The 115,343-nt window shown below is 29.9% G+C and carries 95 protein-coding genes, 3 rRNA genes, 1 pseudogene and 1 other annotated feature (2 of these 100 cut by a window edge); of the genes and pseudogenes, 75 read left to right on the forward strand and 24 right to left on the reverse strand.

Annotated features, from left to right (window positions below):
- A protein-coding gene (gene recQ / locus JYG23_RS14130) for a DNA helicase RecQ (protein ID WP_207236319.1) crosses the window boundary here: on the reverse strand, positions 1-77 show its beginning. 1,771 nt of this gene lie to the left of the window's left edge; the window shows 77 of its 1,848 coding nt (coding positions 1-77); the start codon lies at positions 75-77; its stop codon lies off the left edge, out of view.
- 106 nt (positions 78-183) lie between these two features.
- A complete protein-coding gene (locus JYG23_RS14135) occupies positions 184-429 on the reverse strand; it encodes a hypothetical protein (RefSeq protein ID WP_207236320.1) in 246 nt (81 codons plus the stop codon).
- 267 nt (positions 430-696) lie between these two features.
- Between JYG23_RS14135 and JYG23_RS14140 the strand changes: the two genes are divergently transcribed.
- Positions 697-2,361, forward strand: a complete 1,665-nt coding sequence (locus tag JYG23_RS14140; protein ID WP_207236321.1) for a Na/Pi cotransporter family protein — start codon at positions 697-699, stop codon at positions 2,359-2,361.
- A gap of 77 nt (positions 2,362-2,438) precedes the next feature.
- Here JYG23_RS14140 and JYG23_RS14145 read toward each other — a convergent pair whose 3' ends face one another.
- Entirely contained in the window at positions 2,439-2,642 is a 204-nt protein-coding gene (locus JYG23_RS14145) for a cold-shock protein (RefSeq protein WP_207236322.1), read from the reverse strand.
- Positions 2,643-2,924: 282 nt separating this feature from the next.
- Here JYG23_RS14145 and JYG23_RS14150 point away from each other — a divergent pair, with 282 nt between their 5' ends.
- Positions 2,925-3,836 (forward strand): DMT family transporter, encoded by a 912-nt coding sequence (locus JYG23_RS14150; RefSeq protein WP_207236323.1) that lies wholly within the window; start codon positions 2,925-2,927, stop codon positions 3,834-3,836.
- A gap of 73 nt (positions 3,837-3,909) precedes the next feature.
- Here JYG23_RS14150 and JYG23_RS14155 read toward each other — a convergent pair whose 3' ends face one another.
- Positions 3,910-4,284 (reverse strand): hypothetical protein, encoded by a 375-nt coding sequence (locus tag JYG23_RS14155; RefSeq protein ID WP_207236324.1) that lies wholly within the window; start codon positions 4,282-4,284, stop codon positions 3,910-3,912.
- A gap of 138 nt (positions 4,285-4,422) precedes the next feature.
- Between JYG23_RS14155 and JYG23_RS14160 the strand changes: the two genes are divergently transcribed.
- From JYG23_RS14160 to JYG23_RS14175, 4 genes are all read left to right on the forward strand, one after another.
- The gene (locus tag JYG23_RS14160; RefSeq protein WP_207236325.1) at positions 4,423-5,739 is read left to right on the forward strand and encodes a M18 family aminopeptidase; all 1,317 of its coding nucleotides are present in this window, start codon (positions 4,423-4,425) and stop codon (positions 5,737-5,739) included.
- A 123-nt stretch (positions 5,740-5,862) separates the two neighbouring features.
- Entirely contained in the window at positions 5,863-6,279 is a 417-nt protein-coding gene (locus tag JYG23_RS14165; protein ID WP_207236326.1) for a hypothetical protein, read from the forward strand.
- A gap of 92 nt (positions 6,280-6,371) precedes the next feature.
- Positions 6,372-7,262 carry a dipicolinate synthase subunit DpsA gene (dpsA, locus tag JYG23_RS14170; RefSeq protein WP_207236327.1) on the forward strand — a complete coding sequence of 297 codons (891 nt, stop codon included), beginning with the start codon at positions 6,372-6,374 and terminating at the stop codon, positions 7,260-7,262.
- The gene (locus tag JYG23_RS14175; protein WP_207236328.1) at positions 7,249-7,839 is read left to right on the forward strand and encodes a dipicolinate synthase subunit B; all 591 of its coding nucleotides are present in this window, start codon (positions 7,249-7,251) and stop codon (positions 7,837-7,839) included. Before dpsA ends, JYG23_RS14175 begins: the two co-directional genes overlap by 14 nt.
- 93 nt (positions 7,840-7,932) lie before the next feature.
- On the opposite strand, the gene JYG23_RS14180 is transcribed toward JYG23_RS14175, so the two are convergent.
- Positions 7,933-8,091: a DUF1540 domain-containing protein gene (locus tag JYG23_RS14180; protein WP_207236329.1), complete on the reverse strand. Its 159-nt coding sequence runs from the start codon at positions 8,089-8,091 to the stop codon at positions 7,933-7,935.
- Between the two features lie 115 nt (positions 8,092-8,206).
- Between JYG23_RS14180 and pdaA the strand changes: the two genes are divergently transcribed.
- Positions 8,207-9,004, forward strand: coding sequence for a delta-lactam-biosynthetic de-N-acetylase (pdaA, locus tag JYG23_RS14185; RefSeq protein WP_207236330.1), 798 nt, complete (start codon positions 8,207-8,209; stop codon positions 9,002-9,004).
- A gap of 55 nt (positions 9,005-9,059) precedes the next feature.
- On the opposite strand, the gene JYG23_RS14190 is transcribed toward pdaA, so the two are convergent.
- Together JYG23_RS14190 and JYG23_RS14195 are read right to left on the reverse strand one after the other, a co-directional pair.
- On the reverse strand, positions 9,060-9,908 hold the full coding sequence (locus JYG23_RS14190) for a YitT family protein (RefSeq protein WP_207236331.1): 849 nt from the start codon (positions 9,906-9,908) through the stop codon (positions 9,060-9,062).
- Positions 9,909-10,069: 161 nt separating this feature from the next.
- Entirely contained in the window at positions 10,070-10,912 is an 843-nt protein-coding gene (locus tag JYG23_RS14195) for a YitT family protein (RefSeq protein ID WP_207236332.1), read from the reverse strand.
- Positions 10,913-11,384: 472 nt separating this feature from the next.
- Positions 11,385-11,588 (forward strand) — a binding site (T-box leader).
- A gap of 122 nt (positions 11,589-11,710) precedes the next feature.
- On the opposite strand from JYG23_RS14195, the gene proS reads away from it, so the two are divergent.
- The 15 genes from proS (at position 11,711) to JYG23_RS14270 (ending at position 26,924) form a co-directional block, all read left to right on the forward strand.
- Positions 11,711-13,153, forward strand: coding sequence for a proline--tRNA ligase (proS, locus tag JYG23_RS14200; RefSeq protein ID WP_207236333.1), 1,443 nt, complete (start codon positions 11,711-11,713; stop codon positions 13,151-13,153).
- A 135-nt stretch (positions 13,154-13,288) separates the two neighbouring features.
- Complete coding sequence (locus JYG23_RS14205; RefSeq protein ID WP_207236334.1) at positions 13,289-13,564, forward strand: hypothetical protein; 276 nt, start codon at positions 13,289-13,291, stop codon at positions 13,562-13,564.
- Between the two features lie 95 nt (positions 13,565-13,659).
- Positions 13,660-14,442, forward strand: coding sequence for a prolipoprotein diacylglyceryl transferase (gene lgt / locus JYG23_RS14210; RefSeq protein WP_207236335.1), 783 nt, complete (start codon positions 13,660-13,662; stop codon positions 14,440-14,442).
- A gap of 48 nt (positions 14,443-14,490) precedes the next feature.
- A complete protein-coding gene (locus JYG23_RS14215) occupies positions 14,491-15,504 on the forward strand; it encodes an aspartate-semialdehyde dehydrogenase (RefSeq protein ID WP_207236336.1) in 1,014 nt (337 codons plus the stop codon).
- A 193-nt stretch (positions 15,505-15,697) separates the two neighbouring features.
- On the forward strand, positions 15,698-16,861 hold the full coding sequence (locus tag JYG23_RS14220; RefSeq protein ID WP_207236337.1) for an amidohydrolase: 1,164 nt from the start codon (positions 15,698-15,700) through the stop codon (positions 16,859-16,861).
- Positions 16,862-17,038: 177 nt separating this feature from the next.
- Positions 17,039-17,815 carry a glutamate racemase gene (gene murI / locus JYG23_RS14225; RefSeq protein ID WP_207236338.1) on the forward strand — a complete coding sequence of 259 codons (777 nt, stop codon included), beginning with the start codon at positions 17,039-17,041 and terminating at the stop codon, positions 17,813-17,815.
- Between the two features lie 10 nt (positions 17,816-17,825).
- A complete protein-coding gene (locus tag JYG23_RS14230; RefSeq protein WP_207236339.1) occupies positions 17,826-17,990 on the forward strand; it encodes a hypothetical protein in 165 nt (54 codons plus the stop codon).
- A 132-nt stretch (positions 17,991-18,122) separates the two neighbouring features.
- Positions 18,123-19,955 (forward strand): translational GTPase TypA, encoded by a 1,833-nt coding sequence (gene typA, locus JYG23_RS14235; protein WP_207236340.1) that lies wholly within the window; start codon positions 18,123-18,125, stop codon positions 19,953-19,955.
- A gap of 157 nt (positions 19,956-20,112) precedes the next feature.
- Positions 20,113-20,799, forward strand: coding sequence for an HAD family hydrolase (locus JYG23_RS14240; RefSeq protein ID WP_207236341.1), 687 nt, complete (start codon positions 20,113-20,115; stop codon positions 20,797-20,799).
- 92 nt (positions 20,800-20,891) lie between these two features.
- Positions 20,892-21,461, forward strand: a complete 570-nt coding sequence (locus JYG23_RS14245) for a DUF4358 domain-containing protein (protein ID WP_207236342.1) — start codon at positions 20,892-20,894, stop codon at positions 21,459-21,461.
- 189 nt (positions 21,462-21,650) lie between these two features.
- A complete protein-coding gene (gene hrcA / locus JYG23_RS14250; RefSeq protein ID WP_207236343.1) occupies positions 21,651-22,727 on the forward strand; it encodes a heat-inducible transcriptional repressor HrcA in 1,077 nt (358 codons plus the stop codon).
- Positions 22,720-23,352, forward strand: coding sequence for a nucleotide exchange factor GrpE (grpE, locus tag JYG23_RS14255; protein WP_242631590.1), 633 nt, complete (start codon positions 22,720-22,722; stop codon positions 23,350-23,352). Before hrcA ends, grpE begins: the two co-directional genes overlap by 8 nt.
- A gap of 33 nt (positions 23,353-23,385) precedes the next feature.
- Positions 23,386-25,242: a molecular chaperone DnaK gene (gene dnaK, locus JYG23_RS14260; protein ID WP_207236344.1), complete on the forward strand. Its 1,857-nt coding sequence runs from the start codon at positions 23,386-23,388 to the stop codon at positions 25,240-25,242.
- 88 nt (positions 25,243-25,330) lie between these two features.
- Positions 25,331-26,470, forward strand: coding sequence for a molecular chaperone DnaJ (dnaJ, locus tag JYG23_RS14265; protein WP_207236345.1), 1,140 nt, complete (start codon positions 25,331-25,333; stop codon positions 26,468-26,470).
- A 70-nt stretch (positions 26,471-26,540) separates the two neighbouring features.
- Positions 26,541-26,924 carry a hotdog fold domain-containing protein gene (locus tag JYG23_RS14270; protein ID WP_207236346.1) on the forward strand — a complete coding sequence of 128 codons (384 nt, stop codon included), beginning with the start codon at positions 26,541-26,543 and terminating at the stop codon, positions 26,922-26,924.
- Positions 26,925-26,975: 51 nt separating this feature from the next.
- Here JYG23_RS14270 and JYG23_RS14275 read toward each other — a convergent pair whose 3' ends face one another.
- Together JYG23_RS14275 and glsA are read right to left on the reverse strand one after the other, a co-directional pair.
- On the reverse strand, positions 26,976-27,482 hold the full coding sequence (locus tag JYG23_RS14275; protein ID WP_207236347.1) for a flavin reductase: 507 nt from the start codon (positions 27,480-27,482) through the stop codon (positions 26,976-26,978).
- A gap of 66 nt (positions 27,483-27,548) precedes the next feature.
- Positions 27,549-28,466, reverse strand: coding sequence for a glutaminase A (gene glsA / locus JYG23_RS14280; RefSeq protein ID WP_207236348.1), 918 nt, complete (start codon positions 28,464-28,466; stop codon positions 27,549-27,551).
- Between the two features lie 249 nt (positions 28,467-28,715).
- Here glsA and hprK point away from each other — a divergent pair, with 249 nt between their 5' ends.
- The 6 genes from hprK to JYG23_RS14310 all read left to right on the forward strand — a co-directional run bounded on the left by hprK (position 28,716) and on the right by JYG23_RS14310 (position 37,175).
- Positions 28,716-29,633, forward strand: a complete 918-nt coding sequence (gene hprK, locus JYG23_RS14285) for an HPr(Ser) kinase/phosphatase (protein WP_207236349.1) — start codon at positions 28,716-28,718, stop codon at positions 29,631-29,633.
- A 264-nt stretch (positions 29,634-29,897) separates the two neighbouring features.
- Positions 29,898-33,455, forward strand: a complete 3,558-nt coding sequence (gene nifJ, locus JYG23_RS14290; protein WP_207236350.1) for a pyruvate:ferredoxin (flavodoxin) oxidoreductase — start codon at positions 29,898-29,900, stop codon at positions 33,453-33,455.
- A 301-nt stretch (positions 33,456-33,756) separates the two neighbouring features.
- The gene (locus tag JYG23_RS14295; protein WP_207236351.1) at positions 33,757-34,050 is read left to right on the forward strand and encodes a hypothetical protein; all 294 of its coding nucleotides are present in this window, start codon (positions 33,757-33,759) and stop codon (positions 34,048-34,050) included.
- Positions 34,051-34,071: 21 nt separating this feature from the next.
- Positions 34,072-34,815: a LytTR family DNA-binding domain-containing protein gene (locus tag JYG23_RS14300; RefSeq protein WP_207236352.1), complete on the forward strand. Its 744-nt coding sequence runs from the start codon at positions 34,072-34,074 to the stop codon at positions 34,813-34,815.
- The gene (locus JYG23_RS14305; protein WP_207236353.1) at positions 34,805-36,091 is read left to right on the forward strand and encodes a sensor histidine kinase; all 1,287 of its coding nucleotides are present in this window, start codon (positions 34,805-34,807) and stop codon (positions 36,089-36,091) included. The genes JYG23_RS14300 and JYG23_RS14305 overlap by 11 nt, the downstream gene beginning before the upstream one ends.
- Before the next feature lie 262 nt (positions 36,092-36,353).
- Positions 36,354-37,175, forward strand: coding sequence for a 3-keto-5-aminohexanoate cleavage protein (locus tag JYG23_RS14310; RefSeq protein ID WP_207236354.1), 822 nt, complete (start codon positions 36,354-36,356; stop codon positions 37,173-37,175).
- Positions 37,176-37,201: 26 nt separating this feature from the next.
- Here the strand turns inward: JYG23_RS14310 and glpX are convergent, their stop codons facing one another.
- The 5 genes and pseudogenes from glpX to JYG23_RS14335 all read right to left on the reverse strand — a co-directional run bounded on the left by glpX (position 37,202) and on the right by JYG23_RS14335 (position 43,035).
- Positions 37,202-38,173: a class II fructose-bisphosphatase gene (gene glpX, locus JYG23_RS14315; protein WP_207236355.1), complete on the reverse strand. Its 972-nt coding sequence runs from the start codon at positions 38,171-38,173 to the stop codon at positions 37,202-37,204.
- A gap of 259 nt (positions 38,174-38,432) precedes the next feature.
- Positions 38,433-39,880: pseudogene (locus tag JYG23_RS15185) on the reverse strand (4Fe-4S dicluster domain-containing protein).
- A 28-nt stretch (positions 39,881-39,908) separates the two neighbouring features.
- Positions 39,909-41,075 carry a SpoIIE family protein phosphatase gene (locus JYG23_RS14325; RefSeq protein WP_207236356.1) on the reverse strand — a complete coding sequence of 389 codons (1,167 nt, stop codon included), beginning with the start codon at positions 41,073-41,075 and terminating at the stop codon, positions 39,909-39,911.
- On the reverse strand, positions 41,075-42,790 hold the full coding sequence (locus tag JYG23_RS14330; protein WP_207236357.1) for a [Fe-Fe] hydrogenase large subunit C-terminal domain-containing protein: 1,716 nt from the start codon (positions 42,788-42,790) through the stop codon (positions 41,075-41,077). The genes JYG23_RS14325 and JYG23_RS14330 overlap by 1 nt, the downstream gene beginning before the upstream one ends.
- Positions 42,787-43,035: a (2Fe-2S) ferredoxin domain-containing protein gene (locus tag JYG23_RS14335; protein ID WP_207236358.1), complete on the reverse strand. Its 249-nt coding sequence runs from the start codon at positions 43,033-43,035 to the stop codon at positions 42,787-42,789. The genes JYG23_RS14330 and JYG23_RS14335 overlap by 4 nt, the downstream gene beginning before the upstream one ends.
- 279 nt (positions 43,036-43,314) lie before the next feature.
- On the opposite strand from JYG23_RS14335, the gene rho reads away from it, so the two are divergent.
- From rho to JYG23_RS14390, 11 genes are all read left to right on the forward strand, one after another.
- Positions 43,315-44,652: a transcription termination factor Rho gene (gene rho, locus JYG23_RS14340; protein ID WP_207236359.1), complete on the forward strand. Its 1,338-nt coding sequence runs from the start codon at positions 43,315-43,317 to the stop codon at positions 44,650-44,652.
- A gap of 139 nt (positions 44,653-44,791) precedes the next feature.
- Positions 44,792-44,989 carry a 50S ribosomal protein L31 gene (rpmE, locus tag JYG23_RS14345; RefSeq protein ID WP_207236360.1) on the forward strand — a complete coding sequence of 66 codons (198 nt, stop codon included), beginning with the start codon at positions 44,792-44,794 and terminating at the stop codon, positions 44,987-44,989.
- A gap of 116 nt (positions 44,990-45,105) precedes the next feature.
- Positions 45,106-46,863, forward strand: a complete 1,758-nt coding sequence (gene dnaX / locus JYG23_RS14350; protein ID WP_207236361.1) for a DNA polymerase III subunit gamma/tau — start codon at positions 45,106-45,108, stop codon at positions 46,861-46,863.
- A 21-nt stretch (positions 46,864-46,884) separates the two neighbouring features.
- On the forward strand, positions 46,885-47,226 hold the full coding sequence (locus tag JYG23_RS14355; RefSeq protein ID WP_207236362.1) for a YbaB/EbfC family nucleoid-associated protein: 342 nt from the start codon (positions 46,885-46,887) through the stop codon (positions 47,224-47,226).
- Between the two features lie 19 nt (positions 47,227-47,245).
- Positions 47,246-47,842: a recombination mediator RecR gene (gene recR / locus JYG23_RS14360; protein WP_207236363.1), complete on the forward strand. Its 597-nt coding sequence runs from the start codon at positions 47,246-47,248 to the stop codon at positions 47,840-47,842.
- 101 nt (positions 47,843-47,943) lie between these two features.
- On the forward strand, positions 47,944-48,201 hold the full coding sequence (locus tag JYG23_RS14365; RefSeq protein WP_207236364.1) for a DUF2508 family protein: 258 nt from the start codon (positions 47,944-47,946) through the stop codon (positions 48,199-48,201).
- Positions 48,202-48,222: 21 nt separating this feature from the next.
- Positions 48,223-48,498 (forward strand): pro-sigmaK processing inhibitor BofA family protein, encoded by a 276-nt coding sequence (locus tag JYG23_RS14370; RefSeq protein ID WP_207236365.1) that lies wholly within the window; start codon positions 48,223-48,225, stop codon positions 48,496-48,498.
- Positions 48,499-48,588: 90 nt separating this feature from the next.
- Entirely contained in the window at positions 48,589-49,257 is a 669-nt protein-coding gene (locus JYG23_RS14375) for a hypothetical protein (RefSeq protein WP_207236366.1), read from the forward strand.
- Between the two features lie 240 nt (positions 49,258-49,497).
- The gene (locus JYG23_RS14380) at positions 49,498-51,912 is read left to right on the forward strand and encodes a PAS domain S-box protein (RefSeq protein ID WP_207236367.1); all 2,415 of its coding nucleotides are present in this window, start codon (positions 49,498-49,500) and stop codon (positions 51,910-51,912) included.
- 69 nt (positions 51,913-51,981) lie between these two features.
- Positions 51,982-52,416, forward strand: coding sequence for an arsenic metallochaperone ArsD family protein (locus JYG23_RS14385; protein ID WP_207236368.1), 435 nt, complete (start codon positions 51,982-51,984; stop codon positions 52,414-52,416).
- Positions 52,416-52,682, forward strand: a complete 267-nt coding sequence (locus JYG23_RS14390) for a hypothetical protein (protein ID WP_207236369.1) — start codon at positions 52,416-52,418, stop codon at positions 52,680-52,682. The genes JYG23_RS14385 and JYG23_RS14390 overlap by 1 nt, the downstream gene beginning before the upstream one ends.
- A 26-nt stretch (positions 52,683-52,708) precedes the next feature.
- Here JYG23_RS14390 and hflC read toward each other — a convergent pair whose 3' ends face one another.
- Positions 52,709-53,572, reverse strand: coding sequence for a protease modulator HflC (gene hflC, locus JYG23_RS14395; protein WP_207236370.1), 864 nt, complete (start codon positions 53,570-53,572; stop codon positions 52,709-52,711).
- Between the two features lies 1 nt (position 53,573).
- On the reverse strand, positions 53,574-54,575 hold the full coding sequence (gene hflK, locus JYG23_RS14400; protein WP_207236371.1) for an FtsH protease activity modulator HflK: 1,002 nt from the start codon (positions 54,573-54,575) through the stop codon (positions 53,574-53,576).
- Between the two features lie 198 nt (positions 54,576-54,773).
- Between hflK and JYG23_RS14405 the strand changes: the two genes are divergently transcribed.
- The 15 genes from JYG23_RS14405 (at position 54,774) to JYG23_RS14475 (ending at position 73,162) form a co-directional block, all read left to right on the forward strand.
- A complete protein-coding gene (locus JYG23_RS14405; RefSeq protein ID WP_207236372.1) occupies positions 54,774-55,289 on the forward strand; it encodes a transcription repressor NadR in 516 nt (171 codons plus the stop codon).
- 82 nt (positions 55,290-55,371) lie between these two features.
- Positions 55,372-55,926, forward strand: coding sequence for a hypothetical protein (locus JYG23_RS14410; protein WP_207236373.1), 555 nt, complete (start codon positions 55,372-55,374; stop codon positions 55,924-55,926).
- Between the two features lie 252 nt (positions 55,927-56,178).
- A complete protein-coding gene (locus JYG23_RS14415) occupies positions 56,179-57,606 on the forward strand; it encodes a potassium/proton antiporter (protein ID WP_207236374.1) in 1,428 nt (475 codons plus the stop codon).
- Positions 57,607-57,681: 75 nt separating this feature from the next.
- Complete coding sequence (locus JYG23_RS14420; RefSeq protein ID WP_207236375.1) at positions 57,682-58,260, forward strand: hypothetical protein; 579 nt, start codon at positions 57,682-57,684, stop codon at positions 58,258-58,260.
- Positions 58,261-58,428: 168 nt separating this feature from the next.
- Positions 58,429-59,583 carry an NADP-dependent malic enzyme gene (locus JYG23_RS14425; protein WP_207236376.1) on the forward strand — a complete coding sequence of 385 codons (1,155 nt, stop codon included), beginning with the start codon at positions 58,429-58,431 and terminating at the stop codon, positions 59,581-59,583.
- A gap of 14 nt (positions 59,584-59,597) precedes the next feature.
- Positions 59,598-60,407: a biotin--[acetyl-CoA-carboxylase] ligase gene (locus JYG23_RS14430; protein ID WP_207236377.1), complete on the forward strand. Its 810-nt coding sequence runs from the start codon at positions 59,598-59,600 to the stop codon at positions 60,405-60,407.
- Positions 60,391-61,377: a tRNA dihydrouridine synthase DusB gene (dusB, locus tag JYG23_RS14435; RefSeq protein WP_207236378.1), complete on the forward strand. Its 987-nt coding sequence runs from the start codon at positions 60,391-60,393 to the stop codon at positions 61,375-61,377. Before JYG23_RS14430 ends, dusB begins: the two co-directional genes overlap by 17 nt.
- Positions 61,378-61,628: 251 nt before the next feature.
- Entirely contained in the window at positions 61,629-62,099 is a 471-nt protein-coding gene (greA, locus tag JYG23_RS14440; RefSeq protein WP_207236379.1) for a transcription elongation factor GreA, read from the forward strand.
- A 50-nt stretch (positions 62,100-62,149) separates the two neighbouring features.
- Positions 62,150-63,616 carry a lysine--tRNA ligase gene (gene lysS / locus JYG23_RS14445; RefSeq protein ID WP_371818647.1) on the forward strand — a complete coding sequence of 489 codons (1,467 nt, stop codon included), beginning with the start codon at positions 62,150-62,152 and terminating at the stop codon, positions 63,614-63,616.
- A gap of 775 nt (positions 63,617-64,391) precedes the next feature.
- A 16S ribosomal RNA gene (locus JYG23_RS14450) occupies positions 64,392-65,903 on the forward strand.
- Between the two features lie 461 nt (positions 65,904-66,364).
- Positions 66,365-69,294: ribosomal RNA gene (locus JYG23_RS14455) — 23S ribosomal RNA — on the forward strand.
- Positions 69,295-69,513: 219 nt separating this feature from the next.
- A 5S ribosomal RNA gene (gene rrf / locus JYG23_RS14460) occupies positions 69,514-69,630 on the forward strand.
- The 16S, 23S and 5S rRNA genes sit together here, the layout of an rRNA operon.
- Before the next feature lie 829 nt (positions 69,631-70,459).
- Positions 70,460-70,681 (forward strand): YdbC family protein, encoded by a 222-nt coding sequence (locus tag JYG23_RS14465; protein WP_207236381.1) that lies wholly within the window; start codon positions 70,460-70,462, stop codon positions 70,679-70,681.
- A gap of 98 nt (positions 70,682-70,779) precedes the next feature.
- On the forward strand, positions 70,780-72,630 hold the full coding sequence (locus JYG23_RS14470; RefSeq protein WP_207236382.1) for a DUF2207 domain-containing protein: 1,851 nt from the start codon (positions 70,780-70,782) through the stop codon (positions 72,628-72,630).
- Positions 72,631-72,643: 13 nt separating this feature from the next.
- On the forward strand, positions 72,644-73,162 hold the full coding sequence (locus JYG23_RS14475) for a LemA family protein (protein ID WP_207236383.1): 519 nt from the start codon (positions 72,644-72,646) through the stop codon (positions 73,160-73,162).
- Positions 73,163-73,618: 456 nt separating this feature from the next.
- Here JYG23_RS14475 and JYG23_RS14480 read toward each other — a convergent pair whose 3' ends face one another.
- From JYG23_RS14480 to JYG23_RS14495, 4 genes are read right to left on the reverse strand one after another with little or no spacing between them, the layout of a single operon-like run.
- The gene (locus JYG23_RS14480) at positions 73,619-74,290 is read right to left on the reverse strand and encodes an ABC transporter ATP-binding protein (RefSeq protein ID WP_207236384.1); all 672 of its coding nucleotides are present in this window, start codon (positions 74,288-74,290) and stop codon (positions 73,619-73,621) included.
- Entirely contained in the window at positions 74,274-75,008 is a 735-nt protein-coding gene (locus JYG23_RS14485; protein WP_207236385.1) for an ABC transporter permease, read from the reverse strand. Before JYG23_RS14485 ends, JYG23_RS14480 begins: the two co-directional genes overlap by 17 nt.
- Positions 74,998-76,023: an ABC transporter substrate-binding protein gene (locus JYG23_RS14490; protein ID WP_207236386.1), complete on the reverse strand. Its 1,026-nt coding sequence runs from the start codon at positions 76,021-76,023 to the stop codon at positions 74,998-75,000. Before JYG23_RS14490 ends, JYG23_RS14485 begins: the two co-directional genes overlap by 11 nt.
- 20 nt (positions 76,024-76,043) lie before the next feature.
- On the reverse strand, positions 76,044-76,301 hold the full coding sequence (locus tag JYG23_RS14495; RefSeq protein ID WP_207236387.1) for a TM1266 family iron-only hydrogenase system putative regulator: 258 nt from the start codon (positions 76,299-76,301) through the stop codon (positions 76,044-76,046).
- Between the two features lie 225 nt (positions 76,302-76,526).
- On the opposite strand from JYG23_RS14495, the gene JYG23_RS14500 reads away from it, so the two are divergent.
- The 3 genes from JYG23_RS14500 (at position 76,527) to JYG23_RS14510 (ending at position 80,330) form a co-directional block, all read left to right on the forward strand.
- Positions 76,527-76,958 (forward strand): GNAT family N-acetyltransferase, encoded by a 432-nt coding sequence (locus JYG23_RS14500; protein WP_207236388.1) that lies wholly within the window; start codon positions 76,527-76,529, stop codon positions 76,956-76,958.
- Between the two features lie 20 nt (positions 76,959-76,978).
- Positions 76,979-77,566 (forward strand): DUF2284 domain-containing protein, encoded by a 588-nt coding sequence (locus JYG23_RS14505; RefSeq protein ID WP_207236389.1) that lies wholly within the window; start codon positions 76,979-76,981, stop codon positions 77,564-77,566.
- A gap of 145 nt (positions 77,567-77,711) precedes the next feature.
- Positions 77,712-80,330 (forward strand): S8 family serine peptidase, encoded by a 2,619-nt coding sequence (locus tag JYG23_RS14510; protein ID WP_207236390.1) that lies wholly within the window; start codon positions 77,712-77,714, stop codon positions 80,328-80,330.
- Between the two features lie 55 nt (positions 80,331-80,385).
- On the opposite strand, the gene JYG23_RS14515 is transcribed toward JYG23_RS14510, so the two are convergent.
- Positions 80,386-81,465: a hypothetical protein gene (locus JYG23_RS14515; RefSeq protein ID WP_207236391.1), complete on the reverse strand. Its 1,080-nt coding sequence runs from the start codon at positions 81,463-81,465 to the stop codon at positions 80,386-80,388.
- Between the two features lie 320 nt (positions 81,466-81,785).
- On the opposite strand from JYG23_RS14515, the gene JYG23_RS14520 reads away from it, so the two are divergent.
- The 14 genes from JYG23_RS14520 to ybaK all read left to right on the forward strand — a co-directional run bounded on the left by JYG23_RS14520 (position 81,786) and on the right by ybaK (position 96,238).
- Positions 81,786-82,214 carry a Fur family transcriptional regulator gene (locus tag JYG23_RS14520; RefSeq protein WP_207236392.1) on the forward strand — a complete coding sequence of 143 codons (429 nt, stop codon included), beginning with the start codon at positions 81,786-81,788 and terminating at the stop codon, positions 82,212-82,214.
- 126 nt (positions 82,215-82,340) lie between these two features.
- Positions 82,341-83,219 (forward strand): metal ABC transporter solute-binding protein, Zn/Mn family, encoded by an 879-nt coding sequence (locus tag JYG23_RS14525; RefSeq protein WP_207236393.1) that lies wholly within the window; start codon positions 82,341-82,343, stop codon positions 83,217-83,219.
- Positions 83,219-84,004 (forward strand): metal ABC transporter ATP-binding protein, encoded by a 786-nt coding sequence (locus tag JYG23_RS14530; protein ID WP_207236394.1) that lies wholly within the window; start codon positions 83,219-83,221, stop codon positions 84,002-84,004. Before JYG23_RS14525 ends, JYG23_RS14530 begins: the two co-directional genes overlap by 1 nt.
- Entirely contained in the window at positions 83,985-84,806 is an 822-nt protein-coding gene (locus JYG23_RS14535) for a metal ABC transporter permease (RefSeq protein WP_207236395.1), read from the forward strand. The genes JYG23_RS14530 and JYG23_RS14535 overlap by 20 nt, the downstream gene beginning before the upstream one ends.
- Before the next feature lie 118 nt (positions 84,807-84,924).
- Positions 84,925-85,677 (forward strand): FtsK/SpoIIIE domain-containing protein, encoded by a 753-nt coding sequence (locus JYG23_RS14540; RefSeq protein ID WP_207236396.1) that lies wholly within the window; start codon positions 84,925-84,927, stop codon positions 85,675-85,677.
- A gap of 251 nt (positions 85,678-85,928) precedes the next feature.
- Positions 85,929-86,876 carry an ABC transporter permease gene (locus JYG23_RS14545; protein WP_207236397.1) on the forward strand — a complete coding sequence of 316 codons (948 nt, stop codon included), beginning with the start codon at positions 85,929-85,931 and terminating at the stop codon, positions 86,874-86,876.
- A 1-nt stretch (position 86,877) separates the two neighbouring features.
- Positions 86,878-87,696, forward strand: coding sequence for an ABC transporter permease (locus tag JYG23_RS14550; protein ID WP_207236398.1), 819 nt, complete (start codon positions 86,878-86,880; stop codon positions 87,694-87,696).
- Between the two features lie 23 nt (positions 87,697-87,719).
- A complete protein-coding gene (locus tag JYG23_RS14555; RefSeq protein ID WP_207236399.1) occupies positions 87,720-88,712 on the forward strand; it encodes an ABC transporter ATP-binding protein in 993 nt (330 codons plus the stop codon).
- Between the two features lie 4 nt (positions 88,713-88,716).
- Complete coding sequence (locus JYG23_RS14560) at positions 88,717-89,685, forward strand: ABC transporter ATP-binding protein (protein ID WP_207236400.1); 969 nt, start codon at positions 88,717-88,719, stop codon at positions 89,683-89,685.
- Between the two features lie 64 nt (positions 89,686-89,749).
- Positions 89,750-91,390, forward strand: coding sequence for an ABC transporter substrate-binding protein (locus JYG23_RS14565; RefSeq protein WP_242631593.1), 1,641 nt, complete (start codon positions 89,750-89,752; stop codon positions 91,388-91,390).
- Positions 91,391-91,401: 11 nt separating this feature from the next.
- Positions 91,402-92,220, forward strand: a complete 819-nt coding sequence (locus JYG23_RS14570) for a DUF169 domain-containing protein (protein ID WP_207236401.1) — start codon at positions 91,402-91,404, stop codon at positions 92,218-92,220.
- A gap of 129 nt (positions 92,221-92,349) precedes the next feature.
- Positions 92,350-95,127: an ATP-binding protein gene (locus JYG23_RS14575; protein WP_207236402.1), complete on the forward strand. Its 2,778-nt coding sequence runs from the start codon at positions 92,350-92,352 to the stop codon at positions 95,125-95,127.
- 42 nt (positions 95,128-95,169) lie between these two features.
- Positions 95,170-95,745, forward strand: coding sequence for a hypothetical protein (locus JYG23_RS14580; RefSeq protein WP_207236403.1), 576 nt, complete (start codon positions 95,170-95,172; stop codon positions 95,743-95,745).
- A gap of 22 nt (positions 95,746-95,767) precedes the next feature.
- Entirely contained in the window at positions 95,768-96,238 is a 471-nt protein-coding gene (gene ybaK / locus JYG23_RS14585; protein WP_207236404.1) for a Cys-tRNA(Pro) deacylase, read from the forward strand.
- 28 nt (positions 96,239-96,266) lie between these two features.
- On the opposite strand, the gene JYG23_RS14590 is transcribed toward ybaK, so the two are convergent.
- Genes JYG23_RS14590 through JYG23_RS14600 form a run of 3 tightly spaced genes read right to left on the reverse strand, consistent with a single transcriptional unit; the run spans position 96,267 to position 99,130 of the window.
- Complete coding sequence (locus JYG23_RS14590; protein WP_207236405.1) at positions 96,267-97,316, reverse strand: lysylphosphatidylglycerol synthase transmembrane domain-containing protein; 1,050 nt, start codon at positions 97,314-97,316, stop codon at positions 96,267-96,269.
- The gene (locus tag JYG23_RS14595) at positions 97,306-98,007 is read right to left on the reverse strand and encodes a polysaccharide deacetylase family protein (RefSeq protein WP_207236406.1); all 702 of its coding nucleotides are present in this window, start codon (positions 98,005-98,007) and stop codon (positions 97,306-97,308) included. The genes JYG23_RS14590 and JYG23_RS14595 overlap by 11 nt, the downstream gene beginning before the upstream one ends.
- Positions 98,000-99,130 carry a glycosyltransferase gene (locus tag JYG23_RS14600; protein WP_207236407.1) on the reverse strand — a complete coding sequence of 377 codons (1,131 nt, stop codon included), beginning with the start codon at positions 99,128-99,130 and terminating at the stop codon, positions 98,000-98,002. The genes JYG23_RS14595 and JYG23_RS14600 overlap by 8 nt, the downstream gene beginning before the upstream one ends.
- Positions 99,131-99,511: 381 nt before the next feature.
- On the opposite strand from JYG23_RS14600, the gene JYG23_RS14605 reads away from it, so the two are divergent.
- From JYG23_RS14605 to JYG23_RS14620, 4 genes are all read left to right on the forward strand, one after another.
- Entirely contained in the window at positions 99,512-109,669 is a 10,158-nt protein-coding gene (locus JYG23_RS14605; RefSeq protein ID WP_207236408.1) for an immunoglobulin-like domain-containing protein, read from the forward strand.
- 543 nt (positions 109,670-110,212) lie between these two features.
- Positions 110,213-111,622, forward strand: coding sequence for a group II intron reverse transcriptase/maturase (gene ltrA / locus JYG23_RS14610; RefSeq protein WP_207236409.1), 1,410 nt, complete (start codon positions 110,213-110,215; stop codon positions 111,620-111,622).
- 319 nt (positions 111,623-111,941) lie between these two features.
- The gene (locus JYG23_RS14615) at positions 111,942-113,690 is read left to right on the forward strand and encodes an ABC transporter ATP-binding protein (RefSeq protein WP_207236410.1); all 1,749 of its coding nucleotides are present in this window, start codon (positions 111,942-111,944) and stop codon (positions 113,688-113,690) included.
- Positions 113,677-115,343, forward strand: the 5' portion of a protein-coding gene (locus tag JYG23_RS14620) for an ABC transporter ATP-binding protein (RefSeq protein ID WP_207236411.1). The gene runs 97 nt beyond the window's last position; only the first 1,667 of its 1,764 coding nucleotides appear in the window; its start codon is at positions 113,677-113,679; its stop codon lies beyond the right edge, outside the window. The genes JYG23_RS14615 and JYG23_RS14620 overlap by 14 nt, the downstream gene beginning before the upstream one ends.

A 115,343-nucleotide genomic window follows, 5' to 3' on the forward strand; every position in this document is an offset into this window, starting at 1 on the left:
ATTTGCTCTTGACCTTCTCTAAAATTACTATATCCAAAATAGGTTTTTAAAGCTTTTTTTGCATCATTAATATTCATATTTTCCTCTTAACTATTTTATTAGAATTATTATATCATATTATGTCTTATCCTACAAAAATAAAAGCAAGATATATATTCATATCTTGCTTTTATTTTAATTAGTTTATTGCATGCCTATTTTGCTATTCATTTGTTGAATATAACTTTTTGCACTTTGTTCTTTCAACTTCTTTGCATTTTCTACAATTGAGCCAGAATATTGATTTTGTGGTGTACTTTGAACGTATTGTTTTACGTTTTCATAATTTTGTTGATATTGGTTTTGTTTTAATTGAGATGCCTTTTTGACTACATCTTTCATTGATAAATTAGTATTATTAGTTAACTGATTTGAACTATAATTTTGCATTTATTTCTCCTTTCAAATCTTAATAGATAGTTATCTATCATAGTTATAGTATTTGTAATAATAATAAAGTTAGTAATGCAATTTTTAGTCATAAAAAATATTATTACCACAAAAAGTTTATTTTACTTTAAAAGTATAAAATTATTAAAATTCAAAAATAAGTTAGTTTTTAATTTTTTAACTTTACTGATTGACATTGAAATAATTCAATGGTAAAGTAAATGCGTGTGATTGTTTTTAGTGAAAAAATAAAATAGGGGAGTAATTATGACAATTAATGATATTTCAATGCTATTTAAATTTTTTGGTGGCTTGGGTATGTTTTTATATGGCATGAAAATGATGTCAGATGGCTTACAAAAAACTGCTGGTAATAAAATGAAACATCTTCTTTCTGTATTGACAGATAATAGACTTAAAGCAGTTTTAGTTGGTGCTATGATTACAGCTATTATTCAAAGCTCTGGTGCCACAACAGTTATGATAGTAGGATTTGTAAATGCGGGATTAATGTCGTTGGTACAAGCAGTAGGTGTAATAATGGGAGCTAATATTGGGACAACCATTACAGCTTGGATAGTATCAGCAGGGCAACTTGGAGAAGTTTTTGCGTTTTTTAAACCTAGTTTTATTGCGCCAATTTTAATTGGTATTGGTGCGATGATAGTTATGTTTTCTCGTGAGCACAAAAAACAAAACAGAGGTGAAGTGTTAATAGCATTAGGTCTTTTATTTGCTGGTCTTGAATGGATGAGTTCTTCAGTAAAACCATATACAAATGCACCTATATTTGCACAAATTTTTACAATGCTTGGTAAAAATCCAATATTAGGAATCTTAGCTGGAGCAATAATTACCGGATTAATGCAAAGCTCATCTGCATCAGTTGGAGTGTTACAAACTTTGGCTATGAATGGTGTAGTAACCGCGAGTTCAGCAATTTATATATGTTTAGGTTCGAATATTGGTTCTTGCTATACGGGTCTAATATCTTGTATAGGAGCTTCTAAAAATGCTAAAAGAGCAGCTGTTATAAATTTGTTATTCAATTGTTTAGGTGTTATTGTATTTGGTATCATTATGTTTATTATATTTAAATTAAATAAAGTTCTTGCATATGGAAGTATTAATAGTGTACAAATATCAATTTTTCATACAATATTCAATATAACAAATACAATTATTATGTTCCCATTGGCTAAGTTATTAGTTGAAATTTCAGGCAAATTGATTAAAGGAAAAGACATTGATAGTGAAGAAGAACTTTTGGAATTACAACTTGATGATAGAATTTTAACCACACCATCATTGGCTATTGAAACAACATTAAAAGAAGTACTTAATATGGCAAATTTAGTATATAATAATATTAAAATGTCGGTTGATTCAACAATAAATCATAATGATATGATTATAAAAGAAGTCCTAAAAAATGAGCAAGTAATTAATAAATATGAAACTTCATTGATTGATTATTTGGTTAAAATAAGTGATACATCGCTCAATGATAAACAGCGTAGGAAGGTTAAAAATTTACTATATACAGTTAATGATTTAGAACGTATTGGAGACCATGCTGAGAATGTAGCGGAATTATCACAAGATATAGAAAGAAACTCTGTTAAATTTAGTGATAAGGGAATTAAAGAATTAGAAATGATGGACCAAATGGTGTTGAACGCTCTAAATGGAGCGATAAAGTCAAGAAAATGTTATGAAGCTAAGCTAGTTAAAGATGTTATTGCATATGAAGATGTTGTTGATGGATTAGAAGAAGAAATAAGAGAAGAACATATAATTAGATTATCTAGAAGAGAATGTCAAACAGAGGCTGGTGTAATATTTTTAGATTTATTAAGTAATCTTGAAAGAGTTTCTGACCATGCTGTAAATATTGCAGAGTATGTTCAAAGTGAAAATGAAGTTGAATAAAATAATTATGGAAAAATATAATATAAATAAATAAAAAAATAAAGCTATCAATTAAGATAGCTTTTATTTTTTAAAAATTATTCAGCAACAACGTTTATTGCTTGTGGTCCTCTGTTTCCTTCAGTGATTTCGAAAGTTACTCTTTCTCCATCTGTTAAAGTTTTGAAACCTTCTTTAGCTATTCCAGTGAAGTGTACGAATACATCTTCTCCACCATTATCATTAGTTATAAATCCAAAACCTTTTTCTGCGTTAAACCATTTAACTGTACCTTTATTCATCAAAGATACCTCCTATATTAATTTTATTATATTTTATTTCAAGAAAAAAAAATTCACATATTTGTGTAAATCATAAACTAAATCATGACTTACAAAAATATGTGAAATCAAAACTCGCACTATAAAATACAATTAGATAATACCATTAAATTTCTTATTTGTCAAGAGAATATGTAAAAAAAAAATAAAATTTTAGTAAAAAGTTTGCTTTAAAAACTATTCTAAATGTTATATAATAAGCTGGTATACATTTTTAACATCGTTTATTTACAAGGAGAATTTATGAATAAAAAGAAATCAATTAGTACTATAATGTTGGTGTTAACAGCAATTATTTGGGGTTCATCATTTGTAGCACAAAGTAAAGGTATGGATTATATAGGTCCATTTACATTTAATGCAGTTAGAAATATAATAGGTGGATTAGTTTTAATTCCATTCATATATTTTTTTGAAAAAATATATATGAATAAAGTTGATAAAGAAAATGAAGAATTAAAATCCAATAAAAAACTAATAATTGGTGGTGTGTTTTGTGGATTAGCATTATTTTTAGGAAGTACATTTCAGCAATTTGGAATAATGTGTACTACTGCTGGGAAAAGTGGATTTATAACAGCATTGTACATAGTTATTGTACCTATATTAGGCATATTTATAAAAAAGAAGATTCCTTTTAAAGTTTTTATAAGTGTTGTAATTGCTATGTGTGGATTTTATTTACTTTGTATAAATGAAGGCTTTTCTATCAACAAAGGTGATTTACTAACGCTAGTATGTGCAGTTTTCTTTTCAGTACATATTTTAGTAATTGATTATTTCTCTCCACAAGTAGATGGAGTTAAATTGTCATGTATTCAGTTTTTTGTTTGTGGAATTATTTCTTTGATTTGTATGTTTATATTTGAAAATCCAACAATAAGTAATATACTTAGTGCTTGGTTACCTATACTGTATGCTGGTGTTTTATCTTGTGGTGTTGCATATACAATGCAAATTATAGCACAGAAAAATACAGAACCTGTTATTGCATCTTTAATACTAAGCCTTGAATCAGTATTTGCTGTAATTGCAGGATGGATATTTTTACATCAAAGCTTATCTCCAAAAGAGATGTGTGGATGTATATTAGTTTTCATTGCAATAATAATTACACAGATTCCAGAACGAAAAAAAATTATCAAAAATATATAATTGAGAAATTATTTAAATTCAATAAAAAGCTATTAGCAAAAAATGCTGACAGCTTTTTTAGTAATACTAATTATTAATTAAAAAATAACCACCACCAAAGTAAAGGATTAAAGTTGTTGCAATCTCTACCATAACAATAAGGGTCATACCCAGGTCCGTACCAAGGTTTGTATCCAGGACCATACCAAGGTTTTTTTCTTCGTCTGTTATATCTATTCCATCCTTTCCAAGGTCTATTGCGATAATATTTTTGAGAAACATCATCATTCATGTATGGAGTATCATTCATATACGGTGTATCATCCATATATGGAGTATCAGGATAAAATTCAGAAGGCTGTATCATTTCCAAATATTCATCAAAATTTGGTAAATCATCCTCAGTAAAGTCTATTGGTACAATATTGTTTGTCTTTAGATATTGAACAAATAATTCTTTATTTGTCATATTAATTTCCCCCTTTTACTTGATTATTGTTATAATATGATTTTTAAAACATGTTGTGAATATAAATAATGTTATATATATTGTAAATATATATTTATATTGTTATAATAGTTTGTAAGATAACTGTGGAGGTTTATTATGTATAAAAAAATATCAAAAGAATTACTTAATTTTATTGAAAAAAGTCATAGCTGCTTTCATGCAATAGAAGAAATTAAAGAAGAGTTAAATAAAAATGGATTTATTGAACTTTTAGAGAGCAAGTCATGGAATTTAATAAAAGGTAAAAAATATTATGTAACAAGAAATGCTTCATCAATTATAGCATTTGATATTGGAGAAAACCTAGATAATTATAGCTTTAATATGGTTGCATCACACAGTGATTCACCAACATTTAAAATTAAAGATAATTTTGAAATTGAGGTATCAAGCAAGTATATTCAGTTGAACACAGAAAAATATGGTGGAATGCTTTGCTCTACATGGTTTGATAGACCTTTATCAGTTGCTGGTAGAGTAGTTATAAAAGAAAATAATAAGTTAGTAACTAAATTTGTTGATGTAGACAGAGATTTAGTGTTAATACCTAATGTTGCAATTCATATGAATAGAGATGCTAATTCAGGCATGAAATACAATGAACAGATAGATATGCTACCTTTATACGGAACAAGTGATAATGGAAAAGGTAATTTCTTAGATGTTGTTTCAGAAACTATTAATGTCAAAAAAGAAGACATAGTTAGTAGTGATTTGTTTTTATATAATCGTATGCAGCCATCAATTTGGGGAAGTAAAGAAGAATTTATTTCATCTCCAAAACTAGATGATTTGCAATGTGCATTTACTTCATTAAAAGCATTTGTTGAAGGGCATAGTAAAAAATCTATTAATGTATACTGTTGTTTTGACAATGAAGAAGTTGGAAGTGGCACAAAACAAGGGGCTTTATCAACATTTTTAGTGGATGTTTTAAGTAGAGTTAATGAAGGATTAAATAAAACTAAGGAAGATTATTATAAAGCACTTGCATCATCATTTATGCTATCTTCAGACAACGCACATGCTGTACATCCTAATCACCCTGAAAAAAGTGATCCAACAAATCGTGTATATATGAATGAAGGTGTTGTAATAAAATATAATGCAAATCAAAAATATACATCTGATGCAGTAAGTGCTGCTTTATTTAAAACATATTGCAAAAATGCAGATATTCCATTCCAAGCTTATACAAATCGTTCAGATATGCCTGGTGGAAGTACACTTGGTAATATTGCTACAACACACGTAAGCATAAAAATGGTAGACATAGGATTAGCACAATTAGCTATGCATTCATCATATGAAACTGCTGGTATGAAAGATACTTACTATATGTATAAAGTTGTTAAAGAATTTTTTAATTCTCACATAGAAGAAACAGGAAACGGAGTATTAGAAATAAGTTAATAAAGTTAAAGCTACTACAAAATCTTATGGTTTTGTAGTAGCTTTTTTTATTTATGCAACGATTTATGTATACTATACCAAATAACTCATATAATATTTTTATTATGAACTTAAGGTGACAATATGCAAAAAATTTTAAAGTATTTATTCTTGTTTTTAGTTGGAGGAACAGTATATTATTTAATAGAAGTAACAGTAAGGGGATTTTCACATCCTTCTATGTTTATATGTGGAGGTATATGTTTTATATGTGTAGGTTCTTTAAATTTAATAAAAGGTAAAAATATTGGATTGATAAAGCAGATGATATTAGGTAGTGTAATAATTACTGTACTAGAATTTATTACAGGATATATAGTAAATATAATTTTAAAATTAAATGTTTGGGATTATTCATCTAGATTGTATAATTTGCTTGGACAAATTTGTTTAAGATATAGTATAGTATGGTTTTTTTTGTCCATTGTAGCAATATTTTTTGATGATTTTTTAAGACACAAATTTTTTCATGAGCCTTACCCCAATTATAAATTATTTTGATATATACGTTAAAAAAGGTTATTAGATGCTTATTTGTAATGTAACAATAACCGGTTTTATACATATTGTAATATAAGAGAAGGGGGGTAATTATGTCGAAACGTAAAAATATTACTGTTATAGGTGGAGATGATAGACACATCTATATGATTGAGAATTTATGTAGAAAGGGATATCAGGTTATTACTTATGGCTTTTCGGATGAACTTATTAATAATATTACACAAGTAGTAGATTCATTGGAAGAAGCTATGAGTAAAAGTGATATATTAGTATGTCCTATACCCTTTAGTAGAAATAAAGTAGATATTACTTTTTTAGATTTATATGAAGATAAAAGTATAGAAAAATTTATTAATAATTTGAATAAAAATCATATGATTTTTTCGGCAATGATTCCTAAAAATGTTACAGATTATTGCTTGAATTATGATATTCGTTTTTATGATCTTTTAAAAAATAATGGTTTTGCAATGCTTAATGCTGTTGCAACAGCTGAAGGAAGTATTGCAGAAGCAATTAGCATGAGTAAAATTAATTTGCATAAAAGTAATTGTATAGTTATTGGATATGGAAGATGTGCACAAATATTAGCTAAAAAATTAAAATCTCTTGATGCAAATGTTTGTGTTGTAGCAAGAAATATTGATTCTAGATCACTAGCTCAAGCTAATGGTTATTCTTCTATACCATTTGACAAATTAAATGACACTTTGGTATCATCTGATTTTATATTTAACACTGTACCATCTATAATATTAGTGAAAGACAATTTAAAATACATCCCATCACATGCGATTATTATTGACATAGCTTCTTCTCCAGGAGGCGTTGATTACATTTCAGCAAAAGAACTTAAAATACAAGCTAAAAATTGCTTGGGTTTACCTGGAAAATATGCACCAAAATCATCTGGAGAAATTATTGCACAAGTTATAGAAAATATATTATCTGAAAGAAGTAGTGAATATGAAGTTAGATAAAAAAAATGTGGGTGTAGCATTCACAGGTTCTTTTTGTACATTGGAAAAAACATTTAAAGAATTAGAAAACATATTAGAAGAAAATTGTAATGTAAACACTGTATTTTCCTATTCATCTCAGAATATAGATTGCAGATTTGGTAAATCAGACGATTTTATAGAAAGAGCATATAAACTAACGAAAAACAAACCAATATTAACATTAGAAGAAGCAGAACCGCTAGGACCTAAGAATTTATTGGATATACTCATAATTGCACCTTGCACAGGTAATACTGCTGCTAAACTAGTTAATGGTATTACTGATACACCAGTATTAATGGCGGCTAAAGGACATCTACGAAATAACAAACCGTTGGTTATCTCACTCTCAACAAATGATGCTTTGGGCTACAATTTGAAAAATATAGGCCTTTTGTTAAATACAAAAAATATATACTTTGTACCTTTCGGCCAAGATGATTATATTAGAAAGCCAAATTCAATGGTAGCACACACCAATATGATAATTGATACTATGGAAAAAGCACTTGATGGAGTGCAAATACAACCAATAGTGATTAGTCCTCATAAATAATAGAAAACGTTCATGATAATATAATATTCATGAACGTTTTCTGTGCATTTAATAGGTAAATAAATCATTTATTAAAAATTATTTATTTATCAATTATTTAAGTTGAAATGACTGGCAATCTGTACATTCAATAGCAGTAGGATTTTGTTCATGTGTCCCTATTTGTATTGATTGCAAAGTACAGTAATTATTACAACAATCATGATACTTGCATTGCTGAACTGTACATTTTATGCAATTGTTTTGTGGCATATTGCACCTCCTCAATTTCAATAATAGTATTATGTGAAGTAAATGAAATATAATACTGGTATATTTTTATTCATAAGTTAAATCCAAACAAATATAATTTAAAAGGAGGTATTTTATGATATTGACAATTAAAAAAAGAAACATAGTATGCATTGCTTGTACAATTGCTTTTACTTTTTTGTTTGCATTTATTATAAGTGTGTATGGTAAAGACTGTTATTATACATTTAGTGAAGAAACAAATTGGGGGTTAAGCTTTCAAAATGAAGGAAAAACTCCAGTTGGAAATGCATCTAGCAACTATTTAAAGAAGTTTAATTCTTATTTTGTGAAAGATACTGAAGATAAGACTATATATTTAACATTTGATTGTGGATATGAAAATGGATTTACTGAAAATATTTTGGATATTCTAAAAAAGCATAATATAAAAGCAACTTTTTTTGTAGTGGGAAATTATTTAGAAACAAGTCCAGATATTATTTTGAGAATGTGCAATGAAGGTCACATTGTAGGTAACCATACATATCATCATCCAGATATGTCTAAAATATCTGAGATAGAATCATTTAGAAATGAACTTAAGGAAGTAGAAACTAAATATAAAGAAATAACAGGAAAAGATATGTTAAAATATTATAGACCACCTCAAGGTAAATTTAGCGAAAATAATTTAAAACTTGCCAATGAATTGGAATATAAAACTATATTTTGGAGTTTAGCATATGTTGATTGGTACAATAATAATCAGCCTTCAAAGAATGAAGCATTCAAAAAATTAATTCCAAGGATGCATCCAGGGGCAATAGTGCTATTACATAGTACATCAAAAACAAATTCAGAAATTTTAGATGAGTTATTAACAAAATGGGAAGAAATGGGATATACATTTAAAAATTTAGATGAACTATAATATGAGAGTAAAAAAAAGGGGAGATAATCCCCTTTTTTAGCTTCAAAATATGTAATTAAAAATGTTCAAATCCATTCCCGAATACTTCATGTACATTCCTAATTAGAACAAATACCGATGGGTCTATTGTTTTTAAATCCTTTTTCAATTTAAAATATTGATTTTTAGAAAGAACAGTAACAATTATATCTTTTGATTCATGAGTATAACCACCTTCTGCTTTATATACGGTTACACCACGATTTATATTATTGAATATAAAATCTTTTACTTCGTTGGACTTATTAGAAATAATAACAACTTCTTTTTTAATAGTGAATCCGTCTATAAAATAGTTAATAAGTAGTCCTTTTAAAAACCATCCTAAAATACCTAAAATACCTTCTTTTATACCAAATGTAAATATTGCCATGAAAACAACAATAGCATCCGCTACCAATAATGCAGTACCGAAATTTAAGTTAAAATATTTATTGAATATTTTTGCCAAAATATCAGTCCCACCAGTAGAAGCGTTTTGGTTGAATACTATAGCTAGTCCAGCTGCAAAAAGTATAACTCCAATTATTAGGTTCAATAATGTTTCGTCTGTTATAGGTCCATAAATTGGAAATAAATTTTCCATTATATACATAATCAATGATAAATTTATAACGGCAAATATAGTTTTTCCTCCAAACTCCCGACCACAAAATACAAATCCTAATATAAGTAAAATTACATTCGATATGAATGTTACTGTAGATAAAGGTAAAGGCAAATAACTTGTCATTACCAATGAAAAACCAGTAACTCCACCTATAGCTATACTTTCAGGTGCTAAAAAATAAAATATACCTGATGCTGCAATTGATGTACCTACAGCTGTTAAAAGATACTCTATTATTGTTTTTTTATTAAACATAAAAAAAACCTCCTATTAATTATGTCAATAGTATACGTTAACGTGTAAATATTAACTTATATGGCACAATAAATCAAGCTATTTATAATTTCCGTTTTTAATTATGTGAAAGTTAAAAAAATAACAATATAATAATTTATTTTTAGCTTTTTTTTATTTAACTATTCGAAACCATGTCCTAATACTTCATGCACACTTCTAACTAAAACAAATACGTCTGAATCTATTGTTTTTAATTTTTTCTTCAAAGAGAAGTATTCTTTTTTACCGACAACAGTAACAACAATGTCCTTAGGTTTGTTTGTATAACCACCTTGTGCCTTATAAATAGTAACACCTCTATCAATTTCTGAAAAGATAAAATTTTTAATTTCCGTAGCTTTATCAGATACAATAACAACTTCTTTTTTTATTGTTAAACCATCTATGAAATAGTTGATAACCAAACCATTTAAGAACCATCCTAATGCACCTATAATACCTTTGCTGATACCAAAAGTAAATAATGCGGAGCCTACAACAAAAGCATCTGCAGCAAGCATTCCTGTTCCAATGTTTAAATTAAGATATTTATTAAGTAGAATTGCAATTATATCAGTACCACCTGTGGAAGCGTTTTGGTTAAATACAATTGTTAATCCACCACCCGAAATGATAATGCCGCAAAATAGATTTAACAAAATTTCATCAGTAACAGGATTTGAGATAGGGAAAAAAGTTTCCATTAAGAAAAGATAAAAAGATAATAAAACTACAGATAATATTGTTTTACCACCAAATTCTTTTCCAATAAAAATAAAGCCTATTATTAGTAGTATAGTATTAATTATAAGAGTTACCGCTGATATGGGTAAAGGTATATATGATGTTAAGACTATTGAAAATCCCGATACACCTCCAGCTGCTAAGTTCTGAGGTGCCATAAAATAGAAAATACCTATGGCTACAAGTAGTGTTCCTATAGCCACAAAGGTATATTCTTTAATTGCTCTTTTAATGTTCATTGTTTTTGCTCCTAAATGTTTTATTTTACTTATACTACAATAAGATATACAATAAATCAAGAAAATAAAAAAGTAAATTTTGTTAAAAATGCCTATTTTGTAAGCATTTTTACCGAATATCTCCCTTAAAGGCAAGGAAGTCCTGTCCTTTGCAATCCTTGTTTTTTATATACTAGGAGTAGAATTTTCCTAGTATATAAAAAATAAAGCTTAGTAGTGACTAAGCTTTATATCATTTAATAACATATGTAATTTTACTATATTTCATTATTTATAATTTTATTTGGAGTTTTCAGTTTACTTAATGGTTAATTACATTCCATATGTTGTTAACGACAATAAGTATTATACACAAAAATTAAAATATTATTCATAATTTGGTAATTTAATTTTTTTACAAATAGAGACATGAAAGTGTAGTTAAAAAAATATTGACAAAAATATTTAGCTAATATACAATTACATCATAATATAAAGGATGATGATTAGGACTATTAGATATACAAGGATTAAAGAGAGAAAGCTATTGGTGAAAAGCTTTTATCCAAATATATATTGAACCTACCTAGGAGTTTTTGGGGATAAACCCAAACGGCACAAACCGTTATTTGTTCGAGAGATTGCAAACTAAAAAATTGCAATAATAAGAGTGGTACCGCGGAAATCCGTCTCTAAAAATTTAGAGGCGGTTTATTTATGCCAATTTACAGCGAAGCTCTAACCCCATTTGTCGAAGGCAAATAACACTTATAATTTTTATGATAAATATAATAATATATATAGAAAGGAATTAATAAAATGGCTAAGAACAAACAATTTGTAAAAGAAATAACACCAATGGAAGATGATTTTAGTAGATGGTATACTGATGTAATAATTAAAAATGAGTTAGTAGACTATTCACCAGTTAAAGGTTTTATGGTTATAAGACCTTATGGTTTTGCATTGTGGGAAAAAATACAAGAATATGCAGACAGAAGATTCAAAGAAACAGGACATAAAAACTGTTATTTCCCTTTATTAATACCAGAAAGTTTGCTTAATAAAGAAAAAGAGCACGTTGAAGGATTTGCCCCAGAGGTTGCTTGGGTGACACACGGTGGTAACAATGAGTTAGGTGAAAGATTATGTGTTAGACCAACATCAGAAACAATAATTTGCAATATGTATAGCAAATGGTTAAATTCATACAGAGATTTACCATATCTATACAATCAATGGTGTAGTGTTGTTAGATGGGAAAAAGCAACAAGACCATTTTTAAGAACATCAGAATTCTTATGGCAAGAAGGTCATACTCTTCATGAAACAGCTGAAGAAGCACAAACAGAAACATTGCAAATGCTTAATATCTACAAAGAAGTAGCAGAAGAATTGCTTGCTATGCCAGTTGTAGTAGGTAAAAAAAGTGAAAAAGAAAAATTTGCAGGAGCTTATGCAACATACACAATGGAAGCATTAATGCATGATGGTCAGGCATTACAAGCTGGTACATCACATAACTTAGGACAGCATTTCACAAAAGCATTTGATATAACATACCTTGGAAGAGATGGGAAACAACAATATCCATATCATACATCATGGGGTATTTCAACAAGACTAATAGGTGGGCTTATAATGGTTCATAGTGATAACAGAGGTCTTGTATTACCACCAAGAGTAGCGCCAACACAAGTTGTTATAATACCAATAGCTCAGAAAAAAGAAGGCGTATTAGAAAAAGCCAATGCATTATATGATGAAATCAAAGCATTAGGTATAAGAGTAGAGCTAGATGATGATGCTTCAAACTCACCAGGTTGGAAATTTAACCAATATGAGATGAAAGGTTATCCAATAAGAGTGGAAATAGGACCAAAAGATATTGAAAATAATCAAGCAATAGCTGTCAGAAGAGATAAATTAGAAAAAGAGATAGTATCACTTGATGACATAGGTGATACTATAAAATCATTGTTAGAAACTATGCAGGTAGAAATGCTTGAAAAAGCAAGAGCGCATAGAGAAGCACACACTTATTACATGGATAGCTATGAAAACTACAAAAAAGAAGTAACTGAAAAACCAGGATTTACTAAAGCAATGTGGTGTGGATGTAAAGAATGTGAAGAAAAATTAAAAGAAGAAACAGGCGCAACAATCAGATGTATACCATTTGAGCAAGAGCATTTATCAGACACTTGTCAATTCTGTGGCAAGGAAGCAAAACATATGGTTTACATTGCAAGAGCATATTAAAATAGAAAAGTCAAAAATCAAAGCCGATAGATTTTATGAATTTATCGGTTTTGTTATGCATAGATTTAAATATATGCATAACAAAATTTGTAAAAATGATAGAATTATAAAAAGTAATAAATATTTGGAGGAAATATGGAAAATAAATCTAATGGCAAGGCTATCGCATCTTTAGTACTAGGTATCATTTCGTGTGTATTTGTATTTTCTGGTCCTGCATCCTTTTTAGGAGTTATTTTAGGTATAATAGGAATTATACTTGGTGTTCAAGCTAAAAAAGAAGAACCTTCTGGAATGGCTATTGCAGGATTAGTTCTATCAATTATTGCTGTAGCAATATGTGCAATAAGTTTTTTATCTTGCGTTGCTTGTGTTGGTGCTGGCGCGGTGGCTTCTTCACTACCGTATTAGTAACGAATAACAAAACAATTAAAAATAAAAGCAAACAAGTTGTTTGCTTTTATTTTTAATTAAATACTTATAATAATTTGATATACGGAGGAAATATGTGTCCATTTATAAACATATTGGGATTTAATATTAGTGCATATGCACTTTGTATTTTCATTGGAATTGGTATAGGAACAATTGTTGCCATATCTCGTAATAAAATTAATTACCAACAAAAAGATGATATTTTTAATGCGATTTTATATGGAATAATAGGTCTTATGATTGGTGGGAAAATTTTATATTTGGCAATTAATTTTAAAGAGTTACTGCAATATTTGAAATCATTTAATGAAAATTTACAAAATCTTTTGGCAATGATGCAAGGTGGTTTTGTTTTTTATAGTGGCTTAATTGGAAGCATAATCGCAATTTATTTATATTGTAAAAGGTATAAAATAAATTTCTGGAATTTAATAGATACAATAACTCCATCAATTCCACTTGCACATGCGTTTGGAAGATTGGGTTGCTTTTGTGCTGGTTGTTGTTATGGAAAACCATATCCAAGTCCGATAGGCATGATGTTTAATAATTCAAACGTTGCACCACATGGTATAACTTTGTTTCCAGTTCAGCTTTTAGAAGCCACTTTAAATTTGATATTATTCATTATATTAATTATATATGGGAGAAAAAAAAGAAAGAATGGCAATATGATATGTTTTTACCTTGTAGCTTATTCAATAATTAGATTTATTTTAGAATATTTTAGATATGATGAACTAAGAGGTATAATGTTTGGTATATCAACTTCACAATGGATTAGTATACTCATTGTTGTAGTAGTTGGCTTAAATTTTATAATAAAACACCTAAAAAATAGATATCGCATATAATATTTATATTAATATATATAAGAATAAGTTTATAGGAGTTGAGTTGTTATGAAAAAATTTAATGTTGCAATACTTGGCGCAACTGGCATGGTAGGCCAAGAAATGATTAAAATACTCGAAGAAAGAGATTTTCCAATAAGTAATTTAAGACCATTGGCAAGTAAAAATAGTTCGGGCAAGAAAATTTTGTTTTGTGATAAACAATATACAGTAGAAGAGGCCAATGAAAATTCATTTAAAAATATTGACATAGTTTTGGGAGCAGTTGGAAATGGCCTTAGCAAGATGTTGATGCCATATGCTGTTAAAGAAGGTGCAATTGTTATTGACAACAGTAGTGCATACAGGTTAGATGATGATGTACCGCTAATCATACCAGAAATAAATGAAGAGGATTTAAAAAATCACAAAGGAATAATATCTAATCCAAATTGTTCTACAATTATTGCACTTGTGGCATTAAATAAATTAAATGAGTTTTCTAAAATTAATAGAATTATAGTTTCTACCTATCAAGCAGTATCGGGTGCAGGTATTGGTGGAATAAATGAACTTAAAGAGCAGATAGAAGATTTGTCAAAAGGTATTACTCCAAAGACAAATTTTTTTCAATATCAAATAGCATATAATCTAATACCTCAAATTGGTAGTTTTGTAGAAGATGGATATACTCAGGAAGAAATGAAAATGCAAAATGAAGGTAGAAAAATACTTCATAATGAAGAACTTAGAGTTAATTGTACATGTGTACGTGTGCCAGTATTTAGAAGTCATTCGGAATCTATAACTATAGAAACAGAGAAAGAAATATCAGTTGATATGGCAAAAAAACTTTTGAAAAGAGCAGAAGGAATAAAATTAGTTGATGATAAAAATGAATTAAAATATCCTATGCCACTTGAAACATCAAATCAAGATTTAGTTTATGTAGGAAGAATAAGAAAAGATATAAGTAAAGATAATTCTTTATCATTATGGTGTTGTGGTGATCAAATTAGAAAAGGTGCTGCAACCAATGCTGTTCAAATTGCTGAGGCGCTTATAACTGAAGGATTAGTATAAAATATTTGCAAAAATGGTACCTAGAGTATAAAATAGAATGTATGAAAAGGTATCTTTTTTTTGAAAAAACATAGGACAAGCTATTTACTACTGGGACAAACATTAGTAGATAAATGACAAATAACATACAATTGGTATATTAAATTTTATAATCATCTAATATGCCAAAATTATTATATAAGGGAGAAATAAAATGATATTAATAAAAAATGGATATATTAAAACAATGTCTAAAGCAGGTGATATAGAAAACGGACAAATTTTAATAGAAAATGGAAAAATAAAAGCTATAGGAAAAGATATTAAGACAACAACTGATGTTGAAATTATTGATGCTAAAGGGCTTTTAGTAGCACCTGGTTTTGTAGATGGACACTGCCATATTGGAATGTTTGAAGAAGGAATAGGATTTGAGGGAGATGATGGAAACGAAGCTGTTGAACCTGTAACACCACAGTTAAGAGCTATTGATTCTATAAATCCTATGTGTATTGCATTTGGTGAAGCCTTAAAAGGAGGAGTTACAACAGCAGTAACAGGACCTGGAAGTGCAAACGTTATAGGCGGAACATTTGTAGCTATAAAAACCTATGGAAAAAGAATTGATAATATGATAATAAAAGATCCAGTAGCGATGAAAATAGCATTTGGCGAAAATCCTAAAAGAGTTTATGATGATCAGCATAAATCTCCATCTACTCGTATGGCTACAGCTGCAGTTTTAAGAGAAACACTTTTTGATGCAAGAAACTATTTTGAAGAGTTGGAAGCCTCTAAAGATGATCCTGATAAAAAACCTGATTTTGATATGAAAATGGAAGCACTTATACCTGTTCTTAAAAAAGAAATTCCTTTAAAAGCACACGCTCATAGAGCAGATGATATATTTACAGCACTTAGAATTGCAAAGGAATTTGATTTAGATATAACACTTGACCATTGTACAGAGGGTCATATGATAGCAGATGAACTAGCAAAGGAAAATAAGCCAGCATTTGTAGGACCTACCCTAAGCGATAAATCTAAATATGAATTAAGAAATTTGACATTTGATACACCTAGAGTTTTAGTTGAAAATGGCTTGAAAATTGGTATAATAACAGATTCACCTGTTATTCCACTTCAGTATTTAAGTCTTTGTGCAGGTCTTGCAGTTAAAGCAGGTCTAGATGAAGAAGAAGCATGGAAAGCAATAACTATAAATCCAGCCGAGATAGTAGGCATAGCAGATAGAGTAGGAAGCTTAGAAGTGGGTAAAGATGCTGATATAGCAATTTTTGAAGGTAATCCTCTAAAAGATGTGGATTGTAAAACAAAATATACACTTATAGAAGGCAAGGTAGTATATAATAATTAATTTATCATTTATGAAATAAGTATAATTTTTGTCTTGAAATAACACAATCTAAAATAGTAAATTGCATAATTTGATAAAAACTTTATGATAATAATAATGCAACACTCAAAATATCTTGATAAAATAGGAAAATTGTGATAATTTATACTCAAACAGTTTTAATAGAGGTATACTTATATGAATAAATTAAAAAACAAAATTGGTGTTTTTGATTCAGGACTTGGTGGAATAAGTGTTTTAAAAGAATTAGTTAAGCTAATGCCAAATGAAGAATATATATATTATGGTGATTCATTAAATGCACCTTATGGAATAAAAAGTAAAAATAAAATATTAGAAAGATGTCTAAAAATCTGTGATTTTTTGATTGAAACTGGAGTTAAAGCAATTGTTGTTGCATGCAATACTGCTACAAGCGCCACAATAGATATATTGAGACAAACATATAAAGATATACCAATTATAGGTATGGAACCAGCGTTGAAGGTTGCCGCATACAACAAAGTAAATAATAATATTATAGTTATGGCAACTCAATTAACATTAAATGAAGAAAAATTCAAATTATTAATGAAAATGCACAGTGATAAAAATACTATAATAAAAATGCCATGTCCGGAATTAGTTGAAATTGTAGAACATAATAAACTAGATGAAATTGAATTAGTAAATAATACAATTAATAATTATTTCAAGAATATAAACTTAGAGGATATTGATAGTATTGTTTTGGGGTGTACTCATTTTGTGTTTTATAAATATATAATTAAAAATATTGTTTTTGAAAAAACAAATATTATAGATGGTAACAATGGAACTGCAAGGCATCTAAAGAATGTTCTAAGAGAAAATGATTTGTTACGTAATAACAAAAATATTGGCAATATTCAATATTTTAATTCAAGTAGTGATGAAAATTATATAAAGTTATCCAAAAAGCTATTTAGCATATAAAACATATTTAATGATTGATTTATTTATAAATAATATAAAAAAGCTTTTTAAAAAAATTAGAAATACTTTTTTATTTGGGAAAACATATATTAAAAAGAATTTTCCTGAAAAATATGGGCAAAATAGAGATGAAACTGTTGAAAATCCATATAATAATATAAATTATCATCAATAGTTTATGTAGGTTTATTTAATAATATAAATGAGGTGATAATTTTTTTATTGCGATTTTTGTAAAAAAAGCTTGCAATATATCTGAAAAAAGATTAGACTAACATGTGGATTTTTATTTGAAAGAAGGAAAAGAATGAAAAATAAAATTATAAATATAGCAGTAATAGCACACGTTGACGCAGGAAAATCAACTTTAGTTGATGCTTTTTTGCAACAGAGTGGTGTATTTAGAGAAAACCAAGAATTAGTTGACTGTGTTATGGATAGCAATGACATAGAACGTGAAAGAGGAATTACAATATATTCAAAAAATTGTTCAATTATGCATAACGATATAAAAATTAATATCGTTGATACACCTGGACATGCTGACTTCTCATCTGAAGTTGAGCGTATTATGAAAACTGTTGATACAGTTATTTTGTTAGTTGATTCAATAGAAGGCCCTATGCCTCAGACAAGATTTGTTTTACAAAAATCACTAGAACTTGGCTTAAGACCTATTTTATTTATAAATAAAATAGACAAAAAGAATAACAGAGCCGAAGAAGTAGTAAATATGGTATTCGATTTATTTGTAGAATTAGATGCTACAGATGAGCAAATTGATTTTCCAGTATTATATGGTATTGCAAAAAATGGTATTGCTCAATATGAATTAGAAGATGAAGGAAAGGATATCACTCCTTTATTCGAAACAATAGTAAAACATGTTAGTCCTTACCCAGACAAAGATAATGAATCTTTGCAATTACAAGTTTCTTCACTTGCTTATGATGATTATATAGGAAGACTTGGAGTTGGAAGAGTATCTACGGGTAGTATAAAAGAAGGTCAAACAGTTGCAGTTTGCAAGGTTGATGGAACTGTAATAAAACAGAAAGTTAGCGGTTTGTTTGTTTATCAAGGATTGAAAAGAATAGCTGTTAAAGAAGCAGTAAGTGGAGATATAGTAGTAGTTGCTGGTTTGGCAGACATTTCAATAGGTGAAACAATTTGTAGTAGTGATAACCCATTGCCAATGGAACACATAAGTATAGAAGAACCAACATTATCTATGAACTTTTTAATCAATACATCACCTTTTGTTGGTAAGAGTGGTAAGTTTGTAACTACAAGACACTTAAGAGCAAGACTTAATAAGGAACTTGAAGTTAACGTAGGATTAAGGGTTGAAGAACTTGAAAATGCTGTTGACGGATTTAAAGTTTCAGGTAGAGGTGAGCTACATCTTTCAATATTACTTGAAAATATGAGAAGAGAAGGATATGAAGTTTCAGTATCAAGACCTGAAGTTATACTTCATAGAGAAGATGGAGTAGTTAAAGAACCAGTTGAGAGAGTAATAATTAGTGCTCCTGAAGAATATTCAGGAACTATAATCAATAAGCTTAATCTAAGAAAAGGCATGATGGAATCTATGGCTCCAGATGGAAACTATATTAAAATAGAATACTTAGTGCCAACAAGAGGGTTATTAGGTTATAGAACAGAGCTTGTTAATGATACAAGAGGACAAGGTACAATGGTTAGAAGTTTTGATCGTTATGAAAAATACAAAGGTGAAATACCTCAAAGAACAAATGGTGTGTTAATTTCTAGTGACAAAGGTGAGTCTATAGCGTACTCATTGTCTAATCTTGAAGATAGAGGAATATTATTTGTATGTCCAGGTGAAAAAGTTTATGAAGGTATGGTTATTGGAATGAACAATCGTGATGATGATATGACTGTAAATCCTTGTAGAGGTAAAAAGTTAACTAATACTCGTTCATCTAGTTCGGATGATTCGGTTAAATTAGCTCCACCAAAAGTTTTGACACTTGAAGAAGCATTGGAATTTATCAATGATGATGAGTTGGTAGAAGTTACACCAGATGCAATTAGAATTAGGAAAAGATTCTTGAGTGAAATTGAAAGAAGAAAAAATGCAAATAAAGCAAAAAGAGCTGTAACAATAGAATAAATTAAGCAATGAGCAGTTATAAGATAAAAGACGATGAGGAATTCATCGTCTTTTATCTATTATGAAAACAATTCAAATTTATTTACAATAAATGGTTAAAATGCCATAATGCAATTTGCTGCTTTAAATATACAAATAAAAAAAGGAGAACTGTATTATGAAATACAAAGCTATTTTTTTTGACAGAGATAACACATTACTTTATTTTAATCCAGAAAAGTTTAGGTGGAGAAATGAAAAAATCAAAGAATGGACAGGTAATGATTATAATCTGAGTTATGATAAAATGATTGAGATTTTTAGTAGAGCAGGATATCCAGCAGGTGGGATAAAAAGCATAGAACAGGAAAAATTAATATTTAGAAATTTCTACAATGAGCTTTTAAAAGAATTTGGTGTAAAAAACAATATGGATGAGAAGTCTAAAATATTGTTTGATGAGTTGTGGTGCAATAATAATAGTCTGTTATTTGAAGAAGTTGTCGAAATTCTTGAATATTTTAAACAAAGAGGGTATAAACTAGGTGTGATAAGCGATACATCACCATCATTACAATTAACTATTGAACAGGCTGGAATTTCAAAATATTTTGATAGCTATACATGCAGTGATTTAGTGGGTGTTTCGAAACCAGATCCATTAATATACAATACGGCTTTAAAAACACTAGATGTTAAAGCAGAGGAAAGCATATATGTTGATGATTATGATGTAGAAGCTGATGGGGCAAGAAACTTAGGCTTTTTATCATTTCATATTGATAGATCAGGAAAAAAAGAAACTGAGTGGGATATTAAATCTTTAAAAGAGATAATATATTATTTAGAAGAACATACAAATTAAGATTTGAATATAAAAAATTTCATGAAACCTTACAGCATATTAAGCGTCTATATAATTAAACTATAATTTAATACATAAATATGGAGGTTTACATGAAAAAATTATTAACAACTATTTTATTAATAATAATTATTATAAGCTTAACGAGTTGTACTCAAGGTAAAAATGAAAATAATCATGATAATTCGCAACTCAATCCAGATAATGATATTGAATATAAAAATGACTTAGATAATGATAAACAAGACAATATAAAATATGAAAATAGGCTAGCAGAGATTATAGCTAAAAACAGATTGCCTGAGGAAAATGAAGTATTAGATATTGTAACTAAAAAAGATGACCATATGGCAGAAATTATTTTTGAGGTATTAGCTATTGACGAAGAAGATTTAGAGGAATATGCAATTAGCTTATCTTCTATGAATATTAAAGCATATTGTGTTGGAATAATTAAACCAACAAATGAAAAAAAAGTTGAAGTAAAGAAATCACTTCAATTATATAAGGAAAATCAAATGAAAAATTTTGAAAAGTATCTAACTGTTCAATACAATATAGCAAAAAATGCAATTATTACAGAAATAGGAGATTATGTTGTTATAGTAATGTCTGAAGATTATAAGATATTAAATAAAAATATAGAAAAATCTTTAAAATAAATTAGGAAACGAGCAAACACATACATATATAAGTTTGATCGTTTTTATATTATAATGGGTCGATTTATATATTCATAAAAAAATAAAAATTTTTTAAATATCATATTGACAAAACAATTATAAAGTAGTATCTTATATTTAGTGATTAGCACTCATGCTAATCGAGTGCTAACAAAAGAGGTGATTAAAATGTCATTGGATAAGCGAAAAATTAACATTTTAAAAGCTATAATTGGGAGCTACATTGAAAGCGGTGAGGCAATAGGATCAAGAACTATTTCCAAAAAGTATGAATTAGGTGTTAGCCCAGCAACTATTAGAAATGAAATGTCAGATCTTGAGGAAATGGGATTTTTGATACAGCCACATACATCATCTGGAAGAATTCCTACTGATAAAGCGTATAGATATTATGTTGATAATTTTAAGAAAGGTTTTATAAAACCAATTGATTTAGTTAATATCAACGATATCAAAAAAATTATACAAGATGAAGTTCAGGAAATGGATTTAATTCTAAAAAATTCAGTTAGAATGCTTTCACAATTTACAAAGTATACATCATTTATTATAGCGCCACGGACGAAAAAATCTGTAGTTACTAGAATTCAACTGATTCCAGTTGGCTTTAATAAGGTTTTGATGGTTATCATACTAAATAACAATACTGTTAGACAAGGTATGGTTAGGCTAAATAAACCAATACCTTTTGAGCATATGGATAAGATATCAAATATATTAACAGAGAGACTCAATGGATTTAAGCTTGAAGATATAAACAATAATTTAAAAAAATCAATAATCAATGATATTTACGGAATAAAAGAAAATATTAGTGATGCAATATGCGATTTGATGCCTTATTTGGTAAATCAAGTAACAGCTGTTGAAGATGTAAATGTATATTCGGATGGAGTTGAAAATATACTGGACTTTCCTGAGTATAGTGATCCTGTTAAGGCTAAAGAGTTCATGTCATTTCTCTCTAATAAAGAATCTGTTGCAAAATTAGTGCAAGAGATAGGGATGCATGATATTGATATAAGAATTGGTCATGAAAACCCATATAAAGAATTAAAAGATTGCAGTTTAATAACTGCGACATATAAATTCAATGGAAAGACAATTGGTAAAATTGGTGTAATTGGACCTACGAGAATGGATTATGAAAGTGTGATTAACACAGTAAAAGCAATGTCAGAGGCAATGAATGAAATAATTGACAATAACTTTTCTGACAAAACCAAGGAGGACATAGATGGCTAAGAAAGAAAAAAATGGTAATATTATGGAAGATAAAGATAACGAAAAAAATATTGCTAATGAATCATCTAATACTGAAAACAAAAAATTAGAAAATGAGGACATTAAAGTTGAAGAAAATAGAGATACTAAAGAAACTTCAAATGATAATGGTGAACAGAAAAAAGAATCTAACGAAGTGGATAGCTTAAAAGAAGAGCTTCAAACTTCAAATAATAAATTAGTTAGGTTACAAGCAGATTTTTTAAATTATAAAGCTAGAACAGAGAAAGAAAAGTTTGCTACATACTCAAATGCAGTAGCAGATGTAGCTAAAGATATGTTGCCAATAATAGATAATTTAGAAAGAGCTATTGAATCTGCTGACAAAAATTCAAGTGACGAAGTTAAGAATTTTAATAATGGAGTAAAAATGATTTATGAACAGTTTTTAGATATCCTACATAAAAAAGGCTTAGCGGAAATTGAAGCATTAGATAAGAAATTTGACCCTAATTTTCATTCGGGCATAGCATTTGAAGCAGTAGATGATAAAGAAGAAGATACAATTATAGAAGTATTTCAAAAAGGTTATGTTGTAAATGAAAAAGTTATTCGACCAAGCATGGTTAAAATATCAAAAAAATAAAATTAACATATTGAGTTTTAGGAGGTTTTTAAAATGAGTAAAATTATAGGTATAGACTTAGGTACAACAAATTCATGCGTATCAGTTATGGAAGGTGGAGAAGCAGTAGTTATCACAAATATTGAAGGTAAAAGAACAACTCCATCTGTAGTCGCTTTTACAAAAGACGGCGAAAGATTAGCAGGTGAAACTGCAAAAAGACAAGCAGTTACTAACCCTGACAAAACAATTGCATCAATAAAAAGACATATGGGAACTGATTATAAAGTAAAAATAGATGGTAAAGCATATACACCACAAGATATTTCAGCATTTATTTTACAAAAACTAAAATCAGATGCAGAAAGTTATTTAGGAGAAACAGTAACAGATGCAGTTATAACTGTTCCAGCATATTTTAGTGACAGCCAAAGACAAGCAACAAAAGACGCTGGTAAAATTGCAGGAATGAATGTAAAAAGAATTATTAATGAACCAACAGCTGCAGCTTTAGCATATGGTGTTGATAAAGATGCAGATGCACACACAGTTATGGTATTTGACCTTGGTGGTGGTACATTTGACGTTTCAATACTAGAAATTGGTGATGGTGTATTTGAAGTTAAAGCTACAAGTGGTAACAATCACTTAGGTGGAGATGATTTTGATACAGTTATAGTTGACTATTTGGCACAAGAATTCAAAAAAGAGAACGGTGTAGATTTAAGAAATGACAAAATGTCATTACAAAGATTAAAAGAAGCAGCTGAAAATGCTAAAAAAGAATTATCAAGTGCAATGACATCAAACATCAATTTACCATTTATCACTGCAACAGCTGAAGGTCCTAAACACTTAAATATAGACTTAACAAGAGCTAAATTTAATGATTTAACTTCACATCTTGTAAAAGCAACTGAAGAACCAGTTAAAAAAGCTATGAGTGATGCTAAATTATCTGCAAATGAAATAGATAAAGTATTGTTAGTTGGTGGTTCAAGTAGAATACCAGCAGTTCAAGAATTAGTAAAAAGATTAACAGGAAAAGATCCTCATAAAGGAATTAATCCAGATGAATGTGTTGCTTTAGGTGCAGCTATTCAAGGTGGTGTTTTAACAGGTGAGTTTGGTACAGATATATTACTTGTTGATGTAACTCCATTGTCACTTGGTATTGAAACTTTAGGTAGTGTATCTACAGTATTAATAGAGAGAAATACAAGAATACCAACTAAGAAAAGCCAAGTATTTTCAACTGCAGCAGATAACCAACCATCAGTTGATATACACGTATTACAAGGTGAAAGACAAATGGCAAATGATAATACAACACTTGGTAGATTCCAATTATCAGGTATTGTTCCAGCACCAAGAGGAATTCCTCAAATTGAAGTTACATTTGATATAGATGCTAATGGTATAGTAAATGTAAGCGCAAAAGATTTAGGAACTGGAAAAGAACAAAAAATAACAATAACAGCTTCTTCAAATCTTTCAGATGCTGATATTGATAAAAAAGTTAAAGAAGCAGAACAATTTGCTGAACAAGATAAGAATAAAAAAGAAGAAATTGAAATTAGAAACAATGCTGATAGCATGGTTTATCAAACTGAAAAAGCATTAAAAGACCTTGAAGGAAAAATTGATGATAATGAAAAAGCTTCAGTTCAAACTAAAGTTGATGCTCTTAAGAGTGCTTTACAAAATAATGATTTAGAAGCTATGAAGCAAAACACTACTGAATTAACTGAAGAATTTAATAAGTTAGCTCAAAAAATTTATCAACAACAAGCTCCTAACCAAGGTGCTAATCCACAAGATATGGGTGGTCAACAAACTCAAGATTCTGAAAATGGTGGAAATGACGATGTAGTTGATGCAGATTTCGAAGTAGTTGACGATGATAAATAAATAATATAGAATTAGATATTGCAGTTAAGGCTAAATCCCAAAGGGTTTAGCTTTAATTGAGTTAATGACAAATAAGGGTGGTGAGAAGATGGCAAAACGAGATTATTATGAAGTTCTAGGATTAAGTAAGGGTGCTGATGATAAAGAGATAAAGTCTGCTTTTAGAAAACTTGCGAAACAATATCATCCAGACTTAAATCCTGATAATAAAGAAGCTGAAACAAAATTTAAAGAAATAAATGAGGCATATGAAGTTCTTAGTGACTCAGAAAAGAAAGCTAAATATGATCAATTTGGTCACGCTGCATTTGATCCTAACCAAGGATTCGGTGGTGGTGGATTCTCTGGAGGATTTGGAGGATTTGAAGATATATTTGGTGATATATTTGGTGATGTCTTCGGCGGTGGCGGAAGAAGCAGTGCTAGAAGAAATGGTCCAAGACAAGGTTCTGATTTGAAAATTAAATTAAATATAAAATTTGAAGAAGCTGCTTTTGGTACTAAAAAAGAAATTAAGATTAATCGTATTGAAAAATGTAGCACTTGTGGTGGTAGCGGAGCTAAGAATGGCACTAGTAAAAAGAAATGTAGTACTTGTGGTGGAACAGGAACAGTTAGAACTGTTCAAAGAACTCCGTTTGGACAATTTGCAAGTACTCAAACTTGTTCAACATGCGGAGGAACTGGTGAAGTTGTAGAGCATCCATGTCAAGCATGTAATGGTTCGGGTAAAGAGAAAAAAACAAGAAATATAACAATTAATATACCAGCTGGTGTTGATACTAATTCTGTTATACCATTGCGAGGAGAAGGAAACCATGGAGAAAAAGGTGGACCAAGTGGAGACCTTTATGTATACATTAGTGTAAAAGAACATGATATATTTGAAAGAGATGGGAATGATGTTTGGTGTGAAATTCCTATATCCTTTACAAAAGCCGCACTTGGTGGATATATAGAAGTACCAACATTAGAGGGAAAAGTAAAATATGATATACCTGAAGGTACACAGACAGGTACGGTATTTAGATTAAAAAATAGAGGAATTAAAAATGTTAGAGGTATAAATAAGGGTGACCAATATGTAAGAGTAAAAATAGAGGTACCTAAAAAACTAACAGAAAAGCAAAAAAATATTTTAAGTCAATTTGCGCAAGAATGTGGAGAAGAACACGATGGCGAGAAAAAAGGTTTTTTTGATAAAATAAAAGATTCATTTAAAGAATAGTAAGATTGTTGACACAAGTTACTCTAAATGTTAAAATGTAGTTAGGCAAAAAAATTTGGAGGTAAAACTTATGAAATCACTTATTAGACTTAGAATGAGCGCACACGATGCTCATTATGGTGGAAATCTTGTAGATGGTGCAAGAATGTTACAATTATTTGGAGATGTTGCTACTGAATTATTAATTATCAATGATGGAGATGAAGGATTATTCTGTGCATATGATAATGTAGAGTTTTTAGCACCAGTATTTGCTGGAGATTATATTGAAGCAGTAGGAGAAATAACTTCTGTTGGAAATAGTTCAAGAAAAATGAAATTCGAAGCAAGAAAAGTTATTGTTCCTAGAACTGATATAAATGAATCGGCATGTGACGTTCTTGATGAGCCTATAGTAGTTTGTAGAGCAACTGGTACATGTGTTGTACCTAAAGATAAACAAAGAAATAAATAAGTAAATTAGCTACTGATAAACTAAAATATCAGTAGCTAATTTTTTATTATTTTATTCTTTAATCAATATTTTTGTGATTTCACTAATATATAGAGTATGGAAATCATTATTTGGATAATTGGTTTTTATTGTTTCATCATATACAAATGATGATTCTTTTATTTCATCACTATATAGTTTTTTACAGATTAATACTATCCTTGCTTCAGTAAACATAGGTATATTATCAATCTCTGATAGTTCAAAGCCACTTTCTTTTATCTTATCTTCATTCTTCCCAGATGCTTTTCCAAGATACAATAGCTTATCTTTAAATTTTTCATCAAAAAAAGTTAATGAAAAATATTCAGAATTGTCTACAAATTTTTTTGTGTATCTTTCTGGTCTAATAAAAATATATGAAACATTTTTATTCCATAATACTCCAAGACCACCCCATGATGCTGTCATTGTATTAACTCCATCGCTATCTTTAGCGGTAATTAACATCCAGTCATTGCCTATAAGATTAAAGACATTTTCATTTAAATCCGTTAAACTAATTTCTTTAAAACTCATATATAAACTCCTTTAAATATTTTTATAATTAACATATATTATATAATTATATTTTAAAAATATGTATTAAAATATATTTAAATTTAGTTTTTTGGATAATTTTTGCATCATCTGTATTCCAGCAATAGAATTTCCCTTTGCATCAAGAGAAGGTCCAAATACTCCAATTCCCATTTCTTTAGGAACAGCACCTAATATTCCTCCACCAACACCAGATTTAGCCGGTATGCCAATGTGTATAGCAAACTCTCCTGAAGCATCATATAAACCACAAGTAACCATAATTGTTTTTGTAATTCTACAAATATGTTTTGATATAACTCTTTCTCCGCTCCAAGGTAATACTCCATCATTTGCAAGTACAGCACCAATTCTAGCTAAATCTATGCAAGAAACTTCTATAGAACATTGCTGAAAATAAATTTCTAAAATATCATCAACTTTGCCTTGCATCGAGTTATAGCTTTTCATAAAATAAGCAAGTGATCTATTTCTATCTCCTGTTTCTTTTTCGGAAAAATATGTGTTTTGATCAATACTAATATCATTATTATTTGATAATTTTCTTGTAAAATCTAATATTCTACCTATTTTTTCTTCAATAGTTTGTCCTATTATTAAAGAAGTAGTCATTATTGCTCCTGCATTAATCATAGGATTATACGGTTTGTGTATATTTTTTACCTCTAAGTTGGCAATTGAGTTGAAACTATCTCCAGTAGGTTCAGCTCCAACATAAGAAAATACTTTTTCTTCTCCATTATCCATAAGTGCAAGCATTAAAGTAATAATTTTAGAAATACTTTGCATTGTAAATTTTTTGTCATAATCACCTGAATAGTATTCTTTACCATCTAAAGCTACTACACATATACCTAAATTATTAGGATTTGCTTTTGAAAGTTCAGGTATATAAGTGGCAACGTTACCTTCTTGGGTAAAAATTTTGCTGCTTTCAAGTATAGTGTTTAATGTTTTGTTCATTTATGTTATTGTACTCCTGTTTTTTTCTTTTATTTTAATACATTCTAAGATAATGTTCAAGTTATAAAATTATATTTAAAAAGTGCTTTTTAAAAGTATTAAAAATTATTGTTTTCTTCATAAAATAGTGTATAATAATTAAAGAAATTAACAATATATAATAAATACAAGTAAATTAAGTAAGAATAAATTTGTATATCTTTAATATTACATAAAAAAAAGACAATAATAATATAGGAGGAAATTATTATGATGTACGTTAAAGCTGAAGAATTAGAAAAATACTTGAAATTAGATAGAGTGCATGCGTCAATAAATATAAAAACTGTAAAAGTTTATACTCCAGAAGTCGCAAGACCTGGCCTTCAAATGGCAGGTTACTTTGATTGGTTTTCACATGAAAGAATACAAGTTTTAGGTAAAACAGAAATATATTACTTAAGAACCCTAGAACAAAGTGTAAAAGAAGAAAGACTTGATAAATTTTTTAGCTTCGACATACCAGTAGTAATCATTGCAAATGACATGGAAATTGATGATACAATATTAAAATATGCTAAAAAATATGACAGAACAATAATGAAAACTAAACAGAAAACTATGAAATTTGTAAATGATGCAATTAGTTATTTAGAAGAGCAATTAGCGCCTGAGATAACAGTTCATGGAGTTTGTGCTGAAGTGTTTGGTATTGGAATATTATTGAGAGGAAAGAGTGGAATTGGGAAAAGTGAGACAGCACTTGAATTAGTAAAAAGGGGACATAGATTAATAGCAGATGATGCTGTTATTATAAGAAAAATAGACAATAGAGTAAAAGGGTATTGCCCAGAGTTAACACAGCATTTATTGGAAATTAGAGGTATAGGTATACTTGATATTTGCCATTTATATGGTGTAGGCTCAATAAAAATAGACCAATTTATTAATTTGGTTATAGATCTAGAGGAATGGGATGAACAAAAGGAATATGATAGATTAGGAATAGATGATTGTAGAGCAGATATTTTGGATATAAACATACCTCTAGTTACCATACCAGTTAGACCCGGTAGAAATATAGCAACAGTATTAGAGGTAGCAGCTAAGAATTACAGACAAAAGCTACTAGGATACAATACACTAGACTTATATAACAGAAGATTTTTTAATGTTGTAGAAGATTAATATGTAGAAATGCAATTTCTATTATTAAAATTGCATTTCTAATTTCAAATTTTCAGTATAGAAATATAATCCAAGTTAATTTTAATAAGTTAAAACAAAATTTTCTTAATTTTATTTTATTAAATTCATATTGCGTTATTTTTATGAAATAAAGATCGAAATAAGGAATTAATTGTTTGAAAAAACTATTTTATGGTTGCAATTTAAATAAAATTGGATTATACTAATTTTGATATTGATTTAAACCTTAGGAGGAAAAAATAAATGGCTAAAGTTATGAAAACCATGGATGGTAATACAGCTGCAGCATATGTATCATATGCATTTACTGAAGTAGCAGGTATATATCCTATTACACCATCTTCACCAATGGCAGAACTTTCAGATGAATGGTCTGCAAATGGTAAAACAAACGTTTTTGGACAAAAAGTAAAGGTAACAGAATTACAATCAGAAGCAGGAGCTTCAGGAGCTGTTCACGGCTCACTAGCAGCAGGTGCATTAACAACAACTTACACAGCTTCTCAAGGATTATTGTTAATGATACCTAACATGTATAAGATAGCTGGAGAGTTATTACCAGCAGTATTTCATGTATCTGCAAGAGCACTTGCAGGTCATGCATTATCGATTTTTGGTGATCACTCAGACGTTATGGCTACAAGACAAACAGGTTTTGCTCTTTTAGCATCAAGTAGCGTACAAGAAGTTATGGACATAGGTGGAATAGCACACTTGGCAGCTATTAAAACTAGAGTACCATTTGTACACTTTTTTGATGGATTTAGAACTTCACACGAAATACAGAAAATTGAAACTATTGACTATGCTGATTTAGCTAAATTAGTAGACTATGATGCAGTTCAAGAGTTTAAAAATAGAGCGTTAAATCCAGAGCATCCAGTAACTAGAGGTACTGCTCAAAACCCAGATATATTCTTCCAAGCTAAAGAAGCATCTAATACATTCTATGATGTAGTTCCAGATGCTGTAAATGAATATATGCAAGAAATCAGTAAGATTACTGGTAGAGAACATAAACCATTTGATTACTATGGAGCACAAGATGCTGAAAATGTTATAGTAGCAATGGGTTCGGTTGCAGAAACAATCAAAGAAGTTATTGATTATTTAACTTCTAAAGGAGAAAAGGTTGGATTATTGAATGTTCACTTATATAGACCTTTCTCAGCTAAATATTTCTTCAATGTTATGCCTAAAACAGTTAAGAAAATTGCAGTATTAGATAGAACAAAAGAACCAGGAGCTCTTGGAGAACCATTATACTTAGATGTTAAATCATTATATTATGATTTAGAAAACAAACCAGTTATAGTTGGTGGTAGATATGGATTAGGATCAAAAGATACTACTCCAGCACAAATCTTTGCAGTATATGAAAACTTAAATCAGGCAGAACCAAAAAATCAATTTACTATTGGTATCAATGATGATGTTACTCATACTTCATTAGAAACTAAAGAAAAAATTAATACTTCTGCTAAAGGTACAGTAAGATGTAAATTCTGGGGACTTGGTTCAGACGGAACTGTTGGTGCTAATAAAAGTGCTATCAAAATTATCGGAGACCATACTAGCATGTATGCTCAAGGATATTTCTCATATGACAGTAAAAAATCAGGTGGTATTACAATATCACATTTAAGATTTGGTAAACAACCAATTCGTTCAACATATTTAATTGATGAAGCTGATTTTGTATCTTGTTCTAAACAATCATATGTTACAACTTACAATGTTGTTGATGGATTAAGAAAAGGTGGAAATTTCTTATTAAATGCACAGTGGAATACAGAAGAATTAGAACAAAACTTACCAGCAAGTATGAAAAAATATATTGCTGATAACGAAATTAACTTATATACAATAAATGCTACTAAAATAGCTACGGATTTAGGATTAGGAAATAGAACTAATATGATTATGCAATCAGCATTCTTCAAATTAGCAGATGTTATACCAGTTGATGAAGCTGTTAAGTACTTAGAAGAAGCAATTGTTAAGTCTTACGGTAAAAAAGGTGAAAAAGTAGTAAACATGAATAAAGAGGCTGTTCAAAAAGGTATCACAAGCTTAGTTAAAGTTGAAATACCTGCTAGTTGGGCAAGTGCTAAGGAAGAAACAACTTGTACATCATGTTCATCTTGTTCAGGTTGTGCTAGCAAACCGGCATTTATTACTGAAGTTGTTGAACCAATGAATAGACAAGAAGGGGACAAATTACCAGTAAGTACTTTTGTTGGTAGAGAAGATGGAACATTCCCTCATGGAACTGCAGCATTTGAAAAACGTGGTATAGCAGTATTTGTACCAAAATGGGATGTAGATAACTGTATTCAATGTAACCAATGTTCATTTATTTGTCCTCATGCTTGTATTAGACCAGTTCTAGTAAATGAAGAAGAAATGAAAAATGCTCCAGAAGATTTTGCAACTAAAAAAGCTATTGGTAAAGGATTTGAAGGATTACAATACAGAATGCAAGTAAGTCCATTAGATTGTACTGGTTGCGGAAATTGTGCTGACATTTGTCCTGCCAAAACAAAAGCTTTAACAATGGAACCATTAGAGTCACAAATGAAAGAAGCAGCTAATTGGGACTTTGCTATTGAAAAAGTAGATATTAAAGATTCAATCATGGATAAGAGAACAGTTAAAGGTAGTCAATTTGCTCAACCTTACTTGGAATTTAGTGGTGCTTGTGCAGGATGCGGAGAAACTGCATATGCTAAAACAGTTACACAATTATTTGGTGAAAGAATGATTATAGCTAATGCTACAGGTTGTTCATCAATCTGGGGTGGTTCAGCTCCTTCAACACCATATTGCAAAGATAAGAATGGTAGAGGACCAGCTTGGGCTAACTCATTATTTGAAGATAATGCTGAATATGGATACGGAATGGCAGTAGCTAATAAAAATATTAGAGAAAGCATAAAATTAGCAATTGAAAAATTATTGGATAAAGAAATACCAAATGAGTTAAAAGCAACATTTGTTGAATGGGTGGATTCATTTGAAGATGCTGATGCTTCAAAAATTGCATCAGAAAAAGTATTAAAAGAAATTGATAATTATAAACCATGTTGCGATGAATGTGCTACATTAATAAAAGAAATATTAGATAAGAAAGACAACTTATCTAAAAAGTCAGTATGGATATTTGGTGGTGACGGATGGTCATATGATATAGGATATGGCGGATTAGATCACGTATTAGCATCTGGTGAAGACGTAAATGTAATGGTATTTGATACAGAAGTTTATTCAAATACAGGTGGTCAATCTTCAAAAGCTACTCCAACAGCTTCAGTTGCTAAATTTGCTGCAGCAGGTAAGAGAGTTAAGAAAAAAGACTTAGGTATGATTGCTGCTACTTATGGTTATGTGTATGTAGCTCAAGTTGCAATCGGTGCTGATAAAAACCAATTCATGAAAGCTTTAGTAGAAGCAGAAAGCTACAATGGACCATCATTGATTATAGCTTATGCTCCATGTATCAACCATGGTATCAAAGCTGGTATGGGTAAAACTATAGACAGAGAAAAGAAAGCTGTTGAATCTGGTTACTGGCATTTATACAGATTTAATCCGACTCTAAAAGAACAAGGTAAAAATCCATTTACTTTAGATTCTAAAGAGCCAAAAGCATCATTCAGAGAATTCTTAGATGGTGAAGTAAGATATACATCATTAAAAGGATCATTCCCAGAAGTTGCTGAAGATTTATTTGCAAAAGCAGAAGAAAATGCAAAAGAAAGATTAGATTCTTACAAAAGAATGGCAGAAATGCAATACTAGTAAGTAAAAGTTAATAAATAGAAAAATTGAGATGGAATCGCGAACCATCTCTTTTTTTATGCAGGAAAGTTCTAATCCTAGTATATAAAAAAATAGGATTGCATAGGATAGTATGGTTTATTTGGCAGCTTTTACATGATAGCTCAAAATATAAATATGTTTTAGATTTATTATTTAAATTTCAAGCAAATACAGCAGTAGAAATAACTTAAATTAATTTACATAATATAAAATATTCTTGTTTTAAATAGTAAAAAAGTATATAATAATATTGTCTAAAAATATATGGAGGATTCACAATATGAAAGCTTATGATTTAATAAAAAAAATTGAGTTTGAAGTTACTACTCAAGAATTAATTAGTTTAATGAAAGATGGAAACAGACAAGTAGAGTTAACATTAAATGGAAAACAAACTGATGATGTTGGTTACTTAACTTGGGATAAAGAACATTGGACAACTATAGATGCTAATAGATTTATGCGTTGTTATTCTTTAGAAGGTAAATCATTAATGGAATCAACTGCTCATAACATATATGATTTACAAAATGATTTTCATCCAGAATTAGCTTTAAAAATAGAAATTAATTAGTAACTCTTAGGAGGGATATATATGTTAAACATAGTAATTTGTGATGATGATAATGAAATGTGCTTAAATCTTAAAAAAAGTTTAATTCAAAACATAGAATTTGAATTCAAATTACATATTTTTCACGATTACGATTTGAATTTTCATGAATATATATTATATAATAATATCCCTTCTATCTACATTTTTGACATTGAACTTAATAATACAAATGTAGATGGTTATGGAATAGCAAAAAAAGTTAGAAAAGCAAAATCGTATAGTGACGAAATTATTTTTTTATCTAGCTATACTTCAGGGATAATAAATACATATAAATATAAGATTAAGCCTATTGATTTTATAGAAAAATCAAGTTATTGTTACTTAGATGTTATTAGTGCAGTAAATGAAGCAAAACTTAGAATAGATGCAAGGGCTTTAGAAAATGATAGCGGTGCTTTGCTGATAAATGAAGGTAAAGATACGTATAGGATAAAATACAAAAATATTATATGTATAGAGAAAATAAAAAATTGTAAAAAGGTAGAAATAACAGTAGTTAAAGCAAATGACAATTTAGACAAAAATATATATACTACTTATAAAGCTATTGAAAAAATTTACGAAGAGTTAGATGATAGATTTTCACAAATATCAAGAGGCGTTATAATTAATAAAAAATTTGTGAAAAAAGTAAGCTCAAATGGGCAAGTTGTTATGGCAAATGGAAATATATTTATGACAAGTGTAAAGAAAACAAAGGAGTTAAAAGATGAGTTATAGCTTTTCTCTATTTCTAGGTTCAATTGTTAAAAGTTATATTTATTTATCTTTGTTCCCATCTAGATTGTTAAATAAAAAACATAAATTTAATACATCATATTATTTTTTTATTTTCTTTTTTTCTATTTTAATATATTTTCTGAACGATAAAAATTTTGTATTGAAAACATTTATAACTATATTTTTTGAATATTTGATAATAAAAAAAATATATGCAACTAATAGTGTAATATCCTTGATTATTTCAGTTATGACATATTCAATAGTGTTTATTTGTAATCAACTATGCTTATTATTTTTTATAGAACAATTGGATTTAGACTTAATATATATTAAATATTACCCAGAAAGGGTTATAGAAATTAATTTGTCATTGTTATGCATTTTAGCTATATTAAGAGGTATTATTAGCCCTAGGATGTTTTTCAATGAAATAAAGGAATTTAGCTTTGAAAAGAAGAATATGAGAATAGTATTTCTATATGCTGTGTTTTCAATAGTATTTCTAGCGTTGGTAGGTTTTATATTGACAGAAGAAAAACCTTTTTCAACCAATTATATTGTATGTATAATTTTAGTGATGAATTTTATAGTAATCAATTATTTATATATATTTCAAATAAAAGAATTAATAAGAAGTAAGAATGATTTTGATACAATAAATAACTATATTGCTGGTGTTGAAAAAACTGCTTCGCAGTTAAAAAAACAAGAGCATGAACATAATAATGAGCTAATAACAATTAAAGCATTAGCTCAGGAAAACAACACACAACAAATTATTGAACTTATCGAAAATATATGCAAAAATAAAAATAAAAATAAGATATCAGCTAATATTGGGCTTGATAAAATACATGATAATATTTTGAAAAGCTTGATAATGCATAAAATCAATAGTACAAATAGTCTAGGTTTAAAAACAGAGGTTTTTATAAGAGAAAAAATAAATCCAATAAATGTTTCACCTAAAGATCTTACTAACATTATAGGTATAATTATGGATAATGCTATTGAAGGAGCAATTAATTCTAATCAAAAATATATAAGTATACTTATGGACAATGATGAAGAAGATGAAGAGATGAATATAACAATTGCTAATACATATAAAGATTCTCCGACTATTTATCAAAAGGGTGTTTCAACAAAGGGCAGTCTAAGAGGGAATGGACTTTCAATATTATCTGAAATTGAAGACGAAAATGATAGGATTAGAATTAGCACAGAAATTACCGAGGAATTGTTTATACAAGACGTATTTATAAGAAAATAAATATTTCGGGGAGTGAAAAAACGTTTTCCCGGTAATTTTTAAATTTTTTTTAAAAGAATGTGCTAATATAATATTGTGATAGAGATAAGAAAAAAATATTTCTTATCAGAGGGCTATCATGAGGGATTGTTTATTATAATATAATATTAGAGAAGCTCATTTTGTGGGCTTTTTTGCGTTTTATGAGTTATAAATGTTATTTGACAATACATTATACTTAGGTTAAAATATAGGTAGGCAAAAAAAGTATTAGGAGGAAAATATGGAAAAATTAATTATCAGTGCTGCAATTTGCGGTGCAGAAGTAACTAAAGAACAAAATCCTGCAGTTCCTTATACAATTGAAGAAATTGTAAGAGAAGCAAAATCAGCATACGATGCTGGTGCTGCAGTAATTCATTTACATGTAAGATGGGATGATGGAACACCTACACAGGAAACAAAGAGATTTCAAGAAGCAGTAGATGCTATTAGAAAAGTTTGTCCAGATGTTATTATCCAACCTTCAACAGGTGGAGCAGTTGGCATGACAGACTTGGAAAGATTAGCTTCTACAGATATTGTACCAACACCTGAGTTTGCAACTTTGGACTGTGGAACATGTAATTTTGGTGGAGATGAAATATTTGTTAATACAGATAACACAATATTTAACTTTGCTAAGATTATGAAAGAAAGAGGTATAAAACCTGAACTTGAAGTTTTTGACAAAGGAATGGTTGATATTGCTCGAAAAGCTGATAAAAAAGGTTTATTAGTACATCCTTTACACTTTGATTTTGTACTTGGCGTTCAAATGACAGCAACGTTACGTGATTTAGTATTTATGGTAGGTAGTTTACCAGAAGGCTCAACTTGGACAGCTACTGGCCTTGGTAGAAATGCATGGCATATTGCTGCTGCTACAATATCATTAGGTGGAAATGTAAGAGTTGGGTTTGAAGATAATCTATACTTAGAAAAAGGTGTTTTAGCAAAATCAAACGGAGAAATGGTTGCAAAAGCAGTTCAATTAGCTAAGCTACTTGGAAGAGAAATAGCAACTCCAGATGAAGCAAGAGAAATATTAGGACTTAAAAAATAAATAAAAAGGAGCTAAAAGCTCCTTTTTTAATATGCGTATTTAGGTTTTTTATCAAATGTGTGAATTGTATCTATGAAACGTATTGTACCAGATTTAGAACGAGTTACCACAGAATATGTTCTTGCTTGCTTGTTTGCATAGTATCGAACACCTTTTAGAAGCTCACCATCTGAAACTCCTGTAGCAGCAAAAATAACGTCATCACCTTTTGCTAAATCTTCCATAGTAAGAACTTTGTTCCAGTTATCACCAATCATTTCAATACATCTTTTTGTCTCTATATCATTTTCAGGAACTAATCTTCCTTGGAATTCTCCACCTAAACATTTAAGCGCGGCAGCAGCTATTACTCCCTCTGGAGCACCACCTTTTCCAATAAGTAAATCAACTCCAGAATCATCAAAACATGTAGCTATTGCAGTTGCAACATCACCATCTCCAAAAAGTTTAACTCTAGCACCTACGCGTCTTGCAATATCTATGTATTTTTGGTGTCTTGGTCTATCAAGCATGGTAACAGTGATTTCAGTTACATCTTTTCCTAGTGATTTGGCAAGATTAAATATATTAACATCTAGTGGTTTTGTTATATCAATGACACCAACACCTTTAGGGCCAGCTGCAATCTTTTCCATGTACATATCTGGTGCGTGTAATAGGCATCCTTTTGGAGCTACAGCAACAACTGCTAAAGCATTAGGTAATCCTTTTGCACAAAGATTAGTACCATCTAAAGGGTCAACAGCTATGTCTATTTCAGGTGTACCAGGAGCACAAGTACCTATTTTTTCACCAATGTAAAGCATAGGTGCTTCATCCATTTCTCCTTCTCCAATTACAACAGTACCGTTAATATCAAGTACTTGAAACATTCCTCTCATACCATCTACAGCTGCTTGGTCTGCAATTTCTTTATCGCCTCTACCTAAATATTTGGCGCATCCTAAAGCTGCAGCTTCTGTAACTCTAACAATATTTAGAGCTAATTCTCTATCCATATAAAATCTCCTTATTAATAAAATTATTATAGAATTTTTTTGTTAATTTATATATTTAGTATAACACATATAATTAAATTTGTGAACAATTAATTATTAGAGTAGCCTATAATTATATATGTTACTCTAATTAAAGCGTTAGTCGAAAAATTACGGCACTAAACTATAAATTAGTTGGGATATATTTTATAATAAAAATAGTGTTGCAACTAAGTTATCAACACTATTTTTATTTATTATATTTTATGTTATTAAATAATTAAATATCTAAATTAAGTTTTTCAATTTCCAATGGTTCAATTGATTCTTCTATTGATTTGCTATTAGATGCTTCAGCATATGCATTTATACATTTTGCATTTGTACGCTTTTTATTAATTGTAAGAGGACCATTTACGCATCCACCTTCACATGCCATTCCTTCTATGAAATTACCATTTAATCTACCAAATTTAGCAAGCTTTAATGCTTTTTCACATTCTACTAAGCCACTGCAAACAACTGGTTTTACGTCTATGTTTAGGCCTTCAGTTTCAATGATGTGTTTAACAGCTTCAGTAACACCACCGGAACAAGCAAATGCTCTACCAAATTTAGTAGCAGTATCATGAGGTTTTGCTTCGCATAATGAAACATCAATATCTGAAGCATCGATATATGCTTGAAGTTCATCAAATCCCATAACATAATCTACATCACCAACTAATTCTTCTTTTTGAATTTCCATTTTTTTTGATATGCATGGACCAATAAAAATTATTCTTGAATTTTTATCATGCTTCTTAATAAGTCTAGCAGTTGCAATCATTGGCGAAACTGCAGTTGATATATTATCGACTAACTCAGGGTATTTTTGTTAATTAATGCTACAAAAGCTGGGCAACAAGATGAAGTTATGAATTTTTTATGACCTAATTCTTCCTTCAATAGATTAGCCTCATAGTGTGCAATGATATCTGCACCTACTGCTGCTTCAACAACATCATAAAATCCTAATTTTTTAATTGCTTCAATAACTTGTTCGATTTTATATTCAGCAAATTGAGCTGCAATAGCAGGTGCTACTACTGCATATACTTTATAATTTTGATTATTATTAGATTCTTTTATTAATTTAACAATATTTAATAAATAAGATTTATCAACGATTGCACCAAAAGGGCATTTTGCAACACAAGCACCACAACTAACACAATTTTCTTCAACAATCATTGCTTTTTTTGTGCTAGGGTCAATCTTTAGAGCATCCATCTTACATGATTTAATACATGGTCTCCTTACGTCAGAAATAGCTTCAAATTGACATGATTCGTGGCACTTACCACATTCTATACACTTATCTTGGTCTATATGTGCTCTTTTATTAATAATAGAAATTGCTCCAACAGGACAATTTTCAACACAGTGGTGTGCTAAGCACCCTCTGCAAGCCTCTGTCACAGAGAATCTGTTTACTGGGCATTCGTCACAAGCTATTTCAATTGTATTAACAACATTATCTTTAACATCATAAATAATATTCTTTATTTTTTCAGTAACGATAGCTCTTTCTTTATATATACAGCATCTTGTTTCTGCTTTAGGACCAACTATGACTTTAGGAATGTCTAAAATGTCATTTACTAGTGTATCATTAAGTTCTGATTTTACAATTTCTTTTAATAGGTTGTATTTTCTGTATTGGACATGACTGTCAAATTTTCTCATATAATTTATTAAATCCTTTCTAATCTTTTTATAAGTATTTAGTAGTTATTTCTTTACCTGCTTTCTTTAATTCTTCAATTAAATCATATATAATTTTTAGTTTAATATTAAACCCCGTAGGGAAGTTTGGATTTTGATGTGCCGGATTTACAGCCTTTCCTATATAAAAATTTATGTGTGTACTTTCTTGTATCAACATTTTTGTTAACAAAGAACAGCCGTTATAATCCTTATCATCTATGTAATTGTCATATGTATTTTTATTAAATTCTTTAATCATTTCTAAAGTTTTACCAAGTGTAAGTACTCCTTCAGTTACTAAATCAAAACCATCGATATATGCTATTGGAGGTATTCCTTCACGCATTGTATCAATATCAACGTTTAATTCTCTATTTAATTCTCTTTGAGCAATTAGTGCAGTAGTTCCACCACACAATATTTTTTTTGAATTACCTTTTGTCATTAACTTTGCAAGTTCCTTATCTAATGATTTATCAACTGGTGGACCAATAAAAATATCAATATATTCAGGTTTCCTAAGTTTTATAGTTAATATAGTTGTGTCATCCCCCGGCTTATTGTTATATAAGTTATTGCAAACACCAATAAAGTTTCCATTTAATATTTTAGAAGTATTATTGATTTTATTTAATCCTTCTAAATAGTCATTAATTTCACTCCAACCCCACCCTAAATTCAGGAGTTGTCCAATTCCAGCATGTACAGCTCCATCACTAATAATGTTAAGTGAGTCTCCAAGTTGTAGTTTGAATTTAGATTCAAAAACATTTTTATTACCAACAGTAATCATAGTTTTGGGTATATTTTTAAATACTCCATCGTTATAATAAAAATAAGCGGGATTATCATATTCAGCTATATATGTATTATATTCATTGTCAATCTTAATTATAGTGAATGTTGAATATGCTAATTTTCTAATTTTACATTCAGGTAGAGTATTGATTATTGTCTCTATAGTTTCTTCTATACTAGCACCATCTTTAATCATAGTAGCAACAATTTTGGAGGTTAAAGTTGATAGTATATTTGCTTTAACACCACTTCCAAGCCCGTCAGATAATACAGCAATATAACCATTTTCATTATGTACAATCTCAACTTTATCGCCACATAATTCTTCACCGTATTTATTTATGCTGCTATAGTTTATATCAAGAAAATAATTCATTATATATCACTCTCTTCTTCAGTAACTACTTTCTTTAGCTTTAACAAGGTAGTTTTTGTTTCAGCAGTTGTTTCGCCAAGTAAGCCAGCAATTTCTTGAACAACGCGCATTTGTTTTTCAATTACCTTATCTGCAGTTTCAATAGTATTTAGCTTTAATTTAAGCAATTTATCTTTTTTATTTTCTTCATCAGTTACATCCAATAGTATAATAAAAATCATTTTTACATTGGGTAAGTATATAAAACTTCCATAAGCTGTTATACCATAGGACGAAATAAGTAGTTTCTTATTGAGTATGTTTTGTTCTGTTTCAATAACTTGCTCACATTCTACAGTAGGTATAAGCATAGATAAATTTTTTCCGCGCATATTAGATATTTTTGTACAAAATGCTTTTTCGGCTTGAGGATTTAATTCTAAAATATTGAGGTCTTTATCAACAATAAATAAAATATTAGGTGAATATTCAAAACTTATGTTTGAGATTCTTTCAGCTTTGGCTTTCATATAAGGCATGCACATTTCTGGATATGACATGCCATCAAGAACAGAAATAGCTTTTTGTCTACATGTTTCGTAACCACAAGAACTACAATTTAGTTCGTCACTAACATTGTGTTTACCTAATTTTTCTAAAACAGATTTGATTTCCTCATCTGTATATTTCTTTGTGACAAGGTGTTTGTCCCTAAATTTTCTAGAAAAATTTATATTATATACATCTTTTGCTACCTGCTTACTAAAGTAATCAGAACGCTTAAGCATGCTCTTTAAATTTATTTTTCGTATAAATACATTAGTAGAGTCCTTTGGTACAGCAGGACCCTCTATACAACCACCTTCACAACTGTTAGCTTCAATGAAAATATTTTTCAAATCGTTGTTTTTAAGTTCTTCGAATAAATCTTTACATTGTTGAGTACCACTAACAGATATACTTGTATAATTTTTCTTGTCCAACACATCTTTTAAGCCAGGTAAAATTCCATTTTCTGTGGGATACTTTTGTCCTAGCTTATTACCAGTTTTGTCGGGAGTACTGTTTTCACACTTACTAATGTCAATACCTGTTTCTGAGAAATAATTTTCTAATTCCTCAAAAGATATGACCGCATCCATGATATTAGTAACCTGATAAGGATATGCTTCGCATTTTTTTGCTATACAAGGTCCTAAAAAAGTAATATAAATATCTTTCCCAAATTCTTTTCTTAACATTTTACAGTGTGCAATCATAGGAGAATCAACTGGTATCATGTTATTTATTAATTCTGGATAATAAGTTTGAATCATTAAATTTACAGATGGACATGCTGTTGTAATAATGTTTTCCCCGCTAGATTTTTCAACATAATCATTATATAATTCTGTAACTATATTCGCACCGATAGATGTTTCTTCTATTCTATGTATACCCATTTTTCGTAAAGCACCAATTAATTTATAAGGATCTTTGTAAATACCAAGATAAGATGGAGCAATACTAATAATAACTTTTTTATTTTCATTAATAGCATTAATGACTTTATCAAGATCACTTAAAATATATCTAGCATTTTGAGGGCAAACTAAAAAGCATTTGCCACATGCAATACATCTATTTTCAACAATTTGAGCTTGGTCATTAACCATTTTTATTGCTTTAACAGTGCAATTCCTAACACATTTATAACAGTTCTTACAGTTCGCAGGTACAAAATCTAAAATTTTCATTTATTAATTCTCCCTAGCACAGTATTATTAAAAAAGTCTTTAGCCGTAGATGGAACTACAGAATATATTTCATTTTCAAACTGAACTGATACTGCTTCGGTACAATGACCTAAGCAGAAAGCGCCTTTTATAATGATGTCATTCTCTAAATTGTTTTCTTTAATGCATTGTTTAAATTGTTCTATAACACAATATGAACCTTTTAAATGGCATGCACTGCCAACACAAATACTTAACTCTAACATACATTCACCCCATAATATAAGAAGATTAATTCTAGTAATTATATATTATATGCTCACAATAATTATAATTACTATACTATAGTTTGTCAATCTAAAATGTTAAATTATTAACGAAATAATTTGCACAAAATAGTTAATATATACAATTTAATTTGTCCTTGACTTAATAATATTAGGATGATATTATTAAATTGCTTATCCGTTTTACTTATCTTGCCAAAAATCCATTAATGGTGATTTTAAATATGAATAAGGCCTATAAAATTTGGAGGTGTTTTTTTGAATTTAACTGATTTATCAAATATGAAGTTACCAGAATTAAAAGAATTAGCACAAAAAAAGGGAATTTTAAATATTTACAAGTATAAAAAGAGTGAACTAATAGAAGAAATTTTAAAAGAAATAGAAAGCATTAAAAAACAGGAAGAAAAAGAAAAAGTAAAAAAGGATTTGCCTGATAGATTGAATGAAGAAGTTGAAAATAGTAGCGATGTGCTTGAAATTTCAGGTATACTAGAATCTCATCAAGATGGATATGGCTTTTTAAGAACTAATAATTATCTAACCAGCGAAAACGATGTATATATTTCTCCTTCACAAATTAGGAGATTTCAATTAAAAACTGGTGACAAGGTAAGTGGTATAACACGCTCTCCAAAACAAGGTGAAAAATTCAAAGCATTATTATATGTGAAAAAAGTTAATGATTTAGATCCCGAATTATCTAGAAACCGTAAAAATTTTGATACTTTAACACCTATTTATCCAAATAATAGAATAAGGTTAGAATCAAATTCCAAAGATATTGCAATGAGAATAATTGATTTGGTTTCACCTATTGGAAGAGGACAAAGAGGTATGATAGTTGCTCCTCCTAAAGCAGGAAAAACTACATTGTTGAAAAATATTGCAAATAATATATCAAATAATTATCCTGAAATAGAAATAATCATTTTACTTATAGATGAAAGACCAGAGGAAGTTACAGATATGAAAAGATCTGTAAATGCAGATGTTGTATATTCTACATTTGATGAGCTTCCAAAAAATCATATAAAAGTGGCAGAAATTGTTCTAGAAAGAGCAAAAAGATTAGTCGAGCATGGAAAAGATGTAGTAATATTATTAGATAGTATAACAAGATTGGCAAGAGCATATAACTTAACAATTCCACAAACAGGAAGAACATTGTCAGGTGGTCTTGATCCTGGAGCATTATATAGTCCAAAAAGATTTTTCGGTGCTGCTAGAAATATTGAAAACGGTGGTAGCTTAACTATTCTGGCCACTGCTTTAGTAGAGACAGGCAGTAGGATGGATGATGTTATATTCGAAGAATTCAAGGGAACAGGAAATATGGAGGTTCACTTAGACAGAAAGTTATCTGAAAGAAGAGTATTCCCTGCACTTGATATTAATAAGTCGGGTACTAGAAAAGAAGATTTATTATTGACTAGCAAAGAGTTGCAGACAATTTGGCAAATTAGAAAAGCACTTAGTAATTTTCATACTGTAGATGTAACTGAAAGATTATTAGATGGATTATTAAAAACTAAATCTAATAACGAATTTATACATGAAGCAGCTACAATATTTAACATAGAAAAACAAAAATGATAAATAAATAATTAAATAGATAAAAAATATATTGAAATATATAATTTGATGTGCTATAATCTCTTAGTACGTTGATGAAACGATGATATTAAAAGTTATTATTAAATATAATATAAAGATTTAGAAAGAGGTGAATTTGATGAAACAAGGAATACATCCAGAATACAAAAAAGCTATAGTAAAATGTGCATGCGGAAACACTTTTGAAACAGGTTCAGTTGTTGATGAAATAAAAGTTGAGATTTGTTCAGAATGCCATCCATTTTTTACAGGTAAACAAAAGTTTATCGATAAAGGTGGTAGAGTTGACAGATTTAAGAAAAAATACGGAATGTAAAATTCATCTTAAATTTAATCAAATTATAATTAGTCGATATTTATATATCGGCTTTTTTATATACTAGAAAATTTTATTACTAGTATATAAAAAAATATATAAACATATAATAAATTGTGCAATATGAAATTCCATTGTATAATAAATTTGTATGTGCTATAATTATTTATAATAATTATAATAAAAGTATGTATAAAGGTGGTGAGTTAATGTCACATCAAGCATTATATAGAAGATTTCGTTCTAAAACCTTTGATGAAATTATAGGACAAGAACATGTCGTAAAAACTTTGAAAAATCAAATATTATCAAATAATGTAGCTCATGCATATCTTTTTTGTGGTATAAGAGGTACAGGTAAAACCTCAACAGCTAAAATATTGGCTAGAGCAGTAAATTGCTTAAATAATGCAGATGGCAATCCATGCAACGAATGTGAAATATGTAAAAGTATATTAAATGAAACAAATATGGATGTAGTTGAAATGGATGCAGCTTCAAATAATGGTGTTGATGACATTAGAGAGTTACGTGATAAGGTAAAATTTATGCCTTCAAAAAGTAAGTATAAGGTATATATCATAGATGAGGTACATATGCTTTCAAAAGGTGCGTTTAACGCACTTCTAAAAACTTTGGAAGAACCACCTGAACACCTAATATTTATACTTGCTACTACCGAACCACAAAAAATTCCTGCAACAATTTTATCTAGATGTCAAAGATTTGATCTTAGAAGAATTACTGTAGAAGATACAGTCAAAAACATGCAAAACATATGCGATGAAATCGGAGTAGAAATAGATGAAAAAGCTTTGAAGCTAATAGCTGCTAATTCTGATGGTGCGATGCGTGATGCTTTAAGTATACTAGATAGATGCTTGACATTTGGTTCTAGTAAAATTGAATATGATGATGTTAATGATCTTTTGGGAATAGTTAGTTTTGATAATATAATTAAAGTATCAAATGCGATTATTGATAAGAATTTAAAAGAAATAATGTCATTGATAAATATTAATTTGAATCAAGGTAAGGATTTATTATTATTTATAGAAGAAATAATAACATATTTTAGAAATATGTTATTATATAAGACTACAGCTTTAACTGATAATTTAGTTAGAATGACTGAAGATAATATTGAACTATTAAAATCACATGCAGAAAGGATTTCTCTAGATCAAATAATATCTATAATTCAAAAATTATCAGAAGCATTATCAGAATGTAAAAAATCAATAAATCCTAGAATAATATTTGAGATTAAAATAATAAGCTTAATGGAATCATCAAATACTATAAGTAATAATGAGGATATTAATAATCTTATTAAAAGGGTTGAATATTTAGAAAGTGCTATAAAAAATAGTTCTTATGTAAATATAAATACAAAAAATGAGCATGTTTTTAATAAAAAACCTATTGAAAAACCAAGTAGAAAACCTAAGGGAAAATTAGTAGCATCAGATGAAATAATGACAGAGAATAATGATATTGTAATAGATACGTCATTAACTGATGAAGATGTTATAAAAAAAATATCTAATAATTGGAATCAGTTTTTGAAAGTAATAAGAAGTGAAAATGCTGGGTTATCAGCTATAATTAGAGAGAGTAAGTTATCTCATATAAATAATAAAACTATTTATTTTGAATATGAGTCTAAATTTAACTTTCATTACACAGCTGCTAATCAAGATAAAAATAAATCTAAGCTTAAAGAAATACTGTTAGGTTTTTTAAAGGCAGAATATAATGTTGATTTTATTTTAAAAACAGACAAAAAAAATCAAGATGTAAAAAAATCTATGGATGATGTTTTTGAAGATATGAAGACTGCTTTTGGAGAAGATAAGGTAGAGCTTAAATAATATATTAAATTGGAGGAAAGTATGAAAGGTAGAAAAATGCCACCTATGGGAGGCGGTAACATGAATAATATGATGAAGCAGGTTCAAAAAATGCAACAACAAATGGAAGCTGCTCAAAGGGAAATAGAGGATAAGGAATTAGAAAGCACATCAGGTGGAGGAGCAGTTACTGTAGTTATTACAGGTAAAAAAGTTTTAAAATCTATAAAAATAGATCCTGAAGTAGTTGATAAAGATGATGTTGAAATGCTAGAAGATTTAGTTGTTGCTGCTATAAATGAAGCTTTTAGAAAAGCTGATGAAGTAAGCGAACAAGAAATGAAAAAAGTTACAGGTGGTATAAATATCCCTGGATTATTCTAGTTAAAAAAGGTGGATATATATGGAGCAATTTACAGCTCCCATAGCAAAACTTGTTGAAGAATTTTCAAAGCTTCCAGGAATAGGCAGAAAAACTGCACAGAGATTATCTTTTTATGTACTAGATATGAGTAATAATGATGTGTTAGAATTAGCAAGAGCAATAGTTAACGCAAAAAAACTAACTAAATTTTGTTCTATATGTGGTAATTTATCTGAAAATGATAAATGCTTAATTTGTAATAGTGAAAAGAGAGATAAAAGTACAATTTGTGTAGTAGAGGATGCAAAAGACATTCTAGCTATGGAAAGAGCAAGAGAATATAATGGTGTATATCATGTTTTACATGGAACAATTTCACCACTTGATGGTATAGGACCTGATGAAATTAATATTAAAGGGTTAATAAGTAGACTTGATGATAAGACACAAGAAATTATACTAGCTACAAATCCTACTATAGAAGGGGAAGCAACAGCAGTTTATATTGCACGACTTATAAAGCCAATGGGTATAAAGGTAACAAGGATAGCTCATGGTATACCAATTGGTGGAGATATAGAATATGCTGATGAAGTAACTATTTTAAAAGCAATGGAAGGTAGAAGAGAAATTTAATATTTTTAGTAATTTATGAATAAAAAACAACCTTTTGTCTATAATTTATAATAACAGTAAAGTTTCAATTTATTGGTAATAAAATAGACGGGAGGTTTTTTATGTTTTACGTTGAAAAAGAAAAAGAAAATATTATTAGAAATTTTTTAGATAGTATAAAGAAAACAAGCAGTAAAGATGTTGTGGAAATAAAAAATGCTATTCAAAAAGCAAAACAAGATTGGGCAATTTCACAGCAATATTTTGATTCTGTCAGTGAGCCTGATTTAGTAGATTATGCTATTTTTAATCAAAAAGCATGTGAACAAAAATATGCTTATCTTATTAAGCAAGCAAAACAACTTAATTTAATAAATTAATATTTATGAGGGGGAATAGATATGTTTGGTGCTGAACTTGGGGTAGTTTTCTTATATTCAGCAATAATAATGCTTGTATTTTTATTTGCATGGATATTGATTGTACCATTTAAGTTGCTAAAGAAAATAGCCTTGAATGTAATTGTGGGTATAGTATGTATTATGTTATATAATTACATAGGAGCAACGACAGGTGGCTATGGATCAATAGGTATAAATTTGATAACAACTGGTGTGGTAGGTGCATTAGGTATACCAGGATTTGTTGCAATTATAGTAATTAAAGCGATTTTATAAAAGTTAATACTTTAATTTACTTTTTATACTGTTAGTGTTATAATTCTTTTTATATACACGAGTTAAATTATATTAATAACGGAGGGAAAAATGAGTTCAACAACAACAACAATAATAGTTATAGTAGCAGTTATAGCCTTGATTTTAAGGACAGTGATAAGATATAAATTTTTATCAAAACAGGTAGATAAGTTAAATAAAATATTATATACGGATAGAAATCCTAATGGATATGTTGAAGAGCTTGATAAAATATTAAGTAAGCAGAAAAATAAACACGATAAAGATATAAACCTATTGCAAAAGGCAACAGGATTATTTTATGCTGGAAGGTTTGATGAGGCTAAACATGTACTAAATGTTGAAATGAAGCAAATACCAGCAAATGGACAGCATTTATTTTATCAAAATTTAATTCTTTCAATGTTATTTAATGGAGAGATTGAAGAAGGACATAAAGCATTGATAGATGCAACAGAAGTGTTAACATCAATCAAAAAAACTGCAAATAATAAATTTGCTATAGAATTTTTATTTGCTGTAGATGATTTATATCAGGGTAAATACGAAGAAAGAAAAGACTTCTTTTTAGATTTATGTGAAAATGGAAGAAATTATTATAGAAAAGCTATGGCAAATTACTGTGTAGCTTTAATATATAAAAATGAAAATAACCTAGAGGAAATGAACAAACATTTAGAATTGGCAAAAGAAATTGGGCAAAATTCTTTTGTAGAAAAATTAGTATTAAGTAAATAAAAAAATTAATCTTATTTAAATTACATATTTTATATTAGTATCAAAAGCTGTAGTAGAAATAAATGGAATTTCTATTACAGCTTTTATTTTGTCATATTTTGCAGTAGAGTAAATTGTCGAATATAGTATGAAAAAAATAGTGTGATTCTGGGCTTTATGAAGACTTTTTGTAGTAATTTTAAAAATTATATTTTAAAATAATATATGTTAGATTATTTTAGTATATGGTGGTGAAATATTTTGTCTAATATAGAAAACATAGTTAATTACAATGAAATATTTAACGAAATGAAGATAATGTTTTTACTTATAAACAATAAGGGCATTATTTTGGATATCAATAATCAAGCGTTAAGTTTATTAGGATATAAAAAAAGTGATTTGCAAAACAATGGAATGTATTTGATATGTCGAGATAGAATATTTGATAATTTATCTAAAGAAAACATAAAAAAACAAAGTGTAAATTTTATATGTAAAAATGGTCATATTATTCCACTGAATTTGAAAATAACATATTTTGATACTGAAAATAGTAATATAATTATGCTTAAATTGGAAGAAGTAAAAGCAAAAGGATTAGTTAATTTTTGTGAATTAAACAATAATTTGCATGGTGATTCATTTGCTAGTTTCATAAAGGATACAAAAGGAAAATATGTTTTTATTAATAGTAAGTTTGAAAATTTATTTAGAATAAAGCGTGAAAAAATAATTGGTAAGGATTCATATGAGGTATGGAATGATGATCGTTCATATAAATGGGAAAAAGAAGATTTATTCGTTATAAACACGAAAGATACTTTTACTTCATTTGAGAGTATGATAGTAGATGATGATATCAAGTATTATGAAATACAAAAAAGTCCAGTAAAAGATAATAATGAAAATATTATTGGTGTGTATGGCATTATAAGAGATATGACAGAAGATATAAGGCTTAAAAATGATTTGATGATTCAAAATGAGCAATTATCAATTCTATATAAAATTATGTGCACAGCAACAAATTTAAATGTAGAACAATTGTTTGATTATTTAAGAGATACTTTAAATGGACTTTTTAATATAGATTGGATAACAGTTTATTTATATAATGAAGATTCTAAAGAAAATGAATATTTGATTTCTAAAGGTATTAGTAAAAGATTTTATAATAAATACATACTTACAAAGAAAAATTTAAGTTACATAAACTATATTTATAATAATAGAAAATCCATACCAATGTCTAAAGTTAATGAAAATATGTGCTTAGTTGATTTAGAGTTAGCTAAGTTCGAAGGAGTAACATACCTTTCTAGTTATCCACTTTTGTACAATGATGAGTGTATGGGAGTTATAAATTATGGTAGCAGAAACGTGGAATATACATATAGTTGGGATAATCAGTTTATTGAATTAGTATCTAATACTGTAGCTAATATTTTGAAAATTACTATGATGTATGAGAAATTAGAAAAAAATTTAAAAATTCAGATGGAATATAGAGAAAAATTAGATTTGTATTTTGATACAACTTTAGATTTTTTTTGCATTATTGATAGTAATGGTAAGTTCGTTAAAGTTGGTAAGCGAATGACTAATGAGTTAGGTTGGACTGAAGAAGAAGTTTGTTCAAAATATGTATGTGATTTTATACATGAAAAGGATTCTGCATATATTAAAACGAATGATTTGTTTGAAAATTTTGAGAGTGGAGAGTTATGTGTAAGATTTCGATGCAAGGATGATAGATATATAACAATAGATTGGAATATCAAATTCTTGAAGGATGCAGACATATATATATGCTCAGGAAGAAATTTGACGGATAAGATATTACTAGAGCAAAAGAAAAAGTTAATTGATGAATATATAAATATTGAGAAAGTAAAAAGTGAATTTCTATCTAATGTTGCACATGAACTTAGAACCCCTATTTCAATTATTTATGGCTCCGTTCACATGATAGAAAATAGATACAATAGCATTAATATTCAGGATGGAAAAATTACTAATTATTTAAAAACAACAAAGAAAAACACATTTAGACTTATAAGACTAATAAACAATATGTTAGACATAACAAATTATGATGCGGGTTGTTTAAGTTTAGACAGCAGGATACATAATATTGTAAAGGTATTTAAAGATATTACAATTTCAATGACTACATACTTAAAAGGGAGATCTGTTAATTTAGTATTTGTTACAGATTTAGAAGAAAGATATATGTACATAGATGTAAATAAAATTGAAAGGATAATGTTAAATCTTATATCTAACTCGGTAAAATACTCAAAAGAAAATGTTCCTACAAATATACTAATAAAGATGTATGAAGAAAATAGCATACTATACGTTAGAATTTTAGATAATGGAATAGGACTTAACGAAGAAGAAATTCCTTGTTTGTTTGATAGATTTAAGCAATTAGGGGATATTATGACTAGAAAAACAGAAGGTAGTGGTATGGGATTATATTTAGTCAAAGCACTGTTGCAAATGCAAAATGCCAATATTAGTATTAATAGTCAAAAAACTGATGGAGCTGAATTTATTATAGAATTTTACGGAAAAAGTGAAATTGTTGATAAGTCTATAAAAACATCTGATAAAAATTATGATGTTAAAAGTGATAATTTTTATATGGAGTTTTCTGATATATACTAATTTTATATATTGATAAACATTGTATTTTAGGATATTATAGTTGTATATAAATTTTAGATAGGAGAGCATATGAATATAATACAAATTTATAATACAAAAAAACTTGATGATGATATAATGGATTTAGTTGATAAATTAAAGCTTGCTGGTGTTGATATAAATTGTTATAATTACTTTGAACAGTCTGATGAATTTAATAAAAACTTAAAAATAGAAAGATTATTAAAATCTTATGGAGAGAGCATATTTCCAGTGACATTGGTTAACGGGGAAGTTGTTGAAGTTGAAAAAATGTTTAGCAAAAAAGAGTTGATAAGTAATGCTGATATTTCGGTTAAAAAACTCAATAGGGTAGGGATTGATTTATCTATATTTAGGTCTCAATGTAATAGTAAAGATAATTCTGAAAATTGCAATTGTAAAAATACAAATTGTTTCCATAATGATAATGAATGTCAAAACAAGAAAAATTGTTCTGAAAAATGCTATGAGGAGAAAAAATAATGATTATAGAAGAACAAATTATTGAATTCGTAGAATTGATAAGTAAAAATAAACAATATGATGAAAACTTAAATCATAAATTATCTTTAGATGATAAATATGAAATTAAGGCAAAGCATGAGAAAATTGAAAATGATGAGTGTGTATATGCTTTGACATTATGGGATAAAGAGACAAATAAACAAATAGACAATGTATTTAGTGATATTGATGATGAACAAATTGAAGATATAATATTTTTCTTTATTGAAGAGTATATAAAATAAAAGCTGTGCTAATGCACAGCTTTGTTTTATTGACCTAGTAAAATTTTAGTTAATGGAGAATCAATTGGTAAAATAACAGTTTTGTTATCACCTTTTAAAGATTTTTTAACAGCATCTAGGCTTCTAATAAATTCATAAAAGTCTTTTCTATCATCGTTGTTATATGATTCTGATAAAATTCTCATATATTCAGCTTCACCTTCTGCAATTAATGTTTCAGCTTGAGCGTCAGCTTCAGATAAACTAATTTTAATTTCCTTATTTGTGCTATTTTGAATTTTTTGAGATTCCTCTTCACCTTCTGCAATATATCCAGCAGCAATTTGACCTCTTTCAGAAATCATTCTGTTAAATACTGCATTTTTATTGTCGTTAGGCAAATCTAATCTTTTTGTTTCAACTGATAAAATGGATATACCATATTCTTTCATAGGTGGCATAACCAATTCCATAATATCAGAATTAAGTGAACCATTTCTACTATTTATAACATCATTTTGAGTTTGACTACCAATTAAAGTTTTTAAAGCATTGTATACTACTGTATCAATTCTAGATTCTGCATTAGAAACTGATGAGCTAAGTGATTGTGCAAATTTAAGTGGATCATTTATCTCCCATAGAACATAACTGTCTGCTACCATAGCTTTTTTATCTTTTGTTATTACATCAGATGCAGCTAAATCGTAAAGAATTATACATTTAGGTAATGTTTCAACACTTTCCATGAAAGGAATTTTAAAACTTATACCTGAATTGCTAATTACTCTATTAACCTTACCAAATTGTTTGATTAAATTGTATTCGTTTTCATATGTAATTACTGTTACAGAACTAAAAATTATCAATATTACAAGCACACTTGCAATAATAGTTACCGCTTTTTTCATATTAATTACCTCCTGTAGTTGAAGTGAAAGGTTTTAGTGGCAATACCTTTTGAGTTGAACCATCACCATTGTCTATAATAACCTCTAAATTAGGCATTATTTCTTCCATAGTTTCGAAAAACATTCTTTTCTTAGTGATTTCAGGGTATTTAATATATTCTTCATACATTTTATTAAATCTTGCAACTTGACCTATAGCTTCGTTAATTCTCTCTTGTTTTTGTCCCTCTGCATTTTGTGTAATTTTATCTGCATTAGCACGTGCTTCAGGTAGTTTTTCATTTCTATATTTATTGGCATTATTTATAGCAGTTTCTTTGCTTTGTTTAGCAGTTTCAACTTGCTTAAATGCTTCCATAACTTCTGTAGTAGGTGGCTCAGCATCCTGAATAGTTACATTAACTATTTGTAGTCCAATATTATGTTCTTGAAGCTTTTCGATAATATCCTCTTTTGTTTTAGCTTGAATTTCAGCCTTACCAGTTGTCAAAACACTATCAACATCAGTACTACCAATGATAGTTCTTATAGAGCTTTGGCATATATTTTTTAATATAAGTACTGGATTGTATGAAGAGTACAGATTCTTTATTGGATCTGATACCTTATACTCTACAAAGAAATCAACATTTACAAAATTATAATCACCTGTAATCATTAAAGATTCAGATTCTATGCTTTGATTATTATTCTGTGAGTATCCAATAGTTAAACCTTTTGTAGTAGTGTCAACTTTTTTGACTGCTTGTATAAAAGGTAATTTAAAATGTAAACCAGATGTTGCTGTAGACGTAGGTTTACCAAATGTTAATATTATTGCCTGTTCTTGTTCTTTTACTTGATATGCTGCATTTACTGCAAATACTAAGATAATAACAATGATAGCAATTATTTTGAATTTTGATGATATGTTATTAACAGTTTTTTTATAGTTTTGATTGCTATCGCTGTATTCATTAGTATCATTATTGTTTTTCTTATTAAAAAAATTATTAAAGTTCATACATATACTCCTTTTTGTATTTTTTTTATTATACAACATATTTCATAAAAGGTAAATAGTTTTTACTATTATTTTAATAAAAAAATGTGGTTAAAATTATTTACTTAATCAATATTACAAAAGTATTTTATCAATGTTTGACATTTATAGAATCAGAAGTATAATTAAATTGTAAGATTAAATTAAGGAGTAGTTATTGTGAACGCAACACAAAGAAGAGATGAAGTAATTGAAATACTTAAAAATTCTAAAGAACCAATTTCAGCAAATCAATTATCCAATAAATTTTCAGTTAGTAGACAAGTAATTGTAGGCGACATAGCGCTAATTAGAGCTTTTGGGATAGATGTATTTGCAACACCACGTGGATATTTACTAAAATGTAACGAGGAAAATGACAATAAGATAGTAAAAACTATTGCTTGTAAGCATGATAAAACAGGTCTAGAAAAAGAAATTTATTGCATTGTAGATAATGGTGGAGGTTTGATTGATGTTATAGTAGAGCATCCGTTATATGGTGACTTGACTGGCCCATTACATATTTTTTCTAGATATGATGCAGATGAATTTATTAAAAAAATTAGAGAACAAAATGTTAAGCCGTTATCGCTTTTGACGGATGGTATACATCTACACACTATCAGTTGTCCTAATGAGGTAGTATTAAATAGAATATTAGAAGTATTAAAAGATAATAATATATTGTTGTAAGTTGTTGACAAATTTGTCCTACAAATATATAATGACAATGTAGGTGTAAAGACACCTGTAAAGACATTAATTTGGAGGAGTAATGAATAAGTCAACAAATTTAAAAAGCATGGTTCTTGCTGCATTATTATGTGCTATAGGTATTGTAATTCCAATTATATCACCAATTAGGATTGTTTTAGAGCCAATGTCTTTTACATTGGCAAGTCATGTCGCATTATTTATATCAATGTTTATATCACCTTTTGTTAGTATAACGGTGGCACTTGGCACAACACTTGGATTTTTTATGGCAGGATTTCCAATAGTAATTGTTTTAAGAGCTTTAAGCCATATAGTTTTTGCAGTAATAGGTTCATGTATAATCAAGAAAATACCAGATGTTTTATCAACAAAGAAAAAATCAATATTATTTGGTTTTATTATTGCAATAATTCATGCAGTATGTGAGGTTATAGTTGTAATTCCATTTTATTTTGGCAATTCACTACCAACTGGATACTATGCAAAAGGATTTTTGTATACAGTAGTTTTGTTAGTAGGAGTGGGAACAATTGTACATAGTCTAATAGATTATTATATTTCTATTATTATATGGTATCCTTTAAATAAGGCAAAGGTCATAAAAGTTAATTAGCTGTATTTCTAAAAGTTAAGGTAAAGCTATTACACACTAAATTATTGTTTGTAATAGCTTTTTATTGTATATAAATATTTTGTGTATATGTAAACATATTTTTAAAAATAATACTTAATATTGATTGTCAACAATTGTGATATTATAGAACAAGTTATTTATTGTGAGCTTATGAATAAAAAAATGATTTTATAGTAAACTATATTATTACAGTTTGATTAATGGTACTATAATATCTATAGGAGTAAAAATTTGGATAAATTATTAGTTGCAGGTGCAGTAATTATATTGCTATGCATAGCTTCAAGTAAATTGTTATATAAATGTGGTGTTCCTACACTTGTGATTTTTATTGTGATTGGGATGCTTTTTGGTTCTGATGGATTTATTGGTATTGAGTTTTGTGATTATAGTTTAACTAATAAAATATGTTCCTTTGGTCTTATATTTATAATGTTTTATGGTGGTTTTAGCACTAATTTAAATGTTGCAAAATCAGTAATTGTTCCATCGGTGTTAATGTCAACGTTGGGTGTTTTATTTACTGCAACTTTAACAGGAGTATTCTGTTATTATGCTTTTAAAATGACATTGCTTGAAGGAATGCTAACAGGTGCTGTTGTTTCATCTACAGATGCTGCATCGGTTTTTACAGTACTTCGTTCTAAAAAATTGAATCTAAATAATAAGGTTGCATCTCTTTTAGAGGTTGAAAGTGGAAGTAATGATCCATGTGCTTATATGTTAACTATTCTAATATTAAGTTTTATGAAAAGCCAAGCTATTACAGTTAATTTTATTTTAAACCTTATTGTTAACCAAATATTATTTGGAATAATTGTAGGATATGTTTTATTTAAATTTTCTTCTGTAATATTGAAAAGTATTGATTTCGAAATTAGTGGACTGTACCCTATTTTTGTTGCATCTATAGCAATAATGGCATATGCATTGAGTCAGCTTATGGGAGGAAATGGATATTTAAGTGTATATATTGTTGGTATTGGGCTTGGAAATAGCAAAATATTTCATAAAAAAAGCTTGGTAGAATTTTTTGATGGAATATCATGGCTTATGCAGATTATGCTTTTTTTTACTTTGGGGTTGTTATCTTTTCCTTCTCATATACCGTATATTTATTTAAAAGCACTTGTTTTGCTAGCTTTTATATTGTTTGTAGCAAGACCTGTAGTTACATTTAGCATTTTGAGTTGGTTTAAATTCAAAATTAAAGAACAAATATTTATTTCTTGGGTTGGATTGAGGGGAGCATCTTCAATTGTATTTGCTATATATGCTTTGACTGCAAAAGTTTTTATAAAAAATGATATATTTCATATAGTATTTTTCTTATCACTTTTTTCAGTTACTATTCAAGGTACAATGATTCCGATTTTAGCAAGAAAATTAGGACTAATCGAAAAGGAAAATTCTATTTTAAAGACATTTAATGATTATAGAGAAGAATCTACAACACAATTAATGGAGTTATATATAGACGAAAATAGTGAATTTATAGGTAAATCTATAATGCATTCAAATTTACCAGAGGATATACTTGTGGTGATGATTAAAAGGGGTAAAAATGTTATTGTCCCAAGAGGTTCAACGAGAATTTTAGAAAATGATATCTTGGTTTTAAGTAGTAATAAGATAATTGATATTAATAAATTTAAATAAATACATTTACAATAATAAAAAGATATTATATTATATTTATAGTATATTTATTAAATTCTAAAAGGAGCTGGTATTATGTGTTCAAGTTTTTCTGACATTGATATTATACGTAATATTTTTAAAACGCATCCAATGTGGAACTATAAATATTATTTGATAGTTGAACCCATTTCTAATGACGACGAAGAACCCGTTGGAGTCGGATTTAAAGAAATTAAAATTAAAAATGACTTAATAAAGGAATTTTTAGATATTGACAGTGAGGTCGTATTTGATTCAATATTAGATAATCCCAAAGATATAGAAGTTCTTTGTGAGATTGGATTGACTCATGACCAAGAATTTTATAAATTCATAGATGAGGCAAATAATAAACAGAAAACTAGAAATGTATTGATTTTGAAAATCGAAGAAAATGAAGCTGAATACGAAGAAAGACTTTTAACTAATAATAAAGTTATAAAAAATGTTAAATTCGCTTGGATGTTAAAAGGAACATGTATTTGTTCGTGGAAACTTCATGGATATGAAGCAATGAGCAATGAAATTATAATTGACAGTATAAATTTTAATGCAAAAGATATAAAAATAGTGAAGATGTCTGAAGAATTGTCAGAAAAGAAAGCAACAATTGCAGTAAGCAAACTATTTTAAATTACATAAAAAAGCTCATATATTTTATAAATATGTGAGCTTTTGATTTTTTATGGATAGAATTTTTAATATATATTAAACTAATTTTGAATTAAAATATAATGTTGAGATAAAAAGAAAAATATGTTATTATTTGTTTGAAATTAAATTTTGTTTGGGAGAACTAATATGAATTACAATGAGGAATCTTTGAAACTTCATGAGCTAAATAAGGGTAAGCTAGAAGTTGTAAGTAAAGTTAGAGTAGAAAATAAAGATGATTTAAGTATAGCTTATACACCAGGCGTTGCTGAGCCTTGTAGAAAAATACATGCCAATACAGAAACTGTATATAAATATACATCAAAAGGTAATTTGGTAGCTATAGTTTCTGATGGTACAGCAGTTTTAGGTCTTGGTAATATTGGAGCAGAAGCAGCTATGCCTGTTATGGAGGGTAAGGCTATATTGTTTAAAGAATTTGCTGGTGTTGATGGATTTCCAATATGCTTAAAATCACAAAATACTGATGATATAGTTAATACAGTTATAAATATGGCGCCAACCTTTGGAGGAATAAATTTAGAAGACATTTGTGCACCAAAATGTTTTGAGGTTGAAAAGAGGATACAAGATGCTCTAGAAATTCCAGTATTCCACGATGATCAGCATGGTACAGCAATAGTAGTGTCTGCAGGAATAATAAATGCACTTAAAATTGTAAAAAAAGATATAAAAAATATTACGGTTGTAATAAATGGACCTGGTGCCGCAGGTACTGCAATAGCAAAGATGCTAATGGCATTGGGCGTGAATGATATTATAATGTGCGATGAAAATGGTATATTAGATGAGAATAGAGAAGGCCTTGAATCTCATAAAGTGTGGTTAGCTAAAAACACTAACAAGAAAAGGATTAGAGGATATCTAAAAGAAGCAATGGTAAATGCAGATGTATTTGTAGGTGTTTCAGTACCAAATGTATTGACAGATGAAATGATGAAATCTATGAATAAAGATGCTGTTGTTTTTGCTATGGCCAATCCAAATCCAGAAGTAATGCCTGAAAAAGCAAAAGAAGCTGGTATTAGAATAATTGGGACTGGTAGATCTGATTATCCAAATCAAATTAACAATGTTCTTGCATTTCCAGGAATTTTCAGAGGGGCGTTAGATGCAAGAGCTAAAAAAATAACTAATGAAATGAAAGTAGCAGCAGCATATGCAATTGCTAATCTAATTCAAGAAAATGAATTAAATGAGGAATATATTATTCCTAATCCATTTGATAAAAGAGTTTCTAATGTAGTTGCAAAAGCAGTATATGATGCTTGGAAAAAGTAATAGTAGGAGTTAAAATGTACAATTATGATGAAATACAAAATTGTCTAGAAACTAAATATGTTGGGCAAACATTTGTACAATTTGAAGAATTAAAGTCTACACATCAAAAGGCTAAAAATATTAGCAGTAACTGCCCAGATGGAATGCTTGTTTTGTCAGAATTTCAGGAAAATGTTAAGCTGAAAAATAATAAGTATTGGTATGCATTGAATGGTGATAATATTTATTTAAGTATAATATTTAAAACGGATGGTAAAAGTGATTATACAACACAAATGTTGCAAATTGCAAACGTATCAGTTTTAGAGACATTAAAATCACTTGATGAAAATATTAATTGTTTTATTAAATGGCCAAATGATATATATGTTGATGATAAAAAAATATGTAGTACTTTTTCTGAATATATAAATAAAAAAGATAACAGTAGTTTGATAGTTAGCATATACATGAATATTAGTATAAATGAAGATGAAGACAATGATATTAGAGAAAACATTAACTCATTGCGTGATGTTTTATTTGCTAATATTAATAAAGAGATACTTATTAGTAATATTTTAAATAAAATTGAAATATACTATGATGAATTATTAAACAAAGAAACTATAGATAAAGCATTGAATATATTTAGAAATTACAATTTAATCATAAATAAACTGTTAGGTGTAAAAAAAATTAATAAGAAGACGGTAAGACAAGTAAAAGCAATTAGTATAAACAAATATGGGCAAATTGTGGTTAAAGATAAAAATAATATTGAATCATTATTAAATAAAGATGAAGATGTTATAGAATGGTGGATGGATGATAAAGAAGCTTAAGATAGGAAATATAGAATTAAAAAACAATGTTATATTGGCTCCAATGGCAGGTATAACAGATATAACTTTCAGAACTATTTGCAAGGAATTTGGTGTATCTTTGGTTACAACTGAAATGATAAGTGCTAAGGGATTATATTATAAGGATAAAAAAACTGAAGAACTTATGAAAATCAATCAAGACAATAGACCAGTTTCTATGCAGATATTTGGAAACGAACCAGATACAATGGCATATGTTGTTGAGAATGAGTTGAATGCAAGAAATGATTTTGATATTATTGACATAAATATGGGATGTCCAGCACCTAAAATAGTTAAAAATGGAGACGGCTCAGCTCTTATGAAAAATCCAAAGTTGGCAGGAGAAATTGTTAATAAGATTAAAAAAGTGTCTAATAAACCTGTAACAGTTAAGTTTAGATCTGGCTGGGATTCTAAAAGTATCAATGCAGTTGAATTTGCAAGTGTTATGGAACAAAATGGCGCTGATTTGGTTGCGGTTCATGGAAGAACCAGAGAACAGTTTTATTCTGGAAAAGCAGATTATAGTATAATAAGGGAAGTAAAAAAAAGCGTTTCTATACCTGTAATAGGTAATGGAGATATTTTTACCAAAGAAGATGCTGTCAAAATGTTTAGTGAAACAAATTGTGATGGAATAATGATAGCAAGAGGAGTTTTAGGCAATCCATGGCTTATAACCAATACAATAAATGAACTAAATGGTGAGAAAAACTTTATTATGCCTTCACCGATACAAAGAATAGAAATGTTAAAAAAGCATGCAAAAATGTTAAGCAATATCTTGCCAGATAGGTTGACAGTATTAGAAATGAGAAAGCATGCCGGATGGTATATTAAGAGCTTGAAAAATTCATCGGAAATAAGAAACCAAATAAATAAAATAGATAATTTAGAGGATTTATATAAGTGTCTGGATAATTATATAAAAACATTAATATACTGATAGAAAATTAATTATTTGTCGATAAAATATTTTGTATAAGGGTTGACATATAAGAGTAACTTTATTATAATGACTTAATTATAACTTTTAAGTATATTATTAGCAGTAGTATAATACTAAGTGTAAAGTAAATTGCATAGTATCATTTTATTATTTTTAATAATAAGAGTTTTCAGTTTTAAAGTGGCATAATAAATTGTGAAATTATAACTGCTCAAATAGAGTAGAAATGATTATTGGGGAGAATTTATATGGAAAGTAATGTGATATTATTGACTGCTGAGGGATATGAAGAACTTGTAAATGAATTAAATAACTTAAAATCAGTTATACGTAAAGAAATAGCTGGAAAAATAAAGATTGCTTTGGCTTTTGGAGATATAAGTGAAAATTCAGAGTACGATGAAGCTAAAAATGAGCAAGCACATGTGGAGAAAAGAATAACAAAGCTTGAAATGATGCTAAAACATGCTAAAATAATAGAAGAACATAAGCAAAAAGGTACAGTTGGATTAGGTGCGAAAGTAATAATTAAAGATATAGAGTTTGATGAAGTAATGGAATATAATTTAGTTGGTTCTGCGGAGGCGGATCCTTTTAAGGGAAAAATATCAAATGTTTCTCCTCTTGGCAAAACACTTATGGGAAAAAAAATAGGAGATATAATTGAGGTTGACTCTCCGGCGGGAGAAAATATAAAATATGAAATATTAGATGTATAATATTTAACAATATATAGAAAGATGAAAAGGTGGTGTACACTGTGTCTGAAATACAAAATCAAGGTGATTTAAGACAAGTAAGGTTAGATAAATTTAACGAATTAAAAAGTGTAGGAAGAAATCCATTTGAGATTTCAAAGTATAATGTTACAAATAACAGCGTAGAAATTAAAGATAGATTTGAAGAATTTGAAGGAAAAAAGGTATCAATAGCTGGAAGAATAATGTCAAAAAGAGGTCAAGGAAAAGTTGGTTTCTATGATATACAAGATACTTTAGGAAAAATTCAAATGTTCGCTAAAAAAGATAATTTAGGTGAAGAAGAATATAATTATCTAAAAAGTTACGATATTGGAGATATTATAGGTGTTGAAGGTGAAGTGTTTAAAACAAAAATGGGCGAAATATCAGTTAGAGCTGAAAAAGTAGTTCTATTAAGTAAATCATTGCAAACTTTACCTGAGAAATTTCATGGATTAAAGGATCAAGAAATTAGATATAGACAGAGATATGTTGATTTAATTGTTAATCCTGAAACTAGAGATGTGTTTAAAAAGCGTAGTATAATAATAAAAGGTATAAGAGAATACTTAGATGATAATGGATTCTTAGAAGTAGATACACCTACATTGAGTGCAATCGCAGGTGGTGCTAACGCTAGACCATTTATAACTCATCACAATACTTTAGACATTGATATGTACATGAGAATTGCAAACGAACTATATCTTAAAAGACTTATAGTTGGTGGTCTTGCTGATGGTGTATATGAGATGGGTAAAATGTTTAGAAATGAAGGAATGGATGCTACACATAATCCAGAATATACAGCAATAGAAATATACAAGGCATTTGCCGATTATAATGATATGATGACTTTGACAGAAAACATAGTTGCACATGTAGCTATGAAATCAAATGGAACTACTAAAGTTAACTATCAAGGCAAAATGCTAGATTTTACTCCACCTTGGAGAAGAATAAGAATGCAGGATATGGTTAAAGAATATACAGGTGTTGATTTTGATTTAATCAATACTGATGAAGAGGCAATTGAGGTTGCAAAACAAAAAGGAATTGAAATAAAACCATTAATGACTAGAGGACATGTAATTAATGCATTGTTTGAAGAATATTGTGAAGAACATCTTGAACAACCAACATTTGTTACACATCATCCTGTTGAAATTTCTCCACTTGCTAAGAGAAATGTTGCAGATCCAAGATTGACAGATAGATTTGAAGCTTTTGCAAATACAAAAGAACTTGCTAATGCGTTCTCAGAATTGAATGATCCAATTGACCAAAGAGAAAGATTTGAAGCACAGTTAAAACAAAAGGAAGCCGGAGATGATGAAGCTCATATGATGGATAATGATTTTGTCAATGCGATAGAAGTTGGTTTACCACCAACAGGCGGTTTAGGAATTGGTGTTGACAGATTAATTATGTTCTTAACTAACCAGACTTCAATTAGAGACATAATATTATTCCCAACAATGAAACCATTAGATTAATAATAACTATAATAAAAGGCGTTTAAGAATTGTAATAATTCTTAACGTCTTTTTTATATACTAGGAAAGTTCTGCTCCTAGCATATAAAAAAAGAGGATTGTAAAGGACGGGACGTCCTTGCCTTTAAGGGAGTTGCGTAGCAACTTTTTTATAATAAAACTATATACAAAAGTATAGTGTGTTAAATAATAAATATCATTATTTTGTAAAAACAGGTTGACATGGATACTGGTATGTGTTAACATACTAAAGCTGCTTAAAAAAACAGTAGTCAAAAATTAAGTAATATAGCTTTCTAAATTAATATTGTTAAACAAAATTACAAATAAATTTAAAAAGTGTTGACAAAGTTTTATAATCGTGATATACTAAGTAAGTTGTTAAGAATACTTAACAAAGTTATTACAAGTAAGCAATAAAGATATTAAATAATTTTAAAAAGTTCTTGACAAGTTAAATTAGTTGTGGTAAACTAATAAAGCAGTCGAGAGACAGCAAAGCATTTAAAAATGAATATAAATTAATATTTTTTAGATAATTTCAAGGCAACTGAAATTTGAAGCGCACAGTGTATAAAGAATACACGAGCACTGGAAAATGAAAGTAACGCGGAAAGTGCTAAAAAAGATAATTTATAAGAACCTTAGACAATAAAACAGCATAAGAACAACCTTTGATTTCAGTACTCGCAAGAGTATAAGAAATAGAACAAAAACAGTAAAAACAACAACAATTAACGAGAGTTAATGCCAAGCGTAAGCTTGAGAACAGATATTAAACGAGAGTTTGATCCTGGCTCAGGACGAACGCTGGCGGCGTGCCTAACACATGCAAGTCGAGCGAAGAAAGTCTTTCGGGACGAGTATTAGCGGCGGACGGGTGAGTAACGCGTGAGCAATCTGCCTCGTACAAAGGGATAGCCTCGGGAAACTGGGATTAATACCATATAACACTTATTGATCACATGATTAATAAGTCAAAGATTTATCGGTACGAGATGAGCTCGCGTTTGATTAGCTAGTTGGTAAGGTAATGGCTTACCAAGGCGACGATCAATAGCCGGCCTGAGAGGGTGAACGGCCACATTGGAACTGAGACACGGTCCAAACTCCTACGGGAGGCAGCAGTGGGGAATATTGCACAATGGGCGCAAGCCTGATGCAGCGACGCCGCGTGAGCGAAGAAGGTTTTCGGATCGTAAAGCTCTGTCCTTTGGGAAGAAAAAAATGACGGTACCAAAGGAGGAAGCCCCGGCTAACTACGTGCCAGCAGCCGCGGTAATACGTAGGGGGCGAGCGTTGTCCGGATTTACTGGGCGTAAAGGGTGAGTAGGCGGTAACGTATGTCAGATGTGAAAGGCGAGGGCTAAACCCTCGTAAGCATTTGAAACTGCGTAACTTGAGTGCAGGAGAGGTAAGTGGAATTCCTAGTGTAGCGGTGAAATGCGTAGATATTAGGAGGAACACCAGTGGCGAAGGCGACTTACTGGACTGTAACTGACGCTGAGACACGAAAGCGTGGGGAGCGAACAGGATTAGATACCCTGGTAGTCCACGCCGTAAACGATGAGTGCTAGGTGTTGGCCGAGAGGTCAGTGCCGGAGCTAACGCAATAAGCACTCCGCCTGGGGAGTACGGTCGCAAGACTGAAACTCAAAGGAATTGACGGGGACCCGCACAAGCAGCGGAGCATGTGGTTTAATTCGAAGCAACGCGAAGAACCTTACCAAGGCTTGACATCCCCTTGACAAGTGCAGAAATGTGCTCTCTTCTTCGGAAGCAAGGGAGACAGGTGGTGCATGGTTGTCGTCAGCTCGTGTCGTGAGATGTTGGGTTAAGTCCCGCAACGAGCGCAACCCTTATCATTAGTTGCCAGCATGAAAGATGGGCACTCTAGTGAGACTGCCGGTGACAAACCGGAGGAAGGTGGGGATGACGTCAAATCATCATGCCCCTTATGTCTTGGGCTACACACGTGCTACAATGGTCGGAACAAAGGGAAGCGAAAGCGTGAGCTGGAGCCAAACCTAATAAACCGATCCCAGTTCGGATTGTAGGCTGCAACTCGCCTACATGAAGTCGGAGTTGCTAGTAATCGCGAATCAGAACGTCGCGGTGAATGCGTTCCCGGGTCTTGTACACACCGCCCGTCACACCATGGAAGTTGATAATACCCAAAGTCGCTGAGCTAACCATTTGGAGGCAGGCGCCTAAGGTAGGATTAATGACTAGGGTGAAGTCGTAACAAGGTAGCCGTATCGGAAGGTGCGGCTGGATCACCTCCTTTCTAAGGAGACAGAAAACAAAATGTATTAGTTTGCATTTTGTTTCAATGTCGCTTTTCTGGTTTGAACGCCAGAAAAGCATGTTCGAAACAAGGAACTTATGCTGTTTCATTGATACTCAAGTGAGAATTTGAGTATTAAGACTAATGCAGAGAAAATTTTGGCAACAAAATGTTCAAAGCAAGCTGAACTTTGAAAATTGTATAGGAAAAAACAAACGAGAAAAACATCAAAAAAAACAATAAAACTAAGTAAAAAATATAAGCGGAAGCAAATATTAATTACAAGAGTAACCAAAAAATAGTTGTGTGAAGACGCACAATTAAACTGATGATTAACAATAAACGAAGTGATTTTTTATTTAGGCACGAAACGAGGAGCTAAGAAGCGGAGCATACGAATAGTATGTGAGCATTCGAAGTGACGAGAGACACAGCATAAATGAAAAAGAACGAGTTTAAGAGGTCAAGATATAAAGAGCGTAGGGCGAATGCCTTGGCACTAAGAGCCGATGAAGGACGTGGTAAGCTGCGAAAAGCTACGGGAAACTGCAAACAAGTATTGATCCGTAGATGTCCGAATGAGGAAACTCACATATGGAGAACCGTATGTAACGTATGATGAATAAATAGTCATACGTGGGGAACGAGGGGAACTGAAACATCTAAGTACCCTTAGGAAGAGAAAGTAAATAAACGATACCGAAAGTAGCGGCGAGCGAAATCGGTAGAGCCCAAACCATGTTTCGGCATGGGGTTGCGGACATATCAACAAAGTATCCGAGACGATAGTCAAAGACTTCTGGAAAGAAGCTCCAAAGAGTGTGATAGACACGTAGACGAAAAAGTCAAAGAGCAAGATATGATCCAGAGTACCACAGGACACGAGAAATCCGGTGGGAAGCAGGGAGGACCATCTCCCAAGGCTAAATACTACTTAGTGACCGATAGAGAAATAGTACCGTGAGGGAAAGGTGAAAAGAACCCCGGGAGGGGAGTGAAAAAGAACCTGAAACCCTATGCTTATAAGCAGTGGGAGCACTACGAGTGTGACCGCGTACTTTTTGTAGAACGGGCCAGCGAGTTACGATATGCAGCAAGGTTAATAACTGAGAGGTTAGGAGCCGAAGCGAAAGCGAGTCTTAATAGGGCGAAAGTTGCATGTCGTAGACCCGAAACCAGGTGACCTATCCATGAGCAGGTTGAAGCTAGAGTAAAATCTGGTGGAGGACCGAACCCGTTAGCGTTTAAAAGCTATGGGATGACTTGTGGATAGCGGTGAAATTCCAATCGAACCTGGAGATAGCTGGTTCTCCTCGAAATAGCTTTAGGGCTAGCCTTAACGTAAGATTAATGGGGGTAGAGCACTGAATAGTCAAGGGACGTTATACGTTACCGAAACTTATCAAACTCCGAATACCATAAAATTAGCGTTGGGAGTCAGACTATGTGAGATAAGTTTCATAGTCAAAAGGGAAAGAGCCCAGATCACCAGCTAAGGTCCCAAAGATAGATTAAGTGGAAAAGGATGTAGGACTACACAGACAACCAGGAAGTTGGCTTAGAAGCAGCCACACTTTCAAAGAGTGCGTAATAGCTCACTGGTCGAGTGGACCTGCGCCGAAGATTACCGGGGCTAAAATCTATCACCGAAGCTGTGGGATTGTATTAATACAATCGGTAGAGGAGCATTCTGTACGAGTCGAAGCGCCATCGAAAGAGGCTGTGGATTGTACAGAAGAGAGAATGCTGGCATGAGTAGCGAAAGGTGAGTGAGAATCTCACCCATCGAAAGACTAAGGATTCCTGAGGAAGGCTCGTCCACTCAGGGTAAGTCGGGACCTAAGCCGAGGCCAAAAGGCGTAGGCGATGGATAACTGGTGGAAATTCCAGTACCACCGAAGATCGTTAAAAGAGAAGTGGGGACACAGAAAGATAAGTTAGCGTACTGATGGAATAGTACGTCTAAGTAAGTAGGGAGAAGAGATAGGCAAATCCGTTTCTTCAAAATCCTGAGATACGAATGGGAGCGAAAACAAGTAGTGAAGTAACTGAGTCTACGCTGTCAAGAAAATCCACTATCGAGATCAAGGTGCCCGTACCGTAAACCGACACAGGTAGTCAAGGAGAGAATCCAAAGATGAGCGGAAGAACTATTGTTAAGGAACTAGGCAAAATAACCCCGTAACTTCGGGAGAAGGGGTGCCCATGGAAGTGAAGACCGAACGGTTGGAGCTTTAGTGGGCCACAGAAAACAGGCTCAAGCGACTGTTTACCAAAAACACAGGTCTCTGCTAAATCGAAAGATGAAGTATAGGGGCTGACACCTGCCCGGTGCTGGAAGGTTAAGGGGAGCTGTAAGCGTAAGTGAAGCAGTGAACTTAAGCCCCAGTAAACGGCGGCCGTAACTATAACGGTCCTAAGGTAGCGAAATTCCTTGTCGGGTAAGTTCCGACCCGCACGAAAGGTGTAACGATTTGAGCACTGTCTCAACAATAGATCCGGTGAAATTGTAGTACTCGTGAAGATGCGAGTTACCCGCGGCAGGACGGAAAGACCCCATGGAGCTTTACTGCAGGCTGACATTGGAATTCGGTATTAATTGTACAGGATAGGTGGGAGACTAAGAAACATGTACGCCAGTATGTGTGGAGTCGCTGTTGGGATACCACTCTATTGATACTGAATTTCTAACATGATACTGTGATCCAGTATATGGACACTGTCAGTTGGGCAGTTTGACTGGGGCGGTCGCCTCCGAAAGAGTAACGGAGGCGCTCAAAGGTTTCCTCAGCACGGTCGGAAATCGTGCGAAGAGTGTAAAGGCAGAAGGAAGCTTGACTGCAAGACGTACATGTCGAGCAGGAACGAAAGTTGGACTTAGTGATCCGGTGGCGCCGAATGGAAGGGCCATCGCTTAACGGATAAAAGCTACCCTGGGGATAACAGGCTTATCTCCCCCAAGAGTCCACATCGACGGGGAGGTTTGGCACCTCGATGTCGGCTCGTCTCATCCTGGGGCTGAAGCAGGTCCCAAGGGTTGGGCTGTTCGCCCATTAAAGAGGCACGCGAGCTGGGTTCAGAACGTCGTGAGACAGTTCGGTCCCTATCCGTCGTGGGCGTAGGAAATTTGAAGGGAGCTGTCCTTAGTACGAGAGGACCGGGATGGACAGACCTATGGTGAATCAGTTGTTCCGCCAGGAGCACGGCTGAGTAGCTAAGTCTGGAATTGATAAGCGCTGAAGGCATCTAAGCGCGAAACAAACCTTAAGATAAGATTTCCCATTACGTAAGTAAGTAAGACCCCTGAAAGACTAACAGGTAGATAGGTCACAGGTGTAAGTGCAGCAATGTATTCAGCTGAGTGATACTAATAGGTCGAGGTCTTGACCAATAATGATCCTAACCCCATTTGATTCTCAAATGGATGGTAGGTCAGATCCAGCGAAATCCAAATCTCGAAAAGTTTTTCCTATATAATTTTGAAAGTTCAAACTTTCAATTTAATGATAACTTAATATACAATATAACGAAGTAATTTTTTATCAAATCAAGAAATACGAAAGAATGAGTAATGACGTAGAGTTGATGAAAAAGAACGAGTTATAAATAATCTGGTGATAATAGCAAAGAGGACACACCCGTTCCCATCCCGAACACGGAAGTTAAGCTCTTTAGCGCTGATGATACTTGGTGGGTGACTGCCTGGGAAAGTAAGACATCGCCAGATTATTTTTATGCAAGGAAAAAATAATCTGGCTCTTAAGAATAGAGAAAGTGTGCAGTTTCGTACAGCAAATCTATTTGCTCGAAAAGACCATGCTCACATAGATTTGGTACTCATTGCTGTCTGACCTACCAGCCATTTGTAAAGAAAGAGAGTATACTAAGACAACAAATGGGGTTAGGAGCAAGCGCAGTTTCGTACAGCAAATCTATTTGCTCGAAAAGACCATGCTCACATAGATTTGGTACTCATTGCTGTCTGACCTACCAGCCATTTGTAAAGAAAGAGAGTATACTAAGACAACAAATGGGGTTAGGAGCAAGCGCAGTTTCGTACAGCAAATCTATTTGCTCGAAAAGACCATGCTCACATAGATTTGGTACTCATTGCTGTCTGACCTACCAGCCATTTGTAAAGAAAGAGAGTATACTAAGACAACAAATGGGGTTAGGAGCAAGCGCAGTTTCGTACAGCAAATCTATTTGCTCGAAAAGACCATGCTCACATAGATTTGGTACTCATTGCTGTTTGACCTACCAGCCATTTGTAAAGAAAGAGAGTATACTAAGACAACAAATGGGGTTAGGAGCAAGCGCAGTTTCGTACAGCAAATCTATTTGTTCGAAAAGACCATGCTCACATAGATTTGGTACTCATTGCGGCTGACCTACCACCATTTGCTCTGAAAGATAGTATATAAGTATGCAAATGGGGTTAGGTCAAGCAGCCATCGCCAGATTATTTTTATTTAAATTTTTTAGTTTTGTAGTATAATAGAATCATGTAGCAATTAATAAATTTATAAAATTCTATAATTAACAAAGGAGAAAAAATGGCTGAAATAAAATATGAAATAGTAGAAGAAATAGGCGTGATTGGTGAAAATGCAAAGGGTTGGACTAAAGAAATAAATTTAATTAGTTGGAATAATGCCAAAGCTAAGTATGATATTAGAGATTGGTCAATAGAACATGAAAAAATGAGCAAAGGTATAACAATGACTAGAGAAGATCTTAAAAATCTAAAGGATATTTTAAATAAGCTTGAATTATAAAATATAAAAATATACACTCATACATTAACAATGTTATTTATTGAAATTAATACCATGATATATTATAATAGAGTCATAATATTTATCAAGGAGTTAATATGAAAAAAATATCTTTACTCATAGTTATAATATTGATAGCTAGTTGTTTTGTAACAAGTGTATATGCTGATGATAAAACGTATAGTTGTGATGAACTGAACGTAAACATAACATTGCAAGACGATGGTAGTGCTTTGTTTGAAGAATTATGGACTATGACATACAAGGGTGGCACATTTACTAAATTTGAAAGGAATATACCACTTGACAAAAATTATTTAATAACAGAATTTAATGTATATGAAAGTAAAAGTGGTGAATATACAAAATTAGATAGCTTTGATAGTAGCAAACCAGAAAATTGTTATGCAATATCAAATACTGGTGATGAAATAAATGCTGAAATATACTATAGAGCTACTAATGAAACTAAGCAATTTAAGATGAGCTATAATATAGAAAATGCGGTAACATCATATAATGATATAGCAGAATTTTATTGGAAAGTTATTGGGGATAAGTGGCAGATACCAATTAATAATGTGACTATAAACATTAACATGCCGGACGGTTGTAAAAAAGAACAGATTAGAGCTTGGGCACATGGACCGCTAGAAGGATTAATTACAATAGAAAATGAAAAACTTGTAACATTAAAGATTAATAAAGTACATAAGCATACATTTGTAGAAGCAAGAATTTTGTTGCCTAATGAATTATTTATTAGTTCAACAAACAAAGTAAACAATAGCAAATTAGAAGAAATTCTTAAAGAAGAAAAGGGTTTTGCAGATGATGCAAATAGAAAAAGAGAAGCACTAAGATTTGATGTTTATAAAGATTTGTTTTTTCCTCTACTTATATTAGTTATAGCATCTTTTTTGTTAATAAAAAAATGTGCAAAGATAACAAAAAGACTTGTTCCAACATTTGCACCAGAGTATTATAGAGAAATTTCTGAAACAAATTTAACACCATCTGAAGTTGTTGATTTAATGGGATTTTACAAAAATGTATATAAAGATGATGAGAGATTTACTTCAACGCTGTTAGATTTAAATTTAAAAGGCTTTTTATCATTTAAAAATGATGATGATTTGTATAGAAAGAAGAAGAATGATTTAATTATTGAAATAAAAGATAAGAATGATTCTAAATTAAAAAGCCATGAAAAGAAGATGTTAACATTTTTAAGTACTGTTGCAAATGGAGATACAGAAATTACGCAAAAACAAATTAAAAAATACATAGATAAACATGCAAATGAAGTTATTGAAATATTTAACGAATTTAAAGTCCAATCAAAAAAACAACTTGGAATTAATAATTTTATTGATAAAAGTGTAAATAAACACATGAAATATTTTATAATAACAATGATTGTTTGCGTTGCGCTAACTATACTTTCATTTGTTTTATTACAAATTGGTTTAGGAGTGTGCTTTATTATATTATTTATTGTTTCATTAATATGTTTATGTTGTATAAGAAGACTTACACAAAAGGGTGAAGATGAGCTGGCATTGTGGGAAGGTTACAAAAGATTTTTAAAGGAATTTACATCATTCAATGAAAAAGAATTACCTGACCTTATATTGTGGGAAAAGTATATAGTATATGCAGTTGCGGTTGGTATGGGTAAAAAAATATTAAAAGAGCTTCCAATTAAGTATCCGGAGCTTAATAATGAATCTTATTACCGATATAACAACACTGTGAACTTATATATATTGTATAATGTAAGCAATGGTAAAGCTACATTTAATACTTCAATATTTGATTCAATAGACAAAATAAGTACAAATATAAAAGGCGCATTTTCTTCAAATAGTTCTGCTTCAGGTTCTGGTGGGGGATTCTCATCAGGTGGCGGCGGCGGTGGCGGTGGCGGCGGTGGCGGCTGCAGCTAAATAGGAGGTAATAATGAAAATATTTGCAATAATAATAATTTTGATAGGAATATATATTATATATGTATATAATAAGGCTCTAAAATGGGATTTAAAGGTTGATAATAGTTGGAGTCAAATAAGTATTCAAATAAAAGCTAAAATAAGTACAATACCTAATTTGCTTGAAATAGCTGTTAAATATGCAGAGTATGAGAAAGATTTGTTTTCGACTATTACAAAAGATAGAGTAAAATTGATAAATTCAGAATCTGCAAATGAAAACATAAGTAGTAATTCTGAATTAAACAGAAATGTGGAAAAGTTATTTGCAGTAGCTGAAAACTATCCTGACTTAAAAGCTAATGAAACATTTATAGAACTTCAAAAACAGATAAGAGTTAGTGAGGGTAAAATTGCTATATATAGACAATTTTATAATGATACCGTTATGTTATACAACAGATTTATTCAGACTTTTCCTCATAATCTAATTGTTAAATTATTTGGATATAAGGAAAAGGAATTTTTAAAATTTGATATAGAAGATTAAAATTAGGCTTGTAGCAAATGGGGGAGAAAGCTACAGGCCTAATTATTGATTTGTTATATTAAAACACATTAAATAGCAGTTACATTAATACATTACATAATAATTAGTTTCATTGAAACTTAATTACATTTATTTACTTTTCTACATCCTCAACAACAGCAACGGCAACGACAACGATAACAGCAATTTCTGTATATATAAGAATATGGATTAAAATATAAGCAATATTCGTTTCCAGACTTATAGCATCCTATTTCGTACGGACCTGGTACATTTTTGCAAGGATTCAAACATTTACGCATAAACATCTTCCTTTCACTTTTAAGGGGATTAATTTTAGTGTATGATAAATTATTAAGTAGGGGGAGTAAATAATAATCTATCAACTACACTTATTACAATATATGACAAAATTCGCAAAGTGTACATAGTTAATAGAATTTTTATGAATCCGTTTCAGAGTAATTGTTTAATAACATATTTAGTATTCTCAGTAAACTCATTTGAACTTATTTCTTTTACAATTTTTATAGGTTTTTCATTTAATACATAGATTTTCTTCGACAAAAGTATTGCCTGGTCAATACTATGTGTTATGAATATAACGGTTCTTTTATCTGCTTTCCATAATGATAGAAATTTTTTTAATAATTCTTCTTCGAGTTTTAAGTCTAAACCTTTGAATGGTTCATCAAGTATTAATATATTTGATGGGAATGCAAAAGCTCTAGCTAATGCAACTCTTTGAGCCATTCCACCACTTAAAGCAGTAATTTTGCTATGTGCATATTCTTCTAATCCAACAAGTTTTATATATTTATTTACTATTTCTTTTCTCTTTTCATGCTTATATTCCTTTTTTAATACAAAATCAATATTTTCATAAACAGTATACCAATCAAGTAGTCTTGGTTCTTGAAAAACATATGAAAAATTATAATCATTTGGTAATATTATTTGACCGTCATCAGGTTTAGTGATACCGCATAATATATTTATTAATGTGGTTTTTCCGATTCCAGAAGGACCTAAAATCGAAGTGATTTTGTTTTCCTCTATTTCTATATTGAAATTTTCAAACAAATTGATATTATTATAAGATTTTGTTATATTATTTAGTTTTATCATACTTAAACACCTTCACATATGTTTTTTCAAATATAGAGCTTAATACAACAATAAGTATTGTCCATGCGAATAATAATTGTGGTTCTAAATATGCTTTTGCATAAAACAGATTAGTTCCTATTGAATATTTGGGCATGCTTAAAACTTCTGCTGCGGATGTTGCCTTCCAAGCTATGCCTATAGTAGATATAATTGCAGAATGAATGTATGGAATAATTGAATGAAAATAAATTGATTTGATTTTGTTAAAACCAGTAATATTATATATGTTACATACTTCTAATAGTTTTTTATCAGTATTTTTTATACCAGTAGAAATGTTAGTAAATATAACTGGAAAACACATTAATAATGATGAAAATATAGGAACATATGTTGATTTAAGCCAAATTATTGCTAAAATAATAATTGAAACAATTGGAGTTGAACGTATTACCAACACTACTGGATTTATGATATCATATAAAAACTTGTTCATACCGCAAATAAATCCTAATAAAATACCAAATATGCATGATAATATAATACCTAATAAAGTTCTATACGTACTTGCTATTAATATTAAATATGTTTCGCTTTCAACCAATAATCCAATTAACGATTTAAATGTACAAATAGGAGAAGGGAGATAAATCTCCCTATTAATAATTAAAGAAACTATCTCCCATATAGTTAACCAAAATGCTAATATTATTATTTTCTTTAAATTAGTCTTCATAATAGAAGTCTTCACCTGGTAGTTTTCCTCCAATAGATGCGTTATTAGATTCAAATAATATATTTAGGAATGCATTGATTTCGCTTTTAGCATCAGATGCACTTTTATAAACTATACTACAATTTGGTATTGCCTTTTCAACTAGTTTAGCATTAGTTATTACTTCGTTTTCTTCAACCAATACACTAGCGTCCTTAGGATTTGCATTAACAAAATTAACTGACTCTTCATATGAAGTCATGAAATCTTTCATAAATTGTTTATTATTTGCAGCAAATTCTTTATTTACAACTAAGCATCCCATAGAAAGAACACTTTCTCCATTTGAAGCTTCTTCCCAAACTTTATTAAGATCTATAACTATTTTTACATTTTCACTATTCATAGTAACTTTTGTAACAAAAGGTTGTGGCAATATTGCATAATCAACATCTCCAGCTAAAATTGCTTGAGCAACTGTAGCATGGTCAGGTAAATAGTCTAAGACAACTTTATCTGTTAAACCTTTTTTTTCAAGCATAAAATTCATTACATATTCAGGAACTAAGCCTTTACCACTTATAGCAACTTTTTTACCCTCTAAATCCGCTAATGAAGTAATATCTTCTTTTCCTACTACATATAATACACCTAATGTATTTTGAGCTAAATACTGAATTTTACCTTTTGTTTTGTTGTATAAAACTGCTGCCAAATTTGTTGGTACTGCAGCAATTTGTATTTCATTGTTAATTAATTTACCTGTCAATAAGTCTGCAGCTCCTACAGTTTGATAGTCAACTTTATATGAATCGCTATTCAAAGCTTTTTCATCAATCATTTTTATCATACCTATAGATGTAGGACCTTTTAATCCAACAACATTTACTGTTTGTTGTACAACCTGTTTATTTTCGTTATTTACCCCGTTTTGTTCACTATTGTTTTGATTTTGATCGTTAGAAGTAGTAGCACATGCTGTAAATATTAAGCATAAGGCTAATGCTAAACTAACAATTGTTGAAACTTTTTTCACTGTATTTTCCTCCTAATAATTTAAAAAACTTTTTTAGAAAGTGCACTTTTGATGTTAACTCCATGTATTTTACCTAATTTACCGTTGAGCCCACCAATTTCATCAGTAGTACCATCTACTACTAAAGATATTATGCTAATTTCTTTTTCTTTGTATGGCAAACCTAATCTTCCAATAATTATATTACTATATTGATGCAGAATATCATTAATTATAGATACTTTATCTAAATCTTCTATAACTATACCAACAACTCCAATTCTTTTTTCTTGTTCCATTTAATAACCTCCAAAAAAAAAACTTATTTGATAATCAAATAAGAAGAAGTATATGAAAAAACTCATTAATTTAAAACTTCTCCTTGCTCTTAGATATTCTTTAAGCTTAGACTTATTCTCAAGATAACATAATTTGTTTTATAAGTCAATATATTGTTTTTTGCTGTAGTTGTGTTATAATAATATCTATACAATACTATATAAATTTTAAAGAGGTGGATGAATTTGGTATCAACTAAATGGGTACAGGGTATTAATTTAAAGGAAGTTTTTAAAATTAGAAATATAGTTTTTGCAAATGAGTTAAAGTATGGAAGTAGTTTTATTCATGATGAATATGATAGTTTTGCAAAAAATGTTTTAGTATATGACAGTGGCAAACCAGTTGGAACTGGAAGATTATATTTTAAAAATGGAAAGTATATTATAGATAAAATATGTGTATTAAAGGAAAATAGGAAAAATAGTTATGGCGAGCTTATAATTAGAATGTTAGTAAGAAAAGCTGTAAATATAGGTGCAGAAAAAACTTATGCATATGTAGATGATAAATATGAAAAACTATTTAAAAAAGTTGATTTTGAGCAAGAAGAAAAAGTAGATACAACTATTACTATGGTAAAAGTAGGAGATGTATGTGGGAGCTGTTGTGGCTAATCATATTACATATAAAATTAATGAAAAATATTGAGAAATTATATAAATTAGAAGTAATAAAAAATAGAATAGATGTGTTAGATTATATAAAAAAATATTATGATTCTGAAGTTTTTTTTGGGTATTGTCAAGGCTGTAATTTATTTTCTAAATTATGGTCTTGTCCACCATATAACTTTTCAACAAAAGATTATATTTTAAATTATAAGTATCTACATGTTTTTGGAACTAAAGTATTTATTAGTAAGGATAATTTTCAAAACGATAAACATAACAAAGATATTTTAGAGATATTGAATTACGTTAGAAGAAATCAGGAGAAAGAGCTTCTAGAGTTTGAACATATTTACAAGGATAGTATTTCATTAAATGCTGGAAGTTGTTTGTTATGCAAAACCTGTACAAGATTAAATGGTAATGTATGCATTCATAAAGATAAAATGAGATATTCATTAGAATCACTCGGATGTGATGTGCAAAAAACCGCATTAGAGCTGTTAGGAATAGAGATAAAGTGGTCCAAAGATGGTAAAATTTTAGAGTATTATACGTTAGTTAGTGGATTTTTAACAAATAAAAATCTAGATATTAATTTAAAAGGACAGTAATGTACAATAAATAATTATAGTTTGGTAATAGCACTCAAAATTTATGTAGTGCTTTTTTAATATATAAATATATTTATATATTAATAATTACCAAAAATATGCTAACAATAAGTAAAATAGAGAATCATAAACAGGAGTTCTTACAATGAAAAAAATAGCTTCATTTTATATTGTTGTTAGTATAATTATAGAAATATTTAGTAAAAACATTTCATGTGCCTCGGTTGATAATAAAGAAATACAAGAATATGTTGTTGCAGTTATAGATACTGGAGTTGACTATAATCATGAAGATTTAAAAAATAATATGTGGCAAAACAATACTACACTAGATGGTATTCACGGATATGATTTCATGAATGATGATGATGATCCATATGACGATCTTGGGCACGGAACTCACTGTGCTTCATTGATACTTAGCGAAGCTGAAAAATATGGATTGAAGCAAAAAGTCAAGATTATGGCTCTAAAATACATGGATGAATCTGGTGGTGGTATGTTTAAAAATGCAATAGATGCATATAGGTATGTGATAGCTGCAAAAAAACAAGGAGTAAATATCGTAGCTATAAGTAATTCTTGGGGTGGAACAGATAATCCAGTAGAGCTTGAAAATATAATTATTGAAGCTGGTAAAATGGGTATATTATCTATTTCTTCAGCTGGCAATACAGCTCAAAATTTGGACGTTGAAAAAAGTTTTCCAGCTGGATATCAATTGCCTTATAATATTGTAGTTTCTGCTTCAACGGAGGAAAATATGTTAGCTACTTTCTCAAATTATGGCAAATTAACGTCTCATGTAGCAACACTAGGAACAAATAGGATAGCAGCATACAATCAAGATGCTTATATACCCAGTTTTGCAAATAGTAATTATAAGTATTTTGATTTTGAAAATAAAGAGTTGCCAAATTGGGGCAATAATATCAGAATTTCAGAGGAAGAAGCATTTGAAGATAAAAACTCACTTAGGTGGGATATAAAAATTACTCCAACAGATGAATTTTATATAGAGAAACTTGAAGAAAGTTCGTATACTAACATGTTAACTATAGATTTAGAAAAAAAAGTAGACAATACTTATTTTGGGATGAGTTACAAGGTGAAATCTAAGCCTGATAATCTTATGGCATGTTATGTTCTAATGTATGATAACGATATATGGACTACAGCTGGTTCTTTTATGTTAGAAAATATCAATTTTTGGAACAATAGATATTTTAAGTTAAAAGATGGAGTTACTAAGATTCAAATTATATGTACGGGTGTATTAGACGAGGCTAGTATGTATATTGATAATTTAGGAATAGGAGAAACATCAGGCAAATATATTAGACTTAATGGAACACCACAGGCTGTTACGAGCGTAGTTGCTGAAACATTATATTTAAGAGAATTATTTCCAGATGAACCTATTGAAAAAATACGAGCAAGGGTTATTGGTGGAGTAAATAAAAATTTCAAAAATATAGTTGTATCAGATGGAGTTATTGATATTAATAAAGCAAAGACCAATCCTTATCCTGTGATAGATTATATAAGACGAAAGGATGGAAAAATTGAAATTTCAGGTTTCTTTTTTGGAAATAGCAGTGGAAGTATAACTATAGCTTCAAATATGACAGAAATTAATTCTTGGAGTGAAAATAAAATAATTATTATGGATAAACACTATGAAGACGGTTTTATCAATATAAATATAAAAACTAAAAATGGTCTTGAATCTGAACAAAAAATGATAATTATAAGTGAAAATGTCAATTGGTTAGAAAAAGCACCATTACCCATAGGATTAAAAGATGCAGTTTCTGTAGAACTAGGTGGTATGATTTATGTTATGGGTGGTGCTGATTATGAAGATAAGCCATCGTTAGGAGTTTATAGATATGATCCATCAAAGGATAAATGGAAAACAATGAGTAGTTTACCTAGTCAAGAATTTAATGGTTGTTATTCATATGGTATGAGTGTTGCAACGTTTGATGATAGTATTCTTTTGGTCGTTATGGATAATATGCATGATAAAAATATTTTCTTGAATTACTCAGTAGAAAACAATTCTTGGAGTGAAATGTTATTTGATGATACGCCTGAGCCTAGAGCTTTTATGACTATTTCATCGTACAATGATACAATTTATTTTATAGGTGGTATTCCAAAAGCTAAGTATTATGGAAGAAACGATTTAGCAGTTAATATATGGTCTTTATCGGAGGATAGAAGTACATGGAATGTAAGTGGAAAATTAGGTACACCTATTTATGGAGCTATAGCTGCACAAGTAGAAGATAAATTAGTTATTTTAGGTGGTAGAATTGGAGATATTGATTATTCTGATAAAGTGTATATTTTTGATGGTTTAAACATTTATGACGGTAGTAAATTGCCTATCATTGGACTTCATAATGAAAATTGTGTTTTTAGCGGTGGAGAAAAAATGTATATTTTAACCGAAGGCGATATAGTTGATATAAACGGCCTAAGCTATGATGTTGATAAAGATGAATGGATGCAATATAGTGATAGAGTTTGCTGTGGTATAAGGAGAGGTATATTTGGAACTTTACTGGACAATGAATTTTATGTTATGGGTGGAGAACTTGATTATAGAATATTAGATAAAGTTAATGTTATAAATATTAGTGATTTAAGTGAAAAAAAATCTAGAACAGTAAGTATATTAATAATTATTGTTTCTAGTATATTACTTATTATATTGATAATATACATTATAAAAATCAAAAAAAGATTCAAATAATTAGCAAAAGTATAAAAGTAAATTTCTTATAGAGTTAAGAAATTTACTTTTTATATTATTTTGATTTTTTACCGAATAAACTATATTCAAACTTTACTTTTCTATAATAATCTTTTTCAATAAAATCAGTAGGTCTAACATGCTTGCTTTCCATATCAAAATAATTAAGACCGCTTATTTCTAACATTTTATATACAAATTGTGAACAGAACATGATATTTGGTTTATATGATTGTTTCAACAACAGCCCTAAAATATTATAAGCACTACCTTCTGTATTTATTTCGTTTATTTTATTAAGAATAATCTTTTTTTGTTCTTTGGTTGCATCAATACTATATATCAATATTGAAGAATCATCTTTTTTTATAAAGTGTTCAACTAATTCATAGTTTAATCCAGGTGGATAAACACGCTCTCCGCCATTATAGCTAACAATGGTTTCTAGATCCTTATCAAATGCGATAGAGGAATGGTTAAAGCTTTTTCTCGTAAACACAGAAATGAATTCACTAGCAGCGCTACCTGTTCTAGATATAATAATATATAAATGAGGGTCATCAAGTGCTTTAGAAGCAGCATCAAAATATTCATCTGTCAAATTACCATTGCTAATATATTTAAATGAGCTATGTCTTGGTAAGTCTGTCACAATATCTTTGAAATTGCTGATAGATAATTTGTCACTAATTCCACGTATACTATTAATTGAGCTTGCTATTCTGTCTTTATATTGTCTTAGTTCATTAAAGCTAACAGTAGAAAGCTCGCCAAGTGATGGCAGATTAAAATAAATGTATTTCTTTACAGTCAATATTTTTTCTATGATGAATGGTAAAATAATAGCAACAGTACATAGAAGTTTATTTAGATAATAAAAATATACTTTGCTATCTAATATTAGATTTTGACGCACATAAACTAGCTCTGCAATACATAAAAGTAAATAGTTTAACAATATATACAATTTAGAAAAAACACTAGTTTTAATTCTTAAAGTTCTAATAACCATAAAAGCGAATATTAGGACAAATGTTATATAAAACATTTCATTGCTAGCAGTTAAGAATATCAAAACTAAACCGCTTATTATCAGTATTTTTAAGTATTTTTTATAATAAATTAAATCTTCCATGTAAATAAAATCCTTTTTGTATTTTAATGATAATTTCAAATTGTAATAATAATATATTAAAAATCTCTTAATATTTTAACAAATTTTTTAGAAAATGTGATAATTCAAATACATATAAATTAGAAAATTGTGTAACAATAATTATTATAACACAATTTTGATAAAATGTAGAAATAATGTATTAATTAAAAAATAATTGTAGAATAATTAACTTTGTGTTATATAATGTATTTAGTTATTACAATAATGTAAATGACATAATATATAATATATTAACATTTGTTTAGCTATAAGTAAACAATTTATAAGTGGGGGTTTTTATGAGAAGTAATAGTTATAATACAAAGTCTAAAAAGATAATTTTGCAATATTTAAAAAGTAATACAGAAAACACAGTAACAGTTGATGATATAAAAGAATATTTAGATTCAGTAGAAAATTCAGTAAATGTTACGACTATATATAGATATTTAAACAAATTATTTAAAGAGCATTACATTATGAAATATACTGGTGATTTGGGTAAAAAAGCCACTTACAGATATGTAGGTACGGATTCAGCTTGCCATGAGCATTTACATTTACAATGTAGTGAGTGCGGTAAAATAATTCATTTGAATTGTGAATATATGGATAAAATGATTCAGCATATTTCAAATAATCATGATTTTAAAATAAAATTTGAAAACACAATTCTTTTTGGTAAATGCAAACAATGTGAACTTAGAGAAAAAAGAAAAAATGTCTAAGTAATATTCTTGAAATTTTAAATATATATTTACAAACAGAGTAAATAGTGCTAAAATCTAATTTGCAAGTAAGTTGCAAATTAGATTATTTATTATAAATATGGTTATGAAAAGAAAGAGGAAAGAATGAAACAAATAAAGATTTTGTTAATAGACATAATGCTTTTTTTAAGTTTTATAGTTATTACTGGTTGTAGTAATACTTCAAGTTATACAGAAAATGAAAATATTGAAAATAAGATTACAGTTGCAGTATCATTAGTACCTGAAAAAACATTTGTAGAGAAAATTTGTAAGGATAAGGTAAATATAATTACCATAATACCGCCAGGTGCAAGTCCTGAAAACTATGAACCAACACCACAGCAAAAAGCTGAATTTGAAGATGCAACAATTTATTTTACTATAGGTGTTCAAACTGAAAGTAACAATATATTGTCAAATGTATCTGATAAAACGCGAGTGATATCGCTAGAAGATAAAGTTTCTAATGTATATAACGATTTGAAAATCGGTGAAGAAAGAGACCCACATATATGGATGTCTCCCAAAAGAGCTATAGTTATGGTTAATGCAATAGCTGAAGAAATAGGTAAAATAGATAGTAAAAATAAATCATTTTATGATGAAAATGCATTAAAATATATACAAGAGTTAGAGAAACTTGATAAAAATATTTCTGAAACATTAAAAAATATAAAGAATAGAAAATTTATAGTTTTTCACCCAGCATTTAATTATTTAGCTGATGACTATAATATGGATATGTACAGCTTAGAAGAAGAAGGTAAAGAGGCAACTCCCCAGCATCTTCAAAAGATGATTGATTTTGCAAAAAAGGAAAACATAAAAGTGATATTTTATCAAGCTGAAATAGATAGTAGTCAATCTGAAGCATTTGCCGAAGAAATCAATGGTAAAACAATGATGCTAGAGCCACTATCACCAAATTATATTGAAAATTTAGAAAGCATGGCGAATACCATGGCAGAGGCAATGAAATAATGAGAAATGCTATAAAAGTAGAAAATTTGTATGTTGATTATGGAAAAACACAAGCTTTAACAGGAGTTTGCTTAGAAGTACTAGAAGGTGAATTCTTAGGTGTAATGGGTCCTAATGGCGGTGGAAAGTCTACATTATTAAAGTCAATATTAGGCTTAATTCCAATATCCTCAGGTAATATTTCAATTTATGGCAAACAAAATAATGGAAATAGGAATATGATTGGTTATGTACCACAGTTCTCAGCAATAGATAAAAAATTTCCTATTACTGTCGTGGAAGTGGTTATGTCTGGCATGATTAAGGGTGGATTACATCCATTTTACAGATATAAAAAAAGTCAAAAAGATACGGCTTTGGACAAATTGAAAACAGTTGGTATAGAAAAACTTTATAACCGCCAAATATCACAACTTTCAGGTGGAGAATTTCAACGTATGTTGATAGCAAGAGCTTTAGCTGTTGAACCAAAGATTTTATTGTTAGATGAACCAACGGCTAGTGTAGACCCAAGTTCAAGAGAAAAAATTTACAACCTATTAGAGAAATTAAACGAAAATATAACTATAGTTTTGGTTACTCATGATTTACTAGCTATATCTTCTAAAATCAAGAGAATAGCATGCATTAACAAAGGAATTGTATATCACGGTGAACCGAAATTAACACAAAATGTTGTCAATAAACTTTATGGTTGTCCTGTTGATTTGATAGCCCATGGCGTTCCTCATAGAGTTCTTGAATCTCACGAAGGAGAAATGAACAATGATAGATGCAATCTTTAAATATCAGTTTCTACAAAATGCAGTTATAGCTTCTCTATTGGTAAGTATAGTATGCGGAATGATAGGTGTTATAATAGTTGAAAAAAAACTTGTAATGATGAGTGGAGGTATTGCTCATACAGCATATGGTGGGGTAGGATTAGGATATTTACTAGGATTTGAACCGATAATTGGTGCTATTGGATTTTCGGTATTAGCAGCGTTTGGAATAGGGTTTGTTAATAGAAAAGGTGGTTCAGCTTCAGATGTTATTATAGCAATGTTTTGGTCCTTAGGCATGGCACTTGGTATAATTTTTATTGGTTTAGTGAAAGGTTATCCACCAAATATGAACTCATATTTATTTGGAAACATACTTTCAGTTACAAAATTAGATTTGAAATTGATGATAAGTATGACAATTATTGTTTCTACACTGATTTTAGTGTTTTATAATGATTGGAAGGCATATTTGTTTGATGAAGAATTTGCAACAATTATAGGAATAAAAACTACCTTTTTGGAGTATCTATTGCTTGTCTTAGTGGCTCTAACAGTTGTGGTCTTAATAAGAGTAGCAGGAATAATACTTGTCATTGCACTTTTAACAGCTCCGGCAGCTGTTGCAGGACTATTATCGAACAATTTCAAAAATAGAATGATATATGCAATACTTATAGGCATATTGGTATGTTTTATAGGATTATGGATATCGTACTTGAATAACATAGCATCTGGTGCAACTATAATAATAGTGTTGGTAAGTATGTATACAGTTACTTATATTATAAAAACATTAGTCGATAAAATAAAAAAAGTTTAAAAAATTATTTCTAATCAAATAAAGTATTAATAAATACTTATTTGTGCCGAATAAGTATATATGGTATAAATCAATTAATAACTGTTATAAATATATAGTTATATTTTAGGAGGCAATAGTGAAAATACTAAAAGATATTGATATCATTATTGGTATTAGTGAGAAAATCGAGGGTGTAAATAATTCATTTAAGTTTAGCAATGATGGTGATGTGCATGGACTGATATATGGAAATTCAGGTACTGGTAAAACTACTTTGATAAAATATATTATAGGAAATTTACGAAGCAAGCATACAAAAGAAGATTTATCAATTTATGTAGCAGATGGTAAAGAGTATTTTAAAAATAATAAATTTGTTACCAGATATCAAAAAATAAATGATTTTAGAGATACTGTAATTTTTTACAGCCAGATTAAAAGAGAAGTTGAAAAAAGACTAGATAAATTTAAAAGTGTTGGAGCTGCAACATATTATGATTATAATACTGTTAAGGCAGCATTAGAACCAGAAGAAATGATGCCAAGAATATTTGTTTTTCATGATGATTTTAGCATGGAGAGTGAAAAGGTAAATGGTGAGTACATAGAGCAGGTATATGATGATTTGCAGTACATTTTGATGTTAGGTAGAACTGCTGGTATAAATATTATAATGTCACCTAGATCATTTAAAGGAATAGATGATAAATTGGAGTCTTTATTTACTCTAAGAATAGGCTTCAAAAGTTCAACGTCACTCTCAAGTAGGTTACTAAAATCAGGCATTGGTTCAAGCACAGAGTTAAAAAATGTTGGCGAATGTTATGTTAAGTCATTTGCACAAAGCCAAATACCTGTTAAATTTATAGTACCATTGTTAAAAGATTAATGATTTAAGTAAATATAAATAATAGAATTAAGTAAGCATTTGAAATTGGAAAATTTACAAGTGCTTTTTTTGTGTTATAAATTTCTTTATTATATGTAAATGTTATAGAAAAAAATTTAAATTTAAAATAATTTTTATAATAGATATAAATACTATAAAAAAATTGAATTGGAATTTTAAAATATGATGTGGTATTGTAATTAACTGTTGGGATTAATTTGTGCTTTGAAATTACATAAGGAGAGAAATTTATGATTAAATTTATATTCAAGAGAATTATTCGGTCAATTCCAGTTATAATTCTTGTAATGGTTTTATCTTTTTTTATAATACACCTAATGCCAGGTGATCCTATACGAACTATGTTAGGTGATAAGGCTCCTCAAGAACAAATATTATCGATGCAAAAAGAGTTGAATTTGGATAAGCCTATAATCCAACAATTTTTCATATGGACAAATCAAATATTTCACTTTGATTTAGGTACTTCAATTTTTTGGAAAGAGCCAATCATTGATATAATATTAAAAAGAATTGAACCAACAATGATATTAGCTTTAATTGCTATAGTTATTAGCATATTGATTGGTTTGCCAACTGGTTTGTTGGCAGCTAAAAAGCATGGCAAATTTTTTGATAAATTCTTTTCAGTATTATCATTAATTTCAATCTCATTACCTGCTTTTTGGATTGCAATAATATTAATACAATTATTATGTGTAAAAATCAGTATTTTCCCTGTTTCAGGTTATCATAGAATTGCAGATGTAGGATTACTAACTTCACTTTATGAACTGTTACTTCCGGGAATAATTTTAGGTATTATGCATAGCGGTCAAATAGCTCGTATGACTAGAACTACAATGCTAGATGTATTAGAACAGGATTATTTGAGAACTGCACGTGCCAAAGGAGTAAAAGAAAAACAGGTCATTAACATTCATGCATTCATAAATGCGCTATTACCTATAGTAATGATTGTTGGTTTTAGCTTTGCAAATTTGTTAGGTGGTGCTGCTGTTATTGAACAATTGTTTAACATACCTGGTACTGGTAATCTTGCTATTACAGCAATACTAAGCAGAGATTATCCACTAATACAAGGGACACTGCTTTTTGTTGCAGTAATATTTATAATTATGAATATGATTGTGGATATAATTTGCGGTCTAATAAATCCAAAGACAAGGTGTGAATAGTATGATGAAAAAGTATTTGAAATTTACGAATCCTTATATTAGAGTTGGAATAGTTTTGATAATAATTCCTATATTTTTAGCAATATTTGTACCAGTTTTAGCAAAATATGATCCAAGCGTAGTTAACCCTCTGAATAGATTGCAATCGCCATCATTAGAGCATCTAATGGGAACTGATGATTTGGGTAGAGATGTCTTTTCTAGGACATTGTTTGGTATAAGAACATCTTTGATAATTGGTTTTGCTGTGACTCTTATAAGCCTATTTATTGGTGTGTTTACTGGTATAGTTGCAGCATATTATCCAATAACATCTGGAATTATTATGAGATTTATAGATGGAATCATGGCATTTCCGACAATAATATTTGCTATTGCATTGGCAGGTGTTTTGGGCTCAGGCATAACAAATATAATAGTAGCGTTGGCAGTATCATATTTCCCAATGATTACAAGAATAACGAGAAATGCAGTTTTAGAAGTAAAAGAAATGGAATATGTTAAGTCAACTATTTCAATAGGAAAAAATGATTTGTATATTATTTTTAAATGTATACTACCCAATATTATTTCTCCGATTATAGTGCAAACGACTTTTACATTTGCTATGGCCATATTAAATGAATCGATTTTAAGTTTTTTGGGAGTAGGAATTCAGGTGCCACTTCCAAGTTTAGGTGGCATGGTTAATGACGGCAGAAATTATATGATGATTGCGCCTTGGATTATAGTATTTCCAGGGTTAACAATCTCGTGGATAGTATTAGCACTTAATATAATTGGAGATGGACTTAGAGATTTTTTTGATCCCAAGCACTAATAATAAATATTAGAGAGGTAAAGATGGAAGATTTATTACAAATTAATAATATGACTATTGAAGCTAAAGAAAAGCATGAAAATATTACAATAGTTGATGATATATCTTTAAAATTAAAATATGGGCAGACCTTGGGAATAGTTGGTGAGTCTGGATGTGGAAAAAGTATAACAGCCCTAAGTATTTTGGGGTTGCTTAGAAATAAATTATCCATAACAAAAGGTGAAATAATTTTTGAAAATGCAAATTTAGCAACTATGAATAAAGAAAAATTAAGGGATATATGCGGTAATGAAATTGGAATGATATTTCAAGAACCAATGACAGCCCTAAATCCTTTGTTTACAATAGGCAGACAAATTATAGAACCACTTAGAATACATTTAAAATTGTCAAAAAAAGAAGCTAGGAAAAGAAGCATAGAGTTGCTTAATACAGTTGGAATAAATAATCCGGAAGGTGTATTAAAATGTTACCCATTCCAGTTTTCAGGTGGTATGCGTCAACGTGTTATGATTGCTATTGCAATATCATGCACACCTAAGCTGCTAATTGCAGATGAGCCGACTACTGCACTAGATGTAACTATACAAGCACAAATCTTGCAAATATTAAAGAAATTAATTAAAGATAGAGGAATGTCATTGTTGCTGATATCACACGATTTAGGGGTTATATCTAAATTGTCTGAGCAGATAATAGTTATGTATTCAGGTGAGATAGTTGAAAATGATACAGTAGACAATATTATTAATAATCCTTTACATCCATATACTCAAAAGCTTTTAAGTGCAGCAACCGAATTATCAAGTGATTGCGAGTATTTATCAGTTGTAAATGGTTCAGTACCAAGACCAGAGGAAAAAATTGTTGGTTGTAAGTTTTCAGCACGTTGTGAATATTGCAAGGATATATGTCTAAAACAAAGACCTCCACTCACAAAAAAATCAACAAGTAACGGATTAATAAAATGTTGGAAGTATGATAGCAAGTATAGTCTAACGGAGGAAAACTAATCTAATGGAAAGTAGATATTTACTAGAGGTTAAAAATATATCCAAGAAGTTTACATCAAATGGACGCTCTGTTAAAGCGGTAGACAATATCAGTTTTGAAGTGTACAAAGGTGAAACTTTTGCTATTGTTGGAGAATCGGGATGCGGTAAATCAACAACAGGGAGACTGATTTTAAGATTAATTGATTCAGATTCAGGAAAAATTTATTTCAAGGGAAAAAATATAGTTAATATGTCTAAAAAGGATTTTAGAAAAATTAGACCGTCAATGCAAATAGTTTTCCAAGATCCATATGCATCTTTAAATCCACGTATGACAGTAGGAAAACTTATTGCTGAGCCCGTAAAGATAAATAAAAAACTAGATAAGTTAGCAGTAAAACAAGAGTGTGAAAGGTTAATTCAAAGTGTAGGATTGGAAATAAATGATTTAAAAAAATACCCACATGAATTTTCTGGTGGTCAACGTCAAAGAATTGGTATTGCGAGAGCGATAGCTACTAAACCAGATTTAGTAGTTTGTGATGAACCAGTTTCAGCATTAGATTTATTGGTACAAGCACAAATGCTAAATTTACTTAAAAACATACAAAAGGAATTTCAATTTTCATATATTTTTATATCTCATAACCTGTCAGTAGTCAAACATATGAGTGACAGGATAGCTGTTATGTATTTTGGACAGATTGTTGAGATAGGAAAAACACAAGAAATATTTGAAACACCGTTGCACCCTTATACACGTTTACTATTGAATTCTGCATTGAATATAAAGCCTAACAATGATATTTACAATGAGAACGAGAATGTAATTGAATATAATAATGATAGATTTAGCGATGATATTAATTGCTGTAAATACATAAATAATTGCGCATATGCAACTGAAGAATGTTTGAATCTTAATAATAATTTATATAAGGTTAGTGACACTCATTATGTTTCATGTAGACAATATTCAAGTTTTAAGTAGAACAGTATTAATTAATCAACAAATATATATATTGATAATTAAATTAAAACATCATGGAGGAAAAATGAAAAGTAGTATTTTAAAAAAAGCAATTGTTTTGGCAATGGTATTATCATTTGCTATGACATCTTTAACAGGTTGCGGGTCAAAAGTTGATGATACAGATAAAAATGTTGATTCTAATGTTGATAATAACGCAAGTGATGAACCGGTATATGGTGGAGAAATAACTGTAGCATTCCAATCAGCTCCAGAAAATTTTGACCCTGACCATTCTTCATCAGATTGGGTAGTAACAGCGGTTACAAATCATGTATATGAGGGATTATTCGAGTTTAATGCAAATAATGAAGCAGTTCCACAATTGGCAGAGTCATATACAGTGGTTGATGATGGAAAAACATATGATATTGTTTTAAGAAAAGGTGTTAAATTTCAAGATGGAGATGAATTGAAAGCAGAAGATGTAAAGGCATCTATGGATAGATGGTTTGAGGTTAATCCAGCTGGAATTGCTATAGCAAAAGATTTAATTTCTGTAGATATAATCAATGATTATGAAATAAGTGTTAAATTTTCAAAGGTATATGCTCCATTTATCAATATTTTAGCATCACCAGTATCTCGTCAAAAGATGCTAGTGAAGAAAAAAGAAATAATTGATAAATTTGGTTCGTCAATAATTACAGAACATATTGGAACAGGTCCTTTCTATTTTGACGAAATAGCTATGGGTCAAAAAGTAGTTTTGAAAAAGTATGAAGAATACTCACCAGTAGATTCTACTTCATCAGGCTTAGCTGGTAAGAGAGTTGCTTATTTAGATAAGGTAACAATAGAATTTGTGCCAGAAGAAAGTGTAAGAGTTGCTGGATTAGAAAGTGAACAATTTTCTTTTGTTGATGAAGTCTCAAATGATAGATATGATGAACTTGTACAATTTCCAAAAGTATCTCCAACTGTTTGTAACTTCGGAACAATGGGTATTGTGGCTTTTAACTGCGGAAAAGAACCATTTGAAGATGTGAATTTGAGAAGAGCAGTTGCTTATGCAATAAATCCAACAGAAATGGCAACAGCACAAGTTGGTGATAGTAAACTTTGGAGTGTTGAAGATGGTTCATGGTTCAAAAAAGGGACTATTTGGTATGACGAAACAGCTGGAGATGGAATATATAACAATCAGGATATAGAAAAAGCTAAGGATTATGTAAAAAATTCAAACTACAATGGAGAACCAATTATTATTCTAGGTACTAAAGCAGATTTGTTTACAAGCAGTGGTGCATTAGTGTTGCAAAGCCAACTAAAAGAAATAGGATTAAATGTTGAAGTTGAACTTTATGATAAATCTACTTATTTTGATTATTTAAAAGCTGGAAAATGGGATATAAATATTTCTCGTTGGAGCGATATGAATCCAGATCCACAAGTTTTTGAACCTTGGACAGGTACAAATGGATGGATTACAAACTGGAATGATGCTGATTCAAAGAAAATGGATGAGATATTTGATAGAATGGTTTGTGAAATGGACTACGATAAAAGATATGAAATAGTAAAAGAATTCTATGATGAATTTTGGAAAAGTGTACCTTACATAAAAGTGTTCAATGACAAAAGAGTATATGGTATTAATGACAGTTTAAAAGGTTATGCTGGATATGGACAACCATATTTTTGGAATGTTTGGGTATCTAAATAAGGAGAATTACAATGAAAAATAAAAATGTGATGCGTGCAACATTAGCATTAAATTTGATGAGGAATATTATTGGAATTAAATTTATAGATTTTAAAGAAGATTTTGATATAATTGATGTTGCTTTACCGCAAAAAAAAGGTCCGCTTTGTTATCATGCAAGACAAGCTATGGATGGAAATTTATTTAAAGCTACTGAAGATTATGTTACATGTGATTATGCAAGGTATGCAATTGGATTGTCGAAGCCTGATAATACAATAGTTGAAGGTAGAAGTTATAAATATTGTGGATTATACGAAAGCAATTCTATATCTAAAAATATAGTTACTAGTATGAAATATATTAATCAAGATATATATGGCATGGTGATGGGTCCATTGAATTTAATGGATGATGCAGATGTAGTAATTATTGCAGATTACGCTGAAACAGTTATGAGAATAATGCAAGGCTATGCTTATAAGTTTGGAAATCCGGAACAGCTTAGTTTTTTTGGAAATCAAGCTATGTGTGCAGATTTAATTTCTAAGCCTTTTTCAAATAATGATATTAATATTTCACTTATGTGTAAAGGTACTAGAGCTAATGGTCAATTTGATAAAGGTGAAATAGGAGTAGCTGTTCCAATAGGAATGTTTGATTCGTTGGTAGATGGAATTGTAAATACGGTAAATCCAGTTACATATGCTAATGAAAAAAGACAAATTTTAAGTAAATTAGACTGTGAAGATGATTTAGGAATAAAAATTGATGTTGACTATAATTATGGATTAGGGTTAAAGGCTTACGATAGTAAGGTGCAAAAATTTAAAAATCTAAATAATATATAAATATTAAAGGATAGAGCTAACGAATGAAAGCGATAGCTCTATTTTTTTTTAAAAAACATATTTTTAAGATGCAAAATATGTTACAATATAGTATAATTTATTTTATTTTACGGCTAAAATGGAGTTAATATGAAAACAAAAAAAATAGTGATATTATTGGTAATTATGTTGATAATGATAAGCTCGAATACTAATATTAATGCCCAAAACTCAAATACCGTCAAGGTTGCAATGTTAAGTATACCAAACTATATTGATATAGATGATGAAGGCAATCCATATGGATATGCAGTTGAATACTTAAATGAAATAAAGAAATATACAAATTGGGATTATGAGTACATACCAATGTCAATGATTGAAGCTGAGAATGCATTGGCTGAAGGTAAAGTTGATATTGTTGTTGGAATGCCACATACAGAAGATAATCAAAATTTATTCTACTTCTCTAAATTTGATATGGGCTATAGTACGGATATGTTATGTGCTATAAATGATAAAAATTGTTATGCCTATAATGATTTCAAAAATTTTAAAGGTATAAAAATTGGAGCAGTCAAAAACTCAAAGGTTCAAAAAGATAATCAGGCATACATACAAAAAAATATTAGCTTTGCAACATTTGTATTGTATGATAATGAAAAAGAAATGTATAAGGCACTACAAAATGGTAAAATTGATGCGGTATTGATAAACGATATTAGTTATAATTCGAATTATACTGTTATAGCCAATTTCAATGTTAAACTGTTATATATCGCTTCAAGCTTTCACAATCGTCACATATATGCAGGTATTAAAAACGCACAAGAGCAAATCTATTTAAGAGACGTAAACTTTAATAGTGAATTGAATAAAAAATATTTAAATAATAAAGTATGTAACAATATTTTTACTCTAAATGAGCAGGAATATATAAAAAACAGACATTCTATTAATGTTTATTATTGTGTAAACGGAGAATTCTCACTAGATGAAATTAATAAACAAAACTTTGAAATTCAAGTTGAGATAGTTAACTACGTTGCAGAAAAATTGGGGTGGAAAGTTAATGTAATAAATAATTATAGTAATAGTTCTATCATAGGAGTTAAAGATTTTGAGAAAATAATCAACTCTGACATAGTAGATGTATATCCTAGTTTTAAATATAATAAAAATTATGCTGAAGATTTAGGAATGCATGTCACATTTCCATATTTACAGGTTAATCATTACAAAATACAAAGGAAAGAGTTTGGATATAAGGACAAAGGAAAACTTATTGTGGCTGCAGTACGTAATAATAATTTGACAAATGAATATGTACTTTCTAAATATAATAGATATCAAATATTATGGTATAAAAATGATGATGAATGTCTTAAGGCTGTAAGTAATGGTAAGGCGGATATAACCTATACAAATACATTTACTGCTGAGTACTATTTAAATTCATATGATTATCAAAATTTATCTATGTCAAATATTGATTATGAGTATGATTTATGCTTTGCAGTTCCGAAAAACAGAAACAAAGTACTTGTGCAAATAATAAATAAAGTGATTAACAGTATACCAAAGGAAAAAATGAATGACATAATAGCAAAAAACACTTTATATAAACATAATTCTAACACACTAAAGTCATTTATATATGAAAATTCACTTTTATGTACCGTTATAGCAATTATTTTTGCAGCGTTAGTCATGTTTTTAGTTATGTTGTTCGTAACAAACAGATTGATTACGAAAAAAAATAAAGAGTTAAAAAGAGCAAATGTAGTAAAAAATGAATTTTTTTCACGAGTGAGTCATGATATTAGAACACCAATGAGTTCAATTATCGGTCTTTCTAATTTAGGTGTAGAAACTAAGAATAGTGATACCTCAGCTTCATATTTTAAACAAATAAACAATACCTGTAAATATTTGTTGGGTGTTTTAAATGATACTTTGGATATAGGTAAAATTGATAGTAAAAAAATTAAATTGAAATTGGAACCTTTAGTTCAAAAAGATTTTGTTTCAGATATCAAAAATATAGTTGAAGTAAAAGCAAGAGAAAAAAGCATTGATTTTAATATGTCTTTTAACAATTATAATAATGGTTATGCAATGTTTGATAAACTTCATTTAATGCAAATATGTATTAATTTATTGACAAACGCTATTAAATTTACTCCTAATGGTGGAAAAGTAGAATTTATTATTAATAAATTAGCATTGAGAAAATTAAATGGCAAATATGATATAGAGTTTATTATTCGTGATAATGGGATTGGAATAAGCGAAGAATTTCTACCATATATCTATGATTCATTTAAACAAGAAAATACGGATAATATGATATCAAACAATGGTATTGGATTGGGGTTAACTATAGTAAAAAATCTTGTTGAGTTAATGGGTGGAAGTATATATGTAAAAAGTGAAAAAAACAAAGGAACAGAATTTTCTGTTATTTTACCAACAAAAATAATAGAAAGCACAGAAAAAAGAGATGAAAGTATAAATGAAGCAAATGATCATATAAATCTTAATAACAAAAGAGCATTATTAGTTGAAGATAATCTATTGAATTCTCAAATAGTTAAAAGTATACTTGAAAGTGTAGGCATGATTGTTGAACAAGCGGAGAATGGTAAATTAGCATTAGAGATGTTTAAAAATTCATCTATCAATTATTACAGTGTAATACTAATGGACAACAGAATGCCAATTATGAACGGATTAACTGCAACTAAACTAATTCGTGAGCTTGATAAGGATGATGCAAAAGAAGTACCAATTATAGCAATGACTGCTGATGTTTTTAGTGATGGTATGGAAGAAATTTATGCTGTAGGTATGAATAAGTGTTTGATAAAACCAATTGATTCAGAAATATTATTTAATACTTTAGAAAAATTTATAAAAAGTACATAATAAAATTGACTAGAACTAAAATCTTAATGGAGTTTACTACTTATGAATAATTATATATACTTAATATTGTCTAGAAGTAATACTGCACCAGCAAAGCTAATTAGATTTTGTACAAAAAGTGAAATAAGTCATGTTTCTATATCAATGGATATGTCTTTACACAGTATGTATAGCTTTGGCAGAAAAAAAGTTAATAATTTTTTATGTGGTGGATTTATTTGCGAAGATTTAGATGGTGATTTTTACACTAAATATTTTAGTAGTTATGTTTATGTATATAGAATACCTATATCGTATCGAACGTGGAACAATTTAAATAACTATTTAGAATATATATATCAAGTAAGAAATAAATACAAATATAACTTTTTAGGAGTATTTACAACATATTTTGGTATAGGTATAAATAGAAAGCATTGTTATTTTTGTTCAGAATTTATTGCTGAGATACTGTTAAAGTTTAAAATATGTAAAATCAAAAACGACATACATACCTATAGACCTGAGTACTTTAAAGAATTAGATAACAAACAATTGGTTTATGAAGGAGAGATATGTCAATATAAGAATTTTTTAAATGATAATAATTTTCTTGAACAAAAGGAAGTTGCTTTATAAAATTTTTTTGGAGTTATAAGCTATGAAATACAAAACAAATGTAATGAGAATCTTAGATAAAAGCAAAGTAATATATAAATCATATGATTATACCAAAAGTGATGCAATTAGTGGAATAGAAGTTACAAATGCATTGAACCAGAATTCTTCACAGGTTTTTAAAACGTTAGTAACAATTGGTAAAACGAACAAAAACTATGTATTTGTGATACCAGTTGCATATGAATTAGATTTAAAAAAAGCCGCAAAAGCCGTAAATGAAAAATCAATAGAAATGATTAAATCAAAAGATTTGTTAGCCACAACAGGATACATACATGGTGGATGCTCACCAATAGGAATGAAAAAAAACTTTGTAACTATTATAGACATAAGTGCTAGAAATTTTGAAACAATAATATTTAGTGCTGGTAAAATAGGTTATCAAGTAGAGACATCACTTGAAGGGCTAAAAAAAATTATTGAATTTGAATTGGTTAATATAGTTAAATAATAAAAAATAAAGTATCCTAAAGTTTATATTAGGATACTTTATTTTTTATCTTCAAATTTCTTAGGGTTTTTGTTTGAATTATAAAAACTACAACTCCAGTAATAATTAAGTATAGATAAAAACTTACACCTCTTGAAAGAAGCATTGCAGTATCAATTAAGTATACTGGATACAATAATGAAAATAGCTTTAAAAATCCACTTTCACTTACACCAACACTTCCAGGTAGTGGTATAGAAGAAATACACATTTGCAAAACAGTTTGCAATGATAATACACTTAAAATTGAATAACCTGATAGAGAAAATGATTTGTATATAAAATATGGAACTATATTCATTGCGCAAATTTGAACAATTGTAACAAGCATTATACGCAAAATTAATTTTTTGTTTTTCTTTATATATATTGCTCCTTGTTGGTATTTTTCAACACCCTCAATCATGCTTATTTCTATATTATCTATATTTTTTATTTTAAATTTAGTAAGTATTTTAACAACAAAATTAATAATAGCTTTAATTATATTTTTTGAAAATAAAGCAAAAGTAATAAATACAAGTACTATAATATTTAATGAACAACCAAATATTAAAATTAATTTAAAATTATTGCTGATGTGTAAAAATAAATTTGGCTGTATGCAAAATAATATTAATGACAGAACAATTGATACTAACTGATAAACAGCTAAAACAATCAACAATATAAGCGTAGAATGTGGTATGTCTATTTTGTCTTTTTTCATGTAATATATTTGCATCGGTTGACCTCCAGAAGCTGAAGGCGTTATTGAGCTAAAGAAAAATCCTATAAAAGAGTATTTCAAACATTTTAAAAAGCTAAGCTTATAGTTAAATATAGATGATAGCATTTTTATGTTTAGTGCTTCTGAAGACATAAAAATAAGCATACATAGAGATGCTATGAATATATATATTCTATTAACATTTTTCAGTGAATCAAATATGTTTTTTATATCACTATTTCTAAATAATAAAAAAAATGTAGCAAAAACTAAACACATAAAGAATATTATATTGACGAATATTTTTTTATTAGACATTTTATCTTTCATATAATTTTTCAACTCCTATAAATTCATAACTTTCTTTCAACCAAATAGGTATAACTTTTTCGAGTGCTTCTAAGGTTCTTATAGGAGCATGATTTTTTCCTCTACCATCATGCAAACAAATAATACTTCCGTTTTTTACTCTTTTTAACAACTTGTTTTGAATAATATCTGGTGTTGTATCACTTAACCAATCTTCTGCCATAACATTCCAAAATACCATTTTGAGATTATATATTTTGCTCATGAGAATTGTTAAGAGATTTACATGTCCCCATGGAGGACGGCAATATTTTATATCAATATTTAAATTCTTAAATATTTTCATACTTTGTTTAAAGTCATTAATAGCATCGTAGGGAGTTTGAATAAGTGCATTGTGATGTTTTTGAGAGTGCAGTCCTATACTGTGCCCAGATTTAATGATTTTTTTAACTACCTCTGGATTAGCAATTGCAAAATCAGCAACCATAAAAAATGTTGATTTAACGTTATATTTATTCAGTAAATCAACAATCTTTTCAGTATATATATCACTTGGACCATCATCAAAGGTTAAACATAAATATTTGTGCTTTCTTTGTATATTTTTTGGGTTATATTTAAATACCTTAAAGTATAAAGTTGGTAAAATACTATATATACAAAATATAATAATAAAAACAATTAAAATAGTAATTAAAGTTCTAAACATATGCTAACTTCCTTTTGTTTATGTCATTAATCTCTTGTATGATACATGAATCATCAAATTGTTTTTTTATTTTTTTCATGTTATCTTTCATGCTTCTTAACAAAATATCATTATGCACAACATTCAATAATGCATTCACAACGTCTATGCTATCATTATTTTTATTTTTGTAAGACTTGTTTTTCCATTCTACTATACCTAAGTTATTTCTCTCAACATATTCAGCATTATTTATTTCCTGCTTTAAAAATGGATTGAAAATAAAAATAGGTGTTTCAGAATTTATAGCTTCAAAAAGTGTTATTCCACCAGGTTTTGATACCAATAAATCAGCTTTTTTCATATAATCATAAACTCTATTAGTGTACATTAGAGCATGTATGTTTTTATAATTAGTAGTTATAAGATTGTATAGTTGATTGTTTTTTCCAGTGATAATAGTTACTTCAATAGTATCATTGTTATCAAGAGATGATAAAAAGCTATCACTAAAGTTAAATAATCCTAGACCTCCACCCATAATCAATATTTGTTTTTTATTTTTTGAATTTATTGATTTATAGTTTGATGTTGTATTATGCTCTGTTTTAAAATTAGACTTTACCGGAATTCCAACAATTTTAATTTTATCACTTTCAATACCTTTTTTTTCTAATCCGTCCTTAACTTCTTTAGTACCTACAAAATATATATTATTGTTTTTTGATATCCACTCAGAACTATAACTAATATCCGTTATATAGGTATACAACGGTAAATTCTTATTATAAATGCTTTTGTATTCAGATATATATTGACTTGCAATTGGTAATGTTGAAATTACAATATCTGCTTTTTTATTTTTAATTAAATTATCAATTTTTCGCAAGCATGTTTTTTTCATTGGAATAACATTTTTATCATTATTTATTTTAGCACATAAATTATATATATCGCAGCATTTAGATGCTAAAATATTAAAACTATTATATATAAGATTGCTCAAATTTGGAGCTAAATATTCTATAATATCAATTGTATAAACATTTGAGTTTATATATTGTGATTCTATATTATTTTTTATTGCGTTAGCTACTGAAATATGTCCCATGCCGAATCTTCCTGTTAAAATTATTACATTCATTGAATAATCACTTCACCTTCTATTTATTATTACTAGTTAATTATAAGCTATGTAAATTTTCATGCCATAACTTTACCTTACAAATTAAAACGTAACCTTACAATTTTGACATATAGTATGTATTTAATTATAAAAGCAAGATATTAAAAAAGTTTTTAGTTATTATTAATTAATTATTAAATAATTATTAGAAGTAATTATAAATAACCCAATACAAATTACAATGAAGAATCTGTATTGGGTTATACATGTGTTTTGACAATAAATTTAATCTATTAAAATAAAAACTGTAATTTTTTTGACTTTTAAAATGCCATATATTGCAAAATCATAAAATTAATGTATAATAACTATAAAAGGTAGATTTAAAATGGAGGTTTTATGAAAAAATATAATAAAATAATAAGTTCCATTATGGTTTTATTGATTTTATTTTCACAGCCCAATTATATAAATAGTGAAATGGATGCATGGGCTGATGTATCAGAAAACTATGGTGAACTTACAGAATGTACAGAATTGAGTACGTTAGACGCAATGTCAACAACGCTTGCAACAACTAATTCAGCAATTCAGTATAAATCGGATGAACAGGCAGTAGAGGATGACTATTATGCATTGTCGGATTCTACTGTGTCTAAAGGTGCAATGCCAGGTAATGTAGCTGGTGATTTGTACTTTCCTTCTAAGGGCGATAACGGCAGTACTATAACATGGGCTTCTTCAGACGAAACAGTGGTGAAACAAAGTGAAACTGACCCAACAGTAGGAATAGTCTTTAGACCTGCATATGGCTTGCCGAATAAAGATGTAATTATTACGGCAACTATAACCAAAGGTGATGCAAAGAAAGTAAAAGAATTTTATTTTACGATTATTGCTATGGAACCAAATGATGAGGAAAAGGTAGAAATAGTAAAGCAATGGTTAACTGATGAGCTTGTGCTAAACGGAAATAGTTCCGTAGATGTCAAGACAAATCTCTACATGCCAGATGTAAAAAAGGTAATAGTTGAAGTTCCTAATTGGAGTGAACACTTTGTCGAAATATACTGGGAATCAACGGACACTAATGCGGTTGCTCTGGACGGAACTGTAACCAGACCAGATATAGACAAGGCTAATGTGCCGGTAACCTTAAAGGCAACCATGTCCTATGGAGAAGCAATTACTGAGAAAATCTTTAATTTCATAGTTACAAAGGTTGAAGAATTTCCTTTGGCACTTAAGTATGATGATTTCAGTGACTCTGAAAGCCACCTTCGGTTGAATGGCAACTCCGAAATTGCTGATGCTTTGGATTGCAGTGGAAACAGCATAAAAGCTTTGCAACTTAGCAACAACAATACATTAACAGGAGCAAGTGCTTTTACCAAAAACAAGCTTCATCTGAGTGAGGATTTGTCCTTTAGTACAGCCTTTTCCTTCCGCAATGTACATCCTAACTATTCATTGGGAAACAGTGGGTTTGCATTTACATTGCAGTTGGTTGACAATACTTTATGTGACATTGAGAAAATAAATCCAAACATCAGCATTGCTTTTAACTCAAAATATTATAAAGGACAAGGTTCTGGGCAAGCTACAGTATATTCTGTTTCTAATAGTGTATCCGTTTTATATAATGGAAATAATGATGTATCTTATGAAAATGGAAGGTGGAGGAGTATAGGCAGCAGCAGGATACAAGACATTCCCGTGTATAATATATGGATTGAATATGATGGCTCATCAAAAATACTAGAAATTAGATATAGTTTAAATTGTGATAGGCCCAAAAATCCGACTTTGCAATTAAATGATTTTGATATTGGAGCAATCCTTACAAATGGAGAAGAAAGTTTAAGCATTGAGGATGTTCAGGATGTATATGTAGGCTTTACTGGTTTTGCCCTTAATGAGGATAAAACCGATATTTGGGGCTGGTATTTCAAGAATGATTCTACACCTATTGATTTTGCCGCGTATACTTTTATTGATGCGTCCAATATTACACTAACTGCTAACCCTCAGGCAGGTGCATCCTCTAGTACGATAATCGCATCTGTTTCTGGTGTTTGTACTACTCCAGCTGGGATAAAGGTTGATTTCTCAACTTCCTTAGGGTCGCTTAAATCATCCTCGGCAGTTACTGATTTATCCGGAAATGTATCTGTTCAATTAAGTAGTACTGCATCCGGAATTGCTGTTGTCAAAGCGGTTGCAGCAGGAGGTGCAACTACATCAACCAGTGTACAGCTCGTAATTAACGATGATGACATTGTTAATTTTGATAGTAAATGGTTGTCTAATGAGGTGGTTCTTAATGGAAATGCATCTCTTGATAGTATTATAAAAGATCTTAATATGCCTGACTCGGGTCCTAATAGTAGCACAATAAGTTGGACATCAGACAATACTGACGTGGTAGCACTGAATGGAAAGGTGACTACACCGTTACCTGCACAAGGTGATAAGAAAGTTAAGCTTACTGCAACCATATTTAAAGGATCTGCAAAGGTTGTTAAAGAATTCAATATAACTGTCAAAGTTGCGGATGCGGACAAAGCAACAGCTGACATGGAATGGCTAACAGATACGATGGTACTTAACGGTAACAGCTCTTTCAATAGTATTACAACAGATTTAAATATGCCTAAATTAGGTTTATATGGTAGCAACATAATTTGGACTTCCCTAAATGAGGATGTAGTATCCGTAAATGGGAAAGTTACTAGAAAAACATATACTCAAGGAGATCAGAAAAGTGAGCTTATTGCTACCATAATCAATGGCTCAACGAAGGTTAAAAAGTTATACACTATAATAGTCAAGGCATTGGATCCAACAGATGCCGAAGCTGTGGCTTTTGACATGGAATGGCTGACAGATGGCTTGATACTTAATGATGATGAAAGTACGATTAAAAATGTTACAAAAAATCTGAACCTTCCAGTTCTTGGACCTCAAAAATCCATCATTACCTGGACATCTTCAAATGAAGATGTAATAGCAACAAATGGAACAGTGAATTGCCCAAATTACACTAGTGGAAATGCGGTAGTCATATTAACTGCAACTATAACTAAAGGTTCAGAGTTTGTTGAAAAAATATTTAATGTGACTGTAATAGCGCTGAACCAAACAGATAGAGAAGTTGTAATAGCAGATAATGCATGGCTTAATGCTTCTCTTACTTTATGCGAAAATTTGTCGCAATATTCAATTTGCTATAATTTGTCACTTCCTGCTTCAGCTCCCAATGGTTCTTCAATAACGTGGATGTCTGATCTGCCGGAGGTAATATCTGATAGTGGTGTTGTAACTAGATCCGAATATATTCAGGGACATAAATCAGTTAATATGACTGCAACAATTGTAAAAGGAACCGAAAAGATAATAAAAGTATTAAAATACACTGTTCTTTCCTTACCGGATACTGAACCTCCGGAAATAGTGAGTAGTACGCCTGCAAACAACAGTAGAGGTGTTGCTTATGATACTACGCAGATAACAATAACATTCAATGAAAATATAAAAAAAGGAAATCAGGACAGCAAAACATATGGAATAAAACTTTTAGGTTCTAAAACATCGGACTTTTATGTACAAATTGATGACAATAAACTAATCATCACTCTTAATAGTGATATGGATCCTGGAAAAGAGCATGAACTAATTATTCCAACTAGTGCTGTTACTGATATGTCAGGTAATCTGATGAAGGAAGAATTCAGGTTGTCATTTAGCGTTGAACAGAAGCTAATAAATAAAATAGAGGTTATTTCCTCTAGCCCTAAAGATAGAGAGAAGGAATTTCCTGTAGGTTCTGAAATATCATTTAGCTATAGTTACAATGACATTTTTGAGGGCAGGGCATTTGATGATATTTCACTACGTGTTAGGGATGGCGATGAGGTCGATATCAAAAGAAAACTGAGCGGAAATACAGTAACGTTGAGCCTTGAAACTGGAGTTGAAATGAAACCAGGTGCTACATATGAAATATTTATTCCTGAGGGTGCTGTGCAGGACAGATTCAAAAATGACAGCAGTGTAAAAACAATCCTATTTATAATCAAAGGAAACAATACAAGACCTGAAGTAATCAGTACTTATCCATTTGATGGTCAAAATTCAGTTGATATAAATCAAAATATTGAAATTAACTTTTCAGAAGCTGTGAGTCTTGCAGATGGTAAGGTTACACTGAAGGATGATAAAGGGAATTTAGTATATGCTGGTGTAGATAAAATATACTCTGCTCAAAAATGGGTAAATATACGACCTTATGAACCATTGAAGCCAAACACCAAATATACTGTTTCTGTACCATATAATTTTGTTAAGAATATTTCAGCCGACAACATGGCATTTGAATATAGTATGAGCTTTACCACTGGAGCAGATTTACTAGGCATAGAAAAGATATTTCCTACATCAACAGATAAATATAATGGTGCTCCTATTAATACCTCTGTGAAAATTGATTTTTCATCATCCGTAGCAATAACTTCAAAAGCCAACAATATTAAAATTTTGGATTCTATGAATAATCCTGTAGACTTTATTTTAGATGTAATGGATAACGAAGTGATTTTGACACCATATTTTAAGCTAAATACTTCAGAGACTTATACTGTGGATATACCAGATGGAGCATTTGAAAATGTTAACAATGCTATAAATGATGCTATTAAATTCAAATTCACTACAGCTATAAAGCTTAATTTTGGTACTGCTTCATTTGTAGTAAAGCCATCATCAAAATGGTTGGTAAATAAACCAGTAACATTTAGTATTGAAGGGATTGAAAGTGTTTTTAAATCAGCGGGATATGAAATAGATTCTTGTGAATGGATTTTTGGTGATGGATGTACAGTAAGCGATAAAAAACCTAGCCATACATATAGTGCGACAGGAGAATACCAGGTAACACTAAGGTTAAAGGATAATAATGGCATTTTATATGAAATTGAGCAGATAGTAACTATAGCAGGTTATAATTCAAGTTTTGTAAAAATGTCAGTATCGCCAAATGATAATATGGAACTTATGCTTAGTGATAATTATAAATATCCTTCAAACTTTAAACTTTACACAATTGAGATGTCTTATAACGGATTATTTATATCCAATGAACAGGTTAAGGTGCTACTATATAAAAATGGTGTTTTAAAAAAGGATTTTGGAACTGTAGCTACTGGTGTAGGAGATAAAACATACACTAATGAGCGGGGGTTCAGCCATACAGATAAAGGTACAGCTTTCTTTCCTTTTTGGTATCCAAATTATAGATGTGGAACATATGAATTGGTTTTTGTATATGGTAACTTGGAAGATGGAAAGGTAGTTAGAGTACCAGTTACAATAAGTGATAATAGATCTAAACAAACCTTGAGAATAAAGTTGTATAATGAAGATACGGGAAAATTGGTAGACTATAATTTTGGACTATTTTTTGAGCTTGATGGAGAAAAAAAATATGCTGAAAGATTATGGTATGATGATGAAGACGGATACTGTTATATGATTGATGACGTAGAGTTGAAAGAACATAAATTAAAATTGCTATCATCCAATGAAGTATTAACTTATTCCGACGAGAAGATTATATTTCACAATGGAGTAGGAAATGCGGAAATATTGCCTGTGAAAGTTAAGCAACCGGGTCTTAATCGTATTAAGTCTCAGTATTCAGATACAAATAATATTCGTAAAAAGAGTTTTATTCAGAATGTTGAAATGCCACCTGCATTATTTGAATTTGAAGGTGATTGGGATAATCTTACACCTGGATATTATGAGATAAAAACAGATACAGGAAGAGATATAGCTAAGGTATACGAATCTAGCTTTTTATTCAGACCGGCTTATTGCCTACGTCCGGGAGAAAATTTGCTTGTTCGTATGGTTTCACAAGGGGGCATTAAATCTACTTGGTTTAATGCTGGAATAGTTGTAATTCCACAACCAGATTTCAAACATAAAATAAATATCAGCTATGTAAATGGGGAGTATCGTATGAATACACCCATGAGACTAGAGAAATTAATAGGTGATAGTTTATCAATATTTGATGGTGTACCACTTCTAGATAATTCTGAGAGCTTTGGAATTGATAGCGATAATTATACGCTTTTTAGTTCAATGGATAGCTTACGTTGTATAAAGTTTGATTTTGAAGCGGGTGCTTCTTATGGAGTTGAAACCAAGAAGGCAAAAATGGTTTCAACCGGTTATAACGTAAGTGCAAATTTGGGAGCAAGTATATACCTTATGTATGACTCATACGCTAACAAATGGGAATTAACTTATGGTATATATAGATTGGATGGTCACGGTCATTATTTCTGGGAAAAGGGGTACAAGATTCCAAAAATTAATGTTGGAGCAAATGCAAGACTTGAGATGGGATCTAATGTAAATGGAACTTTGATTGTAGACAAACGTGACGGTAGCGAAAGAGAATATAGTGGGATTATACGCTTTGAACCCTATGTTTATGGTTCGATAACTGCTGGGCTAGATTGGGTAAACGTTGAAGGATATGTAGAAGGAAAAGTCGGAAGTGAAGTTCACATTCCAACAGGGTATATTGAGGTTGAACCAAGTATAACTGCTGGTATAGTAGGTACATTTATGACATATAGTGAAAATCTTTATAGTAAGTCACTGCTGAATGAACACTGGGACAACGGTAAAGAAAAAATTCATGTCTCTGCTCGTGCACCAGCATTGCAGCTACTTTCGACGAAGTTTGACATGGAGAATGCAAAGATTGAACCATTGCCAAGAAATTATATTAACCAAGAGTCACAATGGCTGCCTGAAAGCATGTCAGGTAAGGCTGCAAGAAAGAGTATTATGGATACAGTACGTGCAGATGAAACTAATACCAAGTCAGTGATAATGAAAGATAATATTTTTCCAGACGCAGACGTCCAATTAGTACGAAACGACAATGAACTTTGGATGGTATGGACAGATGATAACCCGGGACGCTCAGCAATGAACCGTACACAAACGATGTGTTCGGTATTAAAAGACGGTAAATGGTCGGATCCCGTATGGCTTGGATTGGACAAAACTGCTGATTTTAGCCCAGTATCTGCATCAGCAGGAAACGGTATATTAATGGCTTGGCAAAATATGAAGAAAACTATGCCGAAAGATACTGAAATAGGTGAGTATATTAAAAATGCTGAAATAAGTGTTGCTGAAACTGTTTATGAAGGTACGAGCAGTGATGTGAAAGAAATTATGTTGACAGATGATGACAAATTTGATCATTCACCAAAGCTTGCTGCCAATGGTGATAGTGCACTGCTTGTGTGGACAAAATCCGAGGGATTGCCATTTTCTATGGGAGATGGTATAGATAACTACCGTTCATTGGATAACAGTGATCGTTTGGTTTTTTCAAGTTGGAATGGCAGTACATGGAGTAAACCTTCAGAAATTGAAACCTCCATGCCTACAGTTATGAACTCAAGCCTTACCATACATGAAAAGGAAGGACTACTTCTTTATACCATTGATATGGATAATAATCTTTCTACTCAAAATGATAGGGAGATTTTTGCCAGAATTTACAACGGAAGTTCATGGGGAGAAAAAATATGTATAACTAACAATCAACTACAGGACTCCAATCCCAAGGCAGTATATGGCAATAAAGGATGGTTTATAACATGGTATCAAAATGGAAGTATCATGTATCAGAATGGATTGAATGGAGAAAACAAAACCGAAGAATTCCTTCTGAAAGTGCAAAGTAATTATGAAATAGCAGTTAAGGATGGAGTAAAATCACAGATTGCACTTGTTTATAAAAAAGCAGGTGAAGGTAATACTAGAACATTTTCCACATCTATTTATGATGTAAATAATGACGTTTGGAGTGATGAAATTCCATTAACAGAAGGCGAAACATACATACGTAAATTCAGTCCAGTATTTACGGAGGATGGAAAGCTAAACATTGCTTATACCCAGCCGAAACTAATCACTGAAGTGATTGAAGGCGTTGAATATCAAAATACTAGTAATAAGGTTGACTTGCAAATGCTGACTTATACACCAGTACATGACTTGGCTTTGGATAAAGAGTATGGTTTACAGGTATCACCTGAAAATCCATTGCAGAAAACTATGGCAACTGTATCGGCTACTATTATAAATCAAGGGGATTTTGCTGAAAGTGCAACCCTATATATATACGATGGAAGCCCAGAAAACGGTGTGAAAATAGGAGAAGTAACTGCTACTAAGCCTATACCAGCTCGGTCATCTGCTAAGGTAGAGATTGAATGGCTTGTGAATTCTGGATTAAGAGATGAATACACTATTTATGCTGTTGTTCAGCCTGAAGATGGAGTAACAGAAATTGATATAAGCAACAATATAATTAACCATACGATTTCAACAGCAGATATTGCAGTTACGAGTTTAGAATATAAGAATTTGGCAAATGATGATTATCTAATAATTGCAACAATTGCAAACAGTGGAAGCAGGTTGCTTGAAGGGATAAAAGTACAGCTTAGTAGTGATGTGAGTGGTCAGGTCTTAAAAACTGCTGATTTGGAACAATTAAGACCGGGACAGGAGACTGGTATTAGATTCTTAATTTCTTCCGCTGGTTTAGCGGAGGATGCGGATGGAAAAATAAATATGATGTTGTCTGTCATGCCATCTGTCGGAGTAGAAGAGTTTTCCACAGACAACAATATTTATAAATTTATACTCGAGCCTGATTCAATTGTAGTAGATAGAGTAGATCCTATAAAGGGTGAAACTCAGGTAGGGATTCAAAAGTCATTAACCTTTGGCTTTAATATGAACGTTGAAAAGGGAACAGGATTTGATCAAATAAAACTTGAGGATGATTACTTTAATGTAATAGATATTAACACAACACTGGATGGTAAAACATTAACAGTAACTCCTAAAAACGAAATGGCATATAGTACACATTACGTACTTACAATACCCGTGGATGCTATTGGAGATTCTTATGGGCACACAATGGATGAACCATATAACATGAGTTTTGTTACAACATCAAGCAGCCCAGAGATAATTTTTGCATATCCTGGCGATGAAATGAAATATATAGCTCTAGATTCAGAAATTAAAATGCAATTTAGTCAGGCAATATTAGAGGGTCCTAACTTTGGAAGCATAGCAATGTATGGTTCTGATGCAAAGGAAATTTGTTCTTCAGTATCAATACAAGGAGAATGGCTATATATTCATCCAGTAGGGAATACAAACGGTAATACTCAATATTCAATTATTATTCCAAGGGGTGCAGTTATAAATGACAAAACTGAAGCATTGGAAGAAGACTATACGTTAAGTTTTACGACAGTAGACAATGTAGAAGATAATGATGATGTTGAAGAAGACTTAGGTCAACAGGGTAGTTACACAATATCTCGTCAAACATTGGAGGATGGAACAAGTATTGCGGACATACTGATTGAAGGTGAGTTTATAATCAAGACTGAATCTAATGGTATAGTAACAGCAATAGTTGACCTTACCAATGAAGTTAAGAATGATGGTACTATTCGGATAAACCTGACTGAAGATGCTATAAAACAGCTTATATCGGATAAGTTAGATCTTAAGATTATAACAGGCAAGGGAGATATTAGATTTCCTAAAAATTGGATAGAATCTGTAAGTAAGGACGGAAATATTACTATTACAATAGCTATTAGCAAAAAAAATAATGAAGTTCAAAATGATGTTGTTTCAGACGGAATATTTGATTTTACAATTACAGTTGGAGGTAAGCAAGTAACAGAATTTGACCAGCAACTGGTTGTAACAATTCCTCTTAATATGTCCGTAGTTAAGAATGGTAAAAGAGTTATTGTTTGCAGGTACGACGAAGAAACAAAGAACTGGCAGCCAGTTGGTGGTGTAGCTGATACAGCTGCAGGTACAGTGACTTTCAAAGCAGAACATTTTTCATCTTACGCTGCCTTTGAGATTGTCAAAAGTTTTGAAGATGTTACAAGTGACTGGGCTAAGGAAAAGGTAGAAATACTTGCATCCCGACGCTTGATTTATGGCAAAACAGATAAAACCTATGATCCTAAGAGCAATATTACAAGAGCAGAATTTACTGCTTTAATAGTAAGGTCACTTTATACAGAACTTTTAAAGTGCAAAGGTACTTTTAAAGATATTGCAGAAGGATCATGGTATGCTGATGTAGTAGAAACAGCATATAATTTGGGGCTTGTCGATGGAATAGGAAATAACAGATTTGAGCCCAACGCAAAAATCAGCAGAGAACAGCTGGCAGTAATAGCATATCGTCTATATCAATACAAAAACGGTGACAGAACCACAGACAGTGTTGACTATATATTTGTGGATAACCAGGATATATCGAAATATGCTAAAGAGGCTGTAAAATTTGTTGCAAACGCAGGAATTATGATAGGTGACGGTAGTAGTTTTGAACCGAAACGCAGTACGACCAGACAAGAAGTAGCGGTAGTTCTTTACAGACTTCTTGAGTATATTGGGGAACTGTAAATTATTAAACTGAACAATAATAATAAGACACTCCAAGAAGAATTTATAAAATTATGAAAAAAAATATTGAGTAAAAATTGTAATATAGATAGCTATGTATTTGATAAAATATATAGCTATTTTTTGCGTGCGCCCAGCATGGGCGACAGCTTGACGGTGAAAGTCCGTTATGGGGCTTGGTAGTAGCAACCATTAGCCAAAGACAAGGGTGTCCATCGCGAGGTGGAATCTGAAGGAAGTCGGAGGCAAAATCTCGGTCTGAGGAACACGAACCACATAAAAGGCTGAATTACACTGGATGAGTTTGCGCAACAAAACAAAGTCCAATACTACCCAAAGTGTATACAGTAAATGTGGCAGATATATGAGATGAAGGCGGTCGTTCTTACCTGGGGAGGTCTCATGTGCAAGTTGTGGATATGAATTTAGAAATAACAACCTATACAGTGATGTGTAGCTGAGACATGAGAAGTCAGCAGAAGTCATAGTACTAAATGGATATATACATTTAGGAAGGACTGAACAATAGGAGGTTTTGAAGAATTGAAAGAAACAAAGAAATACGTTGAAAGCAGACAACTTCATATTGAGGACTATTTCCATAAAAGTAGAGTGGAACTCGAGGATAATGGAAAAGTGCATAGTATTTCATTGACGTCTGATAAGAAGCAAAACGACAGAAGTGTGTATAAAAGCAATTTGCTAGAGAGAATTCTTCATAGAGACAACATGAATGAAGCATTTAAAAGAGTGAAGAAAAACAAAGGAAGCCATGGAATTGATGGGTTAACGACAGATGAACTTCTATCGTATCTTAAAGAAAAAGGTGCAGAACTAAGGCAATTGTTACTTGATGGGACATATACCCCGTTACCCGTTAGAAGAGTAGAAATACCAAAAGATAACGGAAAGAAAAGACTACTGGGAATACCAACAGCAGTAGACAGAGTAGTACAACAATCAATAGCACAAGTATTAAGTCCAATATTTGAGAAGAAATTTTCAGATAGTAGTTTTGGATTCAGACCAAACAGAAGTGCGCATGACGCTTTAAAAAGGTGTCAAAAGTACATGAATGAAGGCTATACTTGGTTAGTAGATATTGATTTAGCCTCATACTTCGATACAGTAAATCATGACAAGCTAATTGGATTGATATACAAAGAAATCAAAGATATGAGAATAATATCACTCATAAGAAAGTATCTTAATGCAGGGGTAATGATAAATGGAGTTGTGAAAGCAACAAAATTAGGAGTACCTCAAGGTGGAAATTTATCACCGCTACTTAGTAACATAATGCTCAACGAACTTGATAAAGAATTGACTAGAAGAGGTTTAAATTTCGTGAGATATGCAGATGATTGCAACATATATGTTAGAAGCAGAAAAGCTGCTAATAGAGTAATGAAAAGCATTACAAAGTATATTGAGCAAGACCTTAAATTAAAAGTTAATACGGATAAAAGCAAAGTTGACAGACCGTGGAGGTGCAAATTCTTAGGATATTCTTTCTATACATCAAAAGATGGAATTAGAATGAGAGTGCATGGAAAATCAATAAAGAAATTTAAGGATAAGCTAAAATTCTTAACAGGAAGAAGCAGAATTGGAAACATTAAACTAACCTATGAAAAGATTAGACAATTGGTAGTAGGGTGGATTAATTACTTCAAGCTTGCAAACATGAAATCCATAATGAGTAAACTTGATGAGTGGCTTAGACGTAGAATTCGAATGTGCTATTGGAAACAATGGAAAAAGATTAGTACAAAATTTAATAATTTACGGAGACTTGGTATTCTAAAACAGAAAGCATGGGAGTTTTCTAATACTAGAAAAGGCTATTGGAGAATTTCCAACAGCCCTATCTTATCTGTGTCTATAACTAATGCCAGACTTAAAAAAGCTGGATTAGTGTCTTTACTTAAAACTTACACAGCAGTATGTTAATTCTATTGAACCGCCGTATACCGAACGGTACGTACGGTGGTGTGAGAGGACGATAGTTAAATTAATTAATTATCTCCTACTCGATTCCATATAAATAAATTAAATAAGTATAAAAATAAAAGTTAACTGTTAAAATATTACAAATTGTGATATAATTTGACAGTGTGCTGTATGAAATAAGTTATATAAAAATCGGTGTATCTAATTGACACTAATTAAATTTATAGGAGGGAGACATGTATATTAAACCCACAGTTATTAAAAACAATAATTTTTTAATAGTCTTTTGTGTGTTTAAATATATATGTCAGTAATAATAATGAAAGAAAAAATAAATAGCTATTCAATGAAAATTGAATTAGGGATTTTGTATGTCTTATTAGCATTAATTCCATCAATTCAAATTATTGCAGTAGCAAATTTTATAGATAAGGTTACTTTATCTTTTAATGGTTCAGCATCAAAGGATGAAGTATATATTGCATGTGTATATATTTTTTTATGCTTATTAGGCAATTTAGTTTTTTCAGAATTAATTAAGTTAAGTAAAATATATTATATACAAAAATATGATATAAAAATAAAGGATAAGATATTATCGAAACGAAGTAGGTTGAAGTATAAATATATTGAGGATAAAGATATTTGTGATGATATTCAAGTAATTGAAGATGAGCCAGCAAATAAATTATTAAATGTTGTAACAAGTATATTAGAAATAATCAATATTATAATTAGAATTGTTGGTTTTGTAGCAATAATCATTATGCAGTTATGGTGGATAGGTTTAATAGTATTATTTGTAGTAGGTATTGTTACCTTAATATCATATAAAAGTGGACAAATAAAATATGACGCTTATGAGGAATCAGCAAAATATAATAGAAGAGCAAAATACCTTCAAAAGGTTTTATCATCTAGAGATCATGCTCAAGAACGTAAATTGTTTGGATTTTTTGACAAAGTTAATTTGATGTGGAAAAATCAATATGAAAAAATGAGAAATGTCGAATATAACGCTAACGTTAAAGTGTTTTTGCAGTTAGGATTTTCAGAAGGCATTGCAAATTTACTGATATTAATATTAGGAGTAATTCTCCTTTATCCATTGAGTGTTGGAAACATGAGTGTAGGTATATATATTTCGTTGATTTCAGGAAGTTTTAAAATTGTAGATATTATAACAAGAGAATTATCTAGTAATATTGAAAATTTAACAGAAAACATGGTTTTTTATAATAAGTTGAAATCGTTTTTACAATTAGAAGAAATAGATGATATTCCTTTTAATAACTTCACACTAACTAAATTTAAAACAATTGAGATGAAAGATGTTACTTTTACATATCCAAAAACTGAAAAATTGATACTAAACAAATTAAATTTAAAATTTGATTTTGGTAAAAGATATGCGCTAGTTGGTGCTAATGGTTCAGGTAAATCAACAATAGTCAAGTTGTTGTTAGGGTTGTATGAAGACTACGAAGGTGAAATTTTAATTGATGGAGTGGACATAAGAAAGTTTAGTAAAAAAGATTTAGTAAATTTTGAACATGCTGTTTTGCAAGATTTCTCTAGATATTCAATAAGCATAAAAGATTACATATGTTTAGGAACAACAAAAAATATTTTAGAAAAAGATATATTAGAAGTATTAGAAAAGGTTGGAATGCGTAAAAAAGTCGATGAATTAAATTTTGGTATTAATACAAATTTAGGAAAATTAGATGAAGACGCAGTCGATTTATCTGGCGGTCAATGGCAAAGAATCGAAATTGCTAGAAGTTTAATTAATGATAAGGCATTTACTATTTTAGATGAGCCTACATCGGCAATTGACCCAATTAGTGAGATGAAATTATATAAGTTATTTTCAAAAGCAATTAAGGATAGAACAAGTTTAATAATTACACATAGATTAGGCGCAGCGAGAATAGCTGATGAAATATTACTTTTAAAAGATGGAGTTATAAAAGAGCAAGGAACACATGATGAATTGATGAATTTACATGGAGTATATTATGAGATGTTTGATGCTCAGAGGAGTTGGTATGATGAAGAAAAATAAAAGTACTGTTAATAATATGAAATTTTTAAGAATGTTTATAAGAATTGCAAAGGTTAGTCCTTTGAAATTTATAGGAATATATGCATCGTTTTTATTTTCAGGAATTATGTTTACTATAGTTGTAAAGCAGAAACAAATGGTATTTGATAATGCATTAGAGTTTGCAAATGGTAATATTGGAATTAGTATTATTATTTACATGATTATAGCTCTATTTTTCTTCAAATTAATTGAAATTGTATTTAATTACATAGGAAACTTTCTAGGCGAAAACTATGATTTAGAAGCTAGTCAGAGTTTATTTGATGAAGTTCATAGAAAAATAAACAAACTTGGAGTAATAGCTTTTGAGGATAAAGAAAATCTTGATAAAATAAACAAAAGCTATCAAGGAATAAATTGTGCTGTTCAGTTTATTAATAGTATTCTAGATTTGTTTTTCATGTATTTATCATTTTTCATTACTTATGGAATCTTTTTAGCAAGTATATCTAAAATGTTAATTTTGGTACTTGTGTTAATATTCGTTCCAGTTTTGTATTCTCAATTTGTTAAGGCGAAAATTCATGGCAAACTTGAAAAAGAAATAGCTCCTTATAGAAGAAAATATAAATATTATGAAGACGCAGCAGTTGGACAAAAGAACTTTATAAATACTCGATCTTTAGGAGCATTTAAACATTTTAGAAATCTTGTTATGGAAACTATAACAATTATGCAAAAACTTAGATGGAAAACTGAAATAAAAAATGACATTTATGAATTATCAGCTAGATTTCTATCCTTAATTGGATATTTGGGTATTTTGGTTTTACTATATAGATTAGTGATGCGAGGTGAGATTTCTATTGGTTCATTTGCTGCAATTTTTACTACAGTAGATGAAGTTTATTCACTTATGGAAGAGGCGGTAGTTTCCAGATTAGGTGGTTATGCGATGAGTTACGGAAAAATTAATAATTACTTAGAATTTTTAGAACTAGAAGAGGAAGAAAATTCTGAATCAATTGTTAATGGTAATATAGATTTGAGAAATATAAGTTTTGCTTATCCAAACACAGAAAATTTAGCTTTAGAAGATGTAACCTTTAATATTAAATTAGGTGAAAGCATTGCGATAGTTGGAGAAAATGGTTCTGGAAAAACTACTTTAGCAAAAATTTTAACTGGTTTATATAAACCGAATAGCGGTAGTATTGTATGGAATGATGATAAAATAAAACAAGTTTCGTTTAAAAAAATATCTCAAGTCTTTCAGAAATTTCAAAAGTATGATATGACTTTGAAGGACAATGTTGTAATTAGTGATCCAGATAATGAAAAAGACAACGAGTTACTAGAAAAATCACTGAAACAAGTAGGCATTGATTCTGCAAGCAACACTTTCCCTGAAGGATATGATACAATGCTTTCAAAAGAATTTGGAACCGTTAATTTATCTGGAGGTCAATGGCAAAAAATTTCAATGGCAAGAGCTTTCTATAGGGAAAGTAATTTAATCATATTAGATGAGCCAACATCAGCAATTGATCCTTTAGAAGAAGATTCAATATATAGAAGTTTTTCTAAAATAATAAATGGAAAGACAAGCATATTAATTACGCATAGATTAGCAGCTATTAAGTATGTTGATAAAATTTTAGTTTTGAAAAA

The sequence above is a fragment of the Sedimentibacter sp. zth1 genome (assembly GCF_017352195.1).
GTDB lineage: Bacteria > Bacillota > Clostridia > Tissierellales > Sedimentibacteraceae > UBA1535.

Excerpts from the sequence above, each read along its gene's own strand:
- JYG23_RS14135 (WP_207236320.1), bottom strand. The coding sequence starts at position 429 with ATGCAAAATTATAGTTCAAATCAGTTAACTAATAATACTAATTTATCA.
- JYG23_RS14140 (WP_207236321.1), top strand. The coding sequence starts at position 697 with ATGACAATTAATGATATTTCAATGCTATTTAAATTTTTTGGTGGCTTG.
- JYG23_RS14145 (WP_207236322.1), bottom strand. The coding sequence starts at position 2,642 with ATGAATAAAGGTACAGTTAAATGGTTTAACGCAGAAAAAGGTTTTGGA.
- JYG23_RS14150 (WP_207236323.1), top strand. The coding sequence starts at position 2,925 with ATGAATAAAAAGAAATCAATTAGTACTATAATGTTGGTGTTAACAGCA.
- JYG23_RS14155 (WP_207236324.1), bottom strand. The coding sequence starts at position 4,284 with ATGACAAATAAAGAATTATTTGTTCAATATCTAAAGACAAACAATATT.
- JYG23_RS14160 (WP_207236325.1), top strand. The coding sequence starts at position 4,423 with ATGTATAAAAAAATATCAAAAGAATTACTTAATTTTATTGAAAAAAGT.
- JYG23_RS14165 (WP_207236326.1), top strand. The coding sequence starts at position 5,863 with ATGCAAAAAATTTTAAAGTATTTATTCTTGTTTTTAGTTGGAGGAACA.
- dpsA (WP_207236327.1), top strand. The coding sequence starts at position 6,372 with ATGTCGAAACGTAAAAATATTACTGTTATAGGTGGAGATGATAGACAC.
- JYG23_RS14175 (WP_207236328.1), top strand. The coding sequence starts at position 7,249 with ATGAAGTTAGATAAAAAAAATGTGGGTGTAGCATTCACAGGTTCTTTT.
- JYG23_RS14180 (WP_207236329.1), bottom strand. The coding sequence starts at position 8,091 with ATGCCACAAAACAATTGCATAAAATGTACAGTTCAGCAATGCAAGTAT.
- pdaA (WP_207236330.1), top strand. The coding sequence starts at position 8,207 with ATGATATTGACAATTAAAAAAAGAAACATAGTATGCATTGCTTGTACA.
- JYG23_RS14190 (WP_207236331.1), bottom strand. The coding sequence starts at position 9,908 with ATGTTTAATAAAAAAACAATAATAGAGTATCTTTTAACAGCTGTAGGT.
- JYG23_RS14195 (WP_207236332.1), bottom strand. The coding sequence starts at position 10,912 with ATGAACATTAAAAGAGCAATTAAAGAATATACCTTTGTGGCTATAGGA.
- proS (WP_207236333.1), top strand. The coding sequence starts at position 11,711 with ATGGCTAAGAACAAACAATTTGTAAAAGAAATAACACCAATGGAAGAT.
- JYG23_RS14205 (WP_207236334.1), top strand. The coding sequence starts at position 13,289 with ATGGAAAATAAATCTAATGGCAAGGCTATCGCATCTTTAGTACTAGGT.
- lgt (WP_207236335.1), top strand. The coding sequence starts at position 13,660 with ATGTGTCCATTTATAAACATATTGGGATTTAATATTAGTGCATATGCA.
- JYG23_RS14215 (WP_207236336.1), top strand. The coding sequence starts at position 14,491 with ATGAAAAAATTTAATGTTGCAATACTTGGCGCAACTGGCATGGTAGGC.
- JYG23_RS14220 (WP_207236337.1), top strand. The coding sequence starts at position 15,698 with ATGATATTAATAAAAAATGGATATATTAAAACAATGTCTAAAGCAGGT.
- murI (WP_207236338.1), top strand. The coding sequence starts at position 17,039 with ATGAATAAATTAAAAAACAAAATTGGTGTTTTTGATTCAGGACTTGGT.
- JYG23_RS14230 (WP_207236339.1), top strand. The coding sequence starts at position 17,826 with ATGATTGATTTATTTATAAATAATATAAAAAAGCTTTTTAAAAAAATT.
- typA (WP_207236340.1), top strand. The coding sequence starts at position 18,123 with ATGAAAAATAAAATTATAAATATAGCAGTAATAGCACACGTTGACGCA.
- JYG23_RS14240 (WP_207236341.1), top strand. The coding sequence starts at position 20,113 with ATGAAATACAAAGCTATTTTTTTTGACAGAGATAACACATTACTTTAT.
- JYG23_RS14245 (WP_207236342.1), top strand. The coding sequence starts at position 20,892 with ATGAAAAAATTATTAACAACTATTTTATTAATAATAATTATTATAAGC.
- hrcA (WP_207236343.1), top strand. The coding sequence starts at position 21,651 with ATGTCATTGGATAAGCGAAAAATTAACATTTTAAAAGCTATAATTGGG.
- grpE (WP_242631590.1), top strand. The coding sequence starts at position 22,720 with ATGGCTAAGAAAGAAAAAAATGGTAATATTATGGAAGATAAAGATAAC.
- dnaK (WP_207236344.1), top strand. The coding sequence starts at position 23,386 with ATGAGTAAAATTATAGGTATAGACTTAGGTACAACAAATTCATGCGTA.
- dnaJ (WP_207236345.1), top strand. The coding sequence starts at position 25,331 with ATGGCAAAACGAGATTATTATGAAGTTCTAGGATTAAGTAAGGGTGCT.
- JYG23_RS14270 (WP_207236346.1), top strand. The coding sequence starts at position 26,541 with ATGAAATCACTTATTAGACTTAGAATGAGCGCACACGATGCTCATTAT.
- JYG23_RS14275 (WP_207236347.1), bottom strand. The coding sequence starts at position 27,482 with ATGAGTTTTAAAGAAATTAGTTTAACGGATTTAAATGAAAATGTCTTT.
- glsA (WP_207236348.1), bottom strand. The coding sequence starts at position 28,466 with ATGAACAAAACATTAAACACTATACTTGAAAGCAGCAAAATTTTTACC.
- hprK (WP_207236349.1), top strand. The coding sequence starts at position 28,716 with ATGATGTACGTTAAAGCTGAAGAATTAGAAAAATACTTGAAATTAGAT.
- nifJ (WP_207236350.1), top strand. The coding sequence starts at position 29,898 with ATGGCTAAAGTTATGAAAACCATGGATGGTAATACAGCTGCAGCATAT.
- JYG23_RS14295 (WP_207236351.1), top strand. The coding sequence starts at position 33,757 with ATGAAAGCTTATGATTTAATAAAAAAAATTGAGTTTGAAGTTACTACT.
- JYG23_RS14300 (WP_207236352.1), top strand. The coding sequence starts at position 34,072 with ATGTTAAACATAGTAATTTGTGATGATGATAATGAAATGTGCTTAAAT.
- JYG23_RS14305 (WP_207236353.1), top strand. The coding sequence starts at position 34,805 with ATGAGTTATAGCTTTTCTCTATTTCTAGGTTCAATTGTTAAAAGTTAT.
- JYG23_RS14310 (WP_207236354.1), top strand. The coding sequence starts at position 36,354 with ATGGAAAAATTAATTATCAGTGCTGCAATTTGCGGTGCAGAAGTAACT.
- glpX (WP_207236355.1), bottom strand. The coding sequence starts at position 38,173 with ATGGATAGAGAATTAGCTCTAAATATTGTTAGAGTTACAGAAGCTGCA.
- JYG23_RS14325 (WP_207236356.1), bottom strand. The coding sequence starts at position 41,075 with ATGAATTATTTTCTTGATATAAACTATAGCAGCATAAATAAATACGGT.
- JYG23_RS14330 (WP_207236357.1), bottom strand. The coding sequence starts at position 42,790 with ATGAAAATTTTAGATTTTGTACCTGCGAACTGTAAGAACTGTTATAAA.
- JYG23_RS14335 (WP_207236358.1), bottom strand. The coding sequence starts at position 43,035 with ATGTTAGAGTTAAGTATTTGTGTTGGCAGTGCATGCCATTTAAAAGGT.
- rpmE (WP_207236360.1), top strand. The coding sequence starts at position 44,792 with ATGAAACAAGGAATACATCCAGAATACAAAAAAGCTATAGTAAAATGT.
- JYG23_RS14355 (WP_207236362.1), top strand. The coding sequence starts at position 46,885 with ATGAAAGGTAGAAAAATGCCACCTATGGGAGGCGGTAACATGAATAAT.
- recR (WP_207236363.1), top strand. The coding sequence starts at position 47,246 with ATGGAGCAATTTACAGCTCCCATAGCAAAACTTGTTGAAGAATTTTCA.
- JYG23_RS14365 (WP_207236364.1), top strand. The coding sequence starts at position 47,944 with ATGTTTTACGTTGAAAAAGAAAAAGAAAATATTATTAGAAATTTTTTA.
- JYG23_RS14370 (WP_207236365.1), top strand. The coding sequence starts at position 48,223 with ATGTTTGGTGCTGAACTTGGGGTAGTTTTCTTATATTCAGCAATAATA.
- JYG23_RS14375 (WP_207236366.1), top strand. The coding sequence starts at position 48,589 with ATGAGTTCAACAACAACAACAATAATAGTTATAGTAGCAGTTATAGCC.
- JYG23_RS14385 (WP_207236368.1), top strand. The coding sequence starts at position 51,982 with ATGAATATAATACAAATTTATAATACAAAAAAACTTGATGATGATATA.
- JYG23_RS14390 (WP_207236369.1), top strand. The coding sequence starts at position 52,416 with ATGATTATAGAAGAACAAATTATTGAATTCGTAGAATTGATAAGTAAA.
- hflC (WP_207236370.1), bottom strand. The coding sequence starts at position 53,572 with ATGAAAAAAGCGGTAACTATTATTGCAAGTGTGCTTGTAATATTGATA.
- hflK (WP_207236371.1), bottom strand. The coding sequence starts at position 54,575 with ATGAACTTTAATAATTTTTTTAATAAGAAAAACAATAATGATACTAAT.
- JYG23_RS14410 (WP_207236373.1), top strand. The coding sequence starts at position 55,372 with ATGAATAAGTCAACAAATTTAAAAAGCATGGTTCTTGCTGCATTATTA.
- JYG23_RS14420 (WP_207236375.1), top strand. The coding sequence starts at position 57,682 with ATGTGTTCAAGTTTTTCTGACATTGATATTATACGTAATATTTTTAAA.
- JYG23_RS14425 (WP_207236376.1), top strand. The coding sequence starts at position 58,429 with ATGAATTACAATGAGGAATCTTTGAAACTTCATGAGCTAAATAAGGGT.
- JYG23_RS14430 (WP_207236377.1), top strand. The coding sequence starts at position 59,598 with ATGTACAATTATGATGAAATACAAAATTGTCTAGAAACTAAATATGTT.
- dusB (WP_207236378.1), top strand. The coding sequence starts at position 60,391 with ATGATAAAGAAGCTTAAGATAGGAAATATAGAATTAAAAAACAATGTT.
- greA (WP_207236379.1), top strand. The coding sequence starts at position 61,629 with ATGGAAAGTAATGTGATATTATTGACTGCTGAGGGATATGAAGAACTT.
- JYG23_RS14465 (WP_207236381.1), top strand. The coding sequence starts at position 70,460 with ATGGCTGAAATAAAATATGAAATAGTAGAAGAAATAGGCGTGATTGGT.
- JYG23_RS14470 (WP_207236382.1), top strand. The coding sequence starts at position 70,780 with ATGAAAAAAATATCTTTACTCATAGTTATAATATTGATAGCTAGTTGT.
- JYG23_RS14475 (WP_207236383.1), top strand. The coding sequence starts at position 72,644 with ATGAAAATATTTGCAATAATAATAATTTTGATAGGAATATATATTATA.
- JYG23_RS14480 (WP_207236384.1), bottom strand. The coding sequence starts at position 74,290 with ATGATAAAACTAAATAATATAACAAAATCTTATAATAATATCAATTTG.
- JYG23_RS14485 (WP_207236385.1), bottom strand. The coding sequence starts at position 75,008 with ATGAAGACTAATTTAAAGAAAATAATAATATTAGCATTTTGGTTAACT.
- JYG23_RS14495 (WP_207236387.1), bottom strand. The coding sequence starts at position 76,301 with ATGGAACAAGAAAAAAGAATTGGAGTTGTTGGTATAGTTATAGAAGAT.
- JYG23_RS14505 (WP_207236389.1), top strand. The coding sequence starts at position 76,979 with ATGAAAAATATTGAGAAATTATATAAATTAGAAGTAATAAAAAATAGA.
- JYG23_RS14510 (WP_207236390.1), top strand. The coding sequence starts at position 77,712 with ATGAAAAAAATAGCTTCATTTTATATTGTTGTTAGTATAATTATAGAA.
- JYG23_RS14515 (WP_207236391.1), bottom strand. The coding sequence starts at position 81,465 with ATGGAAGATTTAATTTATTATAAAAAATACTTAAAAATACTGATAATA.
- JYG23_RS14520 (WP_207236392.1), top strand. The coding sequence starts at position 81,786 with ATGAGAAGTAATAGTTATAATACAAAGTCTAAAAAGATAATTTTGCAA.
- JYG23_RS14525 (WP_207236393.1), top strand. The coding sequence starts at position 82,341 with ATGAAACAAATAAAGATTTTGTTAATAGACATAATGCTTTTTTTAAGT.
- JYG23_RS14530 (WP_207236394.1), top strand. The coding sequence starts at position 83,219 with ATGAGAAATGCTATAAAAGTAGAAAATTTGTATGTTGATTATGGAAAA.
- JYG23_RS14535 (WP_207236395.1), top strand. The coding sequence starts at position 83,985 with ATGATAGATGCAATCTTTAAATATCAGTTTCTACAAAATGCAGTTATA.
- JYG23_RS14545 (WP_207236397.1), top strand. The coding sequence starts at position 85,929 with ATGATTAAATTTATATTCAAGAGAATTATTCGGTCAATTCCAGTTATA.
- JYG23_RS14550 (WP_207236398.1), top strand. The coding sequence starts at position 86,878 with ATGATGAAAAAGTATTTGAAATTTACGAATCCTTATATTAGAGTTGGA.
- JYG23_RS14555 (WP_207236399.1), top strand. The coding sequence starts at position 87,720 with ATGGAAGATTTATTACAAATTAATAATATGACTATTGAAGCTAAAGAA.
- JYG23_RS14560 (WP_207236400.1), top strand. The coding sequence starts at position 88,717 with ATGGAAAGTAGATATTTACTAGAGGTTAAAAATATATCCAAGAAGTTT.
- JYG23_RS14565 (WP_242631593.1), top strand. The coding sequence starts at position 89,750 with ATGAAAAGTAGTATTTTAAAAAAAGCAATTGTTTTGGCAATGGTATTA.
- JYG23_RS14570 (WP_207236401.1), top strand. The coding sequence starts at position 91,402 with ATGAAAAATAAAAATGTGATGCGTGCAACATTAGCATTAAATTTGATG.
- JYG23_RS14575 (WP_207236402.1), top strand. The coding sequence starts at position 92,350 with ATGAAAACAAAAAAAATAGTGATATTATTGGTAATTATGTTGATAATG.
- JYG23_RS14580 (WP_207236403.1), top strand. The coding sequence starts at position 95,170 with ATGAATAATTATATATACTTAATATTGTCTAGAAGTAATACTGCACCA.
- ybaK (WP_207236404.1), top strand. The coding sequence starts at position 95,768 with ATGAAATACAAAACAAATGTAATGAGAATCTTAGATAAAAGCAAAGTA.
- JYG23_RS14590 (WP_207236405.1), bottom strand. The coding sequence starts at position 97,316 with ATGAAAGATAAAATGTCTAATAAAAAAATATTCGTCAATATAATATTC.
- JYG23_RS14595 (WP_207236406.1), bottom strand. The coding sequence starts at position 98,007 with ATGTTTAGAACTTTAATTACTATTTTAATTGTTTTTATTATTATATTT.
- JYG23_RS14600 (WP_207236407.1), bottom strand. The coding sequence starts at position 99,130 with ATGAATGTAATAATTTTAACAGGAAGATTCGGCATGGGACATATTTCA.
- JYG23_RS14605 (WP_207236408.1), top strand. The coding sequence starts at position 99,512 with ATGAAAAAATATAATAAAATAATAAGTTCCATTATGGTTTTATTGATT.
- JYG23_RS14615 (WP_207236410.1), top strand. The coding sequence starts at position 111,942 with ATGAAAGAAAAAATAAATAGCTATTCAATGAAAATTGAATTAGGGATT.